The organism is Nocardioides hwasunensis, from assembly GCF_014779665.1.
Taxonomy (GTDB): Bacteria; Actinomycetota; Actinomycetes; order Propionibacteriales; family Nocardioidaceae; genus Nocardioides; species Nocardioides hwasunensis.
In genome coordinates this window covers 112027-224518 of sequence record NZ_JACXYY010000007.1, presented here as the reverse complement: position 1 = coordinate 224518, position 112492 = coordinate 112027, and the positions used below count along the sequence as shown (strand labels likewise).

At 71.8% G+C, this 112492-nt stretch carries 105 protein-coding genes and 3 tRNA genes (2 of these 108 running past the window's edge); 38 read left to right on the top strand and 70 right to left on the bottom strand.

Annotated features, from left to right (window positions below):
- Window positions 1-1258: the 3' portion of a glucose-6-phosphate dehydrogenase gene (gene zwf / locus IEZ25_RS17430; RefSeq protein WP_191200719.1), read on the top strand. 251 nt of this gene lie to the left of the window's left edge; 1258 of the gene's 1509 nt are visible here — the last part of the coding sequence; its start codon lies beyond the left edge, outside the window; its stop codon occupies window positions 1256-1258.
- Between the two features lie 10 nt (window positions 1259-1268).
- Here the strand turns inward: zwf and IEZ25_RS17425 are convergent, their stop codons facing one another.
- Window positions 1269-1532 carry a hypothetical protein gene (locus IEZ25_RS17425; RefSeq protein ID WP_191200718.1) on the bottom strand — a complete coding sequence of 88 codons (264 nt, stop codon included), beginning with the start codon at window positions 1530-1532 and terminating at the stop codon, window positions 1269-1271.
- 45 nt (window positions 1533-1577) lie between these two features.
- Here IEZ25_RS17425 and IEZ25_RS17420 point away from each other — a divergent pair, with 45 nt between their 5' ends.
- On the top strand, window positions 1578-2459 hold the full coding sequence (locus IEZ25_RS17420; RefSeq protein WP_191200717.1) for an Fpg/Nei family DNA glycosylase: 882 nt from the start codon (window positions 1578-1580) through the stop codon (window positions 2457-2459).
- A 111-nt stretch (window positions 2460-2570) separates the two neighbouring features.
- Here IEZ25_RS17420 and IEZ25_RS17415 read toward each other — a convergent pair whose 3' ends face one another.
- The 3 genes from IEZ25_RS17415 to aat form a co-directional block, all read right to left on the bottom strand.
- On the bottom strand, window positions 2571-2960 hold the full coding sequence (locus IEZ25_RS17415) for a hypothetical protein (RefSeq protein WP_191200716.1): 390 nt from the start codon (window positions 2958-2960) through the stop codon (window positions 2571-2573).
- A gap of 136 nt (window positions 2961-3096) precedes the next feature.
- The gene (locus IEZ25_RS17410) at window positions 3097-3585 is read right to left on the bottom strand and encodes a hypothetical protein (RefSeq protein WP_191200715.1); all 489 of its coding nucleotides are present in this window, start codon (window positions 3583-3585) and stop codon (window positions 3097-3099) included.
- Window positions 3586-3675: 90 nt separating this feature from the next.
- The gene (gene aat, locus IEZ25_RS17405) at window positions 3676-4362 is read right to left on the bottom strand and encodes a leucyl/phenylalanyl-tRNA--protein transferase (RefSeq protein ID WP_191200714.1); all 687 of its coding nucleotides are present in this window, start codon (window positions 4360-4362) and stop codon (window positions 3676-3678) included.
- A 72-nt stretch (window positions 4363-4434) separates the two neighbouring features.
- Between aat and IEZ25_RS17400 the strand changes: the two genes are divergently transcribed.
- Window positions 4435-5808: a calcium-binding protein gene (locus IEZ25_RS17400; RefSeq protein WP_191200713.1), complete on the top strand. Its 1374-nt coding sequence runs from the start codon at window positions 4435-4437 to the stop codon at window positions 5806-5808.
- 23 nt (window positions 5809-5831) lie between these two features.
- Window positions 5832-6509 carry an EcsC family protein gene (locus tag IEZ25_RS17395; RefSeq protein WP_191200712.1) on the top strand — a complete coding sequence of 226 codons (678 nt, stop codon included), beginning with the start codon at window positions 5832-5834 and terminating at the stop codon, window positions 6507-6509.
- 5 nt (window positions 6510-6514) lie between these two features.
- Here IEZ25_RS17395 and IEZ25_RS17390 read toward each other — a convergent pair whose 3' ends face one another.
- From IEZ25_RS17390 to IEZ25_RS17355, 8 genes are read right to left on the bottom strand one after another with little or no spacing between them, the layout of a single operon-like run.
- Window positions 6515-7705 (bottom strand): hypothetical protein, encoded by a 1191-nt coding sequence (locus IEZ25_RS17390; protein ID WP_191200711.1) that lies wholly within the window; start codon window positions 7703-7705, stop codon window positions 6515-6517.
- A complete protein-coding gene (locus tag IEZ25_RS17385; protein ID WP_191200710.1) occupies window positions 7702-8850 on the bottom strand; it encodes a hypothetical protein in 1149 nt (382 codons plus the stop codon). The genes IEZ25_RS17390 and IEZ25_RS17385 overlap by 4 nt, the downstream gene beginning before the upstream one ends.
- Window positions 8847-9950: a hypothetical protein gene (locus tag IEZ25_RS17380; protein ID WP_191200709.1), complete on the bottom strand. Its 1104-nt coding sequence runs from the start codon at window positions 9948-9950 to the stop codon at window positions 8847-8849. The genes IEZ25_RS17385 and IEZ25_RS17380 overlap by 4 nt, the downstream gene beginning before the upstream one ends.
- Window positions 9947-10891, bottom strand: a complete 945-nt coding sequence (locus tag IEZ25_RS17375; RefSeq protein WP_191200708.1) for a hydroxymethylglutaryl-CoA lyase — start codon at window positions 10889-10891, stop codon at window positions 9947-9949. Before IEZ25_RS17375 ends, IEZ25_RS17380 begins: the two co-directional genes overlap by 4 nt.
- Before the next feature lie 39 nt (window positions 10892-10930).
- Window positions 10931-12754, bottom strand: a complete 1824-nt coding sequence (locus IEZ25_RS17370) for an acetyl/propionyl/methylcrotonyl-CoA carboxylase subunit alpha (protein WP_191200707.1) — start codon at window positions 12752-12754, stop codon at window positions 10931-10933.
- 5 nt (window positions 12755-12759) lie between these two features.
- Window positions 12760-14340 (bottom strand): carboxyl transferase domain-containing protein, encoded by a 1581-nt coding sequence (locus IEZ25_RS17365; RefSeq protein ID WP_425572685.1) that lies wholly within the window; start codon window positions 14338-14340, stop codon window positions 12760-12762.
- 19 nt (window positions 14341-14359) lie between these two features.
- Window positions 14360-15556, bottom strand: a complete 1197-nt coding sequence (locus tag IEZ25_RS17360) for a sensor histidine kinase (protein WP_191200706.1) — start codon at window positions 15554-15556, stop codon at window positions 14360-14362.
- Window positions 15553-16248, bottom strand: a complete 696-nt coding sequence (locus IEZ25_RS17355) for a response regulator transcription factor (protein WP_191200705.1) — start codon at window positions 16246-16248, stop codon at window positions 15553-15555. The genes IEZ25_RS17360 and IEZ25_RS17355 overlap by 4 nt, the downstream gene beginning before the upstream one ends.
- 249 nt (window positions 16249-16497) lie before the next feature.
- Here IEZ25_RS17355 and IEZ25_RS17350 point away from each other — a divergent pair, with 249 nt between their 5' ends.
- Window positions 16498-17049: a TetR/AcrR family transcriptional regulator gene (locus IEZ25_RS17350; RefSeq protein WP_191200704.1), complete on the top strand. Its 552-nt coding sequence runs from the start codon at window positions 16498-16500 to the stop codon at window positions 17047-17049.
- A gap of 54 nt (window positions 17050-17103) precedes the next feature.
- Complete coding sequence (locus IEZ25_RS17345; RefSeq protein ID WP_191200703.1) at window positions 17104-17616, top strand: ferritin; 513 nt, start codon at window positions 17104-17106, stop codon at window positions 17614-17616.
- 99 nt (window positions 17617-17715) lie between these two features.
- On the opposite strand, the gene IEZ25_RS17340 is transcribed toward IEZ25_RS17345, so the two are convergent.
- Both IEZ25_RS17340 and IEZ25_RS17335 read right to left on the bottom strand, forming a co-directional pair.
- On the bottom strand, window positions 17716-18435 hold the full coding sequence (locus tag IEZ25_RS17340) for an SWIM zinc finger family protein (RefSeq protein ID WP_191200702.1): 720 nt from the start codon (window positions 18433-18435) through the stop codon (window positions 17716-17718).
- A complete protein-coding gene (locus IEZ25_RS17335) occupies window positions 18432-21122 on the bottom strand; it encodes a DEAD/DEAH box helicase (RefSeq protein WP_191200701.1) in 2691 nt (896 codons plus the stop codon). The genes IEZ25_RS17340 and IEZ25_RS17335 overlap by 4 nt, the downstream gene beginning before the upstream one ends.
- Before the next feature lie 101 nt (window positions 21123-21223).
- Between IEZ25_RS17335 and IEZ25_RS17330 the strand changes: the two genes are divergently transcribed.
- From IEZ25_RS17330 to IEZ25_RS17305, 6 genes are all read left to right on the top strand, one after another.
- Window positions 21224-22393 carry a dipeptidase gene (locus tag IEZ25_RS17330; RefSeq protein WP_191200700.1) on the top strand — a complete coding sequence of 390 codons (1170 nt, stop codon included), beginning with the start codon at window positions 21224-21226 and terminating at the stop codon, window positions 22391-22393.
- Window positions 22394-22597: 204 nt separating this feature from the next.
- Window positions 22598-24172 (top strand): DHA2 family efflux MFS transporter permease subunit, encoded by a 1575-nt coding sequence (locus IEZ25_RS17325; RefSeq protein WP_318152299.1) that lies wholly within the window; start codon window positions 22598-22600, stop codon window positions 24170-24172.
- A gap of 223 nt (window positions 24173-24395) precedes the next feature.
- Complete coding sequence (locus IEZ25_RS17320; protein ID WP_191200699.1) at window positions 24396-25568, top strand: CaiB/BaiF CoA transferase family protein; 1173 nt, start codon at window positions 24396-24398, stop codon at window positions 25566-25568.
- Window positions 25565-26626, top strand: coding sequence for a LysR family transcriptional regulator (locus IEZ25_RS17315; RefSeq protein WP_191200698.1), 1062 nt, complete (start codon window positions 25565-25567; stop codon window positions 26624-26626). Before IEZ25_RS17320 ends, IEZ25_RS17315 begins: the two co-directional genes overlap by 4 nt.
- Window positions 26619-26975 (top strand): YidH family protein, encoded by a 357-nt coding sequence (locus tag IEZ25_RS17310; RefSeq protein WP_318152298.1) that lies wholly within the window; start codon window positions 26619-26621, stop codon window positions 26973-26975. Before IEZ25_RS17315 ends, IEZ25_RS17310 begins: the two co-directional genes overlap by 8 nt.
- Window positions 26972-27301 (top strand): DUF202 domain-containing protein, encoded by a 330-nt coding sequence (locus tag IEZ25_RS17305; protein WP_191200696.1) that lies wholly within the window; start codon window positions 26972-26974, stop codon window positions 27299-27301. Before IEZ25_RS17310 ends, IEZ25_RS17305 begins: the two co-directional genes overlap by 4 nt.
- A gap of 26 nt (window positions 27302-27327) precedes the next feature.
- Here the strand turns inward: IEZ25_RS17305 and IEZ25_RS17300 are convergent, their stop codons facing one another.
- From IEZ25_RS17300 to IEZ25_RS17285, 4 genes are read right to left on the bottom strand one after another with little or no spacing between them, the layout of a single operon-like run.
- The gene (locus tag IEZ25_RS17300) at window positions 27328-28194 is read right to left on the bottom strand and encodes an SDR family oxidoreductase (protein WP_318152297.1); all 867 of its coding nucleotides are present in this window, start codon (window positions 28192-28194) and stop codon (window positions 27328-27330) included.
- Complete coding sequence (locus tag IEZ25_RS17295; protein WP_191200694.1) at window positions 28191-29714, bottom strand: tripartite tricarboxylate transporter permease; 1524 nt, start codon at window positions 29712-29714, stop codon at window positions 28191-28193. Before IEZ25_RS17295 ends, IEZ25_RS17300 begins: the two co-directional genes overlap by 4 nt.
- Before the next feature lie 12 nt (window positions 29715-29726).
- Window positions 29727-30233 (bottom strand): tripartite tricarboxylate transporter TctB family protein, encoded by a 507-nt coding sequence (locus IEZ25_RS17290; protein WP_191200693.1) that lies wholly within the window; start codon window positions 30231-30233, stop codon window positions 29727-29729.
- Window positions 30230-31225: a tripartite tricarboxylate transporter substrate binding protein gene (locus IEZ25_RS17285; RefSeq protein ID WP_191200692.1), complete on the bottom strand. Its 996-nt coding sequence runs from the start codon at window positions 31223-31225 to the stop codon at window positions 30230-30232. The genes IEZ25_RS17290 and IEZ25_RS17285 overlap by 4 nt, the downstream gene beginning before the upstream one ends.
- A 278-nt stretch (window positions 31226-31503) precedes the next feature.
- Here IEZ25_RS17285 and IEZ25_RS17280 point away from each other — a divergent pair, with 278 nt between their 5' ends.
- Entirely contained in the window at window positions 31504-32349 is an 846-nt protein-coding gene (locus IEZ25_RS17280; protein ID WP_191200691.1) for an enoyl-CoA hydratase/isomerase family protein, read from the top strand.
- 7 nt (window positions 32350-32356) lie between these two features.
- On the opposite strand, the gene IEZ25_RS17275 is transcribed toward IEZ25_RS17280, so the two are convergent.
- The 3 genes from IEZ25_RS17275 to IEZ25_RS17265 form a co-directional block, all read right to left on the bottom strand.
- Window positions 32357-34507 carry a RecQ family ATP-dependent DNA helicase gene (locus IEZ25_RS17275; RefSeq protein WP_191200690.1) on the bottom strand — a complete coding sequence of 717 codons (2151 nt, stop codon included), beginning with the start codon at window positions 34505-34507 and terminating at the stop codon, window positions 32357-32359.
- Window positions 34508-34690: 183 nt separating this feature from the next.
- Window positions 34691-35704 carry an SGNH/GDSL hydrolase family protein gene (locus tag IEZ25_RS17270; protein WP_191200689.1) on the bottom strand — a complete coding sequence of 338 codons (1014 nt, stop codon included), beginning with the start codon at window positions 35702-35704 and terminating at the stop codon, window positions 34691-34693.
- A gap of 122 nt (window positions 35705-35826) precedes the next feature.
- A complete protein-coding gene (locus tag IEZ25_RS17265) occupies window positions 35827-36621 on the bottom strand; it encodes a 2-phosphosulfolactate phosphatase (protein WP_318152296.1) in 795 nt (264 codons plus the stop codon).
- Window positions 36622-36742: 121 nt separating this feature from the next.
- Here IEZ25_RS17265 and IEZ25_RS17260 point away from each other — a divergent pair, with 121 nt between their 5' ends.
- On the top strand, window positions 36743-38095 hold the full coding sequence (locus IEZ25_RS17260; protein ID WP_191200687.1) for a collagen-like domain-containing protein: 1353 nt from the start codon (window positions 36743-36745) through the stop codon (window positions 38093-38095).
- 467 nt (window positions 38096-38562) lie between these two features.
- Window positions 38563-39030 (top strand): hypothetical protein, encoded by a 468-nt coding sequence (locus IEZ25_RS17255; protein ID WP_191200686.1) that lies wholly within the window; start codon window positions 38563-38565, stop codon window positions 39028-39030.
- 61 nt (window positions 39031-39091) lie between these two features.
- On the opposite strand, the gene IEZ25_RS17250 is transcribed toward IEZ25_RS17255, so the two are convergent.
- Complete coding sequence (locus IEZ25_RS17250; RefSeq protein ID WP_318152295.1) at window positions 39092-41035, bottom strand: M13 family metallopeptidase; 1944 nt, start codon at window positions 41033-41035, stop codon at window positions 39092-39094.
- A gap of 157 nt (window positions 41036-41192) precedes the next feature.
- Here IEZ25_RS17250 and IEZ25_RS17245 point away from each other — a divergent pair, with 157 nt between their 5' ends.
- Entirely contained in the window at window positions 41193-42674 is a 1482-nt protein-coding gene (locus IEZ25_RS17245) for a hypothetical protein (protein WP_191200685.1), read from the top strand.
- A 4-nt stretch (window positions 42675-42678) separates the two neighbouring features.
- Here IEZ25_RS17245 and IEZ25_RS17240 read toward each other — a convergent pair whose 3' ends face one another.
- The 6 genes from IEZ25_RS17240 to IEZ25_RS17215 all read right to left on the bottom strand — a co-directional run bounded on the left by IEZ25_RS17240 (window position 42679) and on the right by IEZ25_RS17215 (window position 48975).
- A complete protein-coding gene (locus IEZ25_RS17240) occupies window positions 42679-43656 on the bottom strand; it encodes an NADPH:quinone oxidoreductase family protein (protein WP_191200684.1) in 978 nt (325 codons plus the stop codon).
- Between the two features lie 17 nt (window positions 43657-43673).
- Window positions 43674-44903 carry a M15 family metallopeptidase gene (locus IEZ25_RS22335; protein WP_191200683.1) on the bottom strand — a complete coding sequence of 410 codons (1230 nt, stop codon included), beginning with the start codon at window positions 44901-44903 and terminating at the stop codon, window positions 43674-43676.
- Window positions 44904-44940: 37 nt separating this feature from the next.
- Window positions 44941-46344, bottom strand: coding sequence for an MFS transporter (locus tag IEZ25_RS17230; protein ID WP_191200682.1), 1404 nt, complete (start codon window positions 46342-46344; stop codon window positions 44941-44943).
- Window positions 46345-46424: 80 nt separating this feature from the next.
- On the bottom strand, window positions 46425-47189 hold the full coding sequence (locus IEZ25_RS17225) for an ABC transporter permease (protein WP_191200681.1): 765 nt from the start codon (window positions 47187-47189) through the stop codon (window positions 46425-46427).
- Entirely contained in the window at window positions 47189-48217 is a 1029-nt protein-coding gene (locus IEZ25_RS17220) for an ATP-binding cassette domain-containing protein (RefSeq protein WP_191200680.1), read from the bottom strand. The genes IEZ25_RS17225 and IEZ25_RS17220 overlap by 1 nt, the downstream gene beginning before the upstream one ends.
- 113 nt (window positions 48218-48330) lie before the next feature.
- Complete coding sequence (locus IEZ25_RS17215) at window positions 48331-48975, bottom strand: PadR family transcriptional regulator (protein WP_224749186.1); 645 nt, start codon at window positions 48973-48975, stop codon at window positions 48331-48333.
- Window positions 48976-49081: 106 nt separating this feature from the next.
- Here IEZ25_RS17215 and ppgK point away from each other — a divergent pair, with 106 nt between their 5' ends.
- Together ppgK and IEZ25_RS17205 are read left to right on the top strand one after the other, a co-directional pair.
- Window positions 49082-49837: a polyphosphate--glucose phosphotransferase gene (gene ppgK / locus IEZ25_RS17210; RefSeq protein ID WP_224749185.1), complete on the top strand. Its 756-nt coding sequence runs from the start codon at window positions 49082-49084 to the stop codon at window positions 49835-49837.
- Window positions 49838-49986: 149 nt separating this feature from the next.
- A complete protein-coding gene (locus tag IEZ25_RS17205) occupies window positions 49987-54279 on the top strand; it encodes a LamG-like jellyroll fold domain-containing protein (RefSeq protein ID WP_191200678.1) in 4293 nt (1430 codons plus the stop codon).
- 168 nt (window positions 54280-54447) lie between these two features.
- On the opposite strand, the gene IEZ25_RS17200 is transcribed toward IEZ25_RS17205, so the two are convergent.
- Window positions 54448-54942 (bottom strand): MarR family winged helix-turn-helix transcriptional regulator, encoded by a 495-nt coding sequence (locus tag IEZ25_RS17200; protein ID WP_318152294.1) that lies wholly within the window; start codon window positions 54940-54942, stop codon window positions 54448-54450.
- Window positions 54943-55047: 105 nt separating this feature from the next.
- Here IEZ25_RS17200 and IEZ25_RS17195 point away from each other — a divergent pair, with 105 nt between their 5' ends.
- A complete protein-coding gene (locus IEZ25_RS17195; protein ID WP_191200677.1) occupies window positions 55048-57135 on the top strand; it encodes an MMPL family transporter in 2088 nt (695 codons plus the stop codon).
- Between the two features lie 154 nt (window positions 57136-57289).
- On the opposite strand, the gene IEZ25_RS17190 is transcribed toward IEZ25_RS17195, so the two are convergent.
- Entirely contained in the window at window positions 57290-58669 is a 1380-nt protein-coding gene (locus IEZ25_RS17190) for an NAD-dependent malic enzyme (RefSeq protein WP_191200676.1), read from the bottom strand.
- 51 nt (window positions 58670-58720) lie between these two features.
- Here IEZ25_RS17190 and IEZ25_RS17185 point away from each other — a divergent pair, with 51 nt between their 5' ends.
- Window positions 58721-59005, top strand: coding sequence for a GNAT family N-acetyltransferase (locus IEZ25_RS17185; protein ID WP_191200675.1), 285 nt, complete (start codon window positions 58721-58723; stop codon window positions 59003-59005).
- Here the strand turns inward: IEZ25_RS17185 and IEZ25_RS17180 are convergent.
- The 10 genes from IEZ25_RS17180 to IEZ25_RS17135 form a co-directional block, all read right to left on the bottom strand.
- A complete protein-coding gene (locus tag IEZ25_RS17180; protein WP_191200674.1) occupies window positions 59002-59985 on the bottom strand; it encodes a hypothetical protein in 984 nt (327 codons plus the stop codon). The genes IEZ25_RS17185 and IEZ25_RS17180 overlap by 4 nt on opposite strands.
- Window positions 59985-60461 carry a glutathione peroxidase gene (locus tag IEZ25_RS17175; RefSeq protein ID WP_191200673.1) on the bottom strand — a complete coding sequence of 159 codons (477 nt, stop codon included), beginning with the start codon at window positions 60459-60461 and terminating at the stop codon, window positions 59985-59987. Before IEZ25_RS17175 ends, IEZ25_RS17180 begins: the two co-directional genes overlap by 1 nt.
- Window positions 60458-61105 (bottom strand): nitroreductase family protein, encoded by a 648-nt coding sequence (locus IEZ25_RS17170; RefSeq protein WP_191200672.1) that lies wholly within the window; start codon window positions 61103-61105, stop codon window positions 60458-60460. Before IEZ25_RS17170 ends, IEZ25_RS17175 begins: the two co-directional genes overlap by 4 nt.
- Window positions 61106-61220: 115 nt before the next feature.
- Window positions 61221-62381, bottom strand: a complete 1161-nt coding sequence (locus IEZ25_RS17165) for a S1 family peptidase (RefSeq protein ID WP_191200671.1) — start codon at window positions 62379-62381, stop codon at window positions 61221-61223.
- Window positions 62382-62537: 156 nt separating this feature from the next.
- On the bottom strand, window positions 62538-63632 hold the full coding sequence (locus IEZ25_RS17160; protein ID WP_191200670.1) for a tartrate dehydrogenase: 1095 nt from the start codon (window positions 63630-63632) through the stop codon (window positions 62538-62540).
- A 27-nt stretch (window positions 63633-63659) separates the two neighbouring features.
- A complete protein-coding gene (locus IEZ25_RS17155; RefSeq protein WP_191200669.1) occupies window positions 63660-64631 on the bottom strand; it encodes an ABC transporter ATP-binding protein in 972 nt (323 codons plus the stop codon).
- Window positions 64624-65661: an ABC transporter ATP-binding protein gene (locus IEZ25_RS17150; RefSeq protein WP_191200668.1), complete on the bottom strand. Its 1038-nt coding sequence runs from the start codon at window positions 65659-65661 to the stop codon at window positions 64624-64626. Before IEZ25_RS17150 ends, IEZ25_RS17155 begins: the two co-directional genes overlap by 8 nt.
- Window positions 65658-66557 (bottom strand): ABC transporter permease, encoded by a 900-nt coding sequence (locus IEZ25_RS17145; protein ID WP_191200667.1) that lies wholly within the window; start codon window positions 66555-66557, stop codon window positions 65658-65660. Before IEZ25_RS17145 ends, IEZ25_RS17150 begins: the two co-directional genes overlap by 4 nt.
- Window positions 66554-67522: an ABC transporter permease gene (locus tag IEZ25_RS17140; protein ID WP_191200666.1), complete on the bottom strand. Its 969-nt coding sequence runs from the start codon at window positions 67520-67522 to the stop codon at window positions 66554-66556. The genes IEZ25_RS17145 and IEZ25_RS17140 overlap by 4 nt, the downstream gene beginning before the upstream one ends.
- 43 nt (window positions 67523-67565) lie before the next feature.
- The gene (locus IEZ25_RS17135; RefSeq protein ID WP_224749183.1) at window positions 67566-69284 is read right to left on the bottom strand and encodes an ABC transporter substrate-binding protein; all 1719 of its coding nucleotides are present in this window, start codon (window positions 69282-69284) and stop codon (window positions 67566-67568) included.
- Window positions 69285-69448: 164 nt separating this feature from the next.
- Between IEZ25_RS17135 and IEZ25_RS17130 the strand changes: the two genes are divergently transcribed.
- Window positions 69449-70168, top strand: coding sequence for a TetR/AcrR family transcriptional regulator (locus IEZ25_RS17130; RefSeq protein ID WP_191200665.1), 720 nt, complete (start codon window positions 69449-69451; stop codon window positions 70166-70168).
- Window positions 70169-70170: 2 nt separating this feature from the next.
- On the opposite strand, the gene IEZ25_RS17125 is transcribed toward IEZ25_RS17130, so the two are convergent.
- The 3 genes from IEZ25_RS17125 to IEZ25_RS22330 are packed head-to-tail and all read right to left on the bottom strand — an operon-like array spanning window position 70171 to window position 74055.
- Window positions 70171-71289: a M20 family metallopeptidase gene (locus IEZ25_RS17125; RefSeq protein ID WP_191200664.1), complete on the bottom strand. Its 1119-nt coding sequence runs from the start codon at window positions 71287-71289 to the stop codon at window positions 70171-70173.
- Window positions 71286-72197 carry an alpha/beta fold hydrolase gene (locus tag IEZ25_RS17120; protein ID WP_191200663.1) on the bottom strand — a complete coding sequence of 304 codons (912 nt, stop codon included), beginning with the start codon at window positions 72195-72197 and terminating at the stop codon, window positions 71286-71288. Before IEZ25_RS17120 ends, IEZ25_RS17125 begins: the two co-directional genes overlap by 4 nt.
- On the bottom strand, window positions 72190-74055 hold the full coding sequence (locus IEZ25_RS22330; RefSeq protein WP_191200662.1) for an alpha/beta hydrolase family protein: 1866 nt from the start codon (window positions 74053-74055) through the stop codon (window positions 72190-72192). The genes IEZ25_RS17120 and IEZ25_RS22330 overlap by 8 nt, the downstream gene beginning before the upstream one ends.
- A 244-nt stretch (window positions 74056-74299) precedes the next feature.
- Here IEZ25_RS22330 and IEZ25_RS17110 point away from each other — a divergent pair, with 244 nt between their 5' ends.
- Complete coding sequence (locus IEZ25_RS17110; RefSeq protein ID WP_191200661.1) at window positions 74300-74665, top strand: YciI family protein; 366 nt, start codon at window positions 74300-74302, stop codon at window positions 74663-74665.
- Window position 74666: 1 nt separating this feature from the next.
- Here the strand turns inward: IEZ25_RS17110 and IEZ25_RS17105 are convergent, their stop codons facing one another.
- The 6 genes from IEZ25_RS17105 to IEZ25_RS17080 form a co-directional block, all read right to left on the bottom strand.
- Window positions 74667-74957 (bottom strand): hypothetical protein, encoded by a 291-nt coding sequence (locus IEZ25_RS17105; protein WP_318152293.1) that lies wholly within the window; start codon window positions 74955-74957, stop codon window positions 74667-74669.
- A 27-nt stretch (window positions 74958-74984) separates the two neighbouring features.
- Window positions 74985-75728 carry a hypothetical protein gene (locus IEZ25_RS17100; protein WP_191200659.1) on the bottom strand — a complete coding sequence of 248 codons (744 nt, stop codon included), beginning with the start codon at window positions 75726-75728 and terminating at the stop codon, window positions 74985-74987.
- Window positions 75721-76038: a hypothetical protein gene (locus IEZ25_RS17095; protein ID WP_191200658.1), complete on the bottom strand. Its 318-nt coding sequence runs from the start codon at window positions 76036-76038 to the stop codon at window positions 75721-75723. The genes IEZ25_RS17100 and IEZ25_RS17095 overlap by 8 nt, the downstream gene beginning before the upstream one ends.
- Window positions 76035-76610, bottom strand: coding sequence for a hypothetical protein (locus IEZ25_RS17090; protein ID WP_191200657.1), 576 nt, complete (start codon window positions 76608-76610; stop codon window positions 76035-76037). The genes IEZ25_RS17095 and IEZ25_RS17090 overlap by 4 nt, the downstream gene beginning before the upstream one ends.
- Window positions 76611-76638: 28 nt before the next feature.
- Window positions 76639-76962: a hypothetical protein gene (locus IEZ25_RS17085; RefSeq protein WP_191200656.1), complete on the bottom strand. Its 324-nt coding sequence runs from the start codon at window positions 76960-76962 to the stop codon at window positions 76639-76641.
- 202 nt (window positions 76963-77164) lie between these two features.
- Window positions 77165-77251: transfer RNA gene (locus tag IEZ25_RS17080), tRNA-Leu, on the bottom strand.
- A gap of 303 nt (window positions 77252-77554) precedes the next feature.
- Between IEZ25_RS17080 and IEZ25_RS17075 the strand changes: the two genes are divergently transcribed.
- The 7 genes from IEZ25_RS17075 to pknB are packed head-to-tail and all read left to right on the top strand — an operon-like array spanning window position 77555 to window position 86164.
- Window positions 77555-78274, top strand: coding sequence for an FhaA domain-containing protein (locus IEZ25_RS17075; RefSeq protein WP_191200655.1), 720 nt, complete (start codon window positions 77555-77557; stop codon window positions 78272-78274).
- Window positions 78267-78737, top strand: a complete 471-nt coding sequence (locus IEZ25_RS17070) for an FHA domain-containing protein FhaB/FipA (protein WP_191200654.1) — start codon at window positions 78267-78269, stop codon at window positions 78735-78737. The genes IEZ25_RS17075 and IEZ25_RS17070 overlap by 8 nt, the downstream gene beginning before the upstream one ends.
- Window positions 78734-79993: a PP2C family protein-serine/threonine phosphatase gene (locus IEZ25_RS17065; protein ID WP_191200653.1), complete on the top strand. Its 1260-nt coding sequence runs from the start codon at window positions 78734-78736 to the stop codon at window positions 79991-79993. Before IEZ25_RS17070 ends, IEZ25_RS17065 begins: the two co-directional genes overlap by 4 nt.
- Before the next feature lie 19 nt (window positions 79994-80012).
- A complete protein-coding gene (locus IEZ25_RS17060) occupies window positions 80013-81413 on the top strand; it encodes an FtsW/RodA/SpoVE family cell cycle protein (protein ID WP_191200652.1) in 1401 nt (466 codons plus the stop codon).
- Window positions 81414-81438: 25 nt separating this feature from the next.
- Window positions 81439-82899 (top strand): peptidoglycan D,D-transpeptidase FtsI family protein, encoded by a 1461-nt coding sequence (locus IEZ25_RS17055; protein WP_191200651.1) that lies wholly within the window; start codon window positions 81439-81441, stop codon window positions 82897-82899.
- Window positions 82896-84311, top strand: a complete 1416-nt coding sequence (locus tag IEZ25_RS17050) for a serine/threonine-protein kinase (protein WP_318152292.1) — start codon at window positions 82896-82898, stop codon at window positions 84309-84311. Before IEZ25_RS17055 ends, IEZ25_RS17050 begins: the two co-directional genes overlap by 4 nt.
- Entirely contained in the window at window positions 84308-86164 is a 1857-nt protein-coding gene (gene pknB / locus IEZ25_RS17045; RefSeq protein WP_191200650.1) for a Stk1 family PASTA domain-containing Ser/Thr kinase, read from the top strand. Before IEZ25_RS17050 ends, pknB begins: the two co-directional genes overlap by 4 nt.
- On the opposite strand, the gene IEZ25_RS17040 is transcribed toward pknB, so the two are convergent.
- The gene (locus tag IEZ25_RS17040; RefSeq protein WP_191200649.1) at window positions 86140-86892 is read right to left on the bottom strand and encodes a DUF881 domain-containing protein; all 753 of its coding nucleotides are present in this window, start codon (window positions 86890-86892) and stop codon (window positions 86140-86142) included. The two genes, pknB and IEZ25_RS17040, sit on opposite strands and share 25 nt — an antisense overlap.
- A gap of 82 nt (window positions 86893-86974) precedes the next feature.
- Between IEZ25_RS17040 and IEZ25_RS17035 the strand changes: the two genes are divergently transcribed.
- Window positions 86975-87427: a cell division protein CrgA gene (locus IEZ25_RS17035; protein WP_318152291.1), complete on the top strand. Its 453-nt coding sequence runs from the start codon at window positions 86975-86977 to the stop codon at window positions 87425-87427.
- A gap of 363 nt (window positions 87428-87790) precedes the next feature.
- On the opposite strand, the gene IEZ25_RS17030 is transcribed toward IEZ25_RS17035, so the two are convergent.
- Window positions 87791-88738: a rhomboid family intramembrane serine protease gene (locus tag IEZ25_RS17030; RefSeq protein WP_191200647.1), complete on the bottom strand. Its 948-nt coding sequence runs from the start codon at window positions 88736-88738 to the stop codon at window positions 87791-87793.
- A 37-nt stretch (window positions 88739-88775) separates the two neighbouring features.
- Complete coding sequence (locus IEZ25_RS17025; protein WP_191200646.1) at window positions 88776-89288, bottom strand: peptidylprolyl isomerase; 513 nt, start codon at window positions 89286-89288, stop codon at window positions 88776-88778.
- A 224-nt stretch (window positions 89289-89512) separates the two neighbouring features.
- On the opposite strand from IEZ25_RS17025, the gene IEZ25_RS17020 reads away from it, so the two are divergent.
- Entirely contained in the window at window positions 89513-90268 is a 756-nt protein-coding gene (locus IEZ25_RS17020) for a hypothetical protein (RefSeq protein WP_191200645.1), read from the top strand.
- 176 nt (window positions 90269-90444) lie between these two features.
- On the opposite strand, the gene IEZ25_RS17015 is transcribed toward IEZ25_RS17020, so the two are convergent.
- The 7 genes from IEZ25_RS17015 to IEZ25_RS16985 all read right to left on the bottom strand — a co-directional run bounded on the left by IEZ25_RS17015 (window position 90445) and on the right by IEZ25_RS16985 (window position 95732).
- Window positions 90445-90825, bottom strand: a complete 381-nt coding sequence (locus tag IEZ25_RS17015; RefSeq protein WP_191200644.1) for a DUF3817 domain-containing protein — start codon at window positions 90823-90825, stop codon at window positions 90445-90447.
- Between the two features lie 10 nt (window positions 90826-90835).
- Window positions 90836-91621 (bottom strand): SURF1 family protein, encoded by a 786-nt coding sequence (locus IEZ25_RS17010; protein WP_191200643.1) that lies wholly within the window; start codon window positions 91619-91621, stop codon window positions 90836-90838.
- Between the two features lie 59 nt (window positions 91622-91680).
- Window positions 91681-92922: an RNA polymerase sigma factor gene (locus IEZ25_RS17005; RefSeq protein ID WP_191200642.1), complete on the bottom strand. Its 1242-nt coding sequence runs from the start codon at window positions 92920-92922 to the stop codon at window positions 91681-91683.
- Between the two features lie 2 nt (window positions 92923-92924).
- Entirely contained in the window at window positions 92925-93122 is a 198-nt protein-coding gene (locus IEZ25_RS17000) for a YciI family protein (protein ID WP_191200641.1), read from the bottom strand.
- 106 nt (window positions 93123-93228) lie between these two features.
- Window positions 93229-93900, bottom strand: coding sequence for a leucine efflux protein LeuE (gene leuE, locus IEZ25_RS16995; protein WP_191200640.1), 672 nt, complete (start codon window positions 93898-93900; stop codon window positions 93229-93231).
- 78 nt (window positions 93901-93978) lie between these two features.
- On the bottom strand, window positions 93979-95277 hold the full coding sequence (gene codB / locus IEZ25_RS16990; RefSeq protein WP_191200639.1) for a cytosine permease: 1299 nt from the start codon (window positions 95275-95277) through the stop codon (window positions 93979-93981).
- The gene (locus IEZ25_RS16985) at window positions 95274-95732 is read right to left on the bottom strand and encodes a nucleoside deaminase (protein WP_191200638.1); all 459 of its coding nucleotides are present in this window, start codon (window positions 95730-95732) and stop codon (window positions 95274-95276) included. The genes codB and IEZ25_RS16985 overlap by 4 nt, the downstream gene beginning before the upstream one ends.
- Before the next feature lie 151 nt (window positions 95733-95883).
- On the opposite strand from IEZ25_RS16985, the gene IEZ25_RS16980 reads away from it, so the two are divergent.
- On the top strand, window positions 95884-97428 hold the full coding sequence (locus tag IEZ25_RS16980; RefSeq protein ID WP_191200637.1) for a PucR family transcriptional regulator: 1545 nt from the start codon (window positions 95884-95886) through the stop codon (window positions 97426-97428).
- Window positions 97429-97444: 16 nt separating this feature from the next.
- Here IEZ25_RS16980 and IEZ25_RS16975 read toward each other — a convergent pair.
- The 11 genes from IEZ25_RS16975 to dnaA all read right to left on the bottom strand — a co-directional run bounded on the left by IEZ25_RS16975 (window position 97445) and on the right by dnaA (window position 109489).
- Window positions 97445-97520: transfer RNA gene (locus tag IEZ25_RS16975), tRNA-Ala, on the bottom strand.
- A gap of 13 nt (window positions 97521-97533) precedes the next feature.
- The gene (locus IEZ25_RS21595) at window positions 97534-97659 is read right to left on the bottom strand and encodes a DLW-39 family protein (protein ID WP_224749180.1); all 126 of its coding nucleotides are present in this window, start codon (window positions 97657-97659) and stop codon (window positions 97534-97536) included.
- Window positions 97660-97690: 31 nt separating this feature from the next.
- Window positions 97691-97764, bottom strand: a tRNA-Ile gene (locus IEZ25_RS16970).
- Window positions 97765-97881: 117 nt separating this feature from the next.
- Complete coding sequence (locus tag IEZ25_RS16965; RefSeq protein ID WP_191200636.1) at window positions 97882-98430, bottom strand: DUF3566 domain-containing protein; 549 nt, start codon at window positions 98428-98430, stop codon at window positions 97882-97884.
- A gap of 7 nt (window positions 98431-98437) precedes the next feature.
- Window positions 98438-101155, bottom strand: coding sequence for a DNA gyrase subunit A (gyrA, locus tag IEZ25_RS16960; RefSeq protein WP_191200635.1), 2718 nt, complete (start codon window positions 101153-101155; stop codon window positions 98438-98440).
- A 60-nt stretch (window positions 101156-101215) separates the two neighbouring features.
- Complete coding sequence (gyrB, locus tag IEZ25_RS16955) at window positions 101216-103420, bottom strand: DNA topoisomerase (ATP-hydrolyzing) subunit B (protein WP_224749179.1); 2205 nt, start codon at window positions 103418-103420, stop codon at window positions 101216-101218.
- Between the two features lie 294 nt (window positions 103421-103714).
- Window positions 103715-104281: a DUF721 domain-containing protein gene (locus IEZ25_RS16950; RefSeq protein WP_191200634.1), complete on the bottom strand. Its 567-nt coding sequence runs from the start codon at window positions 104279-104281 to the stop codon at window positions 103715-103717.
- Window positions 104271-105404 carry a DNA replication/repair protein RecF gene (recF, locus tag IEZ25_RS16945; RefSeq protein ID WP_191200633.1) on the bottom strand — a complete coding sequence of 378 codons (1134 nt, stop codon included), beginning with the start codon at window positions 105402-105404 and terminating at the stop codon, window positions 104271-104273. Before recF ends, IEZ25_RS16950 begins: the two co-directional genes overlap by 11 nt.
- The gene (gene gnd, locus IEZ25_RS16940; protein ID WP_191200632.1) at window positions 105405-106379 is read right to left on the bottom strand and encodes a phosphogluconate dehydrogenase (NAD(+)-dependent, decarboxylating); all 975 of its coding nucleotides are present in this window, start codon (window positions 106377-106379) and stop codon (window positions 105405-105407) included. It abuts the gene before it with no gap.
- A gap of 142 nt (window positions 106380-106521) precedes the next feature.
- Window positions 106522-107655, bottom strand: coding sequence for a DNA polymerase III subunit beta (gene dnaN, locus IEZ25_RS16935; RefSeq protein WP_191200816.1), 1134 nt, complete (start codon window positions 107653-107655; stop codon window positions 106522-106524).
- A 397-nt stretch (window positions 107656-108052) separates the two neighbouring features.
- Window positions 108053-109489: a chromosomal replication initiator protein DnaA gene (gene dnaA / locus IEZ25_RS16930; RefSeq protein WP_191200631.1), complete on the bottom strand. Its 1437-nt coding sequence runs from the start codon at window positions 109487-109489 to the stop codon at window positions 108053-108055.
- A gap of 507 nt (window positions 109490-109996) precedes the next feature.
- Between dnaA and rpmH the strand changes: the two genes are divergently transcribed.
- The 6 genes in view from rpmH to rsmG are tightly spaced (at most 59 nt apart) and all read left to right on the top strand, a layout consistent with a single transcriptional unit that may run on beyond the window.
- The gene (rpmH, locus tag IEZ25_RS16925; protein ID WP_318152290.1) at window positions 109997-110134 is read left to right on the top strand and encodes a 50S ribosomal protein L34; all 138 of its coding nucleotides are present in this window, start codon (window positions 109997-109999) and stop codon (window positions 110132-110134) included.
- Between the two features lie 23 nt (window positions 110135-110157).
- Complete coding sequence (gene rnpA / locus IEZ25_RS16920) at window positions 110158-110511, top strand: ribonuclease P protein component (RefSeq protein ID WP_191200630.1); 354 nt, start codon at window positions 110158-110160, stop codon at window positions 110509-110511.
- Complete coding sequence (gene yidD / locus IEZ25_RS16915) at window positions 110508-110762, top strand: membrane protein insertion efficiency factor YidD (RefSeq protein WP_191200629.1); 255 nt, start codon at window positions 110508-110510, stop codon at window positions 110760-110762. Before rnpA ends, yidD begins: the two co-directional genes overlap by 4 nt.
- 36 nt (window positions 110763-110798) lie before the next feature.
- Entirely contained in the window at window positions 110799-111743 is a 945-nt protein-coding gene (gene yidC, locus IEZ25_RS16910) for a membrane protein insertase YidC (protein WP_224749221.1), read from the top strand.
- A 59-nt stretch (window positions 111744-111802) separates the two neighbouring features.
- Window positions 111803-112372, top strand: coding sequence for a Jag family protein (locus IEZ25_RS16905; RefSeq protein WP_397184236.1), 570 nt, complete (start codon window positions 111803-111805; stop codon window positions 112370-112372).
- A 50-nt stretch (window positions 112373-112422) separates the two neighbouring features.
- A protein-coding gene (gene rsmG / locus IEZ25_RS16900; RefSeq protein ID WP_318152289.1) for a 16S rRNA (guanine(527)-N(7))-methyltransferase RsmG crosses the window boundary here: on the top strand, window positions 112423-112492 show its 5' portion. Its footprint extends 611 nt past the window's final position; only the first 70 of its 681 coding nucleotides appear in the window; the start codon lies at window positions 112423-112425; its stop codon lies beyond the right edge, outside the window.

The following is a 112492-nucleotide window of genomic DNA, read 5'->3' as shown; positions in this document are numbered from 1 at the left end:
CCGCACCGCCGTCGAGCAGTTCGGGCACAAGCAGCTCACGCCCGAGCAGTGGGACCTGTTCGACGACAACCTGACCTACGTCCCGCAGTCCGCCGGGCCCGAGGCCCTGGCAGCCGCCGTCGGCCGGGCCGAGCAGGCGCTCGGTGGCGACGTACGCCGCCTCCACTACCTCTCGGTGCCCCCGAAGGCGGCACTGCCGGTCATCGACATGCTGCGGGAGGCCGACCTCGTCGATCGGTCGCGCGTGGTGATGGAGAAGCCGTTCGGCACCGACCTGGCGTCGGCGATCGCACTCAACAACAGGGTCCACGAGACCTTCGCCGAGTCGCAGGTCTTCCGCATCGACCACTTCCTGGGCAAGGAAGCCGCCCAGAACATCCTCGCGTTCCGGTTCGCCAACGGTCTCTTCGAGCCGATCTGGAACCGCAACTTCATCGATCACGTGCAGATCGACATCCCCGAGACCCTCGGTCTGGACCAGCGCGCGAACTTCTACGAGTCGACCGGCGCCTACAAGGACATGGTCGTCACCCACCTGTTCCAGGTGATGGCGTTCGTCGCGATGGAGCCGCCGACCGCGCTGGAGCCGCGGGCGATCTCGGAGGAGAAGAACAAGGTCTTCCGCTCGCTGCTGCCGATCCGGCCGGCCGACGTCGTGCGCGGGCAGTTCACCGGATACACCGACCTGCCGGGCGTCACCGCCGACTCCGACACCGAGACCTTCATCGCCCTGGAGTGCCACCTCGACAACTGGCGCTGGGCGGGCGTGCCGTTCTACCTCCGCACCGGCAAGGAGCTGGCCGAGGGCAAGCGGATCATCTCGATCGCCTTCAAGGAGGCGCCGCGCTCGATGTTCCCGGCCAACTCCGGCGTCGGCTCGGCCGGCCCCGACCACCTCACCTTCGACCTCGCCGACGAGTCCAAGGTGTCGCTGTCGTTCTACGGCAAGCGTCCAGGCCCGGGCATGCGGCTGCAGAAGCTGTCGATGCAGTTCTCCACCGGGGAGACCGAGTCGGCCGGCGACGTGCTCGAGGCCTACGAGCGGCTGATCCTCGACGCGATGCGCGGCGACCACACGCTCTTCACCACGGCCGAGGGCATCGAGTCCCTCTGGGACCGCTCGGCTGCCCTGCTCGACGACCCGCCGCCGGTCAAGCCGTACGCACCGGGGACCTGGGGGCCCAACGCCATCCACCAGCTCATCGCACCGCACGCCTGGCGACTGCCCTTCGAGCGGGAGTGGCGGGCGAAGAAGTAGCGGCCTCGCCTCAGCCGGCCTGCTGCGGCCGGTCCAGGCGCTCGACGCGCTCACGTGCGGCGTCGTAGGCCTGGTCGAGACCCGTGCGCAGCAGGGCGATGAGGTCGGGCACCTCGTCGGCGGAGAGACGGAAGGTGCCGGCGCAGACGTTGTCGCGCCACAGCGAGAGCACCACGAGCTGTGACTCCTGGTGCCAGGTGACCCGCAGCGAGCGATCCTCACCGCGGGGGTCGAGGAAGACCGCCCCGGTGCGAGGAACGTGCGACTGGGCCATGTCTCATTGTGACCCGGCACACAGAGATCTGCCTAGACTTCTCCTGTGCCTGAGCTCCCCGAGGTCGAAGCCCTCGTCCAGGACCTGCGCGGCCGACTGGTCGGCCGGGCGATCAGCCGCGTCGACCTGACCGCGTTCAGCGCGCTCAAGACCTTCGACCCCCCGCTGCACGCGCTCCACGGCACGCTCGTCGACGACGTGACGCGCCACGGCAAGTTCCTCGACGTCGATGCCAGTGGCGTGCACGTGGTCATCCACCTGGCCCGGGCGGGCTGGATCCGCTGGCGCGACGAGGTGCCCGCCCTCCCGGCGCGGCCCAACCCGAAGAACCCCCTCGCGGCCCGCATCGTGATCGACGACCCCGACCTCGACGTCCAGCCCGGCCTCGACATCACCGAGGCCGGCACCAAGAAGGGGCTCGCGATCTACGTCGTCCGCGACCCGCAGGAGATCGAGGGCGTGGCCCGGCTCGGGCCCGACCCGCTCTCCGACGACTTCACGATCGACGTGCTGCGCGGGATCCTCCAGGCCGAGGGACGCAAGCAGATCAAGGGCGTGATGCGGATGCAGTCGATCATCGCCGGCATCGGCAACGCCTACTCCGACGAGATCCTCCACGCCGCGAGGATGTCGCCGTTCAAGCCCGCCAACAGCCTCGAGGACGACGACCTCCGGACGCTGTACGACGCCGTCCGCACCACCCTGGGCGACGCGGTCCAGCGCTCGACGGGACTCGCCGCCAGCGAGCTCAAGGGCGAGAAGAAGAGCAACCTCGCCGTGCACGGACGGACCGGTCAGGCGTGCCCGGTGTGCGGCGACATCGTGCGGGAGGTGTCGTTCGCCGACTCGAGCCTGCAGTACTGCGCGACCTGCCAGACCGGTGGCAAGCCCCTCGCGGACCGGAGGATGTCCCGACTCCTCAAGTGAGCGGCGACGGCATCGGCGACATGGAGAACAGGGCGTCGATCGGGCTCACCCCCGTGACAACCCGACCGACGCCCTGGTGCGTCAAGCATAGCTTGACGATGCACGATGATCTCACGCCGTGGCGCCGTTGTCCCCCGATTTCCTCGCGAACCTCTCCCACACGGCCTGACGGGAGACCCCGAGGGTCCGGCCGATCTCGGCCCAGGACACGTTGCGCTCGCGGAGCAGCTCGACCCACTCGTGCGCGAACTGCTGGTTCTGCTCGGCCGAGGCGAGGATCTGCGGGAGCACCGCGAGGACCTCGGTGTCCGACATCGACTCCCACGGGAACGCACGTCGGGACTCCGCGATCGCGGCCTCGTCCTCGACCACGGCGTGGAAGTGCGTGATGCACGACGCACAGATCTGCGCTCCGAGACCGCCCATGAGGGGCAGGTCGGTGCCCGGACCTCCGGGCATGCCGCAGAACGAGCAGATCCTGCCCTCGCGTGCGATCGCCAATGCCCTCACCTCTCTCGCCTCCTGCAGGGAGACTACTCCCGCAACCCAGCGCGCTCAGCGCAACGGGCAATGACGAGCAGCACAGGGCGGGACGGACCCCCGGTCCCGTCCCGCCCTGGCTAGGTGCGTCAGCGCGTCACTCGGTGCTCTCGGGAGTCTCCGGCAGCTCAGGCATCTCGATGTCGTCGAACATCGACCCGCACTTCTCGGTGACGTAGGTCGAGTAGGTCTCCAGGCTCTTCTTCTGGTCGGCCGACAGGCCGTCCTCGAGAGCGCTCATGTCGGGCGTCTCCAGGTCGGACGCATCGATGTCGCGTGCCGCCTTCACGGTCTCCTCGAAGCCGTCGCGAGCCTCGTCGGAGATGCCCTCCGGAGTGCCGACCTTCTCCAGCTCGTCGGCCCAGGAGTGCATGGCGTCGGCCACGGCCTCCTCGTCGGGCGTCGAGGCCTCGGGGTCGGTCACGTCGATGTCGAGGTTGTCCAACAGGCTCAGCTGCGCGTTGCAGAACTCCTTCTCACTGGCGTCGGTCGGTGCTCCGGCGCCCCCACCACCGCCGCAGGCAGCGGTGACGGAGCCGACCAGCAGCACGGCGCTGGTCACGGTGAGGCGGGTACGGAAGTTCATGGATTCCCCTTCGCGGGACTCGGGTGGGACGCGGCCTCGCGGCGCGTCGTGTTCAGTCTCGTTCCGGGGTCTACCCCACCAGTGCGAGTCTCAATCGTCCATTCGGAAGGCGGCCGGAAGCGGCACGCGCAGGGACTGCTCGAGCTGCTCGAGGTACTCCCCGCGCTGACGTCGTACGACGCCCAGCGAGGCCAGGTGCGGGGTCTGCCACTGCACGTCGAGCACCCGCTGCTCGGCGTGGCCGTCGTCGAGCAGCTCGACGAGCGCGAGCAGCGCCACCTTGGACGCGTCGCGCTCGCGGTGGAACATCGACTCACCGGCGAAGAGCCCGCCGATGCTCACGCCGTAGAGACCGCCCACGAGCTCGTCGTCGCGCCAGGCCTCCACCGAGTGCGCCCAGCCGAGCCGGTGCAGCCGACCGTAGGCCTGCCGGAACGCCGGGGTGATCCAGCCGTCCGGCCGGTCGGGGCTGCCGCACTGCGCCAGGACCTCGTCGAACGCGGAGTCGATGCGGATCTCGAAGTCGCGGGCCGAGCGGCGCAGCGAGCGCGACACCTTCATGCCGTCCAGCGGCAGCACGCCGCGCTCCACCGGCGAGAACCATCCCAGCTGCTCGTCGCCGTCCAGGGTCACCGGCATCGGGAAGAGTCCGAGCCCGTAGGCCGTGACCAGCGTGCCGCTGTCGAGGTCGGCACCCAGGGCGACCAGGTCGTCGTCCGGGTCCCAGGTCGAGTGGTGGGGGAAGGCCCACGGCGTCGGAGCTGGGGCGATGGGCACTCTCGGCACGGTAGCGAACAACCAATCGGGCTGCCGGGCCGTCTCCCTCACGATCACCGACTCGGAGGACCCATGCGACGCACGACGACACCCACCCACCTGACCGGCCCGACCCGCTTGGCCTCCCTCGCCGCTGCGGCCACGCTTGCCCTCACCACGGTGGGTGCGGCTCCGGCGACCGCAGCGGCGGTCCCGACCTGTGACGGCCTCGTCGCCACGATCGTGGCGCCCACGCCGACCACCTGGCCCCCGGCGCCAGTGCAGGGCACTGCCGGGGACGACGTGATCGTGGGCTCGGAGAAGTCGGACGTGATCGTCGGTGGAGGCGGCGACGACACCATCTGCGGGCTCGGCGGTGCGGACGAGATCCACGGTGGCGACGGTGACGACCGACTCTTCGGCGGGCTCGACGAGGAGTACGAGCCCGACGACGGCTACTACGGCGACTACATCGCGCCGGGTCCGGGCGACGACCACGTCGACCTCGGCCACGACCCGGCCTCCGAGGACATCTGGTGGGGAGATCGTCCCTACTTCGACGTCGTGGCCTACGAGGACGCCGCCGGCCCGGTCACCGTCGACCTGGCTGCCGGCACGGCCACCGGCGAGGGCACCGACACGATCGCGGCGCTCGCCTCCAACGGCGGCGTCGCGGGATCGGCGTACGACGACGTGCTGCTCGGCTCGGACGTCGCCGACCTCGTCATCGGCGGTGGTGGCGCCGACCGCATCGAGACCCGCGGCGGCGACGACCTGGTCTTCCCCGACCATGACTGGCAGAGGGCCGTGCACGGCAGGGGCGACGGCGTCACGGCCGGGACCGACATCGTGTCGACCGGTCCCGGCGACGACGAGGTGAGAGCCGATCTCGGCGCCGACCGGATCACCGGGGGCGCGGGCCGCGACTTCCTCGCGATGGCGGGTCGCGACCAGGGCGCCGTGCTCCACGGCGGTCCCGGGCGCGACTACGTCGCCAGCGAAGGCGGGTCCGACCTCCTCGGCGGCGGCGGGCGGGACTCGCTCGAGCAGTTCCTCGTCACCACCGGCGACGTGCTCGACGGCGGCCCCGGCATCGACCGGCTCACCTTCGGCGCGACTCGTGCGGTCGTCCCGAAGGGGTCGCGGCTGACGGTGGACCGCCCGCGCGCCCGCATCGCGGTCGGCGGCCACCGGATCGCGACCTACCGGCACCTCGAGGGGATCGACTTCAACCGCAGCCCACGAGTCCGCCTCACCTACCTAGGAGGCCCCGGACCCGACCACGTCGACGGGAGCCAGATGCGCCAGGTGCGTGCCTTCGGCCGAGGTGGCCCGGACCACCTGATCGGCTCGATCGGACGTGACCTGCTCGACGGCGGGTCGGGCCGCGACGTGCTGGTCGGTGGTCCGGCGCGGGATCGCTGCCTGCGTGGCGAGCAGGTCCGGTCGTGCGAGGCACGCCGCTAGCCCGACCGCCGTACGATCGGGGCATGGGCCTCAAGCAGACGGTGGGACGCCAGCTCGCGCCGCGGATCCAGGAGCTCGCTCCCGGGATGACCACGAGCTTCGTGCGCGAGGCGCTCAACCGCGCGATCGACGGGGTCGGTCCGCTGGCCCCCGCCGCCACCGCTGCGGACAAGCAGCTCAAGGAGCAGCGCGGCAACGTCGAGCGCGCCATCCACGAGGTCATCGAGAACAACGTCCGCATCGCCGGCGCCCAGGGCTTCGCCACCAACATCGGTGGGCTGATCACGATGGCCGTCGCGATCCCCGCCAACGTCACCGGCCTGGCGCTGATCCAGTGCCGCATGGTCGCCGGGATCGCCCACCTGCGCGGGCACGACCTCTCCGACCCGCGCGTGCGCAACGCGATCCTCGCGCTGCTGCTCGGTGAGGAGCAGGTCAACGAGATGGTCAAGAAGCGCAAGCTCCCCTCGACACCGATGGCGCTCGCGACCGCGCCCGCCCACGACCCGGCGCTCGACGGCACCATCTCGGCGGTCGTCGCGACCGACCTCATCACCCGCGTCGCCGGCAAGCGCCTCGCCACCACCGTGGGCCGCCGGGTGCCGGTGATCGGCGGCGTGGTCGGCATGGGCGCCGACGGCTACGCGACCTGGAAGGTCGGACGCTACGCCGACCGGGAGCTGCTCGCGCGCAAGCGCTGAGCCCGTCAGCCCCGCCCGCGCACCCGTCGGTAGACCTCGAGCGTGCCCCGCCCGGGGGCGGAGTCCTCGAGCGTCGTGACGATCCTGCGCTTCGCGCGGTACGTCGTCGTCTCCCGCACGCGGTCACGCTCCTCGCGCGCCTCGTGCAGCTCGCGGTGCAGCCGCTCCTCGACCTCGCGGAGCCGGGCCGCCTCGACGAGGAGAGCGCTGATGGCGTCCAGGGCCGGCGGCAGCAGCTGGTCGGCGGTCGAGGTGTCGGGGTCGGTGAAGGTGCCCAGGTCCGGGCCGAGGAGGTCGTCGAGCGACCCCGAGACGTCGTAGTCCCGCTCGCGGAGCACCTGCACCCACGCGCGCGAGAGCTGCTGCGCCCACGCGTGGTCGTCGGGCGGAAGCCCCAGCCGAGCCGAGGCGAATCCCCGCGAGAGCGTCTGGTGGGCGAGCACCTCGCGCACCAGCGGGCGGTAGTCGGGCGGCGCGACGACCGACGTGACGCGCTGGTTGATGGCGCGCAGGAGCGCGGTCTCCGGGACGCCGAGCGACGGGTTCTCGCGCTCGGCGGTGAGGTCGAGGTCGATCCCGTCGAGGCCGAAGGTGCGCGAGAACCGCCGCCACAGCTCGCCGCGGTCGGACCCGGACGGCGGGACGGTCACCAGGTGCACGTGCTCGGGCGGGAGGGTGGAGCCCCAGCGGTCGAGGACGTCCGGCAGCTCCTGCACGGCCCAGAACCACGACCCGATGCGGGAGTCGCGCGCCGGGTCGCGGATCGTCTCGAGGAACGCGGCATAGGTGATGTGGCTGCGGTGCTTGACGTTCTCCTGCCACTCCGCCGGGACCTGGCGGACCAGGTCGCGCACCGAGAGCACCAGGTGCACCTCGGTGTCGCCGAGCGCGGCGAGTGCCCGCTCGACCTGGGCGGGCGTGGCGCGGGCGAAGATCTCGTGGCTGATGATCGCGGTGCCGTGCCACTCGCGGACCTCGGCGGCCAGCCGGTCCCAGGCGCCGACGGCCTCGGTCTCCAGTCCGCCCCACGGCAGCGTCATGAGGTCGAGGGCGGCGAGGAAGTGCGCGTCGAAGCGGTCGGCGGGATAGAGGATGTCGTGCTCGCGCAGCGTCTCCTGGTTGCGGAACAGCACGTCCTGGAGGTACGACGTGCCGGTCTTCGGGCAGCCCACGTGCAGCAGCACCCGCCTGCTCATCGCTCCACCACCCTTCCTGCCGCCCTTCTCGCCTGCCTCCAGCCCGGGTCGGCGATCATCGCGATCGCCAGGTCCAGCACCTGCTGGTCGTCGGCACCGGCCACGGCCGAGGCGGTGGCGCGAGGTGCGAGATCGGCGAGGTCGCCGACGACAGGGTAGCCAGCGCGGGTGATCGCGCGCGTCATGCGGGCCGCCGACGCAGCGACCCAGTCGCGCTCGCGCTCGGGCACGCCGACGGGCGCGACGCCGGTGCCGGGCATCCGCCGCTGCAGCGTCCGCATCAGCGCCGGGCGCTCCGGTGCCGGGACCCGCAGGCCGACGACCGCCGCGACCCGACGGGCCAGCTCGGTCTGGTCGGCACCGGGCACGCGCACGGCGGGCAACCGGCGTACGCCGACCTGCTGGGGCAGCCGGGCCAGGTCGGTGACGACCCGGACGTGGGAACGGCGCGCGGGCCAGCGCTCGACGGACGCCGCGAGGTCGGTGCGAGCGGGGAGCTGGTCGCGCTCGCGCCAGAACCGCAGCCACTCCGGCCACGGCTTGGTGCCGGTCTCGAAGCACCGCTGGGTCCAGGTGCGGGCGAGCAGCTCGTCGAGCGGGGCGCCGAGCGCGACGAGGAGGGGACGCGGACCGCCCTGGGGCCGCCCGCGCGCGGCCAGGTGCTCGCGCAGGATCCCGGCCGTGACCGGGTCGCCCACCAGGCGCACCCGGCGTCGCCACGGTCGGGCCCACCCGGTGGTCACCGGGTCGGGTCCGAGTGCGACCAGGTCGTCGGCGAGCACCACGCTCGCCACCCGCAGCAGCTCGCGCGCACCCACCGCGGCGGGATCCACCGGTCGAGGGCCGAAGCCCGAGGTCGCGACGCCGACGAGCGGGAGGTCGGCCTTGCCGCGGCCGGCGGCCGGGGCCGCCAGCACCTGCGCGGCGAGTCGAGTGCTGGACGCGTCGTCACCGCCGCGGGGCGCAGCACTCGACCCGCGGGCGAGGTTGACCCGGCGCAGCAGCTCGAGCTGTTGCGCCCCCGGCAGGACGCGTGCCGGGGCGTCGGCGACCGGCGCTGTGCCCTGCCACGCCAGCCAGGGCGTCGTACCCCCCTCGCGCAGGTGCGCGACCCAGCCGTGCGCGCGGGCGGCGTCGTCGCTCAACGGTCCCGCAGCCGACGAGCCGTGTTGCGCACGCGCTGGGTCATCGGGCCACCGGTCGAGCTGGCCTCGGCGGCCTCCCTGGTCATGACGGTCAGCGCGTCGAGCGCGGCGCTCAGCTCGAGCTTGGCGCGGACCCGGTCGGGGTTGCGCCACACCTCGCCCTCGGCGGGCCGTCGTGGGCGCAGGTCGTCGAGGTCGCCGACGACGTCGACGCCACTGGCCTTGATCCACTCGATCCACCGCTCGCCCTGCTCCTCGGCGAAGTCGTGGCGCTCGGGCGACAGCCGCACGGGCACGGTGTCGCGGGCCACGAGGACCTCCTGCGCGAGGATCTCGCGGATCAGGTTGTCGTAGGTCGCGTCGCGGTGCATGCCGAGCTCGAGGCGGCGGTTGAGCTTGCGCAGCAACGAGGTCTCCGCGACGCCGAGCGAGCGGTTGTCGCGCTCGGAGTCGAGCGGCGCCCACGCGGGATCGATGCCGAACGCCCGGCAGAACCGCAGCCAGAGCTCGTCGCCGTTGGGGCCGCGCTCGTGGGGCACGGTGACGACGTGGATCCGCTCGGGGGGCAGCTTGGCGCCCCAGGTGGTGAGCACCGCCGGGAGGTCCATCGCCTCACGGAAGAAGAACGACTTGCCGTTCTCGTAGCTGTTGATGAACCGGCGGAAGCCCCACTTGCGGCCCTGCTTGATGGACTCCTGCCAGGCCGCGGGGAGCTGGCGGCCGAGGTCGCGCGCGGAGTAGACGACGTGCACCTCGTGGTCGGCGAGGTCGTTCATCGCCTTGGCGACCTTGTCGGGCTCGGCGCCGGCGAGGATCTCGTGGCTGATCACCACGTTGCCGTGGGCCCGGTCGACCCGGCGGACCATCGAGTCCCAGGCGCCCTTGGCGTGCCCGGGCGATCCTCCCCAGTCCTGGTCGAGCAGGTCGAGGGCGGCGCGGAAGTGGAACAGGTCGGACCGTGCCCCCGGCCGCACCTGGCGGGTCGTGGGGATGAGCACCCCGTTCTTGGCGAGCGAGGAGTGGTTGAGCCGCAGCCGGTCCTGGAGGTACGTCGTCCCGGTCTTGGGTGCGCCGATGTGCAGGTGGACGACTCGGCTCATGCGGGTGATTCTGCCAGCCCTCCACCCAGGGCGCGCACCACGGCACTCGGGCTGGGGCGGCCGAGCCGGCCGGCCATCCAGACGCTCGTCGAGACCATCGCGTCGAGGTCGACCCCGTGCTCGATGCCGAGGCCGGTGAGCATCCAGACCAGGTCCTCGGTGGCGAGGTTGCCGGTGGCCGACTTCGCGTAGGGGCAGCCACCGAGACCGCCCGCGCTGGCGTCGAAGGTGGTGATGCCCGACTCGAGCGCGGAGAACGTGTTGGCGAGCGCCTGGCCGTAGGTGTCGTGGAAGTGCATCGCCAGCCGGTCGGTGCCCACGCCCGCGTCTCCGAACGCCGCGACGAGCGCCTTGACGTGGCCGGCCGTCGCGACGCCGATCGTGTCGCCGAGGCTCAGCTGGCTGGCCCCGAGGTCGAGCAGCCGGGTGCCGGCGGCGACGACCTGCTCGATCGGCACCGCGCCCTCCCACGGGTCGCCGAAGCACATCGAGACGTAGGCGCGCACGTCCATCCCGGCCTCGCGCGCGCGGAGGACCGTCGGCTCGAACATCGCGAACTGCTCGTCGAAGGTGCGGTTGAGGTTCTTGCTCGCGAAGGTCTCGGTCGCGCTGCCGAAGATCGCGATGTGCTCGAGGCCGAGCTCGAGGGCCCGGTCGAGACCGCGCTCGTTGGGCACGAGCACCGGCATCCGGCGACCGGCCTCGCCGAGGTCGGCCATCAGCTCGGCAGCGTCGGCGAGCTGCGGCACCCACCGCGGGTGCACGAAGCTCGTGGCCTCGACGATCGGGAGCCCCGCGGCGACGAGGCGGCGTACGAACTCCGCCTTGACCTCCACCGGCACGATCGCCTTCTCGTTCTGCAGGCCGTCGCGCGCGCCGACCTCGTAGATCGTCACGCGCTCGGGCATCCCGGCGGCGCGCACGTGCATGGGAAGGCTCATCGGGGGCTCCTTGGTCTCGACACGCTCGCTCCTCGCTGCTCAACCAGCAGACGCGGGCTCGACGACGAAGAGGACGGCGCCGAGCTTCACCAGGTCACCGACGCTCGGGGCGACCGAGGTGACCGTGCCGGCGAAGGGTGACGTGAGTGCGAGCTCCATCTTCATCGCCTCCATGACACCGAGGGTCTCACCCTCCGCCACCTCCTGTCCCTCGGCGACGTTGACCGCGAGGACGGTGCCGGGCATGGGGGCGAGCAGGGTGCCGTCGCCCGCCGCAGCGGCCGCGTCGGCGAAGGGGTCGGGGCGGGTGAAGACGAAGCGCTGGCCCCGCAGGACGACCTCGACCGCCGCCGAGGTGACGCCCACGAAGCCCGGAGCCGGCTGCGTGGGTACGTCGACCAGCTCGCCACCCACCTCGACGCGGACGGGAGCCGGGTCGGCACCCGACCTCCACCCGTCGGCCTGCCACGGCCCTGCTGCGCCGGCCGGGACCAGGGCGGCAGCGGCGAGCTGCCGGGCCTCGGTGTCGTCGGGTGCGGGTACGTCGTTGCGGTCCAGCCACGCGGTGTCGATCGCCTCGACCCGGAACTCCTCGCTCGCCACCAGTGTGCGGAGGAAGCCGGTGTTGGTCGTGAGGCCGGCGATCTCCGTCCGGCCCAGGGCCTCGACCAGCGCGTTCCTCGCCGACTCCCGGTCGGGGCCCCAGGCGACGACCTTGCCCAGCATCGGGTCGTAGGAGGTGGAGACCTCCTGCCCGGACTCGAGCGCGTGGTCGACCCGGACGCCCTCTTCGCCCGGCCAGGCCACGTGGGTCGCCACCCCCGCCTGCGGGAGGAAGCCGTTGAACGAGTCCTCGGCGTAGACGCGCGCCTCGATGGCGTGGCCCTCCAGCGTGAGGGCGTCCTGCCCGAACGGCAGCGGCTCACCGGTCGCGACGAGGAGCTGGAGCTCGACGAGGTCGACCCGCTCGCGCCCCTGGTCGGAGGCGACCCGGACGACCTCCTCGGTGACCGGGTGCTCGACCTGGAGCCGGGTGTTCATCTCGAGGAAGTAGAACTCGCCGGACGCGTTGTCGAGCAGGAACTCGACGGTGCCGGCGCCGGTGTAGCCGCACTGCTCGGCCAGGGCGACGGCCGAGGCGGTGATCGCGGCCTGCTGCGCGGCAGTGATGGTCGGCGCGGGTGCCTCCTCGAGCACCTTCTGGTGGCGGCGCTGCGTGGAGCAGTCGCGTTCGAAGAAGTGCAGGACGGTGCCGTGGGTGTCCCCCATGACCTGCACCTCGATGTGGCGGCCGGACTCGACGTACTTCTCGACCAGCATCGTGTCGTCACCGAACGACGACCGCGCCTCGCGCTGCGCGGCCGCCAGCGCCTCGGCGTAGTCACCGATCCGGTGGACCACGCGCATGCCCTTGCCACCGCCACCGGCCGCGGCCTTGACGAGCACCGGGTAGTCGAAGGTCGCCGGGTCGTCGTCGAGGGAGTACGACGGCACGACCGGGACACCGGCGGCCACCGCGACCTCGCGGGCGGCGTCCTTGCGGCCCATCGCGTCCATCACGTCACCCGACGGGCCGACCAGGGTGATGCCGGCCTCGGCCAGCGCCCGCGCGAACGGTGCGCGCTCGGAGAGGAAGCCGTAGCCCGGGTGGACGTATCCGGCACCGCTCTCGCGCGCGGCCGCGACCACGGCGTCGATGTCGAGGTAGGACTCCACCCGCACTGCGCGGTCGGCGGCGCGCACGTGTGGTGCGTCGACGTCGAGGTCGGTGTGGATCGCGACGGTGCTCCAGCCGAGGCGCGCGGCCGTGCGCATGACGCGCAGGGCGATCTCGCCGCGGTTGGCGATGAGCAGGGTGTTCATGTCACTCACATCCGGAAGATGCCGTAGGACGGCTCGGGGATCGGGGTGTACGACGTCGCGGCGAGGGCCATGCCGAGGACCCGGCGGGTGTCGGCGGGGTCGATGATCCCGTCGTCCCACAGCCGTGCCGAGGCGTAGTAGGGCGAGCCCTGCGTCTCGTACTGCCCGCGGATCGGGGCCTTGAACGCCTCGACGGCGGCCTCGTCCTCCAGGTCGGTGCGGACCGTCGCGAGGACCGACGCGGCCTGTTCGCCGCCCATCACCGAGATGCGCGCGTTGGGCCACATCCAGAGGAAGCGGGGGTCGTAGGCGCGACCGCACATGCCGTAGTTGCCGGCGCCGAACGAGCCGCCGATCACGACGGTGAACTTCGGCACGACGCTGCACGCGACCGCGGTGACGAGCTTGGCGCCGTCGCGGGCGATGCCCTTGTTCTCGTACTCGCGCCCGACCATGAAGCCGGTGATGTTCTGCAGGAAGACCAGCGGGATGCCGCGCTGGTTGCACAGCTCGATGAAGTGCGCGCCCTTCAGGGCCGACTCGCTGAAGAGGATGCCGTTGTTGGCGACGATGCCGACCTCGTGGCCGTGGATCCGCGCGAAGCCGCACACCAGCGTGTCGCCGTAGAGCTTCTTGAACTCGTGGAACCGGCTGCCGTCGACCACGCGCTTGACCACCTCGCGCACGTCGTACGGCGTGCGGGTGTCGGTGGGCACGACGTCGTAGAGCGACTCCGGCGGCTCGTGCGGCTCCTCGACCTCGGCGACGGCCTCGCGGGCGGGCCGGACCGCGGGGAGGGTGTCGACGATCGAGCGGACGATCGCGAGAGCGTGCGCGTCGTCCTCGGCGAGGTGGTCGACGACGCCGGACGTGCGGGCGTGCACGTCACCGCCACCGAGGTCCTCGGCCGAGACGACCTCACCGGTCGCGGCCTTCACCAGCGGAGGTCCGCCGAGGAAGATCGTGCCCTGGTTGCGCACGATGACGCTCTCGTCGGACATCGCCGGCACGTAGGCACCGCCGGCGGTGCACGAGCCCATCACGCTGGCGATCTGCGGGATGCCCCGCGCGGACATGTTGGCCTGGTTGAAGAAGATCCGGCCGAAGTGCTCGCGGTCGGGGAAGACGTCGTCCTGCATCGGCAGGAAGGCACCGCCGGAGTCGACGAGGTAGAGGCACGGCAGGTGGTTCTCCGCGGCGATCGCCTGTGCACGGAGGTGCTTCTTGACCGTCAGCGGGTAGTAGGTGCCTCCCTTCACCGTCGCGTCGTTGGCGACCACCACGCACTCGCGGCCCGCGACCCGGCCGATCCCGCTGACCACGCCCGCCGACGGGACGGCGTAGTCGTCGCCGTCCTTGCCGTACATCCCGTAGGCCGCCAGCGGCGCGATCTCCAGGAACGGGCTCCCGGGGTCGAGCAGCCGGTCGACGCGGTCACGGACCAGGAGCTTGCCGCGATCGGTGTGCTTGCGGCGCGCGGCCTCGGACCCGCCCTGGCGCACCCGGGCCAGCCGGGAGCGCAGGTCGTCGACGAGCTCACGCATGGTCGGGGGTGGGCCTGTCATCGGGCTCGGTGGCTGGGACACGCCCCTAGGTTAGCGATCGTTAACCTCGGCTGTCCACGGCGGGTGCCCCAGGGAACTCCCCGCGCAGCGTCGTCCCCCACCCCGGGGCGGACTCGAGGCGGAGCGAGCCCCCCGCAGCAGCCGCGCGGGCCTCCATGCCCAGGAGCCCTCCGGCGTCGACGGCGTCGCGGTCGAAGCCGACGCCGTCGTCGGACACGGTGAACGACAGGTGGGGCGCCCCGCGCACGGTGATGAGCACCTCGCTCGCCCCGGCGTGCTTGGCGGCGTTGGTCAACGCCTCGAGGATGCAGAAGTAGGCCGCGGCCTCGACCTGCCGGCTGGGCCGCTCGAAGTCCGCCACGTCCAGCGTGACCGGCACCACCGAGCGACGGGCGGTCGACTGGAGCGCGGCCACCAGCCCCCGCTCGGCCAGCAGGGGCGGATAGATCCCCCGGGCCAGCTCGCGGAGCTCTGTCAGCACCTCCCGGTTGTCGGTGGCCAGCTGCCCCATCAGGGCGGCTGCCGACTCGTGCCGCCCGGCGAGCAGCTCCTTGCGGGCCCGCTCGATGGTCACGCTCATCGCGAGCAGGCCCTGCTGCGCGCCGTCGTGGAGGTCGCGCTCGAGGCTGCGGCGGGCCGCGTCGGCGACCTCCACGATGCGGGTGCGCGACTCGACGAGCTGGTCGGACTGCTCCTGCAGCCGGGCGTACGCCCCGCGCACCAGGAACACCACGATGATCACCCCGGCCGGCAGGGACGACGCGACGACGACGGCGTTGACCACCCACGACTCGTGGTACTGCACGACACGACGCCACTCACCGAGCGCGACCACGGCGGCGCTGCCGAGGACCGCGACGACCATCAGCGCGTGGATCCAGCGACGCGACAGGTAGGGATAGGCGACCAGGAGCGGGACCATGGTCAGCAGCGCGGTGAGCGGGCTGAGGTTGGGTGTGGCCCAGGTGCCCCCGAACGCGAAGAGCACCGCGGACAGCGTCAGCAGGAGGATCGCGGCGGTGGCGCCGTAGCGCCGGGTCAGCGGCGGGCTCACCAGCAGCAGCACCAGGGAGACCACCATCACCGCGAGGTCGATCTCGACCGCGGTGTGCTTGAAGCCGAGGAGGTACGCCGCCGCCAGCAGGAGCGTCGCGGTGGTGAGGGCGATCAGGTTGATGCGCAGCAGCCACGCGAGGGACGGGTCGAGGGAGTCCCACCCGGCCAGCAGCCGCCTCATCGGCGAGGTGCCACCCCGCCGCCGACGCCGGCCTCGCTGAGGAAGACCAGGGTGGCTGCGACCCGACGGTGCACCGGCGCGTCGGACGGCAGGTCGAGCTTGGTGAGGATCGAGCTGACGTGCTTCTCCACGGCCCGGTCGGTGATCACCAGCTCGGCGGCGATCGCGGCGTTCGTCATGCCGCGCGCCACCATGCCCAGGACCTCCAGCTCGCGCGGGGTGAGCCGGTCGAGCAGCGAGTCGCGGCGCCGGGTGCTCGTGGCCACCAGTGCGTCGACGACGATCTGGTCGATGACCGACCCGCCGCCGGCGACCGTCCGCAGCGCGGCCACCAGCTCGTCGACGTCGGCCACGCGCTCCTTGAGCAGGTAGCCACGACCGTCGCTGCCGTCGCGGACCAGGTCGAGGGCGTACTCCACGTCGGAGTACTGGGTGAGCGCGACCACCCCGATGTCCGGGTGCGTGCGCCGCAGCTCACCGGCCGCCCGGATGCCCTCGTCGGTGAAGTCGGGCGGCATCCGGATGTCGGTCAGCAAGACGTCGGGTCGGTGCTCGTCGACGGCGGTCAGCAGCTCCGGGAGGCTCGTCGCGGTGGCGACGACGTCGATGTCGTCGTAGGCCTCCAGCAGGGCGAGCACCCCGGCCCGGAGCAGGTCGCCGTCCTCGGCAAGGACGACTCGGATCTGCGGCATCTGCGCACTGTAGTCATGGCGACGTGCGCCGGTCGGTAGAGCAGGCACCACCCTCACGCGAGACGGACGAGGCAAGAGTGGTGCTGGCACCACTGTGGTCGAGGCCGCACCGCGCTCAGACTCTCCGGCGGGGGAAGCGCTGGACGGAGGGTCAGTGGGCCGCTGCAGGGGTGCGGCCCACTGGGGGGACCCAGCCGTTCCGGCCCACGGGTCGAGCGACCGGGGTTAGCCACGGCTAACCTCGGCGTCGTGACCCCTCGCCGGCAGCAGATCCTCGACATCGCCGCGGAGCTCTTCGCCTCGCGTGGCTTCCACGGCGTCTCGGTCTCCGAGCTCGGCGCTGCCTGCGGGATCTCCGGGCCGGCGCTCTACAAGCACTTCGAGTCCAAGGACGCGGTGCTCGCCGAGATGCTCGTGGCCATCAGCGAGACCCTCCTCGGCGAGGGGCGCAGCCGGGTTGCGAGTGCGGACGGTCCGCGGGCGGCCCTCGCCTCGCTCGTCGAGTGGCACATCGAGTTCGCCCTGTCCCACCGCTCGCTGATCGTCGTCCAGGACCGCGACTGGAGCAGCCTCCCCGACGAGGCCCGCGAGCGGGTGCGCACCCTGCAGCGCGCGTACGTCGACGTGTGGGCCACCCAGCTGCGCCTGCTCGACGCGGAGCTCGGGCCCGAGGTGTCGCGGGCTCGGGCGCACGTGCTCTTCGGCCTGCTCAACTCCACGCCCCACAGCGGCCGGCTCCCCGACGCGCAGATGCACGACGTGCTGCGGGAGATGGCCCACGGCGCCCTCGGGCTGGTCTGACGTCAGGCTCGCGCGACCGCCGTGCGAGCGCGGCACCCCGCTACGCTTCCGGCCATGAAGCTGAGCGAGAACCTCGAGAACGCCTTCAACGCGCAGATCACCCTGGAGTTCCAGGCCTCCCTGGTCTACCGCCAGCTCGCGATCGAGGTCGACCTGATGGACCTGCCCGGGATGGCGCTGTGGTTCCGCCACCAGGCCGACGAGGAGATCGTCCACGCCAACAAGTTCATCGACCACGTCGCCGACCGCGACAACCACCCGCGCATCGGCGCCACCTCGGCGCCGGCCCCGGTGGTCGGCTCCGTCCTCCACGCCTTCGAGGCGGCGCTCGCCCACGAGGAGAAGGTCTCGGCCTCGATCCGCGACCTCTTCCGCCTCGCCGAGGCCGAGGGCGACCTCGACTCGCGCCCGCTCCTCAACTGGTTCCTCGAGGAGCAGATCGAGGAGGAGGCCACGGTCCGCGAGATCGTCGGCCGCGTGAAGCTGATCAACGACGACGGCCCCGGCCTGCTCCGCCTCGACGAGGAGCTCGGCGCGCGGCCGGCCGGGTCGACCGAGGCCCGCTGAGGGCTGGTCCCTCCCGGCCGTCGCCACGGTGGCGGCACCTCACACACCACCGGCGTGCCGGCACGCCACCTGCCGCCGTCACCCGCGCAGCCGTCGCGCTCAGACCTCGGCGAACGGGTCCTCGCGCTGCAGCAGCCGGGCCGCCCGGGCCGCGGCATCCTCGGCCACGGCGAGGTCGTCGAGGTCGTCCCCGGATGCCGCACTGGCGGATGAGTCTCCTGGAGACTCACCCGTCAGGCTCGCGTTGGAGGCCGCGGAAGCGGTGAGCCGGTGGAGGTCGCGCAGCACCCGCTCGCGCGAGAGGCCGCGCAGGTGGGTCAGCACGAACGGGTCTGCCTGGATGAGCCACGCGAGCTGGGTGAGCACGGCCAGCGCGTGCGGGCAGGGGTCGAGCCACGCCTCGCAGGTGCACGCCGAGCCCAGCTCGCCGCCGTACGGCAGCAGCTCGACGCCGGCCTCCTCCACCGCCTCGACGAACGCGTGCGGGAGCTGACCGGTCAGCAGGGCGCCGATCCGCCCGGACTCCGCGGCCACCAGCTCGGAGAACGCCGCCGCGTCGCCGTCGCCGAGCACCGGGACGGTCACCTCGACGGTGAACGCGTCGTGGCCGTCGGCCACCGCGGCGACGGCGCGACCGTCGGTCACCGTGATCGCGCCGACCGCACCGGCGCGGGCGAGCGTCCGGCCCTTCCGCAGCTCCTGGACGCCGTACGCCGCCTCCTCGACGGCCCGCAGGACCGCCTTGCTCCACCACGTGCCGGACCCGCCGCCGCGGCGCGCGGGCAGGCGGGGATGCGTGGTCCCCGGCGACTCGGTCATCGGCGGAGAGCGACGAGGTCGCGCAGCTCGTCGTTGGACAGCTCGGTGAGCGCGGTCTCCCCGCGCGAGAGCACCGAGTCGGCGAGCGAGCGCTTGCGGGTGAGCAGCTCGGCGATCTTCTCCTCGATCGTGCCCTGCGTGACGAAGCGGTGCACCTGCACCGGCCGGGTCTGGCCGATGCGGTAGGCACGGTCGGTGGCCTGGTCCTCGACGGCCGGGTTCCACCAGCGGTCGAAGTGGATGACGTGGTCGGCGCGGGTGAGGTTGAGTCCGGTGCCGCCGGCCTTCAGGGACAGCAGGAACACCGGAGTCTCGCCGGCCTGGAAGCGGGCGACCATGGCGTCGCGCCCGCGCACGGGCGTCCCGCCGTGGAGGAGCTGGTGCGGCACCCCCGTCGTGCTGAGGTGGCGGACGAGGAGGTCGGCCATGGCGACGTACTGGGTGAAGACCAGGACCGCGCCGTCCTCGGCGACGACCGTGCCGACGAGCTCGTCGAGCAGCTCGAGCTTCTCGGAGCGACCGCGGAGCTTGGGATTGGCCTGGCGCAGGAAGTGCGCCGGGTGATTGCAGATCTGCTTGAGACCGGTGAGGAGCTTGAGCACCAGGCCGCGGCGGGTCTCCTCGTCGGCCTCCTCGATGCGCCGCATCGACTCGCGCACGAGCGTCTCGTAGAGGACGACCTGCTCGCGGCTCAGCCCGAGCACGTGGTCGGTCTCGGTCTTCGGCGGCAGCTCGGGCGCGATCCCGGGATCGGACTTCTTGCGGCGCAGCAGGAACGGACCGATGAGGTCGGCGAACTGCCGCGCCTTGGTCGGCTCGAGCCCGGACTCGATCGGGCCCGCCCAGACCTTGCGGAAGGCGTTGCGGCTGCCGAGCAGGCCGGGGATGGCCCAGTCGAGGATCGACCAGAGCTCGGTGAGGTCGTTCTCCACCGGGGTGCCGGTCAGGGCGACGCGCGCCCGGCTCGGGATCGTGCGGAGCGCGCGGGCCGCGGCGGACCGCGAGTTCTTGATGTGCTGCGCCTCGTCGGCGACGACGAGGTCCCACGACACCGCGCCCAGCAGCTCGGCGTCGTTGCGCATCGTGCCGTAGGTCGTCAGCACGAAGCCCGACGTGACGTCGTCGAGGTCACGCGCGCTGCCGTGGTGGCGGCGTACGTCGACTCCCGGTGCGAAGCGGCGGATCTCGGCCTCCCAGTTGCCGAGCAGCGACGCCGGGCAGACCACCAGCGTGGGCCGCCCACCGCGGTGGAGGTGGAGCGCGATCAGGGTGATCGTCTTGCCCAGGCCCATGTCGTCGGCCAGGCACGCGCCGAGCCCGAGCGAGGTCAGCTCGGCGAGCCAGGACAGCCCCCGGCGCTGGTAGTCGCGCAGCTCGGCCCGCAGGGCCGCCGGAACCTCGACGAGGTCGCCGGTGACCGCCTCGCGCACCCGGTCGCGGACCTGGAGCAGGCTGGCGCCGACGACCGCCTCGTAGGGAACGTCCTCGATGTCGACGACACCGGTGAGGGTGGCGGCGAGGGCCTGGACCGGCGTGACCGACCGGATCAACCGCTTGCGGGCGCGCTTGATGACGCCCGAGTCGACGGCGATCCAGTTGTCACGCAGCTTGATGATCGGGCTGGTGGTGTGGGCGAGCTCGTCCATCTCGGCCTCGGTGAGCTCCTCGCCGTGGAGGGAGAGCTGCCACTCGAACCCGAACAGGGCCTGGGTGCCGAACAGCCCGTCGTTGAGCGCCTCCTCGCGGGTGCCGGCCGCCGGCCTCTGCCGGCCGAGCTCGACGCGCTGGGTGACGTCCCGGTCGAGGTACTTCGGCCACATGACCGGGTGCCCCGCCTCGGTCAGCGCGGCCGCGCCGCCGTCGAGCAGCGAGAGGATCTCGTCGGTGTCGAGGGTGATCTCGTCGGGGACGCGCAGGTCGAGGAGCCGCTCGAGCACCGGCCACGCGTCGGCCGCCGAGCGCAGGGCGATGGCCGTGTGGGTGCGCGCACGCTCGCCGAAGCCGTGCGCGGCCTCGGGTCCGGCGTCGGCCCACAGCTCGGAGGCGTCCGCGAGGTGGGCGGCGTTGTCGGCGGCGTGCACCTGCAGCACGAGACGGACGGACCCGGCGACGAGCTCCTCCTCGTCGGCCTCGATCCGGAACGAGATCGTCACCAGGTGCGGGCGGTCGTCGCGACCGCGCGCCCGGATCCGGGCGATGCGCTGCTGGAGCTGGTCGCTGAAGTCGTCGGCGCTCCGCGGTGCGGAGCGGGCCGGCGCGGCGTGGACGCTGCGGCGCGATCGGCCCGGGGCCGTGCGGGGCATCGTGTCGACGACCGCGTCGAGCACGCCGCGGACCATGCCCTCGGCGCTCGCCTCGTCGAACCCGTCCCACGACCGGGCGCGGGCCAGCTCGGCGATCCGGCGCTCGTCGTCGGGGTCGAGACCGGCGACCTGCCAGTGGCGACCGTCCGCGTCCGGCGCGAACCGGCCGGAGGCGACCAGCTGCAGGCCCAGCAGCGCCGCACCCGCGAGCATGGCGACCGAGGGATGGACGTCGGCCTGGTCGCGCACCTTGCCCAGCACCGGCAGCGCTCCGCGGATCGGCATCTTGATCGTGCGCCGCTCGTCGGTGAACTCGATCGAGCCCTCCCGGGGCGGCTCCCCCACCAGCAGCCTGGCGGGACCGGTGACCGGGACTAGGCTCATGCACGCACTCCAGACCGGTGACCTTCGAAGGACACCAGGACGGTAACGCCCCGGACCGACACAGAGTTCCCGCCGGGCTCGGCTCGGCTAGCGTCGCGACCATGGACGTCTCCAGCATCCTCGCCGCCCACCCCGTGATCGACGGGCACAACGACCTGCTCTGGACGGCGCGCGCGGAGGCGGCGTACGACTTCTCCCGTCTCGACGTGGGCGCGGGCGGCACCCCGACGCACACGGACCTGCCGCGCATGCGAGCCGGCGGGATGGGCGCCCAGTTCTGGTCGGTCTACGTGCCGTGCCGGCTCGCCGGCGGCGACGCGGTGACCGCGACGCTGGAGCAGGTCGACGCCGCCCGCCTGCTCACCGAGACGTACGCCGACCAGCTCGCGTGGGCGACCACGGCCGACGAGGTCGAGGACGCCTGGTCGCGCGATCGGATCGCCTCCCTGATGGGGGCCGAGGGCGGCCACTCGATCGACTGCTCCCTCGGCACCCTGCGACAGCTCTTCGCACTCGGTGTGCGCTACCTGACGCTCACCCACAACGCGAACACCCCGTGGGCCGACTCGGCCACCGACACACCGGCCGCGGGTGGGCTGACCGCCTTCGGCCGCGAGGTGGTCCGCGAGATGAACCGGCTGGGGATGATGGTCGACCTCAGCCACGTCTCGGCCGACACCATGCGCGACGCCCTCGCGGTGGCCGAGGCGCCGGTCATCTTCAGCCACAGCTCGGCGCGGGCGGTGACCGACAGCCCGCGCAACGTCCCCGACGACGTCCTCACCTCGATGGCGGCCGGCGGAGGCGTGTGCATGGTGACCTTCGTGCCGCAGTTCGTGAACCAGGCGTGCGCCGACGCCCACCACGAGGTGGTGGCCGCGGCCGGGGCCGAGGGGATCCCCCAGTCCGACGGCCTGCGCTTCGCGGCGTACGAGGAGTGGTGGCTGAGCCGGCACCCGCGTCCGACCGCGACGCTCGACGACGTGGTGGCGCACGTGGAGCACGTGCGCGAGGTCGCCGGCATCGACCACGTCGGGCTCGGTGGGGACTTCGACGGCGTCGAGGTGCTGCCCGTCGGGCTCGAGGACGTCGCGACGTACCCCGCTCTGCTGTCGGCGCTCGCCGAGCGTCGATGGTCGGCTGACGACCTGGCCCGGCTGACCTGCCGCAACACCCTGCGCGTGATGCGCGAGGTCGAGGAGCACGCCGCCGAGATCCAGCTGGTCCGCGGGCCGAGCCTGGCCCGGATCGAGGACCTGGACGGCGCGTGACCCTTCGGCGGTCCCCGGATATCCGGTGACTCCCCCGCTTGTCGGCCCAGATCCGGGCCGACAACCGTGAGACTCGGGTGCGAAGGTCCGTCTCCGGGCGAAGTCTGACAGCGGATTGTTACGCCTGGGCACCCTTGCGCGAGTGATCCAGCCCACCCCGAAAAGGATTGGGTCGTTGTCAGTGGCAACCAATACCGTTGATGCGTGACAGACACCCAGCTCCAGTCCGGCGACACCCAGCCGGCGAACTCCGACAAGCTCGACAAGGGCGTGCTGATGGTGGCCGGCGTGGTCGTCCTCGGCGCCATCATGTCGATCCTCGACATCACCGTCGTCTCGGTCGCGCTCAACACCTTCCAGCAGGAGTTCGACGCCACCGCGGCCGAGGTCGCGTGGACCATGACCGGCTACACCCTCGCCCTCGCCAGCGTCATCCCGCTGACGGGCTGGGCAGCCGACCGCTTCGGGACCAAGCGCCTCTACCTCATCGCCGTCGGCCTCTTCACCGCCGGCTCGGTGCTGTGCGCGACCGCCAGCTCGCTCGAGCTGCTCGTGATCTACCGGGTCCTCCAGGGCCTGGGCGGCGGCATGCTGATGCCGCTCGGCATGACGATCCTCACCCGTGCCGCGGGCCCCGAGCGCGTCGGCCGGGTGATGGCCGTGCTCGGCATCCCGATGCTGCTCGGTCCGATCTTCGGCCCGATCATCGGCGGCGCGCTCATCGAGTCCGCCTCGTGGCACTGGATCTTCCTGATCAACCTGCCCATCGGCATCGCCGCGATCGTCTACGCCGTGATCGTGCTGCCGAGGGACGACGTCGAGCCCTCCGAGAGCTTCGACTTCGTCGGCATGCTGCTGCTGTCGCCGGGTCTGGCCCTGTTCCTCTTCGGGGTCAGCTCGATCCCGGAGGAGGGGACGGCGATGGCTCCCCGCGTCCTGATCCCGATGATCGTCGGCGCGATGCTCATCGTGGCCTTCGTGCCGTGGGCCCTCGGCAAGCGCAACATCCACCCGCTCGTCGACCTGCGCCTGTTCCAGAACAAGAACATGACGGTCGCGATCATCGCGATGAGCCTCTTCGCGATCGCCTTCTTCGGCGCCTCCCTGCTCTTCCCGCTCTACTTCATCCAGGTCCGCGGCGAGGGCACCCTCGACACGGGGTGGCTCCTGGCCCCGCAGGGTGTCGGCGCGATGATCACCATGCCGATCGCCGGGATCCTGGCGGACAAGATCGGGCCCGGCAAGATCGTCCTCACCGGCGTCACGGTCATCACCGTCGGCATGGCGATGTTCACCCAGATCGGCGCCGAGACCTCCTACGTCTACATCCTCGGCGCGCTCTTCATCATGGGCCTCGGCATGGGCGGCACGATGATGCCGATCATGACCGCGGCGCTGGCCACCCTGACCGCGCACAACGTGGCCCGCGGCTCGACGCTGCTCAACATCAGCCAGCAGGTCGCGGCCTCGGTCGGCACCGCGCTCTTCTCGGTGATCCTGACCAACCAGCTCAAGGGCTCGGACTACGTCGCCGCCGGGCAGGCGCTCCAGGCCGCCGGCGACGACCAGTCCGCGGTGGCGGCGGTCCTCGAGAAGTTCGGCCTGAGCCAGGAGCAGCTCGCCAACCTCCCGAGCCTGGTCACCAGCGACATGGCCGACGCCTTCGCGACGGTCTTCATCGTGGCGACGGTGCTGGTCGCCTGCTGCCTCATCCCCGCTGCCTTCCTGCCCCGCAAGAAGGTCGCCCCGGTCGACCCGACCGCCATGATGGGCCACTGAGCCTCATCGCCGTACGACGCCCGCGGCCCGTCCTCCTCCGGGAGGGCGGGCCGCTGTCGTTCGCGCCACTCGTCCGGGATGACGGTCGGGTCCGGAGCGGGTGGCGAGGGTAGCTCCGCCTCTCCCATCGCTCCGCGCAATGGGTGCCACGCGATTCTGGTCTTTGACGCACTGGGTCGGTGCCTTCGAGGATGGCCAGCGACCCAGACCCAGGAGCGACGAGATGAGCGAGCCAGCGACCGGCCCGGACCTGCGCGACGACGGGGCCCCGCTCGCCGGCGTCCGCGTCGTGGAGTTCGGCCACTACATCGCCGCGCCCGCCGCGACGCAGGTCCTGCGCGACCTCGGCGCCGAGGTGGTCAAGGTGGAGCCGCCGCTCGGCGACCAGGCCCGCTCCATCGGTGCCTACGGCGAGGGCATCGTCCTGGCCTACAACCGTGGCAAGCGCTCGGTGCGCCTCGACCTCAAGCTCCCCGACGACCGCGCCGCCGCGCTGCGGCTGGTCGCTGACGCGGACGTCGTCGTGCAGAACCTGCGCGCCGGCGCGATGGCGCGACTCGGGCTCGGCGTCGCGGACCTCGTCGCCGTACGCCCCGACCTGGTGCACCTCTCGGTCACCGGCTTCCCCTCCGACAGCCCGTCCGCGAACCGCGCCGGCCTCGACATCGCCGCGCAGGCCGAGAGCGGGATCATGGACCTCACCGGGGAGCGCGACCGCGACCCGCAGCGGGTCGGCTTCCCGGTCGCCGACGTCGGCGCCAGCTACGCCGTGGTGCAGGCCGTGCTCGCCGGACTGTTCCGCCGCGAGCGCACCGGCCGGGGGTGCGTGGGCGAGGTGTCGCTGCTGGAGACGGCAGTGCACATGCAGGCCGCGATGTGGGGTGAGTGGCACGTGACCGGCCAGGAGCCACGGCGCAAGGGCAACGGCCAGGCCACCGTGGCGCCCGCCGCGGACGTCGTCGACACCCGCGACGGGCGCGTCGTCGTCTCGGCCTACGCCCCCGAGCACTTCCGCCGGCTGTGCACCTTCCTCGACAAGGAGTGGATGCTCACCGACCCGCGGTTCATGGACAACCCCGCGCGCGTGCAGCACCGCGCCGAGCTGCTGGCCGAGGTCGGCTCGGTGCTCGGCACGCTCAGCACGCAGGAGTGCGTGACCCGGCTGGGCGACCTCGGCCTGGTCGCGGCAGCGGTGCGGACCTACGCCGACGTCGCCGCCTCCGCCGATGTCGAGGCCGGTGACCTGGTCGTGCGGGCCACCGACCCCGACGGGCGTTCCTTCCCGGTGCCGGGCCTGCCCTTCCGGATCGAAGGGCTCTCCGCACCGGCCGACCACACCGTGCCGCGGTCCGGCGAGCACACCGACGACGTGTTGGGGCGAGGCGGGGAGGGATGAGCGAGGAGGTGGACCGGGCACCGGGGCGCGCCACCGGGATCCGCGAGCTCGAGTGCTTCCTGGCCGTCGTCGACCACGGCAGCATCACCCGGGCCGCCTCGGCGCTCTACCTCGCGCAGCCGTCGCTCTCCCAGATCATCCGCCGGCTGGAGGCCGACCTGGGCGTCGAGCTCTTCCGGCGGGTCGGTCGCGGGCTCGTCCTCGCGCCTGCCGGGGAGGCGCTGATCGGTCCGGCCCGCCAGGTCGTGCGCGACCTCGCGCACGCCCGCAGCGTGGTGGCGACCTACCGCGGGCTCGAGGGTGGCCGGGTCGACCTCGCCGTGTCGGCGTCGCTGACCTCGAGCTTCCTCGCCGCCTGGGTCGGCGACTTCCGCCGACGGCACCCGCAGATCACCGTCAGGCTCACCCAGCACGACGGCGACACCGACGAGATCGTCTCCCTCATCCGCTCCGGCGCCGCCGAGCTCGCCTACACCGTCACGCCGGTGTCGCGGCAGGGCATCGAGTGCACCCACATCGGCCAGGGCGAGATCGTCCTGGTCCTGCCGCGTGGCTGGGGGCATGACCTGCCCGACCCCGTGCCGCTGTCGATGCTGCAGGGCCTGCCGATGATCGTCGACCGCGGCTTCGGACGCAGCTATCTCACGCAGATCCGCGACCACCTCGGGGTCGAGCCGGACGTCGTGGTCGACATCAGCGAGTCCGGCGACCTGCTGCCGCTCCTCGCATCGGGTGCGGGCGCTGCGCTGCTGCCGATGCGGCAGGCGATGGAGGCGCGTCGCCGCGGGGCGACACTGCGGATGCTCGAGCCCCCGCCGGCTCGCGACATCTACGTCCTCACCTCCTCCACGCTCACCCTGCAGGCGCGCGCGTTCCTCGACCTCAGCGTGGCGAACCTGCGGCGCTGGCACCGCGCGGTCGAGACCCGCACGTCGCAGGGGGCCAGCCTGCTGGACGCCGCGGTGGAGGCCGACGAGGCGATCGAGACGGCGTACCGCCACCTGGTCGACGGCGTCCCCGGCGCGACCGACCACGATGCGGGGACCGATGGTGGCTGAGCGGCGGTGGCCCCGCTGGGTCTACCGTGCCGGCGACGAGCCGGACTACCGCTTCAGCCTCGCCAACGAGCGGACCTTCCTCGCCTGGATCCGCACCGCCCTGGCGCTGGTGGCCACCGGCGTGGCCGTCGGCGTGGTCGACCTCGACCTCGCCGGACCGGTGCGCCGCGGTCTGGGTGCCACGCTCGTCACGACCGGCTTCGCGCTCGCCATCGTCGGCTGGTGGCGCTGGGCGGTCTCGGAGCGGGCCATGCGCCGGGGGGCGCCGCTCCCCGCGGCCGGCCCGATCGCCGCGCTGGTGCTCGGCGCGGTCGTGGTGACCGTCGGCCTCGCCCTCTCGACCGTATGACGTCGTCCGCGGTGGGCCCCGACGCCACCGACGACTCCGATCGTGACCCCGGCGCTGCGCACGAGCGCGCGGCGCTGGCGTGGCAGCGCACGGTGCTGTCCGCGACCGCGGCCGCCGCCGTCGGCGCACGCCTGCTCGGTGAGGAGCTGGGACCGCTCGCGGCGCTCCCGCTCGTCGTCGCAGCCGTCCCGGTCGGTGCCCTGTGGCTCCGGCGGGACTCGCGAGGCCCGCACCACCCCAGCGTGGCCGGTCCGGCCGGGGCGGGGCTGGCGGTGCTGGTAGCCGCCCTCGCCGTCGTCGGGCTGCGGGCAGTGCTCGGGCACTGAGCCCCGCCCGGCCCCGGGTGCTGGGCTCAGGCGCCGGGCTCGTCGACGAAGATGTCGTAGTGGGGCGTGGGCCCGCCGCCGTAGCTGGAGAGGTCGGTGAGACCGGCCTGGGCCAGCACGTCGACGTCGAGGAAGGTGTTGCCGGTGCACTCCCGCGCGGGCCGGGTGAGGATCTCCACCGCCGCGTCGGCGACGATCTCGGGGCCGCGCGAGCGGTCGAGCGCCTCGGTGCCTCCCAGGAGGTTGGCCACCGCAGCGGTCGCGATGGTCGACTCGGGCCACAGACAGTTGGCGGCGATGCCGTGCGTGGCCTGCTCGGCCGCCCACCCCAGCGTCAGCAGGGTCATCCCGTACTTCGCCGTGGTGTAGGCCGGGTGGCGACCCAGCCAGGTGGGCGACAGGTTGAGTGGCGGTGCCAGTGAGAGGACGTGGGGGTTGTCGGACACGCGCAGGTGCGGCAGGCAGGCCCTGGTGAGCAGGAAGGTGCCACGCAGCTGGATCTGCTGCATCAGGTCGAACCGCTTCGCCGACAGGTCCTCCGTCGCGTCCAGCGCGAGCGCCGAGGCGTTGTTGATGCAGACGTCGATCCCGCCGAAGCGGTCCACGGCGGCCCGGACCGTGCGGGCCACCGACTCCTCGTCACGCACGTCACCCACCATGCCGAGCGCCTGGCCGCCCGCGGCCTCGATCTCGGCCACTGCGGTGTGCACGGTCCCTGGCAGTCGCGGATCGGGGGCGTCGGTCTTGGCCAGGAGCACCACGTTGGCGCCCTGACGGCCTGCCGCGACACCGATGGCCAGGCCGATGCCGCGGCTCCCGCCCGACATGACCAACGTCCGACCGCGCAGGCTCGGTCCTCTGCTGGGTTCGGTGCCTGTTCCGGGGGCGGTCACGAGGTGCTCCTCTGCTCGACGTCGACGGGTGCCGTCATGCGCGCGCGGCGGGCCACCCAGCCCGCCCGCGCCATCGTGGCGACGGCGACCAGGACCACGGCGAACACCACGAGCGTGATCGGTCGTCCGAGCACGTAGGTCGGGTCGCCACTGGAGTAGGCCAGCGTCTGGCGCAGCGACGACTCGAGCGTGGGCTGCAGGACCACGGCCAGGACGAAGGCCGCCATGCTGAAGCCCGAGGTACGCAGCAGGTAGCCCAGAAGGCCCGCGCCGAGCATGACCACCACGTCGAAGACGGAGTTGCCGTCGGCGTAGACGCCGATCGTGCACAGCCCGATGATCAGCGGCATCATCGCCTGGGGCGGCACCGCGAGCAGGCGGGTGAACAACCCGACCAGCGGCAGGTTGAGCACCAGCAGCATCAGGTTGCCGATGTACATCGCTGCGATGACCGTCCAGAAGAGCTCGGGCTGGTCGGCGATGAAGGTCGGCCCCGGCACGATGCCGTTGAGCAGCAGTGCGGCGAGCACCAGCGCCATGGTCGGGGCGAAGGGGATGCCGAGGACCATGAGCGGGATGAATGCCGCGCCGGCGGCGGCGTTGTTGGCCGCCTCCGGGCCGGCCACCCCCTCGACCGCACCGTGACCGAAGCGCTCGGGATGCCGGGACACCTTGCGCTCCACGACGTACGAGGCGAACGTCGACAGGACGGCCGCGGGACCGGGGACCAGACCGAGGAAGAAGCCGATGAAGGATCCGCGCAGCGCGGCCGGCGCCGCCTCGCGCGCCTCGGTGCGGTTCGGGAGGAGCTCGCGCATCGTCGGTGCCCGCACGGGCTCGGCGTGACGCTGCGGGCCGGCCATGGTGAGCGCCTCGGCGATGCCGAAGACCCCCATCACCAGCGCGATGAAGCTGAAGCCCTGCGCCAGCGTGGTGGAGCCGAAGGTGAACCGGAGCTCGCCACCGGCGGGATCGATCCCGACGGTGCCGACCGCGAGGCCGAGACAGATCATCACCATGGCCCGGGCCGTGGACCCCTGGGACAGCGACGCCAGCAGGACCAGGCCGGCCACGCACAGCGCCATGTACTCGGGCGGGCCGAGCTTGACGGCGTACGCACTGAGGCTGGGGGCGAAGAGCATGAGACCCAGGATCGACAGGGTGCCGGCGACGAACGACGACACGGCGGCGATCGTCAGGGCCGGTCCGGAGCGGCCCTTCTTGGTCATCTGGTTGCCGTCGAGCGCGGTGACCACCGACGACGCCTCACCCGGGATGTTGAGCAGGATGGAGGTCGTCGAGCCGCCATAGGTGGAGCCGAAGTAGATCCCGGCGAAGAGGATCAGCGAGCCCGTCGGGCCGACCTGGGTGGTCACGCCGAGCAGCACCGACATCGCGCCGATGGGCCCGATGCCGGGCAGGACGCCGACGAGCGTGCCGAGCACCACGCCCGCGACGGCGAGCAGGATGAGGGTGGGATCCGCGAAGGCGGCGAACCCGGCGCCGAGGTCACTGAGCACGACGTCCTCCCCTCAGCCGAGCCCGAGCACGCCGGCCGGCAGGGGCACGACGAGCCAGTAGACGAAGACCCACCAGGTGATGACGCCGAAGGCGAGACCCAGCGCGGCCGGACGCCACCACCCACGCATGCCCATCAGCTTGGCGATCACCGCCATCGCGACGGACAGGGAGGTGACGAAGCCGACGGTGCCGGCCAGGAACGGCACGGCCAGCGAGGTCAGCAGCACGCCGACGACGCGGGGCCAGTGGACCTCGGCCGCCTCCAGCGCGCCACCGTCGTCCTCCTCCAGCAATGTCTCGACGATAGGTGCGGCACCCCGGCGCTCCTGGACGATGACGACGACCGAGGACAGCACGAGCACCCCCGCGACGAGCAGCGGGAAGAACCCGGCGCCGCTGCTGGTCGGCGTGCCGATCCCCTCTTGCAGCGACTGGACGCCGTAGGCCAGGCCGAGGACGAGAACCACCCCTGCGGTGACCAGCTCCGCCGAGGGTCGAGCACGGGTGGAGGCGGTCACTGCGAGGCCTCCAGGATCGGCGCGGAGGCCTTCGTCTTCTCCTCCAGGTGCCGCACCGCTTCGTCGGGTCCGGCGCCGCTGACGATCAACCCGAGCGTCTCCGCGGTGCTGGCGAAGTCGTCGCTCGCCACGGCGTCAGCGACGGTCTCGACGAGCGTGTCGGCGATCTCGGGGGGGAGGCCGTCGGGCGCGATGACGGTGTTGAACGCCTCCCAGACGATGTCGATCCCCTGCTCGCCGAAGGTCGGCACGTCGGGGATCAGGTCGACGCGCTCGGGCGAGGTCACGCCGAGCGCCCGGATGTCGCCCGAGCCCAGCTGGGGCAGCGCGCTGGCCAGCTGCATGACGCCGACGTCGAGGTTCTTGCCGAGCAGGGCGGTCGTGGTGGCCTGGTCACCCTCGAAGTCGACGTGCTTGAGCCGCACGCCCGTCTCCTGCTCGAACTGGTCGGCCGGCACGGCGTAGTTGAGGGGGCCCTCGCCGATCGTGATCGCGCCGGGGTCGGCCTCGGCCGCGTCGACCAGGTCCTGGAGGTCCTCGTAGGGCGAGTCCTTCGGCACCACGAAGATGATGGGGAAGGTGATGATCTCGTTGATCGCCGTCAGGGCGGTCGGGTCGTAGGCCACCTCCTGCGTCTGCGGCAGCAGGGTCAGCGGTCCGTCGGGCACGACACCGATCGTGTAGCCGTCCGGCTTCGCGTTGAGCACCTGGGTCACGCCGACCGAACCGCCACCGCCGTCGCGGTTGACCACCTGCAGGTCGTTGTCGAGGTCACCGCTCGCGTTGATGATGTCGACCAGCGCGCGGGTCGTGGTGTCGATGCCGCTGCCGGCCGGGAAGGGCACGACGACCTGCACCGCGCGCTGGGGGTAGATGTCACCGGCCGATCGTGCGCCGCAGGCGGCGGTGGAGACGGTGAGGGCAAGCGTGACGACCACCAGGACCGGTCGCGGCAGCAGGCGAGGGCGGCGGTGCACCAACGAGACCTTCATGACGACTCCTCCAGTTGACCCGGACCAGCGCCCAGGTGACGAGAGCCACAGTCGACTAGGTGGCCCGAGCATCCGTCAAAGACGTGAATCCACGGTGTCGCATTGTGTCTGCCAATGAGCCCGGCCCGGTGTCCCGCCCCGACCGTTCCATTGCCGCCAGCCATGGGTGCGACTCTCTTTTGCTCTTTGACCCCCGCGGAGCCCGGTGTCGAGGATGAGGGTCCGCGGCCCAGGACCCGCCGCCGCACGGACCGGACAGAGGAGGCCCGAACGCGACCATGGCACACACCCCAGAGCCGCAGCCGCACCAGCAGCCGAGCGACCGGACCGTGCTGGTGGACGTCCGCGACGCAGTCGCCACCGTGACGCTCAACCGTCCCGAGCGGCGCAACGCCGTGTCGTGGCAGCTGATGGTCGAGCTCCGCGCGGCGTTCGCGTCGCTGGCCATGCGTCGCGACGTCCGCGTCGTGGTGCTGGCCGGCGCCGAGGGCGACTTCAGCGTCGGAGCCGACATGGCCCGCGTCGGGTCCGACGACGTCCGCGACCAGGAGACGCGCACCCTGCGCGGCAGGTCCGCCAAGGACGACCGGGAGCGGCTGGCGGTGGCGTCGGAGGCGGTGCAACGCCTCGTCGAGCTGCCGCAGCCGACCATCGCGCGCATCACCGGAGCCTGCGCCGGGGCCGGGCTCAGCCTCGCGCTGGCCGCCGACCTCCGGGTGGCCTCGCCGACGGCCGTGTTCAACACCGCCTTCGTCTCCGCAGGTGTTGCCGGTGACCTCGGCAGCGCGTGGCTGCTCACGCGTGCGGTGGGGCCGGGCCGGGCCCGCGCACTCCTCCTCGACCCCCGCCGGCTCACCGCTGCCGAGGCGACGGAGCACGGAATCGTGACGGAGCTCGCCGCAGACGTGGACGCCCGGGTGCACGAGCTCGGGACCAAGCTCGCCGACCAGGCGCCGATGGCGATGGCGCTGGCCAAGGACAACCTGCGCGACGCGCTCGTGCTCGACCTCCCGGACTACCTCCGTGCCGAGGTGCCACGCATGGTCGAGAGCGCGCGCAGCGACGACGCGAAGCAGGCCGCTCGCGCCTTCGTCGCCAAGCGCGCGGCGGCCCGCCGGGCCTGAACGAGCCTCAGCCCTGCGTGGCCAGCACCAGGGGCAGCACGGCGCCCGCCCCGGCCGCGCGGATCTCGGTCGCGGCGACGGTGAGGGTCCAGCCGCTCGCCACCTGGTCGTCGACCAGCAGCACCGTGGCACCCGCCGGGACCTGCGCGTCGAGCGCCCCCCGGCGGCGTACGGTGGACACGCGTTGCGCGGAGTTGGACTGCCCGGCGCGCGGCGGCACCGAGTCGTCGCGGATCGCCCAGGTGCCGACGACCGGGATCTGCATGACGCGCGCCAGGCCGTCGGCGAGGTCGCGCGTCAGCGTCGGGCGGGTGGCGGACTCGACGACCACGATCGCGTCGGGACGTGCCTTCCACTCCGGCGCCCAGTCCTTCATCACGTCCATCACCGCCTGGGCCAGGCCGGGCGGCACGGGGCCGTCGGGCGTGTCCTCGCGGAACAGCGTGCGCAGCGCCTGGCCGTGGCCCAGGTCGGTCAGGCGGGCGACGGCGCGACCGGGCTCGGCGCCCGCGGCGATCTTGCCCTTGAGGTCGAGCCCGAGGTTGGCCAGCGCGGTCGGCCACATGCGCCGCGGGTCGACCACGACACCCGGCCGCGACAGCCGCGCCCCCGCCTCGGCGACGGCCGTCTCGCTGACCGTGGTCTCGAGGGTGAGGCCGCCGCAGTTGTCGCAGCGACCGCACTCGGCGGCGTCCGGGTCGTCGAGCTGCTCGCGGAGGTAGCGCATCCGGCACTCGCTGGTCCTCAGGTAGCCGAGCATCGCCTGCTGCTCGCGCTCGCGTGCCTCGGCGACGCGGGCGTAGCGCTCGGCGTCGTAGTCCCACGAGCGACCCGTGGCGACCCAGCCGCCCTGCACGCGTTGGACGGCGCCGTCGACGTCGAGCACCTTGAGCATCGACTCGAGCCGGTTGCGACCCAGCTCGACCCGGGTCTCGATGGTGGCGGTGGACAGCGGTCGGTCCGACTCCGCCAGCGCGGCCAGGGTCTCGCGCACCTGCTCCTCGCGCGGGAAGCCGAGGGAGGCGAAGTAGGCCCAGATGTCGCGGTCCTCGATCTGCGGCAGCAGGACCACGGTGGCGTCGTCGGTGCCGCGACCGGCGCGGCCGACCTGCTGGTAGTAGGCCACCGGCGACGCGGGCGCGCCGAGGTTGATCACGAAGCCGAGGCTGGCGTCGAAGCCCATGCCCAGCGCGCTCGTCGCGATCAGTGCCTTGACCCGGCCGTCGACGAGCGCCTGCTCGAGCGCGTGGCGCTCGTCGGCCTCGGTCTGGCCGGAGTAGGCGGCGACCTCGAGGCCGCGCTCGCGGAGGTAGCCCGCGACCTCCTGCGTCGCGGCGACGGTCAGGCAGTAGACGATCCCGGACCCCGGCTGCTCCGCGAGGTGGTCGGCCAGCCAGGCCAGGCGCTGCTCGGGGGTCTTGAGCTGCACGACGCCCAGGCGCAGCGACTCGCGGTCGAGGGTGCCACGCTGCACCAGCACCTGGGAGTCCGCGGCCCCGTCGGCATGGACGCCGAGCTGCTCGGCGACGTCGGACGTGACCCGGGCGTTGGCCGTCGCGGTGGTGGCCAGCACCGGGATGCCGGTCGGCAGCTCGGCCAGAAGCGTGCGGAGGCGGCGGTAGTCGGGACGGAAGTCGTGGCCCCAGTCGGAGATGCAGTGGGCCTCGTCGACCACGAGCAGGCCGCACGTGGCAGCGAGCCGGGGCAGCACCTCGTCGCGGAAGCCGGGGTTGTTGAGCCGCTCGGGACTGACCAGCAGGACGTCGACCTCACCGGCGTGGATCTGGTCCTGGATGACCTGCCACTGGTCGATGTTGGTCGAGTTGATCGTCACCGCACGGATCCCGGCGCGCTCGGCGGCGGCGATCTGGTTGCGCATCAGGGCGAGCAGCGGACTGACGATAACCGTCGGTCCGGCGCCGCCCTCGCGCAGCAGCTTGGTGGCGACGAAGTAGACCGCCGACTTGCCCCACCCCGTGCGCTGCACGACCAGCGCGCGCCGCCGGTCGACGGCCAGGGCCTCGATGGCCGCCCACTGGTCCTCGCGCAGGACGGCGTCGTCGCGGCCGACCAGCGCGCGCAGGTGACCCTCCGCCGCCTCGCGTGCGGATCGGCGTACGTCGTCGGTGACGGCTGGCGCCGTGCTGGCGGTGGTCATGGCACCTGTCTACCAACCCGCACCGACGGCCAGCGCGCGGCATCCACAGCCTCCCGTCCAGCCCCGTCGGGGTAGTCCAGTGACAGACGGTCGTCCCGGGGCCACAACCCCAGCCGTCTGCCACTGGACTGTCCCGGGCGGACAGCCACCTGCCACTGGACTACCCCGGGTGGGGATCGACCCTCAGCGCGCGGCGCGCTCGCTGCGGGCGATGAAGGCGTCGAGGTCGACACCTGCCTTCCGGGCGGCCCGACGGACCTCGGGCGTCGTCAGGTCGGGGGCCACGAACTCCTTCGGCTCGACCGTGCGGTCGGCTGCGGCGTACTGCTGCTGCCGCGCCGCCTGGTCGGAGCCCGACGCGTCCGCGGCGGCCTCGATCGCGGGCGTGACGGCGAGGGCGGCGCCGACCGAGCCGCTGACGACGGGGGTGTAGCCGTTGGCGTGGCCGAGCGTGTTGGGGTGGTAGCTCTCCGAGATCGGGTTGGACAGGCCGTTGAGCCACTCGGGGTCGTCGCAGACCGCGTGGCCGACGAAGGCGCTGGTCGGGTTCGCGAAGGCGAAGCCGTTGGCGGCGGCGACCGTCGACGTGCGCGCGTTGATGAGGTCGGCCATCTGGTTGAGGCGCTCCTGCTCCGCGGGGGAGAACCAGGTGAGCGCGTTGCAGTCCTCCCCCATGAAGATCCGCGGGTAGCCCACGACGCTCACCCGGGCCGAGGGTGCCCGCCCGCGGATGTCGGCGTACAGGCTCGCGAGCTGGCCGGGCAGCGACCCCTCGACGTAGGCCTGCGCATCGTCGATGGCGCCGTCGCAGTCGCTCGCCCAGCCGGGCAGCGCGCACTCGGTGAGCACGTCGGCGAAGCCGGCGTCGTTGCCGCCGACCGAGATCGTCACCTGGCTGGTCGCCGCGCTGAGTGCGTCGAGCTGGGTGCCGACGACGTCGGGGATGGTGGCGCCCGAGCACGCGCGGAAGTTGAGGTCGTAGCCGCGGCCGGCTGCGATCAGGCTGGGATAGGCCTGTGTCGAGCGCTGGCAGCTGGTGCCGTCGTCGATGTAGGACCGCGTGCCGGTGCCCGAGGAGTACGAGTCGCCGAGGGCGACGTAGACGGGTGCGGCCGCCTGCGCGGGCTGGACGAGCAGGGGCGTGACCAGGCCTGCCAGGGCAGCACCGAGCACCGCCCACCGAGAAGTGTGCGTCATGGTCCGAGAACCTCCGAGATAGGTGGCCACCCGAGTGTGGCCTCCTTCACAGTAGGCAAGGTGACCCGTCGGTAGCCAGCGCCTGCCCCGGGTCCTCGCCCAGCGTTCGCCTGCTCGTCGACTCAGATCCGCCGCAGGTGCGGACCTCGCGGCGCGAGCGTCGAGCTGTCGCGGAACGACTCGCCGACCAGCACCGGGACGACGTCGCTGGCGTCGTGCTGCGCGGCGATCTCGACGTCGGCCACGAAGCCGGCGTCGGCCAGCTCCCGGCCGCTCGCGCACTGCAGGAGGTCCAACGGCAGGATCGCCGACTGCCAGGCCGCGATCGCCATCCGGGCCTCCGGGCTGGCGCTGGCCTCGGCCTCCTCGTCGAGCGCGGCGAGCACCGCACCGGCGCCCCACAGGTCCTCGACCGCGGGCCGGAGGGTGTCGTCGTACCACCGCTCGCCGGCGGGTACGACGACCACGCTGGCGCCGTCGGCGACCTTGGGCGCGAGCCACTGGGCGACCGCGCTCGCGTTGCGGAGGCAGGCACCGACGACCTGCGCGCCGGAGTCGGCGAGGGCGAAGGCGATCGTCGAGCCGTTGGGCGAGGGCAGCACCAGGCGCTCGACGCCCTCCACCTCCGACAGGCTCGCCGGCGAGAGGGAGACGTGCCGGGCGTCGCCGCGCGAGCGTGCCTCGAACCGGCCGACCGCCAGGGTCGCCCCGTGGCGCATCGCGTGCTCGGCGGCGCGGGAGTCCTTCCAGCGGAACGGGAAGACCTCGATCTCGCGCTCGACGGCCACGCTCAGCGTGGTGGTGAAGGAGAGCACGTCGACCACGACGGCGTAGTCGGCGGGCACCGCCTCGGCACCTGTCGGCCCCCACTCGAGGCGGAGCCGATAGGTGGACTGGTCGTGGCCCGGCAACGTCACCCTGACATTCAACAACCTGGGAGCCGCCGACACGGAAATTCGCATTCCGCAGCGAGCACCCGGGGCCGTACCTACTCTCGATATATACGAAACATCTACATCTCTTCCTCGGAGCGCTCTCGTGAAGGCAACATCTCGCACCACCCTGGCCGTCACCGCCCTCGTCGCGGCCCTCACCCTCTCGGTCGGCGCCGGCGCCACCGCGTCGATGGTGATCACCGGCAAGCAGATCCTGGACGGCTCCGTCACCTCGGCCGACGTCAAGGACGGCTCCTTGATGATCAAGGACCTCAGGGCGGGCACGAAGCGGAAGCTCACCGGGGCGAGCGGCGCTGCGGGGCCGAGCGGAGCCGCCGGGGCGACGGGTGCGACCGGCCCCGCCGGCCTGCCGGGCGAGCAGGGCCTTCAGGGTCTCCAGGGACTGATCGGTGCGACGGGACTCCAGGGCTTCCAGGGTGCGCAGGGCCTGCGCGGCCTCACCGGTGAGCAGGGCCTCCAGGGACTGATCGGCGAACGCGGCCTCCAAGGACTGACCGGCGAGCAGGGCCTCCAAGGACTCACCGGAGCCATCGGCGCCACCGGCGAGCAAGGCCTGCGCGGCCTCACCGGCGAGCAAGGCCTGCAGGGACTCATCGGCGAACGCGGCCTCCAAGGACTCACCGGAGCCATCGGCGCCACCGGCGAGCAAGGCCTGCGCGGCCTCACCGGCGAACAAGGTCTCCAAGGACTGACCGGCGAGCAGGGCCTCCAAGGCCTCACCGGAGCCATCGGCGCCACCGGCGAGCAAGGCCCGCGCGGGCTCACCGGCGAGCAAGGCCTCCAAGGACTCATCGGTGAGCGCGGTCTCCAGGGACTGCAAGGCCTCCAGGGAATCCCGGGTCTCCAGGGCGTGATGGGCCTGCAGGGCGTCCAGGGGCTCGTCGGCGAGCAGGGCGCGCGGGGTGAGCAGGGACTCCAGGGTGTGGCCGGCCTGGCCGGAGCCGCCGGCGCGAAGGGCGAGCAGGGGATCCAGGGCCTCGCGGGTGCGGTGGGCGCGAAGGGCGACCAGGGCGAGCGCGGCCTCCAGGGGCTGACCGGAGCGGTCGGAGCCGCCGGCGCGGCAGGTGCTCAGGGTCTGCCGGGGCTCGTCGGTGAGCAGGGCCCGAAGGGCGACCAGGGGATCCAGGGGGTCCCCGGCATCCAGGGCCTGCAGGGCGTTCCCGGTCTCAGCGGGTTCGAGATCGTCACCCGGACCGTGTCGATCCCCGCCATCCTCAACGGCAACACCGGGACCGTCACCGCCACCTGCCCGAGCGGGAAGAAGGCCCTCTCCGCGTCGGCCGGCTTCCCAGGCGTCGCCCTGCTCAACCTCAACAGTGTGATCGGCCAGGTCGTCCGCACCAGCGACACGACGTACGCCGCGAACGGGCTCAACCTCCTGACCGCGGCGCAGACGCTGAGCCTCGAGGTCGTCTGCGTGACCGTCGCCGGCTGAGCCGTCCCTGAGTCTCGGGGAGACTCACGGCGGGGCGGCCGGGCGCCAGCGCGCGCTACCGAACAGTCCGGGCCTGGAACGGGACCGTCGACCCCGCGACTGATCGGTAGCACCGGGCTGTGGAGGACGGACGACGGGTCACGCACCTCCTGGCACATCCTGTGGTGATGCCACGGCACCGATGGGACCCGATCGCACCTCGCCTGCACCTGGACCCACCCGGCCCCGGCCGCGACGCACGCGTCGGTCCCGTTCGGCTCCCGGGCGGCTGCTTCGTGAGGGTGGCGGCGTACGACATCGTGAGCCGCTGATCGGATGTCGCGCGCCGCCACCCCGGCGGTTCAGGCGTCGGTCGCGGGCCCCAGCCGCCACACGTGTCCGAGATGTCGCCCTCGATCCGGCGGTTCAGGGGCGACAGCCGGCACACGTGTCCGAGATGTCGCCCTCGCCTGTGCCTGGTCGCCCCGTTGCGCGTCGGGGTCGAGCTGACCCCCGACCAGGCGAGGAGCCGCCGCTACGCCCGCACGTCGTGGGGGGCGTACGTCCCCCGCGACGTCGATCGGAGCCTCGTGCAGCAGCGCATCATCGAGGTGGCTGCCGCACTCCCTCCCCAGGCCGTGATCACCGGGTGGGCGGCGTGCCTGCTCCACGGAGCCGCGTGGTTCGACGGGCTCGCCGTCGACGGCGCCACTCCACTCCCCGTGCCGGTCGCCCTCGGCCCGCGCTGCGGCGTGCGTCGCCACCCCGGCATCGCGCCGTCCTTCGAGCATCGCCCCGCCTGGGAGTCGTGGACCCGCTACGGCGTCAGGGTCGCGCGACCCGAGCGCGCGGTCTTCGACGAGATGCGTCGGCGTGGCGAGCGGGAGGCACTGGTGGCGCTCGACACCGCGACGCTCGCGCCCCGCCTCGCCGCCGTGCCCGCCGAGAACAGCTGAGCTACCGAACAGTCGCGGGCCAGATCGAGCACATCGACCCCGCGACTGTTCGGTAGCGACGTCACCAGATGCGGACGCGGCTCTCGGGCTCGAGCCAGAGACCGTCGCCGGGCTCGGTGTCGAAGACCTCGTGGAACTCGTCGAGGTTGCGCACGATGTTGGCGCGGAACTCGGCGGGGCTGTGCGGGTCGATCGTCAGGTACTGCAGCTCCTGCTCCTTGCGGCGCTTGGTGCGCCACACGTGGCTCCAGTTGAGGAAGAGCGTGCGCCGGTCCTCGACCGACGGCTCCCCGCCCTGGCTGATGACGTAGGCCTTGTGCGCGATGGTCAGGCCGCCCAGGTCGCCGATGTTCTCGCCGACGGTGAGGCTGCCGTTGACGTGCTCGCCGGGCAGGCTGCGCGGCTCGAAGGCGTCGTACTGGGTGACCAGCGCCTGCGACTTGGCCTGGAACGCCGACTTGTCGTCGGCGGTCCACCAGTCGTGGAGGTTGCCGTCGCCGTCGTACTGCGCGCCCTGGTCGTCGAAGCCGTGACCGATCTCGTGGCCGATGACGGCACCGATGCCGCCGTAGTTCTCGGCCTCCTCGGCGTCCGGGCTGAAGAACGGCGGCTGGAGGATGGCGGCCGGGAAGCAGATCTCGTTGGTGCCGGGGTGGTAGTAGGCGTTGACGGTCTGCGGGAGCATCAGCCACTCGTCGCGGTCGACGGGCTGGCCGACCTTCTCGAGCTGGCGGTCGGTCTCGAACGACGAGGCCGCGGCGACGTTGCCCATCAGGTCGTCGGCGGAGATGACGAGCGCGGAGTAGTCGCGGAACTCGGTGGGGTAGCCGATCTTCGGGTAGAAGCGGTCGAGCTTGTCGTAGGCGTGCTGCTTGGTGTCCTCGCCCATCCAGTCGAGCGCCTCGATCGAGCGGCGGTAGGCCGTGACGAGGTTGGCGACCAGCTCGTCCATCATCTGCTTCGACGACGGCGGGAAGTGACGCGCGACGTAGACCTTGCCGACCGCCTCGCCGATGCAGCCCTCGACGAAGTCGACGCCACGCTTCCAGCGGGCCCGCAGCTCGGGCGTGCCGTTGAGGGTGCGGCCGTAGAAGTCGAAGTTGGCCTCGACGAACGCGTCGGGGAGGTACGGCGCCGAGCTCCGCACGACACGGACGTGGAGGATGTCGCGCCAGGTCTCGATCGGCGTCTCCTCCAGCACCGTGGACAGGTGGGAGAAGAAGTCGGGCTGCATCACGATCGTGGTGCGCAGTGTCTCCTCGGTGCCGCCGAGGCCGGTGACGTAGGTGACCCAGTCGAAGGCCGGGCACAGCTCGCGCAGCTCGTCGAGGCTCTTGTGGTTGGTGGTCTTCTGGACGTCGCGCGTCTCGGCCGCCTCCCAGTGCCCCTGGGCCAGGCGCGTCTCGTACGCCAGCACGCGAGCCGCCGCGGCCTCGGGCTCCGGGTGCTCGCTGAGGGTGAGCAGGGTCGTGAGGTAGGCGAGGTACTTGTCGCGGATCTCGGCGAACTTCTCGTCGTCGTAGTAGGACTCGTCGGGCAGGCCGAGGCCGCCCTGGGCGAGGTAGACGATGTTGCGCGAGGCGTCGACGCGGTCGGGGGTGATGTAGGAGCCGAACAGCCCGGGGCCGCCGATGCGCTCGAACATCCCGAGGAACGCGGCGAGACCGGTGAGGTCCTCGACCTCGGCGGCACGGTCGAGCAGGCCCTTGACCGGTCGCAGGCCCTTGGCCTCGATCGTCTCGGTGTCCATGAAGGAGGCGAAGAGGTCGCCGATCTTGCGCTCGTCGGCGTCGAGCTCGTCGGCCGGGCGGTCGGCCAGCTCGGTGATGATGTCGCGCACCTGCTGCTCGGCGGCGTCGGCCAGCGCGATGAACGCGCCCCAGCTCGACTTGTCCGACGGGATGTCGGTCTCCTCCAGCCACCGTCCGTTGACGTGGCCGAAGAGGTCGTCCTGGGGCCGGATGTCGGGGTTCATGCCCTCGCGGGCCGCATCGAGGATCGTCACGCGTTCGACCCTAGGTCATGGCGCCCAAGGGGCGATCCCACCGTCGGTCCCGAGCCGACGGGGCCCTGGTCCAGACCACGTGCTGCCACCCTCGGCAGTGGCCTCACGGAGGAGGAGTGTGTCGGGAGCAGACGTGCCTACCCGTGGGAGATGACCGATGACCGTACGCACCCGTGTGCTCGCCCTGCTCGCCGCGGGCGGGCTCGTCGCCGCCGCCCTCGCGCCCACCGCCGGGGCGAGCGCGGCCGGAGACGACCGACCCGCCCACGCCCCCGTCCAGGCCCGCGCCGGCGGGGGCTGGACGAAGGTCTCGACCGGCCCGGTCGACACGCTGTCCGAGATCACCCTCCAGCGAACCGCGGACGGCGTGCTGCACGCGGTCTACCAGCAGGACGTCGGCACCGACGCGGCCTACGAGCACAGCACCCTCGCGACCAGCGGCAAGGTCACCGGCCACAGCAACGTGCTCGGCACCTGGGGTGCACTGATCGACAACCCGGTGCTGATGACGACGGCCGCGGGCGGGCTGCGGCTCATGTTCAGCGGCCTGCAGGACACCAACACCGCCAACTTCTTCTCCCACGGCTACGCCTACGACACCGTCAGCGACGCCAGCGGCACGGCGTGGAGCCTCCAGCCGCACGCGCTGACCAAGTTCGGCGCGGCCTACTCCGGCTACGGCAACGGCGCGACCACGCTCGCCAACGGAACCCCGGTCACCGCGGGCACGCTCAACTCCGACATCGCCGTCCGCGTGGGGGCCATCGAGACCACCGACCAGGGCGTCGTCTCGGCGGCCGCGGACGACGCCGTCTACACCGCCAGCGGTTGCTGCCTCTACGACACCACGCTGGTCAACAGCGGTGACACGGTCTGGATGGCCTGGTACGCCAACGGCAGCACCGCCGACAACAACGGGATCTTCGTGCGGCAGGTCTACCCCACGGCCGGCCCGGTCCTCAAGGCGCCAGGCTCCAGCACCGGCACCGACTCGCTCGCCGCCGACCAGCGGGTCGCGATGGTGGCCCGTCCCCACGGCGGCGGCGTCGTGGTGGCCTACAAGACCGGCTACCCGACGACGAAGAGCATCGCCCTGTGGAGCGTCGGGGCCCCGAAGGCCTCCTCGGTCCCGGGCACGAAGAACGCCCGCCTCGTCTCCCTCTCGTCCGGTGCGACCGGCCGGCTGTGGCTGGCGTGGACGACCGACGCCGACCAGGCGTACGCCCTGCGCACCTCGCCGAGCGGGTTCGTGCCGGGCGCGGTCCAGGCGATCAAGGCACCGACCGGCTCCTCCGACCTCTGGAGCATCGCCGTCGACGCCTCGCTCGACCAGGGCACCGTGCTGGTCAACGACGTCTCGTCGCAGTCGGTCTTCTCCCGGATCGTGAACCCCGGCCTGACGCTGAAGGCGAAGGGCCGGGCCAAGGCCGGCAAGGCGTCGAAGGTGACGGTCACGGTGACCGACGCCGGCTCCGGGGTCGGCGGGGTGAAGGTCAAGGGCGGTGGCGACTCGTGCACCACCAAGGGATCGGGGAAGTGCACGCTGACCATCAAGGCCGGCAAGCCCGGCAAGGTGGCGCTGAAGGCGACGAAGAACGGCTACGGGTTCGCCCAGGAGACCGTGAAGGTCGTGAAGTAGCGGCTCAGCGGACCCGCACGACCGACTTGCCGAGGGTGCGGCGCTCGTCCATGTCGACGAGCGCGCGCCCGAAGTCGGCGAGGTCGTAGGTCGCCCCGACGGGCGGCTTGACCACACCCGCGGCGATCATCGGCGTCAGCCGGTGCCACTGCTGCTGCATGTAGCCGGGCCGCGCCATCGCGTACGCGCCCCAGCCGACGCCGCGGACGTCGGTGTTGCCGAGCAGCAGCCGGTTGACCTTGACCTGCGGGATGCCCTGACCGGCGGCGAAGCCGACGACCAGCACCCGCCCCTGCTCGGCCAGGCAGCGCAGCGAGTCGGTGAACGCCTCGCCACCCACCACGTCGAGGACGACGTCGACGCCCCTGCCTCCGGTGAGCTCTCGGACCGCGTCCTTGAAGTCCGGGCCGACGATCGTCTCGTCGGCCCCGGCCGCGCGGGCGAAGGCGGCCTTCTCCTCGGTGCTCACGACCGCGATCGTGCGGGCGCCGAGGCCCCGGGCGACCTGGAGCGTGGCGGTGCCGACGCCACCGGCCGCGCCGTGCACGAGGACCGTCTCGCCCTCGCGCAGGCCTCCGCGCTCCTCGAGCGCGAAGAGGGCGGTGAGGTAGTTCATCGGCAGCGCCGCGCCCTCGTCGTACGACATCTCGTCGGGGAGCGCGAAGGTGAAGATCGCGGGGTTGGCGACCTGCTCGGCCGCGCCGCCGTGGAGGTTGACGCCCGCGACCCGCTGGCCCGCGGTGAAGCCGCTCGACTCCGGGTGGCCGGGATCGAGGACGACGCCGGCGAAGTCGACCCCGAGCGTGAAGGGCGGATCGGGCTTGAACTGGTACTCCCCACGGCTCAGCAGCAGGTCGGGGAACGCGATGCCGACGCGGTGCACCTCGACCAGCACGTCGTGGGGACCGGGTGCCGGCGCGTCGACCTCGCGCACCTCGACGTCGGTGGGGCCGGTGAGGGTGACGACCTGGACTGCCTTCATTCGTCCGACCCTAGCCATCAGCCGACCTTCTTCACCTCGGCGAGCTCGAAGTGCATCGGGTCGGTGTAGCGCCAGTCGCCGCCCCAGGCGAAGCCCCAGCGCTTGAAGATGCCGACGATGGCGCGGTCCATCTCGCCGACCGTGCCGCGCTGGTTGCCCGGGACGTTGAGGTCGAGGGCGAGGCCGAAGGCGTGGTTGGAGAGCGAGGTCGTGTCGGCGATGAAGCGCGGGTAGTAGCAGCCGGCGTACTCGCTGGGGTGGACCTCCTTGGCCAGGCCCTGCTGCTGGACCTCGAGGAGCGCGGCCCGCAGCTGGGGGAAGAGGTCCTTGTGGCAGGTGACGCTGCCCAGGATCGGGACGGTCTCGGTGCGGATGTTGGCCGCGACCCACGCGGCGTCGGGCTCCACGCGGCCGTCGACGACGCGGTAGCGGTAGGTGCCGACCACGCTGCCGAGGGTGCTGTCGGTCGGGATCGCGGTGAGCCGCGCGTCGGGGTCCAGGCCCAGGCGGGAGGCGACGTCGAGCATCTGCACCGAGGCGCCCTTGCCGACCAGGCGCTGGAGCGGCTTGCGGATGGTCGCGGGCGTGACGCCGTCGGTGGAGATGAGCAGACCGTTGTCCTCCCCCATCCCGATGTCGTCGGCCCACGCGCGGTTGACCACCATGTCGATCGTCGGGATCTGCGGGGTGAGCGCCCCGACGTGCAGGGTGGGCGCGTCGTCGTCGCTGCCCAGGCGGACGAAGCCGTCGTCGTCGGAGAGCCGCTCGGACACCGCCTGCGTCGTCGACATCTCGCCGCCGGCCACGCGGTCCCAGCCCTCCTGGAAGTCGGCGACGTCGGCGCGGGTGAAGTGGCGGTAGGCACCCGGGTCGACCGCCGCGACGGTGAGCACGCGGTTCTCCAGGCTCACCTGGCCGAGGCCGATGCGCTCGGTGTGCGCGACGCCCTTGAGCCTGTCGATCTTCTCGACCAGCGCGTCGGCGAGCGGTTGGTCCCACTGCACGAGGATGTCTGCGCTCCACAGCCGGCCCTCGCGCGCGCCCGGCGGGTCGACGGCGTGGTCGGGGTCGGCGACCGGGGGGACCGGAGTGTCGCTGGTCGTCGCGCTGGGCTCGTCGGTGGGTACGTCGCCGGTGCGGGCGGAGGTCGGCGGCCCGTCCTCCGGAGCCTCCGAGCCGCTGCACGCGCCGAGCAGCAGCGAGAGGGCGACGGCCGTCGCCACCCACGCCCCCCGTCGTACGCGCACCCCTAGACGATAGGAGACCGCCGAAGCGCGGTCCGGACTACGTCGCAACGTCCGTCGCGTCGGGAGCCTCGACTCGGTGCGGGATCGTGATCCACGAGACCAGCCCGCCGAGCACGAGGAGGACGGCACAGACGACCATCGCCGTGCTGAAGGACGCGTCGAAGACGGCCGGGTCGCGGTAGTCGTCGCCGGAGAGCCCCACAGCCATGGGGAGCGCGGCGACCGCGAGCAGGGAGCCGGCGCGGGCGACGGCGTTGTTGATGCCGCTGGCGATGCCGGTCACCTCGTCGGGGGCGGCGGCCAGGACGGTCGCGGTGAGCGGGGCGACCATCAGCGCGAGCCCGAGGCCGAAGACGGTGAGACCCGGCGCGACGTCGCGCCAGTAGACGGCGCCGGGCCCGGCCCTGAGCAGGAGCAGCGTGCCGCCGGCCATGACCATCGGCCCGAAGGTCATCGGGATCCGCGGACCGATGCGCTCGCCGAGCGCGCCACCGCGGGCCGCGAGGAAGAGCATGCACACGGTCATGGGCAGCGTCGCGAGACCGGCCTCGAGGGCGTTGTAGCCGGCGACGGTCTGGAGCTGCAGGACGAGGAAGAACAGGATCGCGCCGAGGGCGGCGTAGACGATCAGGGTCATCATGTTCGCGGCGCTGAAGGTGCGGTCGGTGAACAGTCCGAGCGGCACCATCGGCCCGTGGGTCCGGCGCTCGACGACGACGAATCCGACCGCGGCGGCGACACCGAGGGCGCCCGCCCACCACGTCGCCGGTCCGCCCGCGTCGGTGAGTGCCCAGGTGATGCCGGCCAGCGACAGCGACGCGAGCGTCGCGCCCGGCACGTCGAACCGGTCGAGGGCACGCGTGTCCCGGGTCTCCGGCACCCATCGCAGCGCCAGCCAGATCGCCAGCGCGGCGATCGGGAGGTTGATCAGGAAGATCCAGCGCCACGACCCGTGGTCGATGAGCAGCCCGCCCACGAGCGGACCGATCGCGGCGGCGATGCCGCCGAGGCCCGACCAGGCGCCGATCGCGCGGCTGCGGTCCTCGGCGCGGAACGCGCCCTGGATCATCGCCAGGCTGCCGGGCGTGAGCAGCGCGCCACCGACGCCCTGGAGCACGCGCGCGGCGATGAGGATCTCGGCGTTCGGCGCGATGCCGCACAGCAGCGAGGCCAGGGCGAACCACACCGTGCCGATCACGAACACCCGCCGCCGGCCCAGCCGGTCGCCCAGCGAGCCGCCGAGCAGGATCAGGGAGGCGAGGGAGAGGAAGTAGCCGTTGGTGATCCACTGCAGCTGCACCAGCGAGGCGTCGAGGTCCTCGCCGACCGTGCGCAGCGCGACGTTGACGACCGTGCCGTCCAGCAGGGTCAGCCCCGACCCGAGGGTGGCGGCCGCCACGACCCCGCGCGCGGTCGGCGTACCCCAGGAAACTGCGCTCACTTGTAGAGCGTAGGGCTCAGCACGTCAGGATGCGCCCTGCGAACCGTGCGAGGTCGATGGCCGGACCAGCGACCAGGCGGTCAGGCGTTCTCCTTGCGGAACGTCGCGGTGCCCCACCACACGGCGGCGGAGAAGAGCGCGAGCGCCCAGGCGGTGCCCCAGAGCAGGCTGTTGCCCGCGAAGTCACCGGCGAAGGAGCCGCGCACGGCGTCGACGATCCATCGGAACGGCATGAAGTCGCTGATCCGCTGCAGCCAGCTCGGGCCGAGCGTCATCGGGAGCAGGATGCCGCTGAGCAGCAGCACCGGCATCATCACCATGTTGATCAACGGCGCCATCACGTCCTCGGACTTCGTGGTCAGCGCCACGGCGTTGGAGGCCGCCGCGCAGGCACCGCCGACGAGCAGGGTCAGCGCCACACCGAAGGTGATGCCGCCGACCGAGCCGCGCATGCCCATCACGAGGCCGAGCCCGATGAGGATCAGGGCCTGCACCAGCAGCTGGACCAGGTCGCGCATCAGGCGCCCGACGAGCAGCGCGGTGCGCGAGGCGGGGGTGACCCGCTCGGCCTCGACGACGCCCTCACGCCACTCGGCGATCAGACCGAAACCGGCGAAGAACGCCCCGAACATCCCCAGCTGCACGAGCAGACCGGGCACGAGGAAGGTGAACTCGTTGTCGGCCGCGCCGGGGAAGGAGGACACGATCGGCTTGAGCAGCGGCCCGAAGAGCAGCAGGTAGAGGACCGGCTGGAGGATCCCGATGAGCACCCACGCGGGGTTGCGCAGGTTCATCCGGATCTGGCGGCGGAAGACGATGAAGCAGTCGTGGAAGAAGCTGGACATCAGGCGGTCACTCCCTCGGAGGCAGCGGCGGTGGCGGCGGGGTCGGCGGCGTCGGGCTCCCCCGGCTTCTCGGACTCGGCGTCGCGCAGCGAGCGGCCGGTCAGGGTGAGGAACACGTCGTCCAGGGTCGGGCGGTGCACCTCGATGGACTCCAGCGTGACGCCGGCGTGCTCGATCTCGCGCAGCAGGCCGGGCACGACGCGTCCGGCGCGCGCGACGCGCCCCGAGACGTGGCTGCCGGAGGTCTCCACCGACTCCGCGACCGAGGCGAGCTTCTCCGCGGCCACCGCCACGTGGGCGGCACCCACCTCGAGCGTGACGAGGTCGCCGGAGACCTGGGCCTTGAGGTTGTCGCTGGTGTCGGAGGCGACGATGCGGCCCTGGTCGATGATGACGATCCGGTCGGAGAGGGCGTCGGCCTCGTCGAGGTAGTGGGTGGTGAGGAAGACCGTGGCCCCGCGCTCGGAGCGCAGCCGGGCGATGTGGTCCCACAGGTTGGCGCGCGCCTGCGGGTCGAGCCCCGTCGTGGGCTCGTCGAGGAAGACGAGCGTCGGGTCGTGGATCAGCCCCATCGCGATGTCGAGGCGGCGCTTCTGCCCGCCCGACATGTTCTTCGGCATCCGCTCCCACAGCCCGTCGAGCTGGAGCTGGTCGAAGAGCTCGTGACCCCGGGTCTCCACCTGTCGCTTCGACAGGCCGTAGAGCATCCCGTGGTCCATCACCTCCTCACCCGCGCGCGCCGAGGAGAAGACGCCGCCGGCCTGCGAGACGTAGCCGATCGAGCGGCGCACCTGCTCGGACTCCTTCACCACGTCGTAGCCGGCGACGGTCGCGGTGCCGGCATCGGGGCGCAGCAGCGTCGTCAGCATCCGCAGGGTCGTGGTCTTGCCGGCCCCGTTGGGACCGAGGAAGCCGACGACCTCGCCCTCCGCCACGTCGAGGTCGACACCGTCGACGGCGCGAACCTCCCTCTTCTCCCTGCCCACCTTGGTGTGGAAGGTCTGCACGAGTCCTCGCGCTGTGATCATGTGTCCTCACCCGTTCGTGTGTTCAAACTTGAACATGAGTGTCGTACGGCACCGGGCGACGCCGCAACCCCATTCTGCGACGGCCCACCGACATCGTCGCCGCGGCGGAGGACTCAGCTCGTCGCGCGGCCCAGCAGCGCCCGGTAGCGCTCCTGGTCCGCGGCCATCTCGCGTCCCGGGTCGCTCGCGAGCGGCACCCACGTCCACGGCTCGCCGTCGAGCTCGAAGTCGCCGGCGCGCAGGCGCGCGACGGTGTCCGCGAGCCAGGCCCGCTCCTCGCGCAGCTGCACCACCCACAGGCGGAGGCCGTGCACCGCGTGCGGCGGCGCTTCGTGGACGTGGTCGTCGGCGCGCCACGGCTCGAGCGCCCGGTCCACCTCGTGCAGGCGCACCTCGAGGTGGCGCAGGGCGACCTCACGCCGCAGGAGCGGGAGCATGCCGAAGGCGGCCTGGAAGCCCACCCCGCTGAAGAGCGTCACCGTCTCCAGGCCCTCGCCGATGAGTCGGGCGAGCTCGCCGCGACCGGCGTCGGTGATCTGGTAGACCGCGACGACGCGGCCGTCGTCGTCGAGGTCGTGGCGCACCACCTGGCCCAGCTTCTCCAGCGTCGTCAGCCCGCTGTAGATCGAGCCGGGGCCCAGGTTCGCCCACTCGTCGACGCGCCACGAGACCAGCTCGCGCCGGATCTGGTAGCCGTTGACCGGCTCGAACATCGACACCGCGCCCAGCAGCAGCATGCGGGTGGTGTGGACGGCCATGACCCGGATCGTAGGCGGTTCGCGGGGGCGCCGACCGGCCGTCGGCGTCTCAACCCTCGTGTTGCCCCCGTCACACCCTCGGCGCGCGGACGCTATGTTTTCCCGCATGGAGCACCCCTTCGGCATCGACTTCGGCGGCACCGGCATCAAGGGCGCGCCGGTCGACCTCAAGCACGGCGACTTCGCCCACGACCGGGTCCGCATCGACACCCCCAGGCCGGCCAACCCACAGGCGGTCGCCGAGGTGTTCGGCCAGATCGTCGACAGCTTCCCCTCCTCCAAGAGCCCGGTCGGCGTCACCGTCCCGGGCATCGTCCGGCACGGCGTGGTGCTGTCGGCGGCCAACATCGACAAGTCGTGGATCGGCGGGGACGCCGACGCGATCTTCACCGAGGCGCTCGGCCGCGAGGTCCACGTCGTCAACGACGCCGACGCCGCCGGGCTGGCCGAGGCGGAGTACGGCGCCGCGAAGGGCCACCAGGGACTGGTGCTGGTGATCACCCTCGGCACCGGGATCGGCTCGGCGATGATCTACGACGGCCAGCTCGTGCCCAACTCCGAGCTCGGCCACCTCGAGATCGACGGCGTCAACGCCGAGTCGCGGGCGGCCACCAGCGCGCGCGAGCGCGAGGGCCTGACCTGGGAGGCCTGGGGCGAGCGGCTGACGACGTACTTCCGCCACGTCGAGCGGCTCTTCACGCCCGACCTCTTCGTGATCGGCGGCGGCGTGAGCAAGTCGTGGGAGAAGTTCGGCCACCTCATCGAGGTCGAGACCGAGATCATCCCGGCCAAGCTCCAGAACCGCGCCGGCATCGTCGGCGCAGCCCTCGTCGCGCACCGCAAGGCCGGCCAGGACGACTGACCTGCGACTTTAGGACGACGATCCCCGGGGTTGGCCCGCCAGTGGCCAGCGCCGGTCCACCGGCCGTCCGCCACTGAGCCACCCCGCGGTCACCCTGCGTCGATTGCCTGTTCGGGTCCTACTGGATCGACCCGAACAGGAACCCTCTCGTGACACGCCACCGCTCCCTCGCGCGCCGGATGCTGGCAGCCACCAGCGCCGTCGCCGTCGCTGGCTCGCTCCTCGCCATCGTGCCGGCCGCTCTCGCTCCGGCCACTCTCGCTCCGGCCACCGCGGCCGCGCCCCTGCCGGTCGCCGACGTCCTCGACATCGACTTCGCCGACGGCACCGCGACCGACCGCGCCCGCGGCCTCGCGCCGACCCTGTTCGGCGACCCGGAGCTCGTGGCCGACGCGGCCCGCGCCCGGACGGCGTACGCCTTCGACGGCGACGACGCCGCGCTCTACCCGATGCAGGGGCAGTACGCCGCCCTGGCGTCGGGCTTCTCCGTCGAGTGCAGCTTCCGCTACGACGGCACCAACCTCGGTGGTGGCGAGCAGGACTTCTGCGGCGCCAAGGAGGCCGGCGGCTTCGCGACCTACGTCAACGGCGGCCGCGGCGGGTTCATGGCCCACATCGGCGGCGGCTACAAGAACGTGCGCTTCCCGATGGAGGCCGGCACCTGGTACCACACGCTGGTCGTCTGGGACGGCTCCGCGCTGGTGCTCTACGTCGACGGCCGGGAGGTCACCCGGACCGCAGCGACCGGCGCCTTCAAGGCGCCGTCGGCGGGCGCGCAGAGCTTCGTGCTCGGCGCCGACGCGCAGCCGAGCAACGGCGTCGGCTTCTTCGCCGCCTCCACCATCGACACCGCGCGGGTGTTCTCCTCGGCGCTGACCGCCGACGACGCCGCCGCCCTCGCCGCGGCCGCCGTCGCCGAGCCGGTGGCGCCCGACGCCGACGTGCTGGACGTCGACTTCGCCGACGGCACCGCGACCGACCGCGCGCAGGGCCTTCCGGTCACCGAGTGGAACGAGCCCGTCGTGCGCGCGGACGCGCCGCTCGGCCGCGACGTCGCCGCCTTCGACGGCACCTCCGCCCTGATCTACCCGCTCGTCGACCAGTACGACGCACTCGTCGACGGCTTCGCGGTCGAGTGCACCTTCACGTACGACGCCGACCTACCCGCGAGCGGGGAGGAGCGCGGCAACATCTGCGGCGCCAAGGAGGCCGGTGGCTTCTCGATCACGCTCTACGGCAGCAACCTGTCGTTCAACCCCTACATCGGCGGCAGCTACCGCAACCTCAACGTCCCGGTCGTGGCCGACCGGTGGTACCACGTGGTCGGCACCTGGGACGGCCAGGTGGCGAGCCTGTACGTCGACGGGGTGCTGGCCAAGCAGGCGCCGACGACCGGCGCGCTGACCCCGCCGCCCAACGTCACCGCCCGCAACCTGGTCATCGGCGGCGACGCGACGACCAACAACCGCGCGAACCTCCTCGCGCCCGCCACCGTCGCGAGCGCCCGGGTCTTCTCCGAGCCGGTGAGCCGCACCGACGTGCTCGCGCTGCGCCGCGACGTCCTCGCCGACGGCCTCGCGACCGCCCCGGTGACCATCACCTCGTCGACCCCGGCCGCCGGCAGCCGGATCACCACCCCGACGACCCTGGCCGTCGCGACCTCCATGCCCGAGGCCGTCGGCCGCACGGCCGAGCACCGGATCGACGGCGCGACCGTCCGGCCCGGCGACCAGGTCGGGGCCGGCATGCGGGCCGGCGAGCACACGCTCACCCTCCGCGGCAACGACGTGTTCGGGCGCCCGATCGAGGAGTCGGTGAGCTTCACCTCGGGCAACATCCCCGTCGGCGGGGGCATCGAGACCGGCCAGTCGGCCGGGTCGGTCACCCTCTCGTCGGTGGCCACCCACCCCAGCGGCGGCGACGTCGAGACGACCTTCGTCCGCGCCGAGGCCAAGGTCGCCGACAGCGGCTTCCAGGGCACGGTCGACCAGCTGCCGACGACGCGCGAGTTCGACCACGCCGACGCCGAGCCGCTCGCCGACCCGATGCGGCCCGGCGACGGCGTGCTGGTCACCAGCCCGTCGGCCACCGGCCTCTCCTTCCAGCGCCACGACGTGGCGGTGAGCGCGGCCGAGGCCCAGCGGATCAGCTGGACCGGCACGGTCGACCCGACCCGCAGCGTCACCCTGCGCGCCTGGAACGGCCAGGCGTGGGAGGCGCTCGCCACCGCCCGCGGCCTGGTCGAGGGCTCGGTCACCCTCACCGCCGACGTGCGCCCGCGCCACCGCCACGACGGCGTCGTACCGATCATGGTGACCGGCGAGGACCCGTTCGCCGACGACATCCCGAACCAGGTGAAGCCGTCCTTCGAGAACCCCGACGACTACGACTTCTCCCTCGCCCACCTCACCGACACGCAGTACCTCTCCGAGGGCGCCGACGAGCCGCCGACCCAGGCGGAGCGCGACGTGTGGCGCAAGACCTACACCGACATCACCGAGTGGATCGTCGCCAACACCGACCGGCGCAAGATCGCCTTCACCGCCCACACCGGCGACATCATGGAGAACTGGCACAACATCGGTGACGACCGCGCGAAGGCGATGCGGGAGTACGAGGTGGCCTCGGCCGCGCAGAAGATCATCGACGACGCCGGGCTGGTCAACACGGTGCTCCCGGGCAACCACGACAACCAGTACGGCCAGGACAACGGCCCGGACGCGCTCTACAACGACTACTTCGGTCCCGAGCGCTACGCCGCGCTCTCCCAGCACCCGCGGTGGGCCGCCTCGCAGGCGTCGTACCAGCCCTGGAAGCCGGGCGACAACGCCAACAACTACGTGCTCTTCAGCGCGGGCGGCCTCGACTTCGTCGTCGTCAGCCTCGGCTTCGGAGTGACGCCGGAGGAGGCCGCGTGGGCCGACCAGGTCCTCAAGCAGTACGCCGACCGCAACGCGATCGTGCTCACCCACGCCTACATCGCGCCGAGCACCAACCCGGACGGGCGCGGCGGCGGGATGTCGTACGACGGCATGAGCGTGCGCAACGCGGTCGTCAAGGAGAACCCCAACGTGTTCCTGGTGCTCTCCGGGCACGAGCACGGCGTCAACATCGAGGTCCGTAAGAACCTCGGCCGCCCGGGCAACCACGTCGTCGAGCTGCTCGCCGACTACCAGTTCTACAAGGTCCGCGCCGGCGAGGTCGGCCTCGGCGGCGTCGGAGCCAACCAGCCGGACACCCTGCTGCAGATGGGCTCGGCGTTCTTCCGGCTGCTGCAGTTCGACGTGGACCGCGCGGAGATGAGCGTCGACACCTACTCGCCGTTCCTCGACGACTTCGGGGCGACGGAGTACGACGACCGCAACCGCTACAACGGCACCGAGGACGACTTCAAGATGCCGATCCAGCTCCAGCACCGCGCGACCAGCTTCGCCACCGACGCGCTCGTGGTGCTCGACCCGACCGACGAGGTCATCGGCACCGACACCGCGCGCTCCGGCTGGCCCGCGACGGTGACCTGGGACGGTCTGACGATCGGTGAGACCTACGCCTGGCAGGCCGTCAGCCGCGACGCGACGAGCGGCGAGGAGCTGCCGGGCCAGGTGTCCCAGCTGGCGGTGTTCACCGCGACCGCGGACGGCGTGGCCGACCGCGAGGCGCCGGTGATCACGCTGAGTGGTGCGGACACCGTCGCCCACGGTGCCGCGTTCGACCCGCTCGCCGGCGTCACGGCGACCGACATTCGCGACGGCGACCTCACCGCGGGCCTCTCGGTCCTGGGCCAGGTCGACACCACCACCGCCGGGCGCTACCAGCTCGTCTACCTGGTGACCGACGAGGCCGGCAACCAGTCGGCCGCGACCCGCACGGTGACGGTGGAGCGGGCGCCCGCGCCGGTGAACACCGCACGGCCGGCCGTCAACGGCACCCTCGCCGTCGGCCAGCTCGTCACCGCCGACCAGGGTCGGTGGAACAACGCCGACCGGGCGACGTTCGAGCTCCAGTGGCTCCGCAACGGCGCGCCGATCCAGGGCGCGACGTCGGGTGAGTACGTCGTCACCGCGGCGGACGCCGGAGCCCGGATCTCGGTCCGGGTCGCGGCCCGCACCGAGGATCGCGAGCCGGTGGCCGTCACCTCCGCCGAGGCCGTCGTGGGCAAGGTCAAGCCCTCGGCTCGCATGAAGCTGAAGAAGAAGGTCAAGGCGTCGAGGCGCGCCACCGCGACCCTCTCCTTCGCCGCGCCCGGCGCGGTGCCGACCGGCACGGTGGTCGTCAAGGTCGGGCGCCGCGCGATCGACGCGGTCCAGCTCCGCGCCGACGGCACCGTGAAGGTGAGGCTGCCGAAGCTCCGCGTCGGCAAGCACCGCGTCAAGGCCGTGCTGCTCGCCAGCGACGGCTTCGCTCGCACGAAGGTCACCCGCACGATCCGCGTGCGTCGCTGACCTGGACCTGAGGGATCGGGCGGCCCCGGGCTCCGGCCCGGGGTCGCCCGATCCGCGTCAGGGGTGCAGCCGGGTCCCCCTACCCACACGTGTCCGCGATGTCGCCCTCGAAACGTGCCCGCAAGGGCGATTCCTCGGACACGTGTGGCTGCCCGGGCTGCACCCGCGTCAGTCGCCGTCGGTCTCCAGCACCTGCTCGAAGGCCTCGGCGGCGCCGCGGAGGTAGCGCTCGACGACCGCGCGCTCCTCGTCGGTGAACCCGCGGTCGAGCCGGTCGAGGCCGATGAACATCGGCATCAGGTGCGAGACGACCTCGCGCCGGCCGGAGTCGGTCAGCACCAGCTGCGTACGCCGTCGGTCGGCCGCGTGCGGCTGCCGCTCGACGTGGCCGCGCGAGACGAGCCGGTCGACGATGCCGGTCGCGGCGGCCGTCGAGACCTCGAGCCGACGGGCGACCTCGGCCGGGCCGATCTGCTCGCGGCTGAGGTGCTCGAGGGTGACCAGCTCGGTGTCGCTGAGGCCTGCGCGCCGGGCGACGACGTGGTTGACGCGCGCGCCCGTCGTGACCAGCTCGCGCAGGGCGGTCAGGGTCGCGGACTCGTCCCAGCCCTGCGCCGGCTGCTGGTCGGTCATCGTCTCCTCCTCGCTCTGTCGGTCGGCCACGTGTCGGGGGAATCCTCGGGTTGTCCGCCGGCTTGCGGTCGCCCGGCGGAGTCGCTAACTTAATTAGCAATCTACCTGCTGAACGACTGATCCTAAGGAACTCCCGTGCCCGGTCACCAGTCCCCCGCTCCCGCGCGCTTCGTCACCGGACGTCGCACGGCGTGGTTGGTGGCGATCGTCCCCCTGCTGCTGGCCGTGCTGGCGATCGGCTTCCTGCCCGAGGGCGAGCACGACGCGAAGGCGACCGACACGCTGCCGAAGGGCGCGGACAGCACGCTGGCCGTCCAGCTCGCCGAGCAGCTGCCCGACGACGACGCCCAGGTCGCGCTGGTGCTGTGGACCGCCGACGGCAAGCTGTCGCAGTCCGACGTCGAGGCGGTGACCAAGCAGACGACCGCGCTCCTCGAGCAGGCCGGCGAGCAGTCCGGGACGCAGGGGGGCGACCAGCAGGGTGGGCCGCCGCTGATGGTCTCCGACGACGGGACCGCGGCGCTCGCCGTCGTACCGGTCGTCGCGTCGTCCAACACCGACAACATCGACAAGATCGAGGACCTGCGCGACCAGCTGCGCGCGGACGCACCCGACGGGGTCGAGGTGCAGGTCACCGGCCCGGCGGCGATCCAGGCCGACATCGGCCAGGTCTTCGACGGCGCCGACCTCCGGTTGCTGCTGTCGACGGCCGCGATCGTGGCGATCCTGCTGATCATCACCTACCGCAGCCCGGTGCTGTGGCTCGTGCCGCTGACCGTGGTGGGCATCGCCGACCGGTTCGCCGCGATCATCGCCACCAACGTCCTCGAGCTCACCGGCCTCGCGTGGGACGAGTCCACGGTGGGGATCCTCAGCGTGCTCGTCTTCGGTGCCGGCACCGACTACGCCCTGCTGCTGATCTCGCGCTACCGCGACGAGCTGCGCACCACCGAGTCGCGCCACGTCGCGATGGCCCACGCGCTGTCGCGCACCTTCGAGGCGGTGCTCGCCAGCTCGACCACCGTCGTGCTCGGCCTGCTCACCCTCCTGCTGTCCGCCATCCCGACCACCCGCGGCCTCGGCGTCGCGTGCGCGGTCGGCGTGCTGATCGCGGCGACCTTCGCGCTCGTCGTGCTGCCCGCCGCGCTGGTGCTCTTCGGCCGCTGGGTCTTCTGGCCGCGCGTGCCCCGCGTCGGCGACACCGTGCTCGTCGACTCGAACTCGATCTGGCACCGCGTCGGCAACGCCGTCGCGCGTCGCCCGCGCACCTTCGTCGTCGCCACGATCGCGGGCCTCGCGGTGCTGGCGAGCGGCACCTTCTCGATCAGCACCGGCCTCGACCCGGCCGACCAGTTCCTCCAGGAGCCGGAGGCGATCACCGCGGCCCAGCGGCTCGCCGAGTCGTTCCCGGCGGGCACCACCGACCCGGTCCAGGTCATCACCCGCGCCGACCCCGAGAAGGTGCTCGCCGCCGTCGAGAAGGTCGACGACACCACGTCTGCCCGGATCACCGCGAGCGGCGACGGCGTGGCGCGCATCGACGTCGTGCCCGACGCCGCTCCCGGCAGCGACGCGGCGGCCGCGGTCGTCACCGACGTCCGCTCCGCGGTGACCGACTTCGACGACACCCACGTCGGGGGCGGTGACGCCGAGGCGATCGACGAGGGGGACTACGCCGCCAGCGACCGGCTGATGATCCTGCCGCTCATCCTGCTGCTGGTGCTCGGCGCGCTGCTCCTGCTGCTGCGCTCGATCGTCGCGCCGCTGCTGCTCGTGGCCACGGTCGTGGCGACGTACGCCGCCGCGATGGGCGCGTCGTGGTGGCTCTTCCAGTCGGTCTTCGGCTTCGAGGCGATGGACTCCGGCGTGCCGCTCCTGGCGTTCTTGTTCCTCGTCGCGCTCGGCGTCGACTACAACATCTTCCTCTGCACCAGAGCCCGCGAGGAGGCTGCCGAGCACGGCACCCGCGCCGGCATGCTGCGCGCGCTGACCGCCACCGGCGGCGTGATCACCAGCGCGGGCGTGCTGCTCGCCGCGGTCTTCGCGGTGCTCGGCGTGCTGCCCCTGGTGGTGCTGGCGCAGCTCGGCGCGATCATCTTCGTCGGCGTGCTGCTCGACACCCTCGTCGTACGCACCGTGCTGGTCCCGGCGCTCGCGCTCACCCTCGGCGAGACGTTCTGGTGGCCGCGGAAGGTGCGGGCGACCCCGGAGCACCGGGCCTGAGGCTCGGGTGCCCCTGCTGCCCCTCGATCCCCCGCCTCTGCGGGGGAACCCGAACTACCGGGGGCGTGCACGGCACCAGATGTTCGCGAAACCCTCGTGAGGTCGCCGCGCCGCCAACGAGGCCGTACGCCGACCCGGCGGGCGGCGAGCGCGGTCAGGCCTCGCGGCCGCTGATCGCGGAGGCGACGCGCTTGGTCACGTCGGGGTGGAAGACGCTCGGGATGATGAACGCCGGGTGCAGCTCCTCGGGCTTGACCGTGTCGGCGATGGCCTGCGCTGCGCGCAGCAGCATGTCGACGGTGACCTCGGAGGCGCCGGCGTCGAGGAGACCGCGGAAGACGCCGGGGAAGGCCAGCACGTTGTTGATCTGGTTGGGGTAGTCGGAGCGACCCGACGCCACCACGGCGGCGTGCTTGTCGGCCTCGGCGGGGTCGATCTCCGGGTCGGGGTTCGCGAGCGCGAAGACGACCGGCTTCTCGGCCATCGTCGGCAGCCAGTCGGCCTTGAGGATGCCGGGGGCGGAGACGCCGATGAAGACGTCGGCACCGGCGAGCACGTCCTGCAGCGAGCCGGCGGCGCGGCGCGGGTTGGTGGCGGCGGCGAGGTCGCGGTGGGCGGGCGAGAGCGACTCGTCGTCGGCCGAGAGCGCGCCGAAGCGGTCGACCACGACGACGTCCTTCGCGCCGGCGGCCAGCAGGAGGGTGACGATCGCGGTGCCGGCGGCCCCCGCTCCGGAGACGACGATGCGCACCTCGGCGAGCTGCTTCTCGACGCAGCGCAGGGCGTTGGTCAGCGCGGCGAGCACCACGATCGCGGTGCCGTGCTGGTCGTCGTGGAAGACGGGGATGTCGAGCGACTCGCGCAGCCGGGCCTCGATCTCGAAGCACCGCGGGGCGGCGATGTCCTCGAGGTTGATGCCGCCGAAGCCCGGGGCGATCATCTCGACGGCCTTGACGATCTCGTCGGTGTCCTGGCTGGCCAGGCAGATCGGCCAGGCGTCGATGTCGGCGAACCGCTTGAACAGCGCGGCCTTGCCCTCCATCACCGGCATCGCGGCGCCGGGCCCGATGTTGCCGAGGCCGAGCACGGCCGAGCCGTCGGTGACCACGGCGACCGAGTTGCCCTTGATCGTGAGCTTGCGGACGTCCTCGGGGTTGTCGTGGATCGCCATCGAGACGCGACCCACGCCCGGGGTGTAGGCCATCGACAGGTCGTCGCGGGTGCGCAGCGGCACCTTCGACTCGACGGAGATCTTGCCGCCGAGGTGGAGCAGGAAGGTCCGGTCGCTGACCTTGTGGACCGTCACGCCCTCGACCTCGTCGACGGCGGCCACCAGCTCCTGGGAGTGCGCGGCGTCGGCGGCCGAGCAGGTCACGTCGACGACGAGCCGGTCGTGGCGCGACTCGGTGACGTCGATCGCGGTCACGACACCGCCGTTCGTCGCGATGGTGGTCGCGACGGCGCCGACGACGCTGTGGTCGGGAGCGGTGTACAACCGCATGGTGATCGAGTACGACGATGCGGTTGCTGCCATGCCCCGAACCTTCTCGCCCCGGTGGGGTTACGGGCAAGTACGCTCGGGGTTGTGGCCACAGAGTTCGCGGACGCACCCGACCGGCAGCGCTACGAGCTGCGCTCGGACGGCGAGCTCGTCGGCCTCATTGACTACCGGCTCCGCGACGGCGTGATCACCCTGGTGCACACCGAGGTGCTGCCGGCGTTCAGCGGTCAGGGCCACGCCTCGACGCTGGCTCGCGGTGCTCTCGACGACGCCCGCGCCCGCGGGCTGGCCGTGGTGCCGTCGTGCCCCTACGTCGCGGCGTACATCACCAAGCACCCGGAGTACGCCGACCTGGTCCGGGCCGGCTAGCGCACCACGCTGTCGCTGATCGACCGGCTGGCGCCCAGGAAGAAGATCCCCGGGATCGTCTCGAAGCCGGCGCTCGGGTTGCCGATCAGCCGTGACCCGTCGATGGTCAGCGTGCCGGTGCGGTCGTTGGACACGAAGAAGATCGCGCCGCCGCCCTCGCGGGCCCGGTTGCCGGTGAGCTCGGAGCCGGTGACGGTGAGGTGGATGTCGTTGCCGTCCAGGTAGATCGCGCCGCCCGAGCCGCCACCGGGCGTGCCGGGCCGCGACGGGTTGGCGCCGCGTCCGAGCGCGCGGTTGTCGGTGAAGGTCGAGTCGGAGATCCTCCACGAGACGCCGATGCTGCTGAGCGCGGAGCCGTTGCTGCACCGGCCGCCGGTGAAGGTCGAGCGCTTGACGACCACGGGCTTGTCGCGGTGCTGGTCGAAGACCCGCACGGCGCCGCCACCGACGTCGGCACCGGTGCGGACGCAGCGGTTGTCGACGAAGCTCGAGTCGAGGATCCGCAGCCGGCCACCGCGCACGAAGATCGCGCCGCCCCCGTCCTCCTCCCGGCTCGCGTTGCCGTCGGCGAAGCGCATCCGCTTGACCACCAGCCTCGGCTCGGGCTGGTCGTCGCAGTGGGACGTCGTCCAGACCTGGGCCTTGTCGCAGGTGTTCAGGTAGAGGATCCGGCGCTGGCCCTGGCCGCTCAGCGTCACCTTGCCGCCCCCGTCGAGGACGACCCGGGCAGACGTGTTGACCACCTTGGCGGTCTTCTCCATCGCGATCACGACGGGGTCGGGACCGCAGCTGAAGGTGATCGTGCCGCCCTTCGCGACGGCCCGGACGACCTGAGCGGACGTGCACGAACCGGGCGTGCCGGTGCCGATCACGGTTCCGGCCGCGCGCGGGGCCGACTCCGCCGGGGGCGAGGAGGACGCCGGTGCCACCGACGCCGCCAGCGCGGCGAGGACCGCCACGGTGACGACGCCGGCACGCATCAGAGCGCCTTCTCGATGTCCTTCGACAGCTTGGCCGGCTCGGTCGTCGGGGCGTAGCGGTCGATGACCTGTCCGTCGCGGCCGACGAGGAACTTGGTGAAGTTCCACTTGATCTTGCTGCCGAGCATCCCGCCCTTGGAGTCCTTCAGCCAGGCGAAGAGCGGGTGCGCACCGTCGCCGTTGACCTCGACCTTGGAGAACAGCGGGAAGGTCACGCCGAAGTTCTTCTCGCAGAAGTCCGAGATCTCCTCCTCGGAGCCGGGCTCCTGCCCGCCGAACTGGTCGCACGGGAAGCCGAGCACCACCAGGCCCTGGTCGGCGTAGGAGTCCTGGAGCTCCTGGAGCCCCTTGTACTGCCCGGTGAAGCCGCACTGGGAGGCGGTGTTGACGACGAGCACGACCTTGCCGTCGTACTGCGAGAGGTCGGTGTCGGTGCCGTCGATCGAGGCCGCCGAGAAGTCGGAGAGAGAGGTCATGGCTGCGAGTCTGCCACTCCCCCGGCCGCGCCACCGGCGATCCAGGCGTCCCCGAAGCGGCCGGCGAAGGCCCACTCGGCCAACGGCCTGCGCACGCGGTCGCGGTCGTCGCGTGCCGCGGTGCGCTCGTCGACGTCCTCGGGGTCGCCCAGCACCCCGACCGCGATGCCGGCGAGCAGGTCGTGGGTGGCCGGCACGCCGAGCGCCTCGGCGAGTGCGTCGTGGTCGAAGCCGGCGAACTGGTGGGCGTGCAGCCCCATCGCCCGCGCCTGGAGGGTGACGTGCGCGGCGGCCTGTCCGACGTCGTGGAGCGCGAAGGGGCTGGCCTGCTCGGACTCCGGCTCCTCGGCGGTGCGCACGTGCGCGGCGGAGACGAGGACGAGCGAGGCCCGCGGGACCCAGCCGGCGTTGCCGCGGGTGAGGGTCGCGACGAGCGCGTCGTGCTGCGGGGTGCCGGGCTCGCAGACGAAGAAGGTCCACGGCTGGCTGTTGCCCCGGCTCGGCGCCCACTGGGCGGCGCGCAGGAGGGTCTCGACCTCCTCGGAGGTGAGCCGGTGGGAGTCGTCGTACACGCTCGGGCTCCAGCGCGAGCGCAGCGGCTCGGCCAGACCCTCCGCACCGGGCTGGGGGGCGTGCTGATCCATGGCGGCGAGTATGCCCACACGCAGACGCGCGGACATCGGTGGTCCCCCTCCACGCGAGCCGAGCGTGGCGCCCGCGGCGGGGAAAGACCAAGGTCCGCGCGTCTACGGAAGTGCCTCAGCCGGTGGTCAGCGAGAGACCGTAGGCGTCGAGGATCTCGTTGACCGGCTGGAACCAGGTCTGCGGGTTCGACGAGCCGCACCCGCCGGCGATGCCGGAGGTGACGCCCTGGGCCTGGTTGCCCGAGATGACCGAGCCGCCGGAGTCACCGGGGTTCGCGCACGCGCTCATCCGCGACAGGCCGTAGACGGTGTCGCCGCCGTAGTTGACCGTCTCGTTGCGGCCCTGGAGCGTGCCGCAGGTCCACTGCGAGGTCCGGCCCGAGCGGCAGACCGAGCTGCCGACGGCCGCGTCCTGCGAGCCGAAGACGAGCACGGCGGCACCGTCGTAGTTGTAGACCCACGGCTGGGAGACCCAGTTGCCGTTCGTCCGCACGAACGCGTAGTCGTTGTCCGGGAACGACGAGCCCTCGAAGACGCCCTGGGCCTGTCCGAAGCCGCTGGTCTGCGCTCCGACGCCACCGCAGTGGCCGGCGGTGACGAAGCCGCCCGCGACCGCGAAGCCGACCGAGCAGAGCGTGCCGCCGTTGATGACGTACTCGTCGCCACCGCGGATGTCGGCGACCGTGCGGGGCGCCTCGGTCGAGGTCTCGACACGCACGCTGCCGGCACCGCTGCGCTCGGCGAAGGCCCGCGCCTGCTGCTGCGCGCCCGGCGCGGCGGTCACCACGACGGAGTTGGTCGCGACGTCGACGTACCACGAATGGATCGCCTCGGACGCCTTGCCGGCGCGGGAGTCCAGCGCCTCGCGGTCGGCGGTGAGGTCGGCCTCGCTGTGGCGTACGACGACGGCGCGGGCGCCGCCCTTGCGGATCGCGGCCGCCTCGCGCCGGTCGGTGGTCGCCACCGTGAGCTTCGTGGCACCGTCGGCGATCCACGAGCCGGCGTAGGACGAGCCGAGCTTCTTCTGCAGCCTCTTGGCGGTGGCGGGCGCCTTCGCCTCCGTCCTCAGCCGGGCGCGGACCTGGCCGGCGTCGAGGCCGAGGTCGCGCTTCATCGCGGCGACGAGGCCGGGAGAGACGGCCGAGCGGTCGATCCTCGGCGCCGGGTCGTCCGGAGCCGCGGTCGCGGTCGGCGCCGTGAGTGCGCCGAGCCCGAGAGCGGCGGCGGCGAGGGTGGCGACCCCGAGGGACGCGCGCGTGAGTCGTGACGTGGACATGGATCTGGACATGATGGGACCTCCTGCAGAGCCCGAGAGAGAGGTTGTCGTGTCAGCCTCGTGCGAGGCCACCTCCAACCTAGGAAGACCCGTTCGCGCAGGTCAACGAGGCAAATCGCCGGAGTCCGGAGGATCCCTGCGGCGCGTCGGGTCCGGTCAGGCTCCCGCGCCCACCTGCGCGGCGATGGCGGCGCCCAGGTCCGCAGTGGTCGCCGAGCCACCCATGTCGGGCGTCAGCGGCGCGCCGTCCGGGCCGAGCGCGAGCACGTCCTCGATCGCCCGGACGACCGCGGCACCGGCCTCGGGATGGCCGAGGTGGTCGAGCATCATCGCGGCCGACCAGATCTGGCCGACCGGGTTGGCGATGCCCTGACCCGCGATGTCGGGTGCCGACCCGTGGACCGGCTCGAAGAGGCTCGGGAAGTCGCGCGGCGGGTTGATGTTGGCGCTCGGCGCGATGCCGATCGTCCCGGTGCAGGCCGGGCCGAGGTCGGAGAGGATGTCGCCGAAGAGGTTGCTCGCGACGACGACGTCGAAGTGGTCGGGCTTGAGCACGAAGTTGGCCGCCAGGATGTCGATGTGGAACTGGTCGCGGCGCACGTCCGGATAGCGCGCGCCGACCTCGGCGACCCGCTCGTCCCAGTAGGGCATGGTGATCGAGATGCCGTTGCTCTTGGTCGCCGACGTGAGGTGGCGCTCCGGGCGTGAGCTGGCGAGCTCGAAGGCGTACTCCAGGACCCGGTCCACACCGGTGCGCGTCATCACCGTCTCCTGCACCACGACCTCGCGGTCGGTGCCCTCGAAGACGCGGCCGCCGATGCTGGAGTACTCGCCCTCGGTGTTCTCCCGCACCACCAGGAAGTCGACGTCTCCGGGCTCTCGCCCGACGAGCGGGCTGGGCACGCCGGGCACGAGTCGGCACGGGCGGAGGTTGACGTACTGGTCGAAGCGACGGCGGAACTGCAGCAGCGAGCCCCACAGCGACACGTGGTCGGGCACCACCTCGGGCCAGCCGACGGCGCCGAAGAAGATCGCGTCGAAGCCGGACAGCGTCTCGAACCAGTCGTCGGGCAGCATCGCGCCGGTGCGGACGTAGAAGTCGGCGCAGGCGAAGTCGAACTCCTCGAGCTCGAGAGGTACGTCGTGGCGGCTGGCGGCCTCGCGCAGCACCCGCAGGCCCTCTGGCACCACCTCCTGGCCGATCCCGTCTCCGGGGATGACGGCGATGCGGTGCGGGCGCGACTGGGACATGTCTCTCCTCGAGAGGTGATGGTCGACTCAGGTGGTCTCGACGTGGTGGCAGGCGACCAGCCGCTCGTCGACGAGCCGCGGCTCCGGCACGACCTCCGCGCAGACCTCGGTGGCCTTCCAGCAGCGGGTGCGGAACCGGCAGCCCGAGGGCGGGTCGACCGGGCTGGGCACGTCGCCGGTGAGCACGATCCGCTCGCGGGTGCGCTCGATGCGCGGGTCGGGGATCGGGACCGCGGACAGCAGCGCCTGCGTGTAGGGGTGCAGCGGCCGCTCGTAGAGCGCGTCGACCGGTCCCTGCTCGACGATGCGGCCGAGGTACATCACGCCGACCTCGTGGCTGAGGTGGCGCACCACGCCGAGGTCGTGGGCGATGAAGAGGTAGGTCAGGCCCAGCTCGCGCTGGAGGTCGTCGAGCAGGTTGAGCACGCCGGCCTGCACGCTGACGTCGAGGGCGCTGACCGGCTCGTCGAGCACCAGCACCTCCGGCTCCACCGCGAGCGCCCGGGCGATCCCGATGCGCTGGCGCTGGCCGCCGGAGAACTCGTGCGGGTGGCGTGAGGCGTGGTCGGCGTCGAGCCCGACGAGCTCCAGGAGCTCCCGGACCCGATCCGCGCGAGCGCCGGGACGGAGGCCGTGGATGACGAGTGGCTCTCCGACGATCGCGCCGACGGTCATCCGCGGGTTGAGCGAGGCGTAGGGGTCCTGGAACACGAGCTGCACCCGGCGGCGGACCGCGCGGAAGCCGCGCTCGCCCAGGGCGGTGACGTCGTCGCCGCCGATCAGCACGCGCCCCGACGTCGGCTCCACGAGGCGTACGACGCTGCGGCCCAGGCTGCTCTTGCCGCAGCCGGTCTCGCCGACGAGGCCGAACGTGCGCCCGTGGCCGATGCGGAGGGACACGCCGGCGACGGCCTGCACGGCGCCCACGGTGCGGCCGAGCACGCCTGCGCGGATCGGGTACTCGGTGACGAGGTCGTCGATGACCAGGGCGTCAGTCATCGGTGCCCCGATCCCTCGCGTCGCTCGAGGTCGCGTCGACCGGCGTCGCGATGACCCGGTCGACGAAGTGGCAGGCGGCGACGTGCCCCGTGCCCACCGGCACCGCGGGCGGGGCGGTGGTCGCACACGGATCGGCCTGGAAGAACCCGCAACGCGGCCCGAAGCGGCAGCCCGGCGGAAGGGCGGTCGGCCGCGGCGGCTGGCCGGCGATCTGGAACAGGCGCTCGTCGCGGCTGCGCCGGTCGGTCCGGGGCAGGGAGGCGAGGAGCCCGCGGGTGTAGGGGTGGCTGGGCTCGTAGAAGGCCTGCTCCACCGAGCCCTGCTCGACCAGCCCGCCGGCGTACATCACCAGCACCCGGTCGGCGACGCCCGCGACGACGCCGAGGTCGTGGGTGATCAGCATGATCGCGGTGCCCGTCGCGGTCTGGACGTCGCGCAGCACCTGGAGGATCTGCGCCTGGACGGTCACGTCGAGCGCGGTCGTGGGCTCGTCGGCGATGATCAGGCTCGGCTCGTTGGCGACCGCCATGGCGATCACCGCACGCTGGCGCATGCCGCCCGAGAACTCGTGGGGGTAGCGGTCCACGCGCGTCTGCGGCGAGGGGATGCCGACGAGCTCGAGCAGCTCGATCGCCCGGGCGCGCAGGACCGACGGCCGGGTCCCGGGGCGGTGCACCCGCACCGCCTCGGCGAGCTGGTCGCCGACGGAGACCACCGGGTTGAGCGCGGCCAGCGAGTCCTGGAAGACCATGGCGACCCGGTTGCCGCGGAGCTCGCGCATCTCGTCGTCGGCGAGGCCGAGGAGCTCGCGTCCCTGGAGCCGGATCGATCCGGTGACCTGGGCGTTGCGCGGCAGCAGCCCCATCACGGCGAGCGAGGTGGTGCTCTTGCCCGAGCCCGACTCGCCGACGATCCCGACGGTCTCCCCTGCGCGGACCTCGAAGCTCACGCCGTCGATGGTCAGCGCCGGGCCGCGGTCGGTGTCGAAGACGACGCGCAGGTCGTCGACCGCGAGGACGGGGGCGCTCACAGCTGCTTCCCCTGCGGGTCGAGCGCGTCGCGCAGGCCGTCGCCGACGAAGTTGACCGCGAGCACGGTGACGAGGATGAAGAGGCCGGGGAAGTAGAGGAGGTAGACCTGCTCGGTGCCGACCAGGCCGGCCGCCTGGCTGAGCATGTTGCCCCAGCTGGTGCGCGGGGGCTGCACACCGAAGCCCAGGAAGCTCAGCGTCGACTCGACGATGATCGCCGTCGCCGTGGCCAGCGAGATGTTGACCGCGATGAGTCCAGCGAGGTTGGGCAGCATGTGGCGCACCAGGATCCGCGTGGTCGACGCTCCGACCACGCGGGCCGCCTCGATGAACTCCTTCTCCCGCAGCGACAGCACCTGCGAGCGCACCACACGGGCGATGTAGGTCCAGCTGATGCCGGCGAGCACCAGCACGATGGTGGTCGGCGAGGAGCCCAGGCCCTCGAGCGCGAGCGCGAGGATCGCCACGCCGGGGACGATGAGAAACAGGTCGGTGACCCGCATGATCAGCTCGCCGAGCGCTCCGCCGCGATAGCCGGCGACGGCGCCGACGGCCGTCCCGAGGACGGTGGCGAAGATCGCCACGAAGAAGCCGATCGCCAGCGAGATGCGCCCGGCGAAGAGCAGCTCGGTGAGGTAGTCGCGACCGAGCTCGTCGGTGCCCAGGAGGTGTTGCGCCGAGGGGCCTGTCGGGCCGAGCACGAGGTCCTGGGCGCCCTGCTCGTAGGGAGCGACCCAGCTCGCGCCGAAGCACGCCACGACGAGGAGCAGCAGCACGACGGTGCCGACCGCGGCGAGCCGGTGCCGGACGAACCGGCGCAGCACCTCGCGCGTCCCGGACACCTGCGCCGGGGCGACGTCGGCGATCTGGGCGGCCGTGCCCATGTCGGCACTCATCGCAGCCTCACTCTCGGGTCCAGCAGGGCGTAGCCGACGTCGGCGACGAGGTTGCACAACACGACGGCGATCGCCACGACCAGCATCCAGGGCAGGAGGACGAAGACGTCGCCGGTCAGCAGCGAGTCGAGGAACAGCCGGCCCATCCCGGGGACCGAGTAGATCTGCTCGGTCACGATGAGGCCGCCGAAGAGGAGTGCGCCGTCGAGCGCGACCACCGTGACGAACGGTGCGAGCGAGTTGCGGGCCGCGTGGCGGAGGATCACCTGCCGGCGCGGGACACCCTTGGCGCGTGCGGTGCGGACGTAGTCGCTGGAGAGCGCGTCGAGCATCGAGGCCCGGCCGAAGCGGCTCCACGAGGCGACCAGCGTGATGGTGAGGGTGAGCACCGGGAGCACGAGGTGCCTGAGGTAGTCCGCGTTGAAGCCGGTCTCGCCCGGCGAGTGCAGGCCCACGAAGTAGAGCGGTGGCTGGTCGAGGCCGAACCACTGGCGCGGCAGGACCGCGAGCAGCTGGATCAGGACCAGGCCGAACCAGAACGCCGGCAGCGCGATGCCGACGTAGCTCAGCGTGGTGAGCACGTGGTCACCCGCGGAGTACTGCCTGGTCGCGGAGTAGACCGAGATCGCGCCGGCGATCACGACCGCGAAGAGGATGCCCCACGCGATGAGCTGGAGGGTGGGTCCGAGCGCGGAGAGGATCACGGTCCGGACGTCCTCGCCGGTGCGCGCGCTGACGCCCCAGTTGCCGGTGACGATCCCCTTCAGCCACAGGGCGTACTGCTCGGGCACCCCGCGGTCGAGGCCCAGCCGCTCGGTCTCCCGCGCGATCACGCCCGGGTCGCGCGACTGCCGGAGCTTGGCGAGCGGGTCGAAGGTCGCGCGGACCGCCACGAAGAGGACGAACGACGCGACGAGGACGATCGGGACCGAGAGCAGCAGGCGCCGCACGACGTACGCGATCACGGGCGACCTCCTCGCTGCTCCGGCATGCGCTCGTCCTCGCCCGTCACTGCTCGGCCAGGCCCCAGGCCTCGAGGTTCCAGAACGGACCCTCCGAGGGGTTGATCGCGATCGGCCCGGCAAGCTTCTCGCTCCACAGCAGGACGTTCGGCACCGCCACCATCGGGACCGCGGGCACCGCCTCGGCGATCAGCTGGTCGGCCTCCTTCGACGCCGCGACCCGCGCGGCCTCGTCGGTGTCGCTGTCGATGCGGTCGAGCACGTCGTCGAGCCCGGGGATGTCGACCCGGCCGAAGTTGATCCCGGAGAAGCCGTTGGCCTCCGACGGTGCGTTCGTCGACTTGAGGGTCGACGACAGGTTCAGCGGCTCGGGGAAGGTGTCGATCAGCGTGTAGAGCGCGGCCTGGAAGTCACCGTTGGGCGCGGTCTTGCCGAAGAGGTCGGCCGGGGTCGTCGCGTTGATCGTCATCTCGAAGCCGGCGGTGGCGAGCTGGTCCTGGAGGATCTGCAGGGTCAGGTCGCGACGCTTGTTGCCGGCCAGGGTCTCGACGGCGAACGTCGCGGTGCGGCCGTCCTTGGCCCAGGTGCCCGACGAGTCCTTGGCCCAGCCGTCACCGGTCATCAGCTCGTCGACCTTGTCCAGGTCGAGGGTGTAGCGGTCGAAGTCGGACTCCCCGAACCGGCTGAGCAGGGGCGTGAAGAACGACTGCGCCGGCTCGGTGATGTCGAGGGCCCCGAAGAGCCGGGTGACGATCGCCTTGCGGTCGATGGAGTACGCCAGCGCCTGCCGGACGGCCTCGGAGTCGAACGGGAAGGCGGAGTTGTTGAGCCAGATGGCCTCGAGGTTGCCGGTCTGGGCGTCGGCCTCGGAGCGGGTGCCGGGGATGCCGGACTCGATCTGGCTCATCACGTCGAGCTGGGGGCTGGGGTAGAGCGCGTCGACCTGGCCGCTCTTCAGCGCCTGGAAGGCAGCGGCGGTGTCACCGATGAACTGGAAGGTGACCTTGTCGAGGTGCGGCTTCTCCCCCCACCACTCCGGGTTGGGCACGAGGGTCACCGAGGTGCCACGCTTCCACTCGTCGATCAGCCACGGGCCGCCGCTCCAGTCGTAGCCGTCCTTCATCAGTGCGTCGCGGTCCTTGCCCTTCAGCAGGTGGGAGGGCAGCACGCCGTAGGAGGAGCTGAAGAACTGCTTCCAGGAGGCGTACGGCTCGTCGAGCGTGAGCACGACGGTGGCGTCGTCGGGCGTCTGGATCTTCTCGATCTTGTCGTAGCCGGACTTGTCGAGGATGTCCTTCCCGTCGCGGATCTCCAGCGCGGTGTACTCGAAGTCGGCGGAGGTGATCGGCGTCCCGTCAGACCAGACCGCCTCGGGGTTGATCTCGTAGGTGATGACCTGCTTGCCGCCCCTGACCTCCGAGGTGGGCTCCGCGGCCAGCAGCGAGGAGGCGACCGGGGCCCAGTCCTCGCCCTCGCGGCGGGTGTTGAACGCCACCGGCACCGTGGTGATCTGCATGATGTAGGAGCCCCAGATGGACCCCGAGCAGGTGCCCAGCCAATCGGCGCAGTCCGGCTCCTGCTCGGCGCCGATGACGACCTCGCCACCGTCGGCGACCGGGATGTCGGCCGAGTCCTGCTGCGGCGCGCCGGCGCCGCCGCTGGAGCACGCACTGACGAGCATCGCCGCGAGGGCGGCCGCGAGGACCGAGGCCCGCCGCCTGCCGCGCGCCTGCTGACCAACCGAAGGACGTGGGTTGCGCGACATGCGCACCTCCTGGGTGGAGCGGCGGCTCGGACTCCGCCGGACAGCGGCATGCTAGGACGGTCGGACACCGGTTAGCAATGGTTGTAGGCACATTGATAGTCAACGAGACTGACTGCGAGCGTGAGTTACGCTCGCCCGGTCCGACCACGACAGAGATGGATGCCATGGCAAGCGCGAAACCGTCCCGCACCACGACGACGAAGAAGCGTCGTCCACGCGACAGCCTCAGCCGGTCCGTGATCATCGCGGCGGCGGAGAAGATCGCGGAGCGCGACGGCCTCGAGGGCCTCACCTTCGGCGCCCTCGGCGAGGAGCTGCAGGCGCACTCCACCTCGATCTACCGGCACTTCCGCGACAAGGACGAGCTCGTGCTCGAACTCATCGACTCGCTGCGCGGCAAGTCCTACGGCGCCGACCTGGTCTCGACCGGCGACTGGCGCGAGGACCTCCGACTGATCTCGCGACTGATCCACGAGCACTACCTGCGCTATCCCGGGCTCGCCCTTCAGATGGCCGCCCGCACGACGCGCCGGCCCACCGAGTTCAAGAACGTCGAGTTCGCCCTCGACGCCTTCCGCCGCGCGGGCCTCGACGACGAGTCGGCGGTCGTGGCGACCCGCGTCTTCGGCAACTTCACGCGCGCGGTCTCGGCGCTCGAGGCCTCGCTCCACGCGCTTCCCGAGAAGACCCGCACGATGGACGAGCTGGCCTGGACGGTGGAGTACCGCCAGCTCTCGGCCGAGGAGTTCCCCAACATCGCGCGGACGTCGGACAAGCTGCTCAGCATCGGCGATCCCGGGCTGTTCGGCCAGGGCGTGGAGATGCTCATCGAGTCCGTCGCGGCCCGCATCGCGGCCGAGGGTGGGTCCGCGCAGGAGGACTGACCTCACTCCTCCGGGACGCGGACGCCGGTCAGCACGTCGACCATCCCCCCGACGATCGCGGCTCGCTGCCCGATCGAGGAGACCTCCACCCACTCGTGCTCGGCGTGGGCGCCGTCGCCGTTCGGCCCGAGCCCGTCGAGCGTCGGGATGCCGAGGGCCGCGGTGAAGTTGCCGTCCGACGCCCCGCCCACGGACACCGCGTCGGGCTCCGCGAGCCCCAGCCGTCGAGCCTCCCCCCGGCACAGCGCGACGAGCGCCTCCGAGCCGGACGTCTCCAGCGGGGGGCGGTTGATGCCCCCGTCCACGTGGACGTCGACGCCGTTCGCGCCGCGGTGCCGCTCGACCATCGCGCGCACGGCCTCGTCGACGCGGGTCTGCTCGTCGAGCGTCGTCGCGCGTACGTCGACGGTGAGCGTGGCTCGGTCGGGCACCACGTTGACGGTGGTGCCGGCCGACGCCACGGTCGGGGTCACGGTCGTGCCGAGGTCGTGGTTGGCCAGCCCGGGCAGCTCGAGCGCCCACCGGGCGAGCTCGAGCAGCGCGTTGCGGCCCCGCTCGGGCTCGAGGCCCGCGTGCGCGGCCCGGCCGTGGAAGTCCAGGTGGTAGAAGCTGCCGCCCTTGCGGCCCACCTTGAGGGCGCCGGCGAGGCTGGGCTCCAGCACGAGGACGGCAGCCGCCGTCCTCGCCACCTCCTCGATCAGTGAGCGCGAGGTGACCGAGCCGACCTCCTCGTCGCCGGTCAGCAGCAGGGCGACCCGCTCCGGACGGGCGACCCGCTCCAGCGCCTCGAGGGCGATCACCACCCCCGCCTTCATGTCGAACACCCCGGGCCCGGATGCGCGGCCGTCGTCCACCCGGAACGGACGACGCTCCGTGGTGCCGGCCGGGAAGACGGTGTCGAGGTGCCCCAGCAGCAGGACGGAGGGCTCGTCGGTCGCGCGCCACAGCAGATGGGGCACGCCCTCGACGACCACCCGCTCCGGCCTGCGGCCGAGCACCTCGGCGCCCCACCCGCCGACGACGTCGTGGAGCGCGTCGAGCCGCGGGGCGTCACCGGACGGGGTCTCCATCGAGACCAGCCGCTCCAGCCGGTCGAGCACGCGTGCCTCGTCGGTCGTCATCGGGTCACCGTCCAGAAGTCGTCGAGCGCGGCCAGCGTCGCCGCGGGGTTCTCCTCCGCGACGTAGTGGTCCGCCTCGATCGGAGCGGGATGCACGTCGGCGGCGAAGCCCGACCACACCTCGGGCACGGCGAACGACCGGCCGACGTAGCCGCTCGTCCCCCACCCCACGAGCAGCGGGCTCTGCACAGTGCGGCCGGCCTCGCGGTCCGCGCGGTCGTGCTCGAGGTCGATGCCCGCGGCCGCGCGGTAGTCGGCACAGGTGGCCTCGACGACACCCGGGCGCCGGAACGCGTCGGCGTACGCCTGGACGGCGGACTCCTCGAAGACGAAGCCGTCGCGGTGCCGACCGGCGAACCTGCTGCGGATCCAGGTGTCGGGGTCGGCCCGCAGGAGCGTCTCGGGCAGGCCGCCGCCACGGGCGAGGAAGAACCAGTGGAAGTAGGCCTCGGCCATCGCCCGGTCGACGTGCTCGAACATGTGGAGGCTCGGCACGATGTCGAGCACCGCAGCGGTCCGCACCAGCTCGGGGAAGTCCAGGCAGAAGCGGTGCACCACCCGCCCTCCGCGGTCGTGGCCCACCAGGTGGGCCGAGTCGACGCCCAGCGTGTCGAGCACCAGGGCGACGTCGGCAGCCATCTCGCGCTTGGCGTACGACGCATCGCCGGGGCCGGGCTCTGGTGCGTCGGACGCGCCGTAGCCGCGGAGGTCGGCGAGGACCACGTGGTGGTCCTCCAGCAGCGCGGGCACGAGGTGGCGCCACATGTGGGAGGTCTGCGGATAGCCGTGCAACAGCACGACGGTGTCACCACTGCCGCCGGACCAGGTGGCGATGCCGACGCCGTCGCGCTCGATCCGCCGGTGCGCGAGCCCGTCGACCCCGAGGTCGTCCGCCCCGACGTCAGCCATCGAGCCCGTCCAGGTCGCGCCACGCGGTGCCGACGAGGCGTGCCTCGACGAGCTCGAGGAGCCGGTCACACTCGTGCCGGGCCGCCTCGCTGCCGGTCGGCTCGTGGCCTGCGTCGAACCACTCGACCAGCACGTCTCCACCCGCCGCCCGCAGCCGGTCGCCGTAGCTGCGCGCCTGTGACGGCGGGGTCCTGGTGTCGCGACTGCCCTGGTGCAGCCAGACCGAGGCGCGCACCCGGTCGACGTGGTTGATCGGGGAGAAGCGCTTCAGGGTCTCGTCGATCCGCGAGGAGTCGAACGACCCGTCGGGGGCGAGCGACATGAAGCTGGTCCAGGTCTTGCGGAGCGCCGGGTTCATCTCGTCCCACGCGGCCTCCCAGTCGGCCATGGCGACGATCGCGAGGGCGCCGGCGAAGCGGTCGGGGAGCCGGCCCACCGACAGCAGGCTCATGTGACCGCCGTAGGACGCACCGGTGATGAACGTCGATGCAGGGTCGGCCAGGCCGCGGCCGCGCAGCCAGTCGAGCGCAGCCTCCACGTCCTCGATCTCGCGGTCGCCGCCGACGCCCCAGAAGCCCTCGCGAAAGGTCCGCCCGAAGGTCACCGAGCCGCGGTAGTTGAGGCAGCCGACGGCGAAGCCGCTCGCCAGCCAGGCCTGGACGTCAGGGTGGAAGCGGTCCAAGGTGACGAGGTTCGGGCCGCCGTGGATCTGCAGGATCGTGCCGCGGGGCGGGCCGTCGGGCACCGCCCACCAGAGCTGCACCGGCGTCCCGTCCGCGCTGTCGACCAGCTGCGACGCCAGCGGGATCCCGGCCGGCACCTCGACGGGCGGCACGACGACCCGGGTCTCGGCGCCGTCGGTCACCTCGACGTGCAGGGGTGTCGTCCAGGACGAGGCGAGCACGACCACCCGGCCGTCGGGGGCCAGGAAGGACTGGGCGTAGTGGGGGAAGACCGAGGCGACGTCGGGCTCGCAGACGCTGCCCCCCTCGTCGCGCAGCACCCGCACCGCGCCCGAGTGCTCGTCGACCGCGAGGAGGCGGTGGCGGCCCGGGAGGGCGTCGACGACGAGGATCGTGCCGGTCTCCGCGTGCCAGTCCAGGACGATCGCGTCCGCCTCGAGCTCGGGCAGCTCGTAGTCACGCCGCTCCCCGCTCATCGGGTCCCAGAGGGCAGGGCGAGCGAAGCCGCTGCGCTCGGTGGCCAGCAGGATCCGCGGGTCCCCGGGCGTGGCCGAGAACCGCACGGCGCGCACTGGACCGCCGTCCGGGAGGTCGTCGGCGACGGCGACCACGCGGCGGGTGGTGACGTCGACGACGCTCACCGCGGGACGTCGTACGCCGGGGACGTGGTCGGTCGTGTCGGCGCAGGCGAGCGTGCCGTCGGCCGAGAGGTGGCCGAACCAGCTCTCCTCGGGCGAGCTGAACAGCACGGACGCGGCTGACGGGTCGGCCACCGGCACGTGGAGGAGGTGGTGACCGTCCTCGTCGACGATCGTGGCCAGCAGGTGCGCGCCGGCGGCGGCGTACTCCAGGCCGCGTAGGACGAACGGCGCCCGGTCGGTGAGGGGCCGCACCTCGGTGCCGTCCACGCTCCGGGCGACCAGGCCACCGACCTCGCTGCCACCGTCGTCGTCGAGGCCCACGACCCACGACCCGTCCGGGGAGAGCAGTGAGTCGAAGCCGACTGCGAACGGCAGGACGGGACCGAGCTCGAGCGTGCGCAGGTCGAGCACCCGACCGATGCCGTGCTCGGGCCCGTCCTCGACCACGAGGCACAGCCCCGCAGGACCCGACGCCGCACGCGCGGTGAGCACGGCACCACTCGGGAACCACCTGGTGAGCTGGGGATCTGGCACGCGGCCTCCTCGGATCGGCTGGGGCGAGTCAACCCCAGCCCGCGACCGGACGCAAGGGTCATTGTCAGTTGAGCAGTCAGTGCTCCTGACTAACTCGCTCGAACTTCTCCGGTCGCACCTGTCGGATCTGCTCCCATCCGTTCGTGGAGTGGGTGAGAAACCCTTCCCAAGGTCGTCGACGACGACCTCTTCCGCCAGATCACCGCCGCCTGATCGAATCACCCACGAGAAGAGGAGCACCGCCATGTCGCAGTACCTGATGACCGTCCACGGCGCGGCCGACCTGGATCCCGAGCTCGGGGGCTACCCGTCCCGGGAGGACCGGGACGAGGCCTTCGCCGCCACCGAGAGGTTCAACGACCAGCTCAGGGCCGACGGCCACTGGGTCTTCGCCGGCGGCCTTCGCGCCGCCACCGAGGCCAAGGTCGTCGACGGTCAGGGCGACGCCCCGGTCGTGACCGACGGCCCCTACCTGGAGTCCAAGGAGCTGCTCGCCGGCTTCTGGATCGTCGACGTGCCCGACCTCGACACCGCGCTCCGGCTCGCCGCCGAGGGCTCGGCCGCGTGCCGCGGCAAGGTCGAGGTCCGATCGTTCGACGGCCTCGGCTGACTCACAGCCCGTCGAGCTCCGCCAGCGCCGACTCCCAGCGCTCCCGCCGCTGGGAGTCGGTCTGCTCCCACCACGGGGTGCCGCGCTCGCCGAGGCCGACCTTCGCCAGCTGCGTCCGGTGCCGGGTCGCCTCCAGCTCCGCGTCGGACGACGCCATGCGCACGCCGGACCTGCCGCGGCCCAGGTGCGACTTCAGGCGGGCGAGCTCGGCCTCCGGGATCGCCGGGTCCGTACGCCGCCAGCGCCGGCCGTCGACCACCAGCCACTTCTCGTCGTCACCGGGCTCGCTCACGCCGTCGAGCATGACAGGCCGGTGGGCTCAGGGTCCGCTCGTGCGGTCGAAGCCCGGGACCACGGCCTTCGGCCAGCTCCCGCCGGGCAGGACGGACAGGCTGGTGTCCTGACGCAGCTCGAGCCACCTCATCGCGATGTCACCGCTGTGGTCGGAGAACTCCAGCAGCACGGTGAGCCAGGTCTCGATGCTGCTGCGAGCGCCCGCGGCGAAGCCGGCGACCTGAGCCAGCTGCTGGGCGAAGGACACCCCCGTCAGCGAGCGGCCCAGGGTCACGCAGGCCAGGGCCAGCTCGAAGGCGCAGGTGGCCGCGGCGGCGAGGTACTCGCCGGTGAGGTCGGCCAGCTCGTCCAGCTCGCCCGCGACGCGGTCGGCGACGTCCTTGAACGCCCAGGCGTAGGCGTCGCGCTGGGCCGGCGCCGCGTCGCGGTACGCACTCGCCGCCGCCCCGGCGAACCCGTCGTCGGCGGCCAGCTGGTCCGCGTCGATCTCCGCGGCCGCGGCCTTGAGGATGCCCGCCATCGTCGCCCACTGGTCCGCGGCGCCGCGGATCGTCCAGGTGTCCCCCGTCGCGACGACCTCCGCGCGGAGGTCGGAGACGAATCCGTGGAGCTCCGCGGCGACCGCGCGCCACTGCGCCAGCACGAACGGCGGGAGGGGCGGGGTCGAGCGGTGGAGCGCGCCGGTGATGGCCACGTCCATCCCGCTGATGAGGCGCAGGCCGCCGTCGATCACGGCGAGCGCGGTGGCCTGGGTCGGGTCGTCACCCACGGTCGCGTCCGATCCACAGCCGGACGAACTGCTCCATCACCTCGGCGTCGACGTCCTCGAGCTCGTGGAGCACCTCCTCGAGCGCGGCCGCGACCCCGTGCGACTGCGCGGCCGCCTGGCGCAGGAGGTCCGCGAACCAGTCCTTGAGGTGGCCGTACTCGACGACCGGCGGCAGCCACAGGCCCTGGAACTGGTGCGGCGGGATGGTCGTGTCGGCCACCACGCCGGCACAGGCGTCGGTCCGGACGGCCGCGCTGCGCCACTGGGCGGTGTCGGAGAGGATCGCGGACCTCACCGCGACGACGTTCATGCGTCCTCTCCCCACGCGGGCCCGTGGTGCGACCTGGTGAGCTCGCCGAGCACCTCGGTCAGCTCGGCCGAGATCTCGGCGCTGGTGGCGTCGCCGAGCCAGCCGGGGTCGACCTCGAGCGTGATGCGACCGTCGTGACGACCGGTGACGTGCGCGGTCGACGCGCGGAGCGCGGGCACGTCCGGCTCGGACGGGTCGGTGGCGACGTCGACGTGGGCGAGGCGCTCGCTGAGCTCGTGCAGCACGTCCAGGGGGTCGCCCGCGGGTCGCGGCGAGGCAGCGGCGTACGCGTCCGGTGCGGTGCGTGGGTCGACGAGCTCCCCGAGCTGGAGCGCCCAGGCCTCGTCGAGGACCTCGCGCACGTGCTCACCGAGCCGGGGCGGGGGGACCTCGTGCTGCCAGCCCGGTGCGACCTCGACGCCCTGCACCGTGCCGGACCGGTCGACCCGGACGGTGACGCCGGCGCGTTCGGCGGTGGCCGCGGCGAGGGGACCGTTCGCCCTCGTCGCAGCAGCGCCGAGGCGTGACACGCTCGCGCGCAGCCGCTCGGCCCTGCTCATCAGGTCGTCCATCGATTCCTCCCCCTCGGCGGTGAGCCCGTCAGCCGGCCATGCACTCCGCCATGCCCTCGGTCGACATGTCCTTGACCGCCTGCTCGTCGTCGTCGCTGGGCTCGTAGTCCTTGTCCTGGTCGACGATCGCCTGCAGCGTGTCGTCGGAGATGTCGGACTCGTGGAAGGCCTCCGCGATGCAGTCGGCCTGCTTCTCCTCCAGGGTGAGGCCGAGGGGGTTGTCGGCGTTCTGGAGCGAGGTGGAGATCTCGTCGACGCTGGGCCGACCGCCGCTGCTGCCTCCGCAACCGGTCAGCAGGGTGAGGGCCATCAGGCCGGCGGCGATCATCTTGAGGGAGGTCGTGGTCTTCACGGGGAGGGTCCTGTCCGTCTCGGGTCGGGAGGCGCCGCCGCACGAACGGCACGGCTGCCATCCACTGGCACCAGCAACGTAGGCCGCGCCCGTGCTCCGGCGGCATCACCGGTTCCGGGCTGTTTGACAGCGGGACACGGCGGTGCGGAACGCGTGGACGAGGAACGACGAAGGCCCCGGACGATGTCCGGGGCCTTCGAGGTGGTGCGCGAGGGGGGAGTTGAACCCCCACGTCCTTTCGGACACACGGACCTGAACCGTGCGCGTCTGCCTATTCCGCCACTCGCGCGAGAAGCGGGCTCAGGCTACCCCAACGATTCAGGCAGCCACCAATCGGCTGGGAGGTCATGGCCACTGGTCGTCCTGGTCACCGCGAGCCATGACATTCGCGTACGACGTCATGGCGCCCGGCCGATGCGACGACCGCCCGCCATGACGTCCGCGGGGCGGGTCGTCGCGAGCGAGCGACCCACCCCACCGGCGGGGCGGCACCCGTGCACGAGCACCGGCGGCCGGTACGGTTGACGCGCCGGCCCAGCGGTCTGTGAAGCCTGCCCACCCCCAATGACGCAGCTCGAGGAGAGGAGGCCCCGTGCCGAACCCCCTGCAGCGATTCGAGCAGCGCCTCGAGTCGGTCATCTCCGGCGTCTTCGCCCGGGCGTTCCGCAGCGCCGTGCAGCCGGTCGAGATCGCCGCCGCGCTCCAGCGCGAGTGCGACAACAACGCGCAGGTGCTCAGCCGCCAGCGCCGACTGGTGCCCAACGACTTCCACGTCGAGCTCTCCGCCACCGACCTGGACCGCATCGTCGGGCTCGGGCGCGCGCTCGAGCAGGACCTCGTCGACCAGCTCCAGGACCACGCGGACGCCCAGGGCTACGTCTTCACCGGGCCGATCTCGATCGCCTTCGAGTCCGCCGACGACCTGACGACCGGCCGGTTCCGGATCCGCAGCAAGGCCCAGGCGAGCGTCACCGACAACGACCCGCGCACCCGCACCCGCTCGTCGCACGCGACGCTCGAGGTCAACGGCACCCGTCACCCGCTGCGCCCCCCGGGCCTGGTGATCGGCCGCGGCACCGAGGCCGACCTGCGCATCAACGACCCGGGCGTCAGTCGCCGGCACCTCGAGCTCGAGGTGAGCATCGACGGCGTCGAGGCGGTCGACCTCGGCTCGACCAACGGCATCCTCGTCGACGGCTCGAAGGTCGGGCGCGCCCGGCTGCGCGACGGGTCGACCATCAAGATCGGACACACCGAGATGACGGTCCGCATCGACGGCGGGCGGGACGAGGCCGGAGGCTGGAATGTCTGAGCTGACCCTCTTCCTCATCCGGATGGCGTTCCTGGCCATCCTCTGGATCTTCGTGCTCTCCGCCATCTCGGTCATCCGCTCCGACATGTTCGGCGCCCGTGTGCCCGAGACCGCCCGCGGCGGCGCCCCCGCCCCGGAGCGTCGCGGCAAGCCCAAGAAGCCACGGCGTGGCTCACCGACCCACCTGCTCGTGGTCGAGGGCGACGGCGCCGGCACCCGCGCCGAGCTCGCCGACGCCCCGCTCCTCATCGGCCGCGGCAGCGACGCCGCGATCAAGCTCGACGACGACTACGTCTCCACCCGCCACGCGCGCGTCGTGGCGAGCGGCGACGAGTGGTTCGTCGAGGACCTCGGCTCGACCAACGGCACCTACGTCGGTCCCGTCCGGATCACCCAGCCCACCACCATCGGTCTCGGCGTCCAGGTCCGTGTCGGCAAGACCATCCTGGAGCTGCGGAAGTGAGCCTCTACCTCCACTACTCCGCGATCTCCGACGTCGGCCGCGTCCGGCGCGAGAACCAGGACAGCGGGTACGCCGGACCGTGGCTGCTGACGGTCTGCGACGGCGTCGGCGGTGCCGTGCGCGGTGACCTCGCCTCGAGCACCGCGGTGCAGGCCCTGCGCAAGCTCGACCAGCGCCCCGACGAGGACATCCTCGGACAGGTCGCCGGCGGCGTGCACCGCGCCGACGACCGGATCGCGGAGCTCGTCGAGGAGGACCCGGCCCTCAACGGGACCTCCACCACCGCCACCGTCGCACTCTTCGACGGCGCCCGCTTCGGCCTCGGGCACATCGGCGACAGCCGCGCCTACCTCTACCGCCGCGGCGAGCTGCGCCAGCTCACCCACGACCACACCTTCGTCCAGTCCCTCATCGACGAGGGCCGCATCACCGAGGAGCAGTCGCGGACCCACCCGCACCGCAACCTCATCCTCAAGGCCCTCGACGGCATCCGCCACGAGGAGCCCGACCTCTTCGAGTTCCCCGCGGAGGCCGGCGACCGGATCTTCCTGTGCAGCGACGGCGCGTGCGGCACGCTCAGCCTCGAGCGGATGGCCGACATCCTCTCCACCGGCACCCCCGACTTCGCCGCCGTCGAGCTGGTGCGCGCCAGCCTCGAGGCCGGCAGCACCGACAACGTCACCTGCATCGTCGCCGACGTCTCCGAGGAGCCGGCTCCCGACGACCTCGCCCCGCTCCTCGTCGGCGCGGCCGCCGACCTGCCGCGACGGATGCCCGTGGGCGGCGGCGTCGGCGGAGCGGTGGGCGGGTTGTTCCGCGGACACCGGGCGGGCGACACCGGCGAGATCGCGCCGGTCCCGGCCGAGGCGCCCGAGGGTGCGTTCGTCACCGACCCGATCGACCCCGAGGCCGCCCGCTACGCCCCGCTCGCGCCGACCCGCTACACCTGGCTGCGCCGGGTCCTGGTCGCCGCGGTCCTGCTCGGCATCACCTGGGTGGTGCTGGCGACCGGGTGGTCGTGGAGCCAGCAGCAGTTCTACGTCGGTGACCACGACGGCAAGGTCACGATCTTCCGCGGCCTCAACGCCGACCTCCCCGGCATCTCGCTCTCGCACCCCTACGAGACGACCGACGTCGAGGTCGACCTGCTCAGCGACATCGACGCCGAGCAGGTCCGCGAGGGAATCGAGGCCGACGACCTCGACGACGCGCGGGCGACGGTGGACAACTACGCCGCCCGCCAGGACGTCGGCTGAGGGCGACGGGCGAGCGACGATGAGCCAGACCGGCACCCTGATGGGCTTCGTGCACCGGCGCCGCCGGGGCGCGGAGCTGTTCCTGCTCGTGCTCGCCCTCGCGGTCGGCATCGGCGCCTACGCAGCCGTCGGCCTCGGCGTCGAGGGCGTCGTGCCCGCCGACCTCGTGGGCTACGGCGGCTGGCTGACCGGCCTCATCGTCGCCGCCCACGTGACCGTCCGCCTCGTCGCGCCGTACGCCGACCCGGTGCTGCTGCCGCTCGTCGCCGCGCTCAACGGGCTCGGCCTGGCGGTGCTCCGTCGCCTCGACCTGACCTACGAGGCCAACGGGGTCGCGCAGCACACCTTCGCCCGCCAGCAGCTCACCTGGATGACGCTCGGCGTGATCCTCTTCATCGCCGCCCTCTTCCTGCTGCGCGACCACCGCGCACTGCAGCGCTTCACCTACACCTCCGGCCTGGCCGGCATCGCCCTGCTGATCCTGCCCTTCCTCCCCGGCATCGGGCGCAACATCAACGGTGCCCGGATCTGGATCAACGTCGCCGGCTTCAGCTTCCAGCCCGGCGAGGTCGCCAAGGTGATGCTGGTGATCGCGTTCGCCGGCTACCTCGTGCTCCACCGCGACGCGCTCGCGCTGGCCGGTCGCCGGGTCGTGTTCATCGACCTCCCCCGCGGTCGCGACCTCGGCCCGATCCTGGCGATGTTCGGCGTCTCGATGATGGTCCTGGTCCTCCAGAACGACCTCGGCTCCTCGCTCCTGTTCTTCGGCCTGTTCCTGGCGATGCTCTACGTCGCGACCGAGCGGCCGGGCTGGCTGGTGGTCGGCGGGCTGATGTTCGGCGGCGGCGCGCTGGCGGCGTACACCTTCGTCGGCAACGTGCAGCGCCGCTTCGACATCTGGCTCCACCCGATGAACTACTACCCCGGCACGAGCTACCAGCCCGTCGAGGCGATGTTCGGCATGGGCTGGGGCGGCCTGATCGGGCGCGGCCTCGGCGACGGCTTCCCCGAGCGGGTCCCCTTCGCCTACTCCGACTTCATCCTCTCCACCATCGGCGAGGAGCTCGGCCTCACCGCGGTCATGGCGATCGTGCTCTGCTACGGCCTCATCGTCGAGCGCGCGCTCCGGATCGCGCTCATCTCGCGCGACGGCTTCGGCAAGCTGATGGCCGTCGGCCTCGGCGCGATCTTCGCGCTCCAGGTCTTCGTCGTCGTCGGCGGCGTCACCGGCCTGATCCCGCTGACCGGACTCACCACTCCCTTCCTCTCCTACGGCGGCTCGTCCCTCGTCGCCAACTGGGTCGTGATCGCCCTGCTGCTCCGCATCTCCGACCAGGCCCGCCGTCCGGCTCCGCGCCTCGACCCGGTCGACGACCAGGCCGCCGACAGCGAGAGCACCCAGGTGGTGAAGCTGCGATGACAGCACCCGTGATCGGAGGCCGCCGATGAACAAGCCCATCCGCGTCGTCTCGGTGTTCTGCCTGGTGCTCTTCATGGCGCTCCTGGTCAACGCCACCTACCTGATGTACGTCCGCGCCGACGACCTGTCCAAGGACCCGAACAACCGTCGTGTCATCACCGCCGCCTTCTCCCGCGAGCGCGGCGCGATCCTGGTCGGCAAGGACGCGATCGCGCGCAGCGTGCCGTCCGACGACCAGTACAAGTTCCAGCGCACCTACTCCCAGCCGTTCAAGTACGCCCCCGTCACCGGCTACTTCTCGTGGTACGGCCAGACCGGCATCGAGCGCTCGCAGAACGCGGTGCTGGCCGGCGACGACTCGCGCCTGTTCGTCACCCGCCTGGTCGACATGCTCAGCAACTCCGACCCCAAGGGCGGCAACGTCCAGCTCACGATCCAGGCGGCCGCCCAGGACGCCGCGTGGGACGGCCTGGAGAACCTGCCCGGCGACGCGCAGGGTGCGGTGGTCGCGCTCGAGCCGACGACGGGTCGGGTGCTGGCGATGGCCTCGACGCCGACCTTCGACCCCAACAACTTCGCCTCGCACGACTTCTCCGAGGTCAAGGACGTCAGCGACCGGCTCAACGCCGACGACCGCGATCCGCTCATCAACCGAGCGATCGGCACCACGCTGCCACCGGGGTCGACGTTCAAGCTGGTCACCGCCGCGGCGGCGATCGAGTCCGGCAACTACGACGCCGACTCGATGGTCCCGGGCGGCTTCAAGTTCAAGCTGCCGCAGTCCTCGACCGAGATCGGCAACCACGACGGCGGCAACTGCGGTGGCAACCGGATCACCCTGACCCAGGCCATGGAGGTGTCGTGCAACGTCACCTTCCTCAGCCTGGCCAACGAGCTCGGCACCGAGGCGATGGCCGACCAGGCCGAGGCGTTCGGCTTCAACTCCACCCAGCTCGAGGACCTGTCCGGGCAGGCCAAGTCGCTCTACCCGCGCGACATGGACCCGCCGCAGACCGCGATGTCCGGGATCGGCCAGTCCAACGTCACCGCCACCCCGCTCCAGATGGCCATGGTGACCGCTGCGATCGCCAACGACGGCGACGTGATGCGCCCCTACGTCGTCGACGAGGTGCGTGCCCCGAACCTGTCGGTCCTCGACAAGACCGACCCGCAGACCATCAGCAAGGCGATCTCGAGCTCGACTGCCGACGAGCTCACCAAGATGCTGGTCGCCACCGTCGAGGAGGGCACCGCCACCCCGGCGCAGATCCCGAATGTCGAGGTCGCCGGCAAGACCGGCACCGCGCAGTCGACCGCCGAGCGTCCGCCGTATGCCTGGTTCGTCTCCTTCGCCCCGGCCAACGACCCCAAGGTCGCCGTCGCCGTGCTCGTGCAGTCCAGTGACACCTCCCGCAACGAGATCGCCGGCGGCCGTCTCGGCGGGCCCATCGCGAAGGCGATCATGGAGGCGGTGATCAACCGGTGAGCGCCGTCGAGCCCGGGTCCTACGTCGACGAGTCCCGCCGCTACGTCCTGGAGTCGCGCATCGCCACCGGCGGGATGGGCGAGGTCTGGTCGGCCCGCGACTCCCTGCTCGACCGGCCGGTCGCGGTGAAGGTGCTCAAGGCCGAGTACGCCGACGACCCGCTCTTCCGCAGCCGCTTCGAGACCGAGGCCCGGCACGCTGCCGCGCTCCAGCACGGCGGCATCGCCTCGGTCTACGACTTCGGCCAGAGCAGGATCTCCGACGGCTCGAGCACCCCGCGCCCCTACCTCGTCATGGAGCTCGTCGACGGCAGGCCGCTCTCCGACCTGCTGCGGCCGGGCGCCCCCCTCGACCCCGAGGTCGCCCGCGACCTCCTCGCCCAGACCGCCGACGCGCTCGGCGCCGCGCACGCGGCCGGCATCGTGCACCGCGACGTGAAGCCCGCCAACCTCATCGTCACCCCCGACCGGCGGATCAAGGTCACCGACTTCGGCATCGCGCGCGCCGCCGACGGGATGGCGCTGACCGAGACCGGGCAGGTGATGGGCACCCCGGCCTACATCTCGCCCGAGCAGGCGGAGGGCGGCACCGCCACGGCAGCCTCCGACGTCTACTCCCTCGGCGTGGTCGCCTTCGAGTGCCTGGCCGGACGCAAGCCCTTCGCCGCCGACACCCCGGTCGCGACCGCGATCGCCCACCTCCGCGAGCCGGTCCCCGAGCTGCCCGACCGGGTGCCGGCCGACCTGGCCCGGGTCGTGCGCCGGGCGATGAGCAAGGCACCCGAGGAGAGGTACGCCGACGGCGCCGCCCTCGCGGCCGCCCTCCGCGACCCGGCCGCTGCCCCCACCGCGGTGGTCGCACCCGTGGCCGCACCCGCTCCTCCCCCGGTCGCGCCGGCCACCGAGTCGACGCAGGTCATCCCGACGGCCGCGCCGGTGCCCCCGCCTCCTCCCGCAGAGGCGCCCGCGCCCGCGTCGCCCGGGCGGCGTACGACGCCGTGGTCGGCGATCCTCGGCCTGGTGGCGGTCGTGGCGGCCATCGCGCTGATCGCGATCTGGCTCGGCACCCGCGACACGGGGGCACCGGGCGAGGAGACACCGCCGGAGTCGCCCGGCCAGAGCGAGTCGCCCACCGACGAGCCGAGCCGGACCCCCACGGACGAGCCGAGCCAGAGTCCGTCGCAGACGCCGACCGAGACCCCCACGCAGACGCCGACGCAGACTCCCACCGAGACGCCCACCGAGACGCCCACCGAGACGCCCACGGAGACTCCGACGCAGTCGCCGACCGAGACGCCCACGGAGACCCCGACGCCCACCGAGACACCCACGACGACGCCGAGCAGCACCACCTCGCCGGCCGCAGCACCCAGCAGCACCAGCACCACCGAGGGAGAGGACCCCCAGGGATGACGCAGCCGGAGCCGACGCTGATCGGCGGCCGCTACGAGCTCGGCGAGCTCCTCGGACGCGGCGGCATGGCCGAGGTCCGCAAGGGACGCGACCTGCGCCTGGGCCGGACCGTGGCCGTGAAGCGGCTGCGCACCGACCTGGCCAGCGACGCGACCTTCCAGGCCCGGTTCCGGCGCGAGGCGCAGTCGTCGGCGTCCCTCAACCACCCCGCGATCGTGTCGACCTACGACACCGGCGAGGAGATGGCCACCGACGGCTCGGGGGTCGCCCAGCCCTACATCGTGATGGAGTGCGTCGAGGGGCGCACCCTGCGCGACATCCTGCGCGAGGGCCGCAAGATCCTGCCCGAGCGTGCCCTGGAGATCACCGCGGGCGTGCTGTCCGCCCTCGACTACAGCCACCGCGCGGGGATCATCCACCGCGACATCAAGCCGGGCAACGTGATGCTCACGCCGTCGGGCGACGTGAAGGTGATGGACTTCGGCATCGCCCGCGCGATCTCCGACGCCTCCTCCACGATGACCCAGACCGCGGCCGTCGTCGGCACCGCTCAGTACCTCTCCCCCGAGCAGGCGCGCGGCGAGACCGTCGACTCGCGCTCCGACGTCTACTCCACCGGCTGCCTGCTCTACGAGCTGCTCACCGGCCGGCCGCCGTTCGTCGGCGACAGCCCGGTCGCCGTGGCCTACCAGCACGTGCGCGAGCAGGCCTCGCCCCCGTCCGACCTCGACGACCAGCTCGACCCCGAGATCGACGCGATCGTGATGAAGTCTCTGGCCAAGCGGGTCGAGGACCGCTACCAGAGCTCCGCGGCGATGAAGGCCGACATCGAGCGCTACCTCGCCGGCCACCCGATCCAGGCGCCGGCCGTCGTGCCCGCGCCGGCCGAGACGGCGTACGTCCCTCCCGTGCCGCCCGCCGACCCGACCTCCACGATGGCCGCGCCGGCCGCTCCCGCACCCCAGCACGAGGAGCAGCCGCGACGGCGTACGGCCCTCTGGGTGCTCGTCGGCCTCCTGGTGCTCGCGGTGCTCGCGGGAGGTGCCTACTTCCTCAACAGCGTCATGTTCGACAGCGCGCCCAACCGCTCCGCGGTCCCGAACATCGTCGGGATGACCGAGGAGCAGGCGCGGATGGAGATCGGCGACGCCGGCTTCGAGGTCGGTCGCATCACGCGCGAGAGCTCGGAGACCGTCGAGGCCGACCAGGTCATCAGCCAGGACCCCAACCGTGACACCTTCCAGGACCCGGGGACGTCGATCAGCTTCGTGCTGTCCCTCGGCAAGCCCGAGGTCGAGGTGCCGTTCGTCGTCGGGACGCTGCGCAAGGAGGCCCGTCAGGCGATGCTGTCGCAGAACCTGAAGATCCGCTTCCAGGGCCAGGACTCCGACGAGCCGAAGAACCAGGTGCTCAGCACCAACCCCGCCGCCGGCACGTCGGTGGCCGAGGGCACGACGATCACGCTCGTGTTCTCCAACGGTCCCACGCAGGTGCCCGACGTGCGCGGCATGATGCAGCGCCAGGCGGAGCGGGCGATCCGCGAGGCCGGCTTCGTCGCCGACGTCCGCGAGGACGCCACCTCGACCGAGCCCAAGAACACGGTCGTCGACCAGATCCCGCTCGGCGGCACGCTGCCGCAGGGCGGCACGGTGACGATCTTCGTGTCGGTCTACGAGGAGCCGCCGACGCCGGACCCGACGGACGAGCCGACCGACCCGCCGACGGACCCCCCGACGGAGACGCCGACGGAGACGCCCACCGAGACCCCGACCGAGCCGACGGAGACGCCGACCCCGCGGCTGCCGGTCGACCCGACGACGTCGCCGCCTCAGTCCTCCATCGGCGTCGCGTAGGTGAGGTCGAGCAGCCCGGTGTAGGCCGGTGCGGTGGCCTGGTCGAGCCCGATCATGTCCCACGACACCCCACCGCCGGGCAGGTCCACGTAGTCGCGGTAGGCCGCGAGGATCGGGTCGGTGGCGAGCGCGGTCTCCATCGCGGTCGGGTCGCCGATGCCGACGATGACGTAGGGCGGCGAGTAGGGCAGGCCGTGCAGAGTGACCTGGTTGCCCTCGCACTTGATGCCGGTCGTGGAGATCAGTCGCTGGCCCTGGATGGTCACCGCGACCGCGCCGGCGCTCCACATCGCATTGGCCACCGCCTGGATGTCCTGCTGGTGCACGACGAGGTCGTTGGGGTTGTCCTCGTAGTGGAGGCGCGCGTCGAGCGGGGCGTCGTCGAGGGTCACCTGCACCGCCGTGCCGGTCTTCTCGGTGAGTCCCGCCGGGTCGACGAGCGCGCCGACCTTGCGCTGCGCGCGGGCCACGGAACGGTCGCCCAGCTGGGTGCTGAGGGTCTCGACCTCGGTGTTGAGCTCGGCCGCGCGGGCGGTCAGGTTGCCCGCCTCGTCGCGCTCGGCGCGCACCACCGACGCCAGGTCGGTGAGCCGACCGCCCCGCAGGTCCATCCCGTCGCTCTGCTTCGCGCTCACCGCGAAGAGGACGCCGCACAGCAGCACGGCGACGGGCGTCGCCACCCGCCAGACGCGGCGGCGCCCGGGGGATGAATGGGACGGTGCGGGCATGGCGACTACGCTAACCCCCCGTTGGGCGGCGTACGCCCTCGAATGTCGCAGAGCCATCTCCCGCCAAGCCACAGGAGCAGCAGTGTCGAAGTCCAAGACGGTCATCACCGAGGAGAAGACCCGACGCTTCTCCGTCAGGTTCCTGATCAGTCTGCTGCTGATCGTGGGCGGCATCGCCTGGCTCGCCTACTACTACATCGGCCCGCGGGGGAACCCGCTCGCGTTCCCGCCCGTCGAGGGCAGCCCGACGGCGATCGCCGACCTCGCCCGCTGGAACTACGTCATCGGCTTCGGCGCGATGATGCTCGGCCTGATGATCTCCGCGCACCCCTCGACCCCGCTCGGCCGCGGCCGCGGCGTCGTGGTCGGGATGCTGGGCTGCTTCCTGATCGGCCTGATCTGGATCTGCACCTTCTACGTCTTCTCCGACGACCTTTCGCGGCTGTGGATCCTCAACGACCTCGGCCAGTGGAACCTGGTCGTCGGCATCGCGTTCATGGCGGTCGGGTTCAGCTTCGCGACCAAGTGGGAGTAGGTTTCTCCCGCGGCCGGTGAGCACCGGTCGCACGCATTCGTCGCCTCGAGCGGTGAGTGAGGCGCCTTCCTGGGGAAGGGGAGGCGTCTCTCTCACCGCTCGAGTCGATTTCGGGGTCGATCGGGGTGGTGCGCCGGGGCTCTCACGCGCTCGCGGGGGCGCGCGGTTGTCCACACTGGGGATAACTGCTGTGGAGAATTACATGCATGTAGTTATCCACAGCTGTGTGCACACCTGTGGGAACTCACGGGTGGTCCGGGCGCACCGGATCCGTCACCCGACCGCGCACCGATGGGTGCGGGCGCAGATGACGGATCGCGCCGGCTCGAGGGGCGTACGCCGCCCGGCGCAGGCGGCGTCCGGCTAGGCCAGAGCGGCGATGCGCAGCGCGATCAGCGCGACGAGCACGATGAAGAAGCCGGCGAGGCCGAGGGCCTGGACCTGGGTGCGGCGCGTGCGCGGGGCGTAGGCGATGACGGCCGCGATGATGGCGCCGCCCACGATCCCGCCGAGGTGTCCCTGCCACGAGATGTTGGGGATGGCGAAGGTGATGAACAGGTTGACGACGAGGAGCGTCGCGATGCTGCGCAGGTCCGCGCGCACCTTGTGGGCGATCACGGCGTAGGCACCGAAGAGGCCGTAGATCGCGCCGGACGCGCCGAGCGTCAGCCCGCCCGAGCCCGAGAGCCACAGCACGGCGACCGAGCCGGCCAGCCCGGAGAGGAGGTAGAGGACGAGGAACCTGGTCCGACCCAGGATGGCCTCGAGCTGGGGACCGAGGACCCACAGCGCCAGCATGTTGCCGGCGATGTGCCAGATCTCGACGTGCAGGAACTGGCTGGTGATGAGCTGCCACACGGCGCCGTCGGCCACGCCCGGCACCCAGTGCCCGTCGCCCCCGGTGCCGAGCATGCACAGACGCTCACCGGCTGCGGTCGGGTAGTAGCCACCGCTGGAGAGCGACTCACAGGTCCCCTTCGGGACCAGCGCGAGCCGCGCGATCAGGTCGCTGTTCTTCCAGCCGGTCGCGATCACCGCGAGCCAGACGGCCACGTTGATGCCGATCAGCACGAGGCTGGTCAGGCGAGGGTCGGCGCTGCGCCGGCCGCCGTACAGCGCACGGTTCTGGCGGGAGGTCCTGGCGGCCTCCTTGACGCAGTCGGGGCACTGGAAGCCCACGGCGGCGTCGCGCATGCAGTCCGGGCAGATCGGCTTGTCGCACCGCTGGCAGCGGATCCAGGTCTCGCGACCGGGGTGCCGATAGCAGGTCGGCACCCCGGTCGCGGCCTCGCCGTCGGTCGGCTGGGTCATGGCGTGAGGAGGTCTCGGAGCGGAGGCAGCGGCTGGGTCAGCGCTCGATCGTGACCGACTCGAACACGACGGGCTCGACCGGACGGTCCATGGCGCCGGTCGGGCTGGTCGCGATCGCGTCGACGACGTCGCGGCTGGCCTGGTCGGCCACCTCGCCGAAGATCGTGTGCTTGCGGTTGAGCCACGGGGTGGCGCCGACGGTGATGAAGAACTGCGAGCCGTTGGTGCCCGGGCCGGCGTTGGCCATGGCGAGCAGGTAGGGCTTGTCGAAGACGAGCTCGGGGTGGATCTCGTCCTTGAACGTGTAGCCCGGGCCACCGGTGCCGGTGCCGAGCGGGCAGCCACCCTGGATCATGAAGCCGTCGATGACGCGGTGGAAGCCGAGGCCGTCGTAGTACTTCTCACCGGAGCGACCGGCGTCGTCGCGGTAGTCCTTGGTGCCCTCCGCGAGGCCGATGAAGTTCTCGACGGTCTCGGGGGCGTGGTTCGGAAGCAGGTTGACGACGATGTCGCCCCGGTTGGTCTTGAAGGTCGCCTGGGGGTCGGCCATGGGATGTGCCTCTCAGCTGGGTGTCTCTGGTGTGTGCGGACCCGGGGGTCCGGCGTGCGACTCGATCCTGCCACGCGCCGCCCACGCTCCCCGCACGCGGGCGCGCGCGGAAGGGGCCGTACGCCGACCGGCGCGGGCGGCGTACGTCTCGCCCACCCGGACGGGGCTGGCCGCCTCAGGGTGCGCGTGATGAGATGGAGACTCACAGACACAGGAGGACACGCATGCCATTCGGTCGCAAGAAGTCCCTCGCGGACCGGGCCCACGACTACGTCGACCAGATCTCCGACCAGTTCTCCGAGAACGTGCTCCCCCAGCTCGAGCACGCCTGGGAGCAGGCCGTCGACAAGGCCGGCCCCGCGATCTCCGACGCGCGCGACAAGGCCCAGCCCCTGCTCGAGGACGCCCGTTCGCGGGCCGCCGAGGCGGCGTCGGCCGGTGCCGCTGCCGCTGCGGAGAAGACGGCGGAGGCCCGGGAGAAGGCCGCCCCGCTGCTGGCCGAGGCCCGCGCGAACGCCGCCGACAAGGCGTCCGTCGCCGCGTCGCTCGCCGCCGAGCGTGCGGCCGAGGGTCGCGACCTGGCCACGGCCAAGGTCAACGAGCTGCGCGGCATCGAGCCCGAGCCCCGGGGGAGCAAGCTCAAGAAGCTGCTGCTGATCGGTGGCCTGCTCGCCATCGGCGGCGTGATCTTCAGCAAGCTCAAGGCCAAGCAGGACGACAAGGCCAACTGGCAGTCGACCTACGTCCCGCCGGCCGCGCCCGCGCCGAAGCCCCCGGCTCCCGCCGCGGCGCCGACGGCCGCCGACTCCGAGGTCACCGCCGACGACGTGGTGACCGTCGACCCGCCGGCGACCGACGACATCGGTGGCGGCGCACCGGGCGAGGCCATCAGCGACTCGGTGGAGGAGGCCCACGAGACCACCACCCCCGACGACCCGGCCGACGTCATCGACATCGACGACGTGCCGAAGAAGAACTAGCTCGTATCCGCATCATCGCTTCGGGCGGTGAGTGAGGCAGGTTCTGGCACTCCAGAACATGTCTCACTCACCGCCCGTCTGCATGTCCGGAAGGCGTCGGTGCGTGAGGCAGGTTCCTGGGCGCGAAAACATGTCTCACTCACCGCTCGGGAAGCCGCACGCCGCAGGGGCAGCGGTCAGCGCAGCTCGGGGTGCTCGGCGCGTACGCGCTTGGTCGCGCGGTGCTCGGCCCAGAAGGACAGGATCGGGACGGTGCCGCAGACCAGGGTCACCAGGGTGAAGGGCAGGTCCCACCGGGCCCGGCGCGAGAGCAGGAACGCGCTGAACAGGAAGATCATGTAGAGCCAGCCGTGGGCGACACCGAGGTAGGTGGTGATCAGCTCGCCGAGGTGGTGGGCGTCGGAGCCGGTCGACACCCACGTCGGGGTGCTGTCGAAGATGCCCCACATCGGGGAGCCGTCGAAGTTGGCCAGCGGGACGCCGACCAGGCAGAGCACCACGAGCAGGACGCCGACGATGGTGGCCATCACCCGGTAGGCGGTGAGGTTGCGGGACACGGCGCTCAACCTATCCGGGGGGAGGTGACACGCGGTCGGGCGCTGCCTCGGAGGAGGCCGCAGGTGTGACGCCGGCCTCGAGCGGCGCGATCTCGGGCTGGGTGGCGTCGCGGCGCCAGCGCCACCAGATGAACGCCGCGAAGGCGCCGAAGATCCACCACTCGACCGCGTAGAGCAGGTTGCGGATGCCGGTGAACCGGCTCGGGTCCGGCAGCGCGGCGAGCTCGGCCGGCCGGAGGCCGGCGCCCGGCTCCTGGCTGACGACGTAGGCGGAGTAGAGGTCGACGTCCACGCGCTGCATGGCGTCGGAGACCCGGATCTCGGGGAACACGTCATCGAGCGGATCGTCGTTGACGAGCATGCTGCCCTCGGGCGGCTGCAACCACCCGGTGACGTCGGCCTCCCCGCTCGCCTCGAGGAGGGCCGGGTCGGGCTGGGGCGCCCAGCCACGCACGACGAGGACCGCCGCGTCGTCGATCTGCAGCGGGTTCACCGCCCAGTAGCCCGAGGTGCCGTCGAGGTCGCGGTCCGCGGCCCAGAAGCCGCCGGCGAGCCAGTCGCCGGAGACCTCCACGGGCCGGCCCAGATCGGCCGCGGGGAAGGGGTCGTCGTTGCCCATCAGGCTCGTCATCGCCACCGGCGCCACCCCGGTGAGGTCGCGGGCCTCGGCGTCGCGGTGGGCCTGCCACGCGTCGTACTGCCACTTGCCGAGCATCCCGGCGATGCCGACCAGCACCAGCGCGAGGACCACGGCGCCGAGGTCGGTCAGCAGGCCGGGTCGGCGGGGGGCACTCACCCCTCGATTGTCCCAGCCACCCGGTGAGGCTCCCGCGCGGGTGGCGGGGGCGCAGCGGGTCAGCGCGCGAGCTCGTCGCGGCGCCGGGTGAGGTACGCCGCCTCGGCGCTGTTGCCGGCCAGCCCGATCGCCCGGTCGTACGCCGCCCGCGCGTCGGCGCTCCGCCCGAGCCGCCGCAGCAGGTCGGCCCGGGTGGCGTGGAAGGCGTGGTAGTCGCCCAGCGGGCCGGCCAGGGCCTCGACCTGGGCGAGCGCGACGTGCGGTCCGTCGAGCTCGGCGACCGCGATCGCGCGGTTGAGCGTGACCACCGGGTTGCGGTCGAGCCCGACGAGCTGGTCGTAGAGCGCGACGACCTGCGACCAGTCGGTGTCGCGGGCCTCGGCGGCGTCGGTGTGCACGGCGTTGATCGCGGCGAGCACCTGGTAGCGACCGGGCGCCTCACCGGAGGCCAGCCGCTCGCGGACCAGTGCGTGTCCCTCCGCGACGAGCGTCCGGTCCCAGGCGCCGCGGTCCTGCTGGTCCAGGGTGACCAGCTCGCCCGCCCCGGAGACGCGGGCGCCACGGCGGGCCTCGGTCAGCAGCATGAGGGCGAGCAGGCCGGCCACCTCGCCGTCGTCGGGCATCAGCTCGCGGACCAGCCGGGTCAGCCGGATCGCCTCGGCGGTGAGGTCGGCGCGCACCGGGTCGGCGACGGCGCTGCTGGCGAGGTAGCCCTCGTTGAAGACGAGGTAGAGGACGGTGAGGACGCCGTCCACCCGGGACGGCAGGTCGTCGGCCGCGGGCACCCGCCACGGGATGCGCGCCGCCTTGACCTTGGCCTTCGCGCGGGTGATGCGCTGGGCCATCGTCGTCTCCTGCACCAGGAACGCGCGCGCGATCTCGGCGACCGTCAGGCCACCGACCAGGCGCAGCGTGAGCGCGACCCGGGCCTCCATCGCCAGGGCCGGGTGGGCGCACGTGAAGACCAGCCGGAGCCGGTCGTCGTCGACGGCCCCGGTGGGCTCCGGGGGCCCGGAGAGCTGGTCGGTGAGCATGTGGGCCTGCTTCTGCTTGTCGTCGCGCTTGCCCTCGCGACGGAGCCGGTCGAGCGCCTTGTTGCCGGCCGTGGTGGTCAGCCAGGCGCCGGGGTTGGGGGGCACGCCGTCGACGCGCCACCGCTGGACGGCGACCGCGAACGCCTCCGCTGCCGCGTCCTCGGCGACGTCGAGGTCACCGACGCGGCGGGTGATGGTGGCCACCACCCGTGACCACTCCTCGCGGTGGACACGGGCGATGACGTCGTCGAGACGCGGGTCGGTCACGCTCAGGCCACGCCGTCGAAGGGGCGGACCTCGATCTTGCGCTGGCACGCGTGCGACGCGTCGGCGGGGTCGGTCAGGCCGCCGGCGAAGACCCACCGCCCCTCGGCCTTCATCCGGTCGTTGAACGCCTCGACGGCGCCGGGCTCGCTGTCGTCGACGGTCAGGTCGGTGTCGCCGACGACGGTGAGGAGGTAGTGCATGTCAGCTCCTGTGCTCGTGGCCGCCCCGGTCGGGCCGCCCCCACCCTGTCCACGAACGCGCTGGGTCCGATACGACACCACCCGACGGGGGATCTCCAGCCTCTCCTCAGGCGGAGGCGAGGGCGAGCTTGACCGCGAAGCCCAGGAACACCGCGCCGACGGCGGAGGTCGCACCGGCCGAGAGCCGCTTGCGGCGCCGGAAGGCCGCGGCAAGCCGGGTGCCGGCGAAGATCAGCATGCTGAGGTACGCCGCGCTCGCGAGGGTCGCGAGGGTGCCGAGCGCCAGGAACGAGATCGCCGGGTGCGCGTAGGCCGGGTCGACGAACTGCACGAAGAAGGCGACGAAGAAGAGGATCGCCTTGGGGTTGAGCAGGCTGATCACCAGCGCCCGGCGGTAGGGACGCTCGCCCTTCTCCTGCGGCTCGACACCGGCCTCGGCGGTGGCGTCGGCGAGCTGCTCGGCCATGCTCAGGCGCGAGCGCCACATGGCCCACGCGGCACGGAGCATCCCGATCGCGAGCCACAGCAGGTAGGACGCGCCGACCCACTTCACCACTCCGAACGCCGTCGGGTTGGCCTGCAGCAGGGAGGCCACGCCGGCGGCCGACAGGATCATCAGGACGGCGTCGCCCGTCCACACGCCCGCTGCGGCGCCGTACCCGGTGCGCACCCCCCGCCGCGCGGCGACGGAGAGGACGTAGAGCGAGTTCGGGCCGGGCAGCAGGATGATCAGGATGAGGCCGACGAGGTAGGTCGGAAGGTCGGTGATGCCCAGCATGGGATCAGTGTGGGACCGCGGCGCCCGGCGCGCCCATCATTTCCGAGGGATGGGCGCCGGGTCGCGCGACGTCGTACGTCACCGCGCTCCGGTGGCGCTCCGCCCGGCCGTGCTGCGACCGGCCGCGAGGGCCAGCACGAGCGCGACCAGCACCCCGATCACCGGCGGGATGAAGAAGCCGGTCTCGTTGGCCAGCCAGGCGAGGGCACTGGCGAAGGCGTAGACGCCGAGGTTGACCCAGTGGAAGGGCGCGAGCTGCTGACCCTCGGGCATCCCCGCGCGCCAGCGCGCCAGGAAGTCGCCGATGATGACACCGCCGAGCGGCGGGACGAAGACACCGAGCAGGACCAGGTAGTCGACGAGGTGGTTCTGCACGCCCACGAGCGCCAGGACGGTGCCGATGACCGACCCACCGATGACGAAGGGCAGCTTGGACGGCTTCTCGAACAGCTCCGCGCCGGCCACCCCGAAGGCGTACGCGGTGTCGGCGTTGGACTTCCACAGGTTGCCGAAGAGGAGGAACAGGCCCCAGCCCACCAGGCCGAGGTTGTAGAGGACGAGCACGAAGTCGCCCTCCCCGAACGTCATCGCCCCGGTGGCGCCGAAGAAGATCATCAGGCCGTTGCCGATGAGGAAGCCGATCGCGCACGCGGCGACCGCCTGGCGGCCGGTGCGGGCGAAGCGGGTCCAGTTCGGTGCCTGAGTGCCGGCGGAGACGAAGGTGCCGACGACGGTCGTGATCGCCACCGACCAGGTCAGCGTCGTGCTCGGCGCGACGTCGGCGAGTCCCGACCAGCCGCCGACCTCGTCCAGGGAGCGCACGAGCACCCAGAACGCGAGGATCAGGATCAGCGGGGTGGAGATCGCCGAGACCCAGAACATGCCGCGGTAGCCGTAGCAGGCGGTGAGGCACATGAGGACGCTGGCGAGGACCATCACCGTCGCCCGGGCGGGGTAGGACTCCCACTCGAGCGCCTGCGCGGTGAGGTCGCCGATCGTGCCGATGACGACGCCGTACCACCCGATCTGGGTGCCGCCCAGCAGGATCGAGGCGAGCTTGGCGCCGCGCTGGCCCAGCACGTAGCGCGACATGACGACGGTCGTGAGGCCGGTGCGGGCGCCGATCCAGCCCAGCGCGGCGACGTACACGCCCAGGACCAGGGAGCCCAGCAGGATCACCTGGAGCAGCTCCGACAGCGTGAAGGCCGCGCCGAGCTGCGCGCCCGCGAGCATGGTCGGGGTGAAGACGGTGAAGCCCAGCAGCACGACGGCCAGCGAGAGGAAGGACTTGCGCGCGTGCAGCGGGACGGGCGTGACCGGGTAGTCCGGGTCGACGACCTCGGCCCCGGTGGTGACGGAGTCGACGGGGATGCTCATGCCTCCTCCCCGATGTCCTCGGCCCACAGCTCCGGCTTCTCGGCGATCATCGTGTCCATCAGCGCCTTGCAGGCCGGGTCGTCGGCGACCACGACCTCGACGCCGCGCGAGGCCAGGAAGGACTCCGACGCCTCGAAGGTGCGGTTCTCCCCGACCACGATGCGGGGGATGTCGTAGAGGACCGACGTGCCCGCGCACATGAAGCAGGGCGACAGGGTCGTGTAGAGGGTGCTGGCGCGGTAGACCTTCGCGGTGAGGCGACCGGCGTTCTCGATGCAGTCGGTCTCCCCGTGCCGGATCGCCGATCCCATCTGGACGCGGCGGTTGCGGCCCACGGCGAGGACCTCGCCCTGGTGCACCAGTGCGGCCCCGATGGGGACGCCGCCCTCGTCCCACCCGATGCGGGCCTGCTCGATCGCCAGGTCCAGGAACCTCCGGTCGTCCGCGTCGAACATGCGCTGCCCTCTCGTCGTGGTGTCCCGCGACTCGGGGGCCGGGGCGTGTGGTGACCCAGACGACCAGACCGCACGTGAGACTGACAACAGACAAGGTGTCCGGCGACGCCGGCAGATGTCCTGTCGTATCGTCCGGTCAGGAGGTGTCCCCGTGCTCGTGCCGCTGTCCGAGGTGCTCGACCTGCCGTCGTTCCGTGCGGCCGGCGCGCGGGTGCTCACCGGCGACCCGGAGGCCGTGCTGGTCCGGTGGGTGCACTCCTCGGAGGTCTTCGAGATGGGCAGCCTGCTGGCCGGCGGCGAGGTGCTCCTGACGACCGGTCTCGGCCTGCACGGGCGCACCGCGGACAACCTCGGGGCGTACGTCGAGCAGCTGGCAGACGCCGGGCTCGCCGCGCTCGCACTCGAGCTCGGGCGCACCTTCTTCGAGGTCCCGGAGCCGATGCTGGACGCCGCCCGACGCCGGGGACTGACCGTGCTGGGCCTGACGCAGGTGGTGCCGTTCGAGCGGATGGTGGAGGACTTCCACGAGCTCGTCGTACGCCGCCGCGCCCACGTCGACGGGGGCATCGCCTGGAGCGACCTGGCGCAGGTCGTCATCGACGGCCGCGGTCTGCGGGCCCTGCTCGACGAGGTCTCGCGGGCGGCCGGCTGCGAGGTCGAGCTGCGCGACCGCGCCGACCAGCTCGTCGAGCGCAGTGGGATCGCCTCGGTCCGCGAGGAGGCCGGGGTCGTCGAGCCGGTGCGTGGCGCCAGCGGGGAGATGGGTCGCCTGCACCTGCTCGGTGCCGTGACGCGCCAGCGCAAACGTCTCGCGGGTCAGGCCGCGGTGGCGATCGCTCTCGAGCTGAGCCGCGCGGGGTCGCTGGGGCAGCGTCCGAGTCCGGGCCAGTCGCTCGTGTCGGACCTCTGCGCCGCAGCGTCGATGCCCGGGGGCGAGGTGGTGCGGCGACTGACCGACCTGGGCTGGCCGGCCACCGACGAGCGCGGGTGGCAGCCGCTGGCCATCGGCGTCGAGCCGGGCACCGCGCTGACGGACGTCGTGCCCGCGGTCGAGCACGCGCTGCGCCCCGGCTCCGGTCCGGTGCTGGCCGGCGTCGCCGGGAGCCGGGTGGTGGCCGTCGTGCGCGGGTGGCCCGGACCGACCCAGGCGCGGGCCGGCCTGGCCGCCGCACAGGCGGGTCTCACCCGCCAGCTCGCGGTGGTGTCGGGGCGATCGGAGGCTGCGGCGCTCCCGGCGCTGGTGGTCGCCGGCCCGCCCGTGGGCGACCCCGCCGAGCTCGGTCGCTGCCTCGGCACCGCGCGCGAGCTGCTCGAGCTGGCCCGACGCACCGGTCGTCGCGACGGCGTGCTGCTCGCGCGCGACCTGGCCGCGCCGCACCTGCTCGCCACGACCGGTCCCGCCGCCTGGGCCGACCTGGCCGCGGAGCAGGTCGGCGCCCTCGTGGACCACGATCGCCTGCACCGCACCGAGCTCCTGCGCACCCTCGACGCCTACCTGGCCCACGGCGCGTCCAAGGCGGCGGCCGCCTCGGTCCTCGGGATCCGACGCCAGTCGCTCTACGACCGGCTCGCCCGCATCGAGCGCCTGCTCGGCGTGGAGCTCGACGACCGCGACCACCTGCTCGGACTCCAGCTGGGCATCCTGGCCTGGCGGCTGCGCACCGGGATCGACCCGGGCGTCGGGTTCGGCGGCTGAGCGGCGGCGATCTCGATGGTGGAGCCTAGGGGACTCGAACCCCTAACCCCCTGCTTGCAAAGCAGGTGCGCTACCAATTGCGCCAAGGCCCCGTGAGGGAGAGCGTCAGGCCCGCTCGACGGAGTCGGTGGCCTCGGCCCAGAGAGCCTGCTCGTGCTTGCCCTCGTCCATCTTCCGCTTCGCGAAGACCGCGGCGCCGGCGGCCAGGGCGACCAGCAGGAGCTTCTTCATGAGCTCTCCTCGGGAGAAGAAGGGGATGGAGTGGGCCTAACAGGACTTGAACCTGTGACCTCTTCCTTATCAGGGAAGCGCTCTAACCGTCTGAGCTATAGGCCCGCACTCGCCGCATCAGCAGCGACGCCGCAGATTACCTGACCGTGGTCAGGCGGTGCCAATCGAGGGTGGGTTTCGAGGCTCGCTGCGCTCGCACCTCAACCAGCGATCAGATCTGCGTCACTTCTCGTCCTCGGCAAGGGTGACCTCGATGCCACCCAGGAGGGCGGCCGCGAGGTTGTAGAGGAACGCCGTCAGGGTGGCCAGCGCGGTCAGCAGGATCACGTCGGCGACCGAGACGAGGAGGGTGAAGCCGAGCACCCGCGACATCCCCACGTAGTTGGTGATGTCGAAGGTCGAGTTGCCGCTGTCACCCTCGACGATGCTCGCGACGGCGGAGTTGATCGAGTCCCACACGCCGGCCGCGCCGAGCACCGACCACACCATGAAGATGGCGACGAAGGTGACCACGCCGAAGGCGACGGAGAGCAGGAACGACGTCTTCATCACCGACCACGGGTCGACGCGGGTCAGGCGCAGACGCGCCCGTCGCGGCTGGCGACCGGGCACCCGGCGCGTACGGCTGCCCTTCTGGCCCGGGCCGGGCGCCGCGTTGGCGCGGTGCTCGTCAGCGGCGTTGGACAGCGTGCTCTGGAGTCGCTCGCTCAGGGACTTGCGAGCAGGCTCGTCCCCTGACGTACGACGGGGAGTCGCGGTGCGTTCCGACATGGATCACTCACTCCTCGGTGGTCTCGTCGGTGTCTTCGTCGGGGGTCTGTCCGGCGGCCTCGGAGGCCTCCTGACCCTCGATTGTTGCACCGTCGGCCACAACCGGCGATTCGCCAGCGGGCGCATCACCCTCGACCGGTGCCTCGTCCTCGGTCGCCTCCTCGACGACCTTGGCCTCGACGGAGCGGGCCACGACGGCCACGGTGTCGCCCTTCTTCGGCGTCACGAACTTCACGCCCATGGTCGATCGACCGGTGGGACGGAAGTTCTCGTCGATGGGGCTGCGCACGACCTGTCCGCTGCTCGTGATGGAGAGGACCTCGTCCTCCTCCTCCACGATGAACGCGCCGACCAGGCCGCCGCGGTCCTCGTTGGCCAGCGACATCGCCTTGATGCCGATGCCGCCGCGGGACTGGAGGCGGTAGTCGGTGATGCGGCTGCGCTTGGCGAAGCCGCCGTCGGTGATCGTGAAGACGTACTGCTCCTTGACCTCGTCGGACTCGGCGGCGTCGCCGGCGACGGCCTCCTCGGCCGCGACCTGGGCCGCGCGGATGACCGACATCGAGAGCAGCGAGTCGCCGTCGCGGAACTTCATCCCGCGCACGCCGCCGGTGGCCCGACCCATCGGACGGAGCTGCTCGTCGTCGGCCTTGAACCGGATCGACTGGCCCTTGCGGGAGACCAGCAGGATGTCGTCGTCGCCGTTGACGAGCTCGGCACCGATGAGCTCGTCGTCGTCCTCGCGGAAGTTGATCGCGATGACGCCGGCCTGGCGCGGGCTGTTGTAGTCGCCGAGCTTGGTCTTCTTCACCAGGCCGGTGCGGGTGGCGAGCACCAGGTAGGGGGCCTGGTCGTAGTCGCGGATCGCCAGCACCTGGGCGATGTCCTCGTCGGGCTGGAAGCTCAGCAGGCCGGCGACGTGGCCGCCCTTCGCGTCGCGCGCCGCCTCGGGCAGGTTGTAGGCCTTGGTCCGGTAGACCCGGCCGGCGGTGGTGAAGAACAGCAGCCAGTGGTGGTTGGTGGTCGAGATGAAGTGCTGCACCACGTCGTCGCCGCGCAGCGTCGCGCCACGCACGCCCTTGCCGCCGCGCTTCTGGAGGCGGTACTGGTCGGCGCGGGTGCGCTTGGCGTAGCCGCCGCGGGTGATCGACACGACGAGGTCCTCGTCGGGGATCAGGTCCTCCATCGACAGGTCGCCGTCGGCCGCGATGATCTGCGTACGCCGCTCGTTGCCGTACTTGTCGACGATCTCGGTGAGCTCGTCGGAGACGATCTGCCGCTGGCGGGCCTCGTTGGCCAGGATGTCCTCGAGGTCGGCGATCACGCGCTCGAGCTCGGCGAGGCGGTCCATGATCTTCTGGCGCTCGAGGGCCGCCAGGCGGCGCAGCTGCATCTCGAGGATGGCGTTGGCCTGGATCTCGTCGATCTCGAGCAGGTCGATCAGGCCCTGGCGGGCCTCCTCGACGTCGGGGCTGCGCCGGATGAGGGCGATGACCTCGTCGAGCGCGTCGAGCGCCTTGGCCAGCCCGCGGTAGACGTGGGCCTGGCGCTCGGCCTCGGCGAGGCGGAAGCGCGTGCGCCGCTGGATGACCTCGATCTGGTGGGTGACCCAGTTGGAGATGAACTGGTCGATCGGCAGCGTGCGCGGCACCCCGTCGACCAGGGCCAGCATGTTGGCCGAGAAGTTCGACTGCAGCTCGGTGTGCTTGAACAGGTTGTTGAGCACCACGCGGGCCACGGCGTCGCGCTTGAGGATGATCACGAGGCGCTGACCGGTGCGCGAGCTGGTGTCGTCGCGGACGTCGGAGATGCCCTGGATCCGGCCGGAGTCGGCCAGCTCGGCGATCTTCAGCGCGAGGTTGTCGGGGTTGACCATGTAGGGGAGCTCGCTGATGACGAGCATGACGCGGCCCTTGGCGTCCTCGTCGATCTCGACCACGGCCCGCTGGGTGATCGAGCCGCGGCCGGTGCGGTAGGCCTGCTCGATGCCCTGGCGGCCCACGATGAGCGCGCCGTTGGGGAAGTCGGGGCCCTTGATGCGCTCGACGAGGGCGTCCTGCAGCGCCTCCTTGGTCGCGTCGGGGTGCTCGAGCGCCCACTTCGCGCCGTCGGCGACCTCGATGAGGTTGTGCGGCGGGATGCTGGTCGCCATGCCGACCGCGATGCCGGCCGAGCCGTTGACCAGGAGGTTGGGGAAGCGCGAGGGCAGGATGGTCGGCTCCTGCGAGCGACCGTCGTAGTTGGGCTGGAAGTCGACGGTGTCCTCGTCGATGTCGCGGACCATCTCCATGGCCAGCGGCGCCATCCGGCACTCGGTGTATCGCATGGCGGCCGCGGAGTCGTTGCCCGGCGAGCCGAAGTTGCCCTGGCCGTTGATCAGCGGGTAGCGCAGCACCCACGGCTGCGCGAGGCGGACCATGGTGTCGTAGATCGCCGAGTCGCCGTGGGGGTGGTACTGACCCATCACGTCGCCCACGACGCGCGAGCACTTGGAGAAGCCGCGATCGGGGCGGTAGCCGCCGTCGTACATCGCGTAGAGGATGCGGCGGTGCACCGGCTTGAGCCCGTCGCGTACGTCGGGCAGCGCGCGCCCGACGATGACGGTCATCGCGTAGTCGATGTAGGACTGCTGCATCAGCGTCTGCAGCTCGATCGGCTGGATGCGGTCGTCGCCGAAGCCGTGGCCGTCGCCGCCGCCGGCGGTGTCCGTGGGGATCTCAGTCATCTGGTGTTCTCTCCTGCGTTCTATCGATGTCTAGGTCTGGTCGTAGATACGGCTAGCGACCTAGATATCGAGGAAGCGGACGTCCTTGGCGTTGCGCTGGATGAAGGAGCGGCGCTGCTCGACGTCCTCGCCCATCAGGATCGAGAAGATCTCGTCGGCCTGGGCGGCGTCGTCGAGCGTGACCTGCTTCATCAGGCGCGCGTCGGGGTCCATGGTGGTCTCCCACAGCTCGTCGGCGTTCATCTCGCCGAGACCCTTGTAGCGCTGGACCGGGTTCTCCTTCGGGAGCTTGCGGCCCTGCGCGAGGCCGTCGCGCATGAGGGCGTCGCGCTCGGCGTCGGAGTAGACGAACTCGTGCTCGGCCGGCTTGTTCCAGCGCAGGCGGTAGAGCGGGGGCTGCGCCATGTAGACGTAGCCGTGCTCGATCAGCGGCTTCATGAAGCGGAACAGCAGCGTCAGCAGCAGCGTGTTGATGTGGTGGCCGTCGACGTCGGCGTCGGCCATCATCACGACCTTGTGGTAGCGCAGCTTCTCGAGGCTGAACTCCTCGTGGATGCCGGTGCCGAGGGCGGAGATGATCGCCTGCACCTCGGTGTTGGCGAGCACCTTGTCGATGCGGGCCTTCTCGACGTTGAGGATCTTGCCGCGGATCGGGAGGATCGCCTGGATGCGGGGGTCACGGCCCTGCCGCGCGGAACCGCCCGCCGAGTCGCCCTCGACGATGAAGACCTCGCACTCGGCGGGGTTGGTCGACTGGCAGTCGCTGAGCTTGCCGGGGAGGCCGCCGCCGCCGAGCAGGCCCTTGCGGCCGCGGGCCAGCTCACGGGCCTTGCGGGCCGCGATGCGGGCGTTGGCCGCGGCCTGCGACTTGCGGACGATCTCCTTGCCCTCGGCCGGGTTCTGCTCGAGCCAGGCACCGAGCTGGTCGTTCATGATCCGCTGGGTGAAGCCCTTGGCCTCGGTGTTGCCGAGCTTGGTCTTGGTCTGGCCCTCGAACTGCGGCTCGCCCAGCTTGATCGAGATGATCGCGGTCAGGCCCTCGCGGATGTCGTCGCCGGAGACCCGGTCCTCCTTCTTCTTGATCAATCCCCACTCCTCGCCCCAGCTGTTGACCAGGGAGGTCAGCGACGCACGGAAGCCCTCCTCGTGCGTGCCGCCCTCGTGGGTGTTGATGTTGTTGGCGAAGGTGTGGACCGACTCTGTGTAGGAGGTGTTCCACTGCATCGCGACCTCGAGGCTCATGTGCTGGCCCGAGGCGCCCTCGGCCGTCTCGGCCTCGAAGGAGATGACGCTGATGTTGGCGGGGGTCTTGCGGCGGTTGAGGTGCTCGACGTAGTCGACGAGGCCGCGGTCGTACTTGAAGACCTGCTCGAGGCCACCGGTCTCGGCGCGCTTGATCGCGTCGTGACCGGCGTTGTCGACCGTGTTGTCGATGGTGTCGTCCTCGACGGCGTCGACTCGCGAGGAGGCCTCGGCACGCTCGTCGCGGATGACGAACTCGACGCCCTTGTTGAGGAAGGCCATCTCGCGCAGCCGCGAGGTGATCGTCTCGAGGTTGTAGTCGGTGTGCTCGAAGATGTCGGAGGAGGCGTACCAGGTCACCGTCGTGCCGGTGCCCTCGTCGTCGGTCATCGCCCGGACCTGCTCGAGGTCGGCGTCGGGGACGCCGAGCTGGAAGGACTGGCGCCACAGGTGGCCGCGGTTGCGCACCTCGGCGACCAGGCGCGTCGAGAGCGCGTTGACGACCGAGACGCCGACGCCGTGCAGGCCACCGGAGACCTTGTAGCCGCCGCCGCCGAACTTGCCGCCGGCGTGGAGCATGGTCAGCGCCATCGTGAGCGCCGGCATCTCCTGCCCGGGGGCGGTGTCCGTCGGGATGCCGCGACCGTTGTCCTCGACCCGGACGCCGCCGTCCTCCTGGAGCGTCAGCACGATCTTCGTCGCGTAGCCGGCGAGCGCCTCGTCGACGCCGTTGTCGACGATCTCCCAGATCAGGTGGTGCAGGCCGCGCTCGCCCGTGGAGCCGATGTACATGCCGGGGCGCTTGCGCACCGCCTCGAGGCCCTCGAGGACCGTGATCGCCGAGGCGTCGTACTCGGTGCCCTCGTCCACCGCGGTGTTCGACCGCTTGGCGACCGCCTCGACGACCGCTTCGTCGACGGAGTCCGCGAGCGCCTCGGCACGCTCCGCCTCTGAGGGGCCATCGGTGGGAGGAGCGGAATCGGGGGTCGAAGCTGCAGTGGACTCGGGATTCTCTTCGCTCAAGGCACGGCCTTCTTCTCGTCAACCCGGTCGACTCGCCGGGGCACTCGACATGAGTCAAGCCGCTGCGGTTGCGGTGGCAACACGACGTGCGACTCGTAGGGCCCATACTAGCCGTCAGGGACCCTGGACCGAAGGACCGACCCGGCCGCGGGGGTCCGTTCTGTGGAAAAGAGGGCCTCAGGGGCTGCAGGAGCCCGGTTCACAGGGCCGAACAGGGGGTCCGATGGGGCCCCGTACGTCCGCGACGCTGCCAGATCGGCAGATCGCGCCTCTGGCGACGACGATGTCCGGCGCTCAGCCGTAGGTGTCGCGCGGCCCGCGACCGTCACGACTCGACAGCTTGCCCTTGGTCCAGCTCGGCAGGTGGGGCCCGAGCACCTCGATCACGGTCACCGTCCCGTGCCCGAGCTCCTCGTTGAGGCGGCGTACGACCGACGGCGCGAGCAGCTTGAGCTGGGTGGCCCAGGCCGTCGAGTCGGTGCGCACCACCAGCCGTCCGTCGGCGAAGGACTCGGGGGTGCAGTGGTCGGCCACCTCCGCGCCGACCAGCTCGGCCCACCGACCGAACACGCCCTGCACCTTGAGGTCGAGCTCCCATCCGTGGCTGGCCACGAGGCGGCCCATGGCCTGGTCGAGCAGCTGCGGGTCGCGGTCGTCGGGGCGCGCGCCGGACGACTTCGTGACCGTCCGTCGCCGGAAGGGCGCGGCCTTCCGGCGCGCGGGCGGCGTGCCGGCGCTCGCCGCGGCGGCACGGGCTGCCGACCGGGCGAGGTCGAGGCCGTCGGGCTGGTGCTCGGGCTCGACCGGGTCCGGTGTCTCGTCGTCGGCGCCCGTGGCGGGCTCGTCGCCCTCACCCGTCACGGGTCACCCGACCGTCCGCGACCTGGTAGCGCACGCCCTGGAGCGAGGCCGGCACGTCGGCCGCGACCGCCGCGGTGACCAGCACCTGCTCGGCGCCGGCCACCAGCTCGGCGAGCTGGGCCCGTCGTTCGGTGTCGAGCTCGGCGAAGACGTCGTCGAGGACCAGGATCGGGTCGTCGCCGTCGGCGCGCAGCAGGTCGTACGACGCCAGCCGCAGCGCGAGCGCGAACGACCACGACTCCCCGTGGGAGGCGTAGCCCTTGACCGGGAGCCGGAGGTCGGGGCTGCCGAGGGTCAGGAGCAGCTCGTCGCGGTGCGGGCCGACGAGCGAGATCCCTCGGTCGAGCTCGTCCTTGCGCCTCGCGGCGATCGCGTCGAGCAAGGCTCTCTCCAGCTCGTCGGTCGAGGCGACCTCGATGCTCGCCTTGTAGTCCAGGTCGGCGTCGTCCCGGGTCGCACCGCGGGCGACGGCCTCGTAGGCCTTGCCGAGATAGGGCCGGAGGTCGTCGACGAGCCGCAGGCGCGCGCCGAGCAGCTCCGCGCCGACCCGCGCCAGGTTGTCGTCCCAGATCTCGAGGGTCGCCATCGCCGCGTCGCGCGAGGAGCCGCGCGCGACCCCGGCTGTCTTGAGCAGGCTGTTGCGCTGCTTGAGGATCCGGTCGTAGTCGGACCGGACGCCGGCGAACCGCGGTGCTCGCAGCATCAGCAGGTCGTCGAGGAGCTTGCGCCGGTCCGACGGGTCGCCCTTCACGAGCGTGAGGTCGTCGGGGGCGAAGACCACCGTGCGCACCAGGCCGATGATCTCCCGCGGGCGCGGGACCGGAGACCGGTTGATCCGCGCGCGGTTGGCGCGACCCGGGTTGAGCTCGACCTCGATGAGCGCCGAGCGTCCCTCCTTGACCACCGACGCGCGCACGATCGCCTGGTCGGCCCCGGCACGCACGAGCGGGGCGTCGGAGGCGACCCGGTGGGACGAGAGTCGCGACAGGTAGTCGATGGCCTCGACCAGGTTGGTCTTGCCCTGCCCGTTGCGGCCGATGAACGCTGTGGCCCCCGGCTCCAGGGCGACGTCGATGTCGGTGTAGGAGCGGAAGTCGTGGAGGGTCAGGTGCGCGACGTGCAACTAGCTCTCGCCATGCTCCTGGGCGCTGCCGGCGCCGGCCTTCCTGGCGGCCTCGGACTGCTCGGCGCCGGAGGTGCCCTCGGCGTCGCCGCCCTTGGGCGCTGCCGAGCGGACCGCGTGGCCACCGAACTGGTTGCGCATCGCGGCGATCGCCTTCATGGTCGGCGAGTCGTCCTGCCGCGAGACGAAGCGGGCGTAGAGGGCGGCCGTGATCGCCGGTGTCGCGACGGCGTTGTCGATGCCGGCCTCGACCGTCCACCGGCCCTCGCCGGAGTCCTCGGCGTAGCCCGCGATCTTGTCCAGGCCGGGGTCGTCGTCGAGGGCGTCGACCATCAGGTCGAGCAGCCACGACCGGATGACGGTGCCCTCGCGCCACGAGCGGAAGACCTCGGTCACGTTGTCGGTGAGGTCGACCTTCTCGAGCAGCTCCCAGCCCTCGGCGTAGGCCTGCATCATGGCGTACTCGATGCCGTTGTGGACCATCTTGGAGAAGTGCCCGGCCCCCACCTTGCCCGCGTGGACGGAGCCGAAGTCGCCCTCGGGCTTGAGGGCGTCGAAGGCGGGCTGGACCTTGGCGATGTCGTCGGGGTCGCCGCCGTACATCAGGGCGTAGCCGTTCTCCAGGCCCCACACCCCGCCGGAGACGCCGCAGTCGACGTAGCCGATCTTCTTCGGCGCCAGCATCTCGGCGTTGGCGAGGTCGTCGGTCCAGCGCGAGTTGCCGCCGTCGACGATCACGTCGCCCTCACCGAGCAGGTCGGAGAGCTCCGCGACCGTCGCCTTGGTCGGCTCCCCGGCGGGGACCATCACCCAGACCACCTTGGGGCTGGGCAGCGCCTCGACGAGTGCCGCGAGCGAGTCGACGTCGCTCACCTCGGGATTGCGGTCGAAGCCGACCACCGTGTGTCCGGCACGACGCATGCGCTCGCGCATGTTGCCGCCCATCTTGCCCAGGCCGATGAGTCCGATGTCCATGTCGTGAGCCTAGCCGTGCACGACGCAGGAGCACACGGCGCAGCGCAGGAGGTTGAGCGCGCGTCAGGCGTGTCGGGACCCGTTGGTCCGTGGTCTCGAGGCTCGCTTCGCTCGCACCTCAACCACCGGGGGCGGCTCGTGGTCAGGAGAGCAGGCGGCGCGGCATCAGCAGGTAGCGGAAGGAGCCGGTGTCGTCCGCGTCGGTCCCGGAGATCACGACCGGCTTGGTCGCCTGGGTGAAGGCGAGGTCGACGAACTCCCCGTCGATGGCGGTGAGACCGTCGAGCAGGAACTGCGGGTTGAAGCCGGTGGTGAGGTCGTCGCCGTTGATGTCGGCGTCGACCGCCTCGGTCGCCATCGCCTCGTCGCCGGAACCGGCGTCGAGCACGATCTGGTCCTCGCCGAACTTCATCTGCACCGCGGTGTTGCGCTCGGCGACGAGGGCGACGCGCTTGACGGTCTCGATGAGCTCGGCCTTGTTGACCTTGGCGACGGTGAGGTGCTCGGCCGGGAAGAGCGAGCGGACCTTGGGGAACTCGCCGTCGAGCAGCCGGGTCGTGGTGCGACGTACGCCGCCGAGGCCGGTGCCCTCGAAGCCGATCAGGCCCTCGCCGGCGCCGCTCGCGGCGAGCGCGATCGTGACCTCGGCGCCGGAGGTCAGGGACTTGGCGGTGTCGCCGAGCACCTTGGCGGGGACCAGCGCGGCGACGGACTCGTCGGGCGACTGCGGGTTCCAGGTCAGCTCGCGGTGCGAGAGACGGAAGCGGTCGGTGGCGAGCAGCGCCATCGTGGAGCCGTCGATCTCGATGCGGACACCGGTGAGGACGGGAAGCATGTCGTCGCGTCCGGCGGCCGTGACGGCCTGCGCCACTGCGTGGGCGAAGTCGGCGCTGGAGACGGTGCCGGTGGCCGAGGGCATCTCGGGGAGCGTGGGGTAGTCGGCGACCGGCATCGTCTGCAGGCTGAAGCGGGCCGAACCGCAGGTCAGCGAGACACGAGGACCCTCGAGGGTGAGCTCGACCGGCTTGGCCGGGAGGCTCCGGCAGATGTCGGAGAGCAGGCGACCGCTGACGAGTGCCTTGCCCTCGTCGTTGACCTCGGCGGTGAGGGTCGCGCGGGCGGACGTCTCGTAGTCGAAGGTCGAGAGCATGAGGCCGGCGTCGCTCGCCTCGATGAGCAACCCGGCCAGGACGGGGGAGCTCGGGCGGACCGGGAGGCTGCGGGCAGCCCAGGCAACGGCATCGGCGAAGACGTCGCGTTCGACGCGGAACTTCACAAGGGTCTCCTCGACGAGGGGCGGGGCGAGCGACGAGCGGGCAGGCGTGAGCCGCACGCACGCGCGTGGGAAGTGCATCCTGCCACGGGCACGGGAGCGTCCGGCAGGGTTGTCCCCAGACAGGGCTCGGTTCGATGTTGGTGGGTGAGGGGACCAGTCTTGAGGTTCATAGTCGTCGTAGGGTCGGTGGAAACTGTGGACGACCGGTGTTTGCGCAGGTCAGAGGGATGAAGCCCTGTGCATGACATGTGGGGAGCGAACGAGGTCAACTGGGCGCGTGATGTGGAGGGCGCGAGCGTCCGTGTGGTTCGTCCCGAGGTGTCCACAGGGGCTGGGGATGAACTCCGGGACCGAATCACATGTTGTCCACACGTCCGCGTTGCTCGCCGATTCCGGGTCAGGACTGGCGGGCCTGCATCTTCACGCGGTTGGTGAGCTCGCTGACCTGGTTGAAGACGGCGCGACGCTCGGCGAGCAGCTGGCGGATCTTGCGGTCGGCGTACATCACCGTGGTGTGGTCGCGCCCGCCGAACTCGCGGCCGATCTGGGGCAGCGACATGCTGGTCAGCTCGCGGCAGAGGTACATGCCGATCTGGCGCGCCATGACCAGGTGTCGACCACGCGAGGGGCCGGTGAGGTCCTCGAGCGAGACCCCGAAGTAGGCGGCGGTCTGGGCGATGATCAGCGCGTGGGTGATCTCCGGCTCGCCACCCTCGGGGATCAGGTCCTTCAAGACGATCTCGGCCAGGGTCATGTCGACCTCCTGGCGGTTGAGGTTCGCGAAGGCCGTGACCCGGATGAGGGCGCCCTCGAGCTCGCGGATGTTGGTCTGGATCTTGGAGGCGATGAACTCCAGGACGTCCGGCGGCGCGGTGAGGCGGTCCATCGCCGCCTTCTTGCGCAGGATCGCGATGCGGGTCTCGAGGTCGGGCGGCTGCACGTCGGTGATGAGGCCCCACTCGAACCGGTTGCGCAGCCGATCCTCGAGCGCCTCGAGGCGCTTGGGCGCGCGGTCGGAGGTCAGCACGATCTGCTTGTTGGCGTTGTGGAGGGTGTTGAACGTGTGGAAGAACTCCTCCTGCGTCTGGGTCTTGCCCTCCAGGAACTGGATGTCGTCGATCAGCAGCACGTCGACGTCGCGGTAGCGCCGCTTGAACCGGTCCTGCCGGTCGTCGCGGATCGCGTTGATGAACTCGTTGGTGAACTCCTCCGAGGAGACGTAGCGCACCTTGGCGTTGCTGTAGAGGCTGCGGACGTAGTGGCCGATCGCGTGCAGCAGGTGGGTCTTGCCCAGTCCGGACTCGCCGTAGACGAGGAGGGGGTTGTACGCCTTGCCGGGAGCCTCGGCGACGGCGACGGCGGCCGCGTGGGGGAAGCGGTTGGACGAGCCGATGACGAACGTCTCGAAGGTGTACTTGGGGTTGAGGCGGGTCTCGAGGGCCGAGGGGCGTCGCTCGCTCGAGGTGGCCATCGGCTCGTGTGGCTCGGCTGCGTCCGCCGGCGCAGCGTCGTAGGACCGATCAATTGTCGACAAAGCGTCAGATCGATCTGTCGACTCATCGACCGGGGCGGCGTCGCTGTCGTCGAGGGCGGGGTTCACGGTGACGAGCATCCGGATCTCGCGCCCGAAGGACTCGCTGAGCGCGTCCTCGATGTGGTTGCGCAGCCGGCCCTCGAGCTGGTTGCGGGTGAAGTCGTTGGGGACCGCGATGATCGCGGTGTTCTCGTGGACCGTCATCGGGACGCTGGGTCGCAACCAGGCCCGCTGGTTGGGCTGGAGGTCCTCGACGATCTGCTGCCACGCCGTCCCGAGATCTACCTGCTGGTCGTCCACGCGGACCGCCTTCGTCGTTCACCTTGATGTGGGAGTTCCCGAGCAGGTGCCCGAACCCCGTCCACAGAGTTGTCCACAAGCTGTGAGTTGCCCGGCCCGATCATCTGGAACGGGCACTCCGCGTCGCCGTCGACCTGTGATCCGTTCGATGTCTGCGCAGGTCAGAGCAATGATCGTGCCCTCTGCGAGATGTTCCACCCACCCGGGTGGCCTCGAGCCGAACCGTGTTCTCGACGGACCGTGGAGGGGTGGAACGTAACAACCACGGGAGGCGTCCGGCAAGCCGTCATCCACAGGGAGGCGGGTAGGGTGTGGTCGTGGGTTTGACCCCCACTTTCTCCTCCACGTACCGTTGGCCGGTCACTCCGTGTCGACGGGTGCCGCATGTCCACGATTCGCCACCGGCGGCCTCGTGGGTGGGCGGTGCCGGCCGAAGTTGCCTGAACCTGAGGCGTGCACTGTCCGCGCGTGGAGTGGACATCCCTCGAGACCTTCGGAGAAATACCCGTGAGCAAGCGCACCTTCCAGCCGAACAACCGTCGCCGTCACAAGGTGCACGGCTTCCGTCTGCGCATGCGGACCCGTGCCGGTCGCTCGATCCTGTCGAGCCGTCGACGCAAGGGCCGCAAGAGCCTGGCCGTCTGAGGCCAGGGCTCACGGCGTCCGCCGTGCTCTCCGCTGCCCACCGCCTGACCGACAGCGACGGTTTCCGTCGCACTGTTCGCAGCGGGCGACGTGCCGGCTCCTCGACGATGGTCGTCCACCTCTGGGTGGACGCCGAGGTGCCGTCCGGCCCCGCGAGGGTGGGGTTCACGGTGAGCAAGGCGGTGGGCGACGCCGCGACGCGCAACCGCGTCAAGCGGCGACTGCGACACCTGACCCGGGAACACCTCCTGACACTGGAGGCGCTCCCGGGTCGTGCTGCACTCGTGGTCCGCGCCCTCCCGCCGGCGGCCGAGGCGTCGTACGCCGACCTCGGCTCCGACCTGGCACGTAGCCTGTCGAAGGTGATCCCGGCATGAAGCACCTCCTCATCGGCTTCATCCGGGCATGGCGGTTCGCGATCAGCCCGCTCTACGGCCAGGTGTGCCGCTACTACCCGAGCTGCTCGGCGTACGCGCTCGAGGCCGTCACCGAGCACGGTGCGGTGCGAGGCACCTGGCTTTCCGTACGCCGTATCTCCCGGTGCCATCCGTGGGCCGCCGGCGGGTACGACCCCGTTCCCTCCCGCGCCACGCCGGCTGCGGAGTCACCTGCAACTCGAGGAGCATGAGTGCTCGACTTCTTCGGAACCATCGGTGGGGCGATCATGACGCCGCTCTACTACGCGGTGTCGTTCGTCCTGGTGGGCTTCCACAGGGCGCTGTCCACCTTCATGGACCCCGCTGGTGGCCTCACCTGGGTGCTCTCGATCGTCGGACTGACGCTGGTCATCCGCACGGCGCTCATCCCGCTGTTCGTGAAGCAGATCAAGTCGAGCCGCAACATGCAGCTGATCCAGCCCAAGGTGCGCGAGCTGCAGAAGAAGTACGGGCATGATCGGGAGAAGCTCGCCCAGGAGACGATGAAGCTCTACAAGGACTCGGGTACCAACCCGTTCGCCTCGTGCCTGCCGATCCTGCTGCAGATGCCGATCTTCCTGGCGCTCTTCCGCATGCTCGACCAGGCGGCACGGAAGGAGAAGGCGCACGGCTTCCTCGACGAGGGTCTGGCCAAGCAGTTCGGGCAGGCCAGCCTGTTCGACCGCATCCCGGTCTCGGGCACGTTCCTCAACGCCGATGGTCAGGTCGGCATCATGGTCGTGGCCGCGATCCTCGTGCTGGGTATGACGGCCACGACGTTCCTCACGCAGCGACAGCTGATGAGCAAGAACATGCCGGCTGACGCGCTGTCCGGCCCCTATGCGCAGCAGCAGAAGATGCTGCTCTACGTGCTTCCCGTGGTCTTCGCCGTGGGTGGTGTCGCCTTCCCGATCGGCGTGCTCGTCTACTGGACGGTCTCCAACCTCTGGACCATGTGCCAGCAGTTCTACGTGATCCGCAACAACCCTGCTCCCGGCACGCCGGCCGCGGAGGCCAAGGAGCAGCGGGACCGTGCGAAGGCGGAGAAGAAGGGCCTGAAGACGCCGGCCCAGCTCGAGGAGGAGCGCATCGCAGCCGAGGCAGAGGCGAAGCGCGCCGAGCAGTCGCAGACGCGTGTGCAGCCGCAGCGTCAGACCAAGGCCCAGCGCACCAAGAGCAAGAAGAAGCGCTGACCCCATGATTCTCTGCGCGCCCTCGAGGCTGCGCTCCCTTGAAGAAGCAGGAGATTGACGTGAGTGAGACCGAAGCAGCCGAGGCGGCCGTGACCGATGCGGCGGACGACGCCTTCGTTGAGAACGTGACCGCACCCGAGGGCTCCGACGGCGAGGGTGCCCGGCCCTCCAAGGTCGAGCGTCTCGAGCACGAGGGTGACATCGCGGCGGACTACCTCGAGGAGCTCCTCGACATCGCCGACCTCGACGGTGACCTCGACATGGACGTCGAGGGCGACCGCGCGAGCGTCCAGATCGGCGGTGCCGACCTGAGCCAGCTGGTCGGGCGCAGGGGAGAGGTTCTCGAGGCCCTCCAGGAGCTGACCCGCCTCGCGGTCTACCGCGAGACCGGCGAGCGCTCGCGGCTGATGCTCGACGTCGGCGGCTACCGCGCGGAGCAGCGCACGCGCCTCGTCGCGCTGGCGGAGAAGTCCATCGCCGAGGTGCAGGAGTCTGGCGAGTCGGTCTCGCTGGAGCCGATGAGCGCCTTCGAGCGCAAGGTGGTGCACGACGCCGTGGCAGCCGCCGGCCTGACGTCCGAGTCGGACGGCGCCGAGCCCAAGCGCCACGTGGTGATCCTCCCGGCGTGAGCGACGACGTTTCACGTGAAACACCCTCCGTCCCCGTTGTGGCGCGGAGGGTGTTCGCGTCCGACCGCCTGGGCCTGGTGGAGCGCTACACCCAGCTCTTGGCGACCGAGGGAGTCGTGC

What these genes read in the sequence shown, in the direction of transcription:
- IEZ25_RS17425 (WP_191200718.1), bottom strand. Translation starts at nt 1,532, where the DNA reads ATGGCCCAGTCGCACGTTCCTCGCACCGGGGCGGTCTTCCTCGACCCC.
- IEZ25_RS17410 (WP_191200715.1), bottom strand. Translation starts at nt 3,585, where the DNA reads ATGAACTTCCGTACCCGCCTCACCGTGACCAGCGCCGTGCTGCTGGTC.
- IEZ25_RS17400 (WP_191200713.1), top strand. Translation starts at nt 4,435, where the DNA reads ATGCGACGCACGACGACACCCACCCACCTGACCGGCCCGACCCGCTTG.
- IEZ25_RS17395 (WP_191200712.1), top strand. Translation starts at nt 5,832, where the DNA reads ATGGGCCTCAAGCAGACGGTGGGACGCCAGCTCGCGCCGCGGATCCAG.
- IEZ25_RS17390 (WP_191200711.1), bottom strand. Translation starts at nt 7,705, where the DNA reads ATGAGCAGGCGGGTGCTGCTGCACGTGGGCTGCCCGAAGACCGGCACG.
- IEZ25_RS17380 (WP_191200709.1), bottom strand. Translation starts at nt 9,950, where the DNA reads ATGAGCCGAGTCGTCCACCTGCACATCGGCGCACCCAAGACCGGGACG.
- IEZ25_RS17375 (WP_191200708.1), bottom strand. Translation starts at nt 10,891, where the DNA reads ATGAGCCTTCCCATGCACGTGCGCGCCGCCGGGATGCCCGAGCGCGTG.
- IEZ25_RS17370 (WP_191200707.1), bottom strand. Translation starts at nt 12,754, where the DNA reads ATGAACACCCTGCTCATCGCCAACCGCGGCGAGATCGCCCTGCGCGTC.
- IEZ25_RS17360 (WP_191200706.1), bottom strand. Translation starts at nt 15,556, where the DNA reads ATGAGGCGGCTGCTGGCCGGGTGGGACTCCCTCGACCCGTCCCTCGCG.
- IEZ25_RS17355 (WP_191200705.1), bottom strand. Translation starts at nt 16,248, where the DNA reads ATGCCGCAGATCCGAGTCGTCCTTGCCGAGGACGGCGACCTGCTCCGG.
- IEZ25_RS17345 (WP_191200703.1), top strand. Translation starts at nt 17,104, where the DNA reads ATGAAGCTGAGCGAGAACCTCGAGAACGCCTTCAACGCGCAGATCACC.
- IEZ25_RS17340 (WP_191200702.1), bottom strand. Translation starts at nt 18,435, where the DNA reads ATGACCGAGTCGCCGGGGACCACGCATCCCCGCCTGCCCGCGCGCCGC.
- IEZ25_RS17335 (WP_191200701.1), bottom strand. Translation starts at nt 21,122, where the DNA reads ATGAGCCTAGTCCCGGTCACCGGTCCCGCCAGGCTGCTGGTGGGGGAG.
- IEZ25_RS17330 (WP_191200700.1), top strand. Translation starts at nt 21,224, where the DNA reads ATGGACGTCTCCAGCATCCTCGCCGCCCACCCCGTGATCGACGGGCAC.
- IEZ25_RS17320 (WP_191200699.1), top strand. Translation starts at nt 24,396, where the DNA reads ATGAGCGAGCCAGCGACCGGCCCGGACCTGCGCGACGACGGGGCCCCG.
- IEZ25_RS17315 (WP_191200698.1), top strand. Translation starts at nt 25,565, where the DNA reads ATGAGCGAGGAGGTGGACCGGGCACCGGGGCGCGCCACCGGGATCCGC.
- IEZ25_RS17305 (WP_191200696.1), top strand. Translation starts at nt 26,972, where the DNA reads ATGACGTCGTCCGCGGTGGGCCCCGACGCCACCGACGACTCCGATCGT.
- IEZ25_RS17285 (WP_191200692.1), bottom strand. Translation starts at nt 31,225, where the DNA reads ATGAAGGTCTCGTTGGTGCACCGCCGCCCTCGCCTGCTGCCGCGACCG.
- IEZ25_RS17280 (WP_191200691.1), top strand. Translation starts at nt 31,504, where the DNA reads ATGGCACACACCCCAGAGCCGCAGCCGCACCAGCAGCCGAGCGACCGG.
- IEZ25_RS17275 (WP_191200690.1), bottom strand. Translation starts at nt 34,507, where the DNA reads ATGACCACCGCCAGCACGGCGCCAGCCGTCACCGACGACGTACGCCGA.
- IEZ25_RS17270 (WP_191200689.1), bottom strand. Translation starts at nt 35,704, where the DNA reads ATGACGCACACTTCTCGGTGGGCGGTGCTCGGTGCTGCCCTGGCAGGC.
- IEZ25_RS17245 (WP_191200685.1), top strand. Translation starts at nt 41,193, where the DNA reads ATGACCGTACGCACCCGTGTGCTCGCCCTGCTCGCCGCGGGCGGGCTC.
- IEZ25_RS17240 (WP_191200684.1), bottom strand. Translation starts at nt 43,656, where the DNA reads ATGAAGGCAGTCCAGGTCGTCACCCTCACCGGCCCCACCGACGTCGAG.
- IEZ25_RS17225 (WP_191200681.1), bottom strand. Translation starts at nt 47,189, where the DNA reads ATGTCCAGCTTCTTCCACGACTGCTTCATCGTCTTCCGCCGCCAGATC.
- IEZ25_RS17220 (WP_191200680.1), bottom strand. Translation starts at nt 48,217, where the DNA reads ATGATCACAGCGCGAGGACTCGTGCAGACCTTCCACACCAAGGTGGGC.
- IEZ25_RS17215 (WP_224749186.1), bottom strand. Translation starts at nt 48,975, where the DNA reads ATGGCCGTCCACACCACCCGCATGCTGCTGCTGGGCGCGGTGTCGATG.
- ppgK (WP_224749185.1), top strand. Translation starts at nt 49,082, where the DNA reads ATGGAGCACCCCTTCGGCATCGACTTCGGCGGCACCGGCATCAAGGGC.
- IEZ25_RS17190 (WP_191200676.1), bottom strand. Translation starts at nt 58,669, where the DNA reads ATGGCAGCAACCGCATCGTCGTACTCGATCACCATGCGGTTGTACACC.
- IEZ25_RS17180 (WP_191200674.1), bottom strand. Translation starts at nt 59,985, where the DNA reads ATGCGTGCCGGCGTCGTCACCGTGGCGGTCCTCGCCGCGCTGGCGGCG.
- IEZ25_RS17175 (WP_191200673.1), bottom strand. Translation starts at nt 60,461, where the DNA reads ATGACCTCTCTCTCCGACTTCTCGGCGGCCTCGATCGACGGCACCGAC.
- IEZ25_RS17170 (WP_191200672.1), bottom strand. Translation starts at nt 61,105, where the DNA reads ATGGATCAGCACGCCCCCCAGCCCGGTGCGGAGGGTCTGGCCGAGCCG.
- IEZ25_RS17165 (WP_191200671.1), bottom strand. Translation starts at nt 62,381, where the DNA reads ATGTCCACGTCACGACTCACGCGCGCGTCCCTCGGGGTCGCCACCCTC.
- IEZ25_RS17160 (WP_191200670.1), bottom strand. Translation starts at nt 63,632, where the DNA reads ATGTCCCAGTCGCGCCCGCACCGCATCGCCGTCATCCCCGGAGACGGG.
- IEZ25_RS17155 (WP_191200669.1), bottom strand. Translation starts at nt 64,631, where the DNA reads ATGACTGACGCCCTGGTCATCGACGACCTCGTCACCGAGTACCCGATC.
- IEZ25_RS17145 (WP_191200667.1), bottom strand. Translation starts at nt 66,557, where the DNA reads ATGAGTGCCGACATGGGCACGGCCGCCCAGATCGCCGACGTCGCCCCG.
- IEZ25_RS17135 (WP_224749183.1), bottom strand. Translation starts at nt 69,284, where the DNA reads ATGTCGCGCAACCCACGTCCTTCGGTTGGTCAGCAGGCGCGCGGCAGG.
- IEZ25_RS17130 (WP_191200665.1), top strand. Translation starts at nt 69,449, where the DNA reads ATGGCAAGCGCGAAACCGTCCCGCACCACGACGACGAAGAAGCGTCGT.
- IEZ25_RS17125 (WP_191200664.1), bottom strand. Translation starts at nt 71,289, where the DNA reads ATGACGACCGACGAGGCACGCGTGCTCGACCGGCTGGAGCGGCTGGTC.
- IEZ25_RS17120 (WP_191200663.1), bottom strand. Translation starts at nt 72,197, where the DNA reads ATGGCTGACGTCGGGGCGGACGACCTCGGGGTCGACGGGCTCGCGCAC.
- IEZ25_RS17110 (WP_191200661.1), top strand. Translation starts at nt 74,300, where the DNA reads ATGTCGCAGTACCTGATGACCGTCCACGGCGCGGCCGACCTGGATCCC.
- IEZ25_RS17095 (WP_191200658.1), bottom strand. Translation starts at nt 76,038, where the DNA reads ATGAACGTCGTCGCGGTGAGGTCCGCGATCCTCTCCGACACCGCCCAG.
- IEZ25_RS17090 (WP_191200657.1), bottom strand. Translation starts at nt 76,610, where the DNA reads ATGGACGACCTGATGAGCAGGGCCGAGCGGCTGCGCGCGAGCGTGTCA.
- IEZ25_RS17070 (WP_191200654.1), top strand. Translation starts at nt 78,267, where the DNA reads ATGTCTGAGCTGACCCTCTTCCTCATCCGGATGGCGTTCCTGGCCATC.
- IEZ25_RS17060 (WP_191200652.1), top strand. Translation starts at nt 80,013, where the DNA reads ATGAGCCAGACCGGCACCCTGATGGGCTTCGTGCACCGGCGCCGCCGG.
- IEZ25_RS17055 (WP_191200651.1), top strand. Translation starts at nt 81,439, where the DNA reads ATGAACAAGCCCATCCGCGTCGTCTCGGTGTTCTGCCTGGTGCTCTTC.
- pknB (WP_191200650.1), top strand. Translation starts at nt 84,308, where the DNA reads ATGACGCAGCCGGAGCCGACGCTGATCGGCGGCCGCTACGAGCTCGGC.
- IEZ25_RS17040 (WP_191200649.1), bottom strand. Translation starts at nt 86,892, where the DNA reads ATGCCCGCACCGTCCCATTCATCCCCCGGGCGCCGCCGCGTCTGGCGG.
- IEZ25_RS17030 (WP_191200647.1), bottom strand. Translation starts at nt 88,738, where the DNA reads ATGACCCAGCCGACCGACGGCGAGGCCGCGACCGGGGTGCCGACCTGC.
- IEZ25_RS17025 (WP_191200646.1), bottom strand. Translation starts at nt 89,288, where the DNA reads ATGGCCGACCCCCAGGCGACCTTCAAGACCAACCGGGGCGACATCGTC.
- IEZ25_RS17020 (WP_191200645.1), top strand. Translation starts at nt 89,513, where the DNA reads ATGCCATTCGGTCGCAAGAAGTCCCTCGCGGACCGGGCCCACGACTAC.
- IEZ25_RS17000 (WP_191200641.1), bottom strand. Translation starts at nt 93,122, where the DNA reads ATGCACTACCTCCTCACCGTCGTCGGCGACACCGACCTGACCGTCGAC.
- leuE (WP_191200640.1), bottom strand. Translation starts at nt 93,900, where the DNA reads ATGCTGGGCATCACCGACCTTCCGACCTACCTCGTCGGCCTCATCCTG.
- codB (WP_191200639.1), bottom strand. Translation starts at nt 95,277, where the DNA reads ATGAGCATCCCCGTCGACTCCGTCACCACCGGGGCCGAGGTCGTCGAC.
- IEZ25_RS16985 (WP_191200638.1), bottom strand. Translation starts at nt 95,732, where the DNA reads ATGTTCGACGCGGACGACCGGAGGTTCCTGGACCTGGCGATCGAGCAG.
- IEZ25_RS21595 (WP_224749180.1), bottom strand. Translation starts at nt 97,659, where the DNA reads ATGAAGAAGCTCCTGCTGGTCGCCCTGGCCGCCGGCGCCGCGGTCTTC.
- IEZ25_RS16965 (WP_191200636.1), bottom strand. Translation starts at nt 98,430, where the DNA reads ATGTCGGAACGCACCGCGACTCCCCGTCGTACGTCAGGGGACGAGCCT.
- gyrA (WP_191200635.1), bottom strand. Translation starts at nt 101,155, where the DNA reads ATGACTGAGATCCCCACGGACACCGCCGGCGGCGGCGACGGCCACGGC.
- gnd (WP_191200632.1), bottom strand. Translation starts at nt 106,379, where the DNA reads ATGGACATCGGACTCATCGGCCTGGGCAAGATGGGCGGCAACATGCGC.
- yidD (WP_191200629.1), top strand. Translation starts at nt 110,508, where the DNA reads ATGAAGCACCTCCTCATCGGCTTCATCCGGGCATGGCGGTTCGCGATC.
- yidC (WP_224749221.1), top strand. Translation starts at nt 110,799, where the DNA reads ATGACGCCGCTCTACTACGCGGTGTCGTTCGTCCTGGTGGGCTTCCAC.